General features: G+C 40.4%; 90 protein-coding genes, 1 tRNA gene, 1 riboswitch and 2 other annotated features (1 of these 94 running past the window's edge). Of the genes, 69 read left to right on the forward strand and 22 right to left on the reverse strand.

The window, feature by feature from the left end:
• From polA to QT711_RS06880, 12 genes are all read left to right on the forward strand, one after another.
• Positions 1 to 2005: the 3' portion of a DNA polymerase I gene (gene polA / locus QT711_RS06825; protein ID WP_317942858.1), read on the forward strand. It extends 623 nt beyond the left edge of the window; only the last 2005 of its 2628 coding nucleotides appear in the window; its start codon lies beyond the left edge, outside the window; the stop codon is at positions 2003 to 2005.
• 10 nt (positions 2006 to 2015) lie between these two features.
• Positions 2016 to 2888 (forward strand): bifunctional DNA-formamidopyrimidine glycosylase/DNA-(apurinic or apyrimidinic site) lyase, encoded by an 873-nt coding sequence (gene mutM / locus QT711_RS06830; protein WP_317942860.1) that lies wholly within the window; start codon positions 2016 to 2018, stop codon positions 2886 to 2888.
• A 12-nt stretch (positions 2889 to 2900) separates the two neighbouring features.
• Complete coding sequence (coaE, locus tag QT711_RS06835; protein WP_317942862.1) at positions 2901 to 3497, forward strand: dephospho-CoA kinase; 597 nt, start codon at positions 2901 to 2903, stop codon at positions 3495 to 3497.
• 126 nt (positions 3498 to 3623) lie between these two features.
• Positions 3624 to 4646, forward strand: a complete 1023-nt coding sequence (locus QT711_RS06840; protein WP_317942864.1) for a glyceraldehyde-3-phosphate dehydrogenase — start codon at positions 3624 to 3626, stop codon at positions 4644 to 4646.
• 199 nt (positions 4647 to 4845) lie between these two features.
• Positions 4846 to 5310: a transcriptional regulator NrdR gene (gene nrdR / locus QT711_RS06845; protein ID WP_317942865.1), complete on the forward strand. Its 465-nt coding sequence runs from the start codon at positions 4846 to 4848 to the stop codon at positions 5308 to 5310.
• Positions 5311 to 5344: 34 nt separating this feature from the next.
• A complete protein-coding gene (locus QT711_RS06850) occupies positions 5345 to 6712 on the forward strand; it encodes a replication initiation and membrane attachment family protein (RefSeq protein WP_317942867.1) in 1368 nt (455 codons plus the stop codon).
• A 3-nt stretch (positions 6713 to 6715) separates the two neighbouring features.
• Positions 6716 to 7663 carry a primosomal protein DnaI gene (dnaI, locus tag QT711_RS06855; RefSeq protein WP_317942869.1) on the forward strand — a complete coding sequence of 316 codons (948 nt, stop codon included), beginning with the start codon at positions 6716 to 6718 and terminating at the stop codon, positions 7661 to 7663.
• 64 nt (positions 7664 to 7727) lie between these two features.
• Positions 7728 to 7967 (forward strand) — a binding site (T-box leader).
• A gap of 50 nt (positions 7968 to 8017) precedes the next feature.
• Positions 8018 to 9955, forward strand: a complete 1938-nt coding sequence (thrS, locus tag QT711_RS06860) for a threonine--tRNA ligase (RefSeq protein WP_317942870.1) — start codon at positions 8018 to 8020, stop codon at positions 9953 to 9955.
• 530 nt (positions 9956 to 10485) lie between these two features.
• Positions 10486 to 10992 (forward strand): translation initiation factor IF-3, encoded by a 507-nt coding sequence (infC, locus tag QT711_RS06865; RefSeq protein ID WP_317942871.1) that lies wholly within the window; start codon positions 10486 to 10488, stop codon positions 10990 to 10992.
• A 26-nt stretch (positions 10993 to 11018) separates the two neighbouring features.
• Positions 11019 to 11219 carry a 50S ribosomal protein L35 gene (rpmI, locus tag QT711_RS06870; RefSeq protein ID WP_041075504.1) on the forward strand — a complete coding sequence of 67 codons (201 nt, stop codon included), beginning with the start codon at positions 11019 to 11021 and terminating at the stop codon, positions 11217 to 11219.
• Between the two features lie 115 nt (positions 11220 to 11334).
• Entirely contained in the window at positions 11335 to 11694 is a 360-nt protein-coding gene (gene rplT / locus QT711_RS06875) for a 50S ribosomal protein L20 (RefSeq protein WP_060209871.1), read from the forward strand.
• Positions 11695 to 12157: 463 nt separating this feature from the next.
• The gene (locus QT711_RS06880; protein WP_317942876.1) at positions 12158 to 12448 is read left to right on the forward strand and encodes a DUF1294 domain-containing protein; all 291 of its coding nucleotides are present in this window, start codon (positions 12158 to 12160) and stop codon (positions 12446 to 12448) included.
• A 78-nt stretch (positions 12449 to 12526) separates the two neighbouring features.
• Here QT711_RS06880 and QT711_RS06885 read toward each other — a convergent pair whose 3' ends face one another.
• Complete coding sequence (locus tag QT711_RS06885; protein ID WP_317942878.1) at positions 12527 to 12916, reverse strand: sigma-w pathway protein ysdB; 390 nt, start codon at positions 12914 to 12916, stop codon at positions 12527 to 12529.
• Between the two features lie 398 nt (positions 12917 to 13314).
• Here QT711_RS06885 and QT711_RS06890 point away from each other — a divergent pair, with 398 nt between their 5' ends.
• The 4 genes from QT711_RS06890 (at position 13315) to QT711_RS06905 (ending at position 17282) form a co-directional block, all read left to right on the forward strand.
• Positions 13315 to 13800, forward strand: coding sequence for a dUTP diphosphatase (locus QT711_RS06890; RefSeq protein ID WP_317942880.1), 486 nt, complete (start codon positions 13315 to 13317; stop codon positions 13798 to 13800).
• A gap of 83 nt (positions 13801 to 13883) precedes the next feature.
• Positions 13884 to 14378, forward strand: a complete 495-nt coding sequence (locus tag QT711_RS06895; protein ID WP_317942882.1) for a helix-turn-helix domain-containing protein — start codon at positions 13884 to 13886, stop codon at positions 14376 to 14378.
• 194 nt (positions 14379 to 14572) lie between these two features.
• The gene (locus QT711_RS06900; RefSeq protein ID WP_317942884.1) at positions 14573 to 15553 is read left to right on the forward strand and encodes a zinc-binding dehydrogenase; all 981 of its coding nucleotides are present in this window, start codon (positions 14573 to 14575) and stop codon (positions 15551 to 15553) included.
• Between the two features lie 49 nt (positions 15554 to 15602).
• Positions 15603 to 17282 (forward strand): formate--tetrahydrofolate ligase, encoded by a 1680-nt coding sequence (locus QT711_RS06905; protein ID WP_317942886.1) that lies wholly within the window; start codon positions 15603 to 15605, stop codon positions 17280 to 17282.
• A gap of 81 nt (positions 17283 to 17363) precedes the next feature.
• Here QT711_RS06905 and QT711_RS06910 read toward each other — a convergent pair whose 3' ends face one another.
• The gene (locus QT711_RS06910; protein ID WP_317942888.1) at positions 17364 to 19061 is read right to left on the reverse strand and encodes a M3 family oligoendopeptidase; all 1698 of its coding nucleotides are present in this window, start codon (positions 19059 to 19061) and stop codon (positions 17364 to 17366) included.
• 532 nt (positions 19062 to 19593) lie between these two features.
• On the opposite strand from QT711_RS06910, the gene QT711_RS06915 reads away from it, so the two are divergent.
• A complete protein-coding gene (locus QT711_RS06915) occupies positions 19594 to 19878 on the forward strand; it encodes a DUF6509 family protein (RefSeq protein ID WP_317942890.1) in 285 nt (94 codons plus the stop codon).
• A gap of 76 nt (positions 19879 to 19954) precedes the next feature.
• Here QT711_RS06915 and QT711_RS06920 read toward each other — a convergent pair whose 3' ends face one another.
• Positions 19955 to 21643: a methyl-accepting chemotaxis protein gene (locus tag QT711_RS06920; RefSeq protein ID WP_317942892.1), complete on the reverse strand. Its 1689-nt coding sequence runs from the start codon at positions 21641 to 21643 to the stop codon at positions 19955 to 19957.
• A gap of 278 nt (positions 21644 to 21921) precedes the next feature.
• On the opposite strand from QT711_RS06920, the gene QT711_RS06925 reads away from it, so the two are divergent.
• Complete coding sequence (locus tag QT711_RS06925) at positions 21922 to 22905, forward strand: NAD(P)/FAD-dependent oxidoreductase (protein WP_317942894.1); 984 nt, start codon at positions 21922 to 21924, stop codon at positions 22903 to 22905.
• Between the two features lie 95 nt (positions 22906 to 23000).
• On the opposite strand, the gene QT711_RS06930 is transcribed toward QT711_RS06925, so the two are convergent.
• The 3 genes from QT711_RS06930 to QT711_RS06940 all read right to left on the reverse strand — a co-directional run bounded on the left by QT711_RS06930 (position 23001) and on the right by QT711_RS06940 (position 26098).
• Positions 23001 to 24104 (reverse strand): DUF1648 domain-containing protein, encoded by a 1104-nt coding sequence (locus QT711_RS06930; RefSeq protein WP_317942896.1) that lies wholly within the window; start codon positions 24102 to 24104, stop codon positions 23001 to 23003.
• Between the two features lie 4 nt (positions 24105 to 24108).
• Positions 24109 to 24486 carry a GntR family transcriptional regulator gene (locus QT711_RS06935; RefSeq protein ID WP_317942898.1) on the reverse strand — a complete coding sequence of 126 codons (378 nt, stop codon included), beginning with the start codon at positions 24484 to 24486 and terminating at the stop codon, positions 24109 to 24111.
• A 127-nt stretch (positions 24487 to 24613) separates the two neighbouring features.
• Positions 24614 to 26098: a polysaccharide deacetylase family protein gene (locus QT711_RS06940; protein WP_317942900.1), complete on the reverse strand. Its 1485-nt coding sequence runs from the start codon at positions 26096 to 26098 to the stop codon at positions 24614 to 24616.
• A gap of 1212 nt (positions 26099 to 27310) precedes the next feature.
• On the opposite strand from QT711_RS06940, the gene trhO reads away from it, so the two are divergent.
• The 3 genes from trhO (at position 27311) to QT711_RS06955 (ending at position 30514) form a co-directional block, all read left to right on the forward strand.
• Positions 27311 to 28288, forward strand: coding sequence for an oxygen-dependent tRNA uridine(34) hydroxylase TrhO (trhO, locus tag QT711_RS06945; protein WP_317942902.1), 978 nt, complete (start codon positions 27311 to 27313; stop codon positions 28286 to 28288).
• Positions 28289 to 28532: 244 nt separating this feature from the next.
• Complete coding sequence (locus tag QT711_RS06950; RefSeq protein ID WP_317942904.1) at positions 28533 to 29978, forward strand: vWA domain-containing protein; 1446 nt, start codon at positions 28533 to 28535, stop codon at positions 29976 to 29978.
• 350 nt (positions 29979 to 30328) lie between these two features.
• Entirely contained in the window at positions 30329 to 30514 is a 186-nt protein-coding gene (locus QT711_RS06955; RefSeq protein ID WP_317942906.1) for a hypothetical protein, read from the forward strand.
• Positions 30515 to 30623: 109 nt separating this feature from the next.
• Here the strand turns inward: QT711_RS06955 and QT711_RS06960 are convergent, their stop codons facing one another.
• The 3 genes from QT711_RS06960 to QT711_RS06970 form a co-directional block, all read right to left on the reverse strand.
• Entirely contained in the window at positions 30624 to 31346 is a 723-nt protein-coding gene (locus tag QT711_RS06960) for a toast rack family protein (RefSeq protein ID WP_317942908.1), read from the reverse strand.
• A gap of 155 nt (positions 31347 to 31501) precedes the next feature.
• Entirely contained in the window at positions 31502 to 31951 is a 450-nt protein-coding gene (locus QT711_RS06965) for an ImmA/IrrE family metallo-endopeptidase (protein ID WP_317942910.1), read from the reverse strand.
• 12 nt (positions 31952 to 31963) lie between these two features.
• Positions 31964 to 32296, reverse strand: coding sequence for a helix-turn-helix domain-containing protein (locus QT711_RS06970; protein WP_317942912.1), 333 nt, complete (start codon positions 32294 to 32296; stop codon positions 31964 to 31966).
• A gap of 177 nt (positions 32297 to 32473) precedes the next feature.
• Between QT711_RS06970 and QT711_RS06975 the strand changes: the two genes are divergently transcribed.
• From QT711_RS06975 to QT711_RS06990, 4 genes are all read left to right on the forward strand, one after another.
• Positions 32474 to 32872 (forward strand): DNA-binding response regulator, encoded by a 399-nt coding sequence (locus QT711_RS06975; RefSeq protein WP_317942914.1) that lies wholly within the window; start codon positions 32474 to 32476, stop codon positions 32870 to 32872.
• Positions 32873 to 33354: 482 nt separating this feature from the next.
• Positions 33355 to 33555, forward strand: coding sequence for a BhlA/UviB family holin-like peptide (locus QT711_RS06980; RefSeq protein WP_317942916.1), 201 nt, complete (start codon positions 33355 to 33357; stop codon positions 33553 to 33555).
• A 144-nt stretch (positions 33556 to 33699) separates the two neighbouring features.
• Positions 33700 to 34503 (forward strand): N-acetylmuramoyl-L-alanine amidase, encoded by an 804-nt coding sequence (locus QT711_RS06985; RefSeq protein ID WP_317942918.1) that lies wholly within the window; start codon positions 33700 to 33702, stop codon positions 34501 to 34503.
• A 354-nt stretch (positions 34504 to 34857) separates the two neighbouring features.
• Positions 34858 to 35676, forward strand: coding sequence for a DUF368 domain-containing protein (locus tag QT711_RS06990; RefSeq protein WP_317942919.1), 819 nt, complete (start codon positions 34858 to 34860; stop codon positions 35674 to 35676).
• Between the two features lie 88 nt (positions 35677 to 35764).
• Here the strand turns inward: QT711_RS06990 and QT711_RS06995 are convergent, their stop codons facing one another.
• Both QT711_RS06995 and QT711_RS07000 read right to left on the reverse strand, forming a co-directional pair.
• Positions 35765 to 36103, reverse strand: a complete 339-nt coding sequence (locus QT711_RS06995) for a DUF5658 family protein (RefSeq protein ID WP_317942920.1) — start codon at positions 36101 to 36103, stop codon at positions 35765 to 35767.
• Positions 36104 to 36248: 145 nt separating this feature from the next.
• Positions 36249 to 37733: a catalase gene (locus tag QT711_RS07000; protein ID WP_317942921.1), complete on the reverse strand. Its 1485-nt coding sequence runs from the start codon at positions 37731 to 37733 to the stop codon at positions 36249 to 36251.
• A gap of 405 nt (positions 37734 to 38138) precedes the next feature.
• On the opposite strand from QT711_RS07000, the gene QT711_RS07005 reads away from it, so the two are divergent.
• Together QT711_RS07005 and QT711_RS07010 are read left to right on the forward strand one after the other, a co-directional pair.
• Positions 38139 to 39482, forward strand: coding sequence for a GHKL domain-containing protein (locus QT711_RS07005; RefSeq protein WP_317942922.1), 1344 nt, complete (start codon positions 38139 to 38141; stop codon positions 39480 to 39482).
• A 21-nt stretch (positions 39483 to 39503) separates the two neighbouring features.
• Complete coding sequence (locus tag QT711_RS07010; protein WP_317942924.1) at positions 39504 to 40247, forward strand: LytR/AlgR family response regulator transcription factor; 744 nt, start codon at positions 39504 to 39506, stop codon at positions 40245 to 40247.
• A gap of 213 nt (positions 40248 to 40460) precedes the next feature.
• Here QT711_RS07010 and QT711_RS07015 read toward each other — a convergent pair whose 3' ends face one another.
• Positions 40461 to 40946 (reverse strand): DedA family protein, encoded by a 486-nt coding sequence (locus QT711_RS07015; RefSeq protein ID WP_317942925.1) that lies wholly within the window; start codon positions 40944 to 40946, stop codon positions 40461 to 40463.
• Positions 40947 to 40964: 18 nt separating this feature from the next.
• A complete protein-coding gene (locus tag QT711_RS07020) occupies positions 40965 to 41771 on the reverse strand; it encodes a phosphatidylserine decarboxylase (RefSeq protein WP_317942926.1) in 807 nt (268 codons plus the stop codon).
• A 57-nt stretch (positions 41772 to 41828) separates the two neighbouring features.
• Between QT711_RS07020 and pssA the strand changes: the two genes are divergently transcribed.
• Together pssA and recQ are read left to right on the forward strand one after the other, a co-directional pair.
• Entirely contained in the window at positions 41829 to 42362 is a 534-nt protein-coding gene (gene pssA / locus QT711_RS07025) for a CDP-diacylglycerol--serine O-phosphatidyltransferase (RefSeq protein WP_317942927.1), read from the forward strand.
• A gap of 135 nt (positions 42363 to 42497) precedes the next feature.
• Entirely contained in the window at positions 42498 to 44294 is a 1797-nt protein-coding gene (recQ, locus tag QT711_RS07030; protein ID WP_317942928.1) for a DNA helicase RecQ, read from the forward strand.
• Between the two features lie 72 nt (positions 44295 to 44366).
• Here recQ and QT711_RS07035 read toward each other — a convergent pair whose 3' ends face one another.
• The 3 genes from QT711_RS07035 to QT711_RS07045 all read right to left on the reverse strand — a co-directional run bounded on the left by QT711_RS07035 (position 44367) and on the right by QT711_RS07045 (position 46844).
• Positions 44367 to 45005 (reverse strand): queuosine precursor transporter, encoded by a 639-nt coding sequence (locus tag QT711_RS07035; RefSeq protein ID WP_317942930.1) that lies wholly within the window; start codon positions 45003 to 45005, stop codon positions 44367 to 44369.
• A gap of 13 nt (positions 45006 to 45018) precedes the next feature.
• Positions 45019 to 45516, reverse strand: coding sequence for a preQ(1) synthase (gene queF / locus QT711_RS07040; RefSeq protein WP_317942932.1), 498 nt, complete (start codon positions 45514 to 45516; stop codon positions 45019 to 45021).
• Between the two features lie 91 nt (positions 45517 to 45607).
• Positions 45608 to 45651, reverse strand: a riboswitch (PreQ1 riboswitch).
• A gap of 41 nt (positions 45652 to 45692) precedes the next feature.
• Positions 45693 to 46844, reverse strand: coding sequence for an MFS transporter (locus QT711_RS07045; RefSeq protein WP_317942934.1), 1152 nt, complete (start codon positions 46842 to 46844; stop codon positions 45693 to 45695).
• A gap of 155 nt (positions 46845 to 46999) precedes the next feature.
• Here QT711_RS07045 and QT711_RS07050 point away from each other — a divergent pair, with 155 nt between their 5' ends.
• From QT711_RS07050 to QT711_RS07065, 4 genes are all read left to right on the forward strand, one after another.
• Positions 47000 to 47983 carry a diaminopimelate dehydrogenase gene (locus tag QT711_RS07050; protein WP_317942935.1) on the forward strand — a complete coding sequence of 328 codons (984 nt, stop codon included), beginning with the start codon at positions 47000 to 47002 and terminating at the stop codon, positions 47981 to 47983.
• A gap of 75 nt (positions 47984 to 48058) precedes the next feature.
• A complete protein-coding gene (locus QT711_RS07055) occupies positions 48059 to 49147 on the forward strand; it encodes a M42 family metallopeptidase (RefSeq protein WP_317942936.1) in 1089 nt (362 codons plus the stop codon).
• Between the two features lie 249 nt (positions 49148 to 49396).
• On the forward strand, positions 49397 to 50362 hold the full coding sequence (gene argF / locus QT711_RS07060) for an ornithine carbamoyltransferase (protein WP_317943020.1): 966 nt from the start codon (positions 49397 to 49399) through the stop codon (positions 50360 to 50362).
• Between the two features lie 109 nt (positions 50363 to 50471).
• Entirely contained in the window at positions 50472 to 50921 is a 450-nt protein-coding gene (locus QT711_RS07065; RefSeq protein ID WP_317942938.1) for a small multi-drug export protein, read from the forward strand.
• 754 nt (positions 50922 to 51675) lie between these two features.
• Here QT711_RS07065 and sspI read toward each other — a convergent pair.
• The gene (gene sspI, locus QT711_RS07070) at positions 51676 to 51888 is read right to left on the reverse strand and encodes a small acid-soluble spore protein SspI (protein WP_317942940.1); all 213 of its coding nucleotides are present in this window, start codon (positions 51886 to 51888) and stop codon (positions 51676 to 51678) included.
• 98 nt (positions 51889 to 51986) lie between these two features.
• Here sspI and QT711_RS07075 point away from each other — a divergent pair, with 98 nt between their 5' ends.
• The 3 genes from QT711_RS07075 to pheT all read left to right on the forward strand — a co-directional run bounded on the left by QT711_RS07075 (position 51987) and on the right by pheT (position 56540).
• Positions 51987 to 52751, forward strand: coding sequence for a TrmH family RNA methyltransferase (locus QT711_RS07075; RefSeq protein ID WP_317942942.1), 765 nt, complete (start codon positions 51987 to 51989; stop codon positions 52749 to 52751).
• A 60-nt stretch (positions 52752 to 52811) separates the two neighbouring features.
• Positions 52812 to 53043, forward strand: a binding site (T-box leader).
• Between the two features lie 38 nt (positions 53044 to 53081).
• Complete coding sequence (pheS, locus tag QT711_RS07080) at positions 53082 to 54119, forward strand: phenylalanine--tRNA ligase subunit alpha (protein ID WP_317942944.1); 1038 nt, start codon at positions 53082 to 53084, stop codon at positions 54117 to 54119.
• Positions 54120 to 54131: 12 nt separating this feature from the next.
• The gene (gene pheT, locus QT711_RS07085; RefSeq protein ID WP_317942946.1) at positions 54132 to 56540 is read left to right on the forward strand and encodes a phenylalanine--tRNA ligase subunit beta; all 2409 of its coding nucleotides are present in this window, start codon (positions 54132 to 54134) and stop codon (positions 56538 to 56540) included.
• Positions 56541 to 57005: 465 nt separating this feature from the next.
• On the opposite strand, the gene QT711_RS07090 is transcribed toward pheT, so the two are convergent.
• Complete coding sequence (locus QT711_RS07090) at positions 57006 to 57560, reverse strand: hypothetical protein (RefSeq protein ID WP_317942948.1); 555 nt, start codon at positions 57558 to 57560, stop codon at positions 57006 to 57008.
• A gap of 44 nt (positions 57561 to 57604) precedes the next feature.
• Positions 57605 to 58561: a ribonuclease HIII gene (gene rnhC, locus QT711_RS07095; protein WP_317942951.1), complete on the reverse strand. Its 957-nt coding sequence runs from the start codon at positions 58559 to 58561 to the stop codon at positions 57605 to 57607.
• Positions 58562 to 58724: 163 nt separating this feature from the next.
• On the opposite strand from rnhC, the gene zapA reads away from it, so the two are divergent.
• From zapA to uvrC, 12 genes are all read left to right on the forward strand, one after another.
• On the forward strand, positions 58725 to 58985 hold the full coding sequence (gene zapA, locus QT711_RS07100; protein WP_317942953.1) for a cell division protein ZapA: 261 nt from the start codon (positions 58725 to 58727) through the stop codon (positions 58983 to 58985).
• A 9-nt stretch (positions 58986 to 58994) separates the two neighbouring features.
• Positions 58995 to 59534, forward strand: a complete 540-nt coding sequence (locus QT711_RS07105; RefSeq protein ID WP_317942954.1) for a CvpA family protein — start codon at positions 58995 to 58997, stop codon at positions 59532 to 59534.
• Positions 59535 to 59627: 93 nt separating this feature from the next.
• Entirely contained in the window at positions 59628 to 61334 is a 1707-nt protein-coding gene (gene polX, locus QT711_RS07110) for a DNA polymerase/3'-5' exonuclease PolX (protein ID WP_317942956.1), read from the forward strand.
• Positions 61335 to 61350: 16 nt separating this feature from the next.
• On the forward strand, positions 61351 to 63705 hold the full coding sequence (locus tag QT711_RS07115; RefSeq protein WP_317942957.1) for an endonuclease MutS2: 2355 nt from the start codon (positions 61351 to 61353) through the stop codon (positions 63703 to 63705).
• A 203-nt stretch (positions 63706 to 63908) separates the two neighbouring features.
• Positions 63909 to 64322, forward strand: a complete 414-nt coding sequence (locus tag QT711_RS07120; RefSeq protein WP_317942959.1) for a DUF350 domain-containing protein — start codon at positions 63909 to 63911, stop codon at positions 64320 to 64322.
• Positions 64323 to 64549: 227 nt separating this feature from the next.
• Positions 64550 to 66247, forward strand: a complete 1698-nt coding sequence (locus QT711_RS07125; RefSeq protein ID WP_317942960.1) for a long-chain-fatty-acid--CoA ligase — start codon at positions 64550 to 64552, stop codon at positions 66245 to 66247.
• Between the two features lie 88 nt (positions 66248 to 66335).
• The gene (locus QT711_RS07130; RefSeq protein WP_317942962.1) at positions 66336 to 66917 is read left to right on the forward strand and encodes a TetR/AcrR family transcriptional regulator; all 582 of its coding nucleotides are present in this window, start codon (positions 66336 to 66338) and stop codon (positions 66915 to 66917) included.
• 62 nt (positions 66918 to 66979) lie between these two features.
• Entirely contained in the window at positions 66980 to 67753 is a 774-nt protein-coding gene (locus QT711_RS07135) for an enoyl-CoA hydratase (protein ID WP_317942964.1), read from the forward strand.
• 22 nt (positions 67754 to 67775) lie between these two features.
• The gene (locus tag QT711_RS07140; RefSeq protein ID WP_317942966.1) at positions 67776 to 68549 is read left to right on the forward strand and encodes an electron transfer flavoprotein subunit beta/FixA family protein; all 774 of its coding nucleotides are present in this window, start codon (positions 67776 to 67778) and stop codon (positions 68547 to 68549) included.
• Between the two features lie 32 nt (positions 68550 to 68581).
• Positions 68582 to 69556, forward strand: coding sequence for an electron transfer flavoprotein subunit alpha/FixB family protein (locus tag QT711_RS07145; protein ID WP_317942968.1), 975 nt, complete (start codon positions 68582 to 68584; stop codon positions 69554 to 69556).
• Between the two features lie 204 nt (positions 69557 to 69760).
• Positions 69761 to 70075 (forward strand): thioredoxin, encoded by a 315-nt coding sequence (gene trxA / locus QT711_RS07150; RefSeq protein ID WP_317942969.1) that lies wholly within the window; start codon positions 69761 to 69763, stop codon positions 70073 to 70075.
• A gap of 55 nt (positions 70076 to 70130) precedes the next feature.
• Positions 70131 to 71909 carry an excinuclease ABC subunit UvrC gene (gene uvrC, locus QT711_RS07155; RefSeq protein WP_317942971.1) on the forward strand — a complete coding sequence of 593 codons (1779 nt, stop codon included), beginning with the start codon at positions 70131 to 70133 and terminating at the stop codon, positions 71907 to 71909.
• A gap of 47 nt (positions 71910 to 71956) precedes the next feature.
• Here uvrC and QT711_RS07160 read toward each other — a convergent pair whose 3' ends face one another.
• Positions 71957 to 72433, reverse strand: a complete 477-nt coding sequence (locus QT711_RS07160; RefSeq protein ID WP_398295734.1) for a YslB family protein — start codon at positions 72431 to 72433, stop codon at positions 71957 to 71959.
• Positions 72434 to 72589: 156 nt separating this feature from the next.
• On the opposite strand from QT711_RS07160, the gene QT711_RS07165 reads away from it, so the two are divergent.
• The 14 genes from QT711_RS07165 to QT711_RS07230 all read left to right on the forward strand — a co-directional run bounded on the left by QT711_RS07165 (position 72590) and on the right by QT711_RS07230 (position 81954).
• On the forward strand, positions 72590 to 73198 hold the full coding sequence (locus QT711_RS07165; RefSeq protein ID WP_317942973.1) for a succinate dehydrogenase cytochrome b558 subunit: 609 nt from the start codon (positions 72590 to 72592) through the stop codon (positions 73196 to 73198).
• Positions 73199 to 73249: 51 nt separating this feature from the next.
• Complete coding sequence (sdhA, locus tag QT711_RS07170) at positions 73250 to 75004, forward strand: succinate dehydrogenase flavoprotein subunit (protein ID WP_317942975.1); 1755 nt, start codon at positions 73250 to 73252, stop codon at positions 75002 to 75004.
• On the forward strand, positions 75001 to 75810 hold the full coding sequence (sdhB, locus tag QT711_RS07175; RefSeq protein ID WP_317942977.1) for a succinate dehydrogenase iron-sulfur subunit: 810 nt from the start codon (positions 75001 to 75003) through the stop codon (positions 75808 to 75810). The genes sdhA and sdhB overlap by 4 nt, the downstream gene beginning before the upstream one ends.
• 126 nt (positions 75811 to 75936) lie before the next feature.
• Entirely contained in the window at positions 75937 to 76380 is a 444-nt protein-coding gene (locus QT711_RS07180; RefSeq protein ID WP_317942978.1) for an acyl-CoA thioesterase, read from the forward strand.
• Positions 76381 to 76467: 87 nt separating this feature from the next.
• Complete coding sequence (locus tag QT711_RS07185; protein ID WP_317943022.1) at positions 76468 to 76680, forward strand: helix-turn-helix domain-containing protein; 213 nt, start codon at positions 76468 to 76470, stop codon at positions 76678 to 76680.
• A gap of 217 nt (positions 76681 to 76897) precedes the next feature.
• On the forward strand, positions 76898 to 77305 hold the full coding sequence (locus tag QT711_RS07190) for a MarR family winged helix-turn-helix transcriptional regulator (protein WP_317943023.1): 408 nt from the start codon (positions 76898 to 76900) through the stop codon (positions 77303 to 77305).
• On the forward strand, positions 77302 to 78108 hold the full coding sequence (gene racE / locus QT711_RS07195; RefSeq protein ID WP_317942980.1) for a glutamate racemase: 807 nt from the start codon (positions 77302 to 77304) through the stop codon (positions 78106 to 78108). The genes QT711_RS07190 and racE overlap by 4 nt, the downstream gene beginning before the upstream one ends.
• 92 nt (positions 78109 to 78200) lie before the next feature.
• Positions 78201 to 78959, forward strand: coding sequence for a ribonuclease PH (gene rph / locus QT711_RS07200; RefSeq protein ID WP_317942982.1), 759 nt, complete (start codon positions 78201 to 78203; stop codon positions 78957 to 78959).
• The gene (locus tag QT711_RS07205) at positions 78956 to 79570 is read left to right on the forward strand and encodes an XTP/dITP diphosphatase (RefSeq protein WP_317942984.1); all 615 of its coding nucleotides are present in this window, start codon (positions 78956 to 78958) and stop codon (positions 79568 to 79570) included. Before rph ends, QT711_RS07205 begins: the two co-directional genes overlap by 4 nt.
• The gene (locus QT711_RS07210) at positions 79567 to 80136 is read left to right on the forward strand and encodes a metallophosphoesterase (protein WP_317942986.1); all 570 of its coding nucleotides are present in this window, start codon (positions 79567 to 79569) and stop codon (positions 80134 to 80136) included. Before QT711_RS07205 ends, QT711_RS07210 begins: the two co-directional genes overlap by 4 nt.
• A 65-nt stretch (positions 80137 to 80201) precedes the next feature.
• Positions 80202 to 80275: transfer RNA gene (locus QT711_RS07215), tRNA-Arg, on the forward strand.
• Positions 80276 to 80668: 393 nt separating this feature from the next.
• Positions 80669 to 81484, forward strand: coding sequence for a hypothetical protein (locus QT711_RS07220; protein WP_317942987.1), 816 nt, complete (start codon positions 80669 to 80671; stop codon positions 81482 to 81484).
• Positions 81485 to 81499: 15 nt separating this feature from the next.
• Positions 81500 to 81760 carry a hypothetical protein gene (locus QT711_RS07225; RefSeq protein WP_317942989.1) on the forward strand — a complete coding sequence of 87 codons (261 nt, stop codon included), beginning with the start codon at positions 81500 to 81502 and terminating at the stop codon, positions 81758 to 81760.
• A gap of 50 nt (positions 81761 to 81810) precedes the next feature.
• Positions 81811 to 81954 carry a hypothetical protein gene (locus QT711_RS07230; protein WP_317942991.1) on the forward strand — a complete coding sequence of 48 codons (144 nt, stop codon included), beginning with the start codon at positions 81811 to 81813 and terminating at the stop codon, positions 81952 to 81954.
• 37 nt (positions 81955 to 81991) lie between these two features.
• Here the strand turns inward: QT711_RS07230 and QT711_RS07235 are convergent, their stop codons facing one another.
• Entirely contained in the window at positions 81992 to 82753 is a 762-nt protein-coding gene (locus QT711_RS07235; RefSeq protein WP_317942992.1) for a DUF4393 domain-containing protein, read from the reverse strand.
• Between the two features lie 297 nt (positions 82754 to 83050).
• Here QT711_RS07235 and QT711_RS07240 point away from each other — a divergent pair, with 297 nt between their 5' ends.
• The 4 genes from QT711_RS07240 (at position 83051) to QT711_RS07255 (ending at position 88645) form a co-directional block, all read left to right on the forward strand.
• On the forward strand, positions 83051 to 84316 hold the full coding sequence (locus tag QT711_RS07240; RefSeq protein WP_317942993.1) for a helix-turn-helix domain-containing protein: 1266 nt from the start codon (positions 83051 to 83053) through the stop codon (positions 84314 to 84316).
• Between the two features lie 553 nt (positions 84317 to 84869).
• Positions 84870 to 85322 carry a hypothetical protein gene (locus QT711_RS07245; protein ID WP_317942995.1) on the forward strand — a complete coding sequence of 151 codons (453 nt, stop codon included), beginning with the start codon at positions 84870 to 84872 and terminating at the stop codon, positions 85320 to 85322.
• A 207-nt stretch (positions 85323 to 85529) separates the two neighbouring features.
• The gene (locus QT711_RS07250; RefSeq protein ID WP_317942996.1) at positions 85530 to 86204 is read left to right on the forward strand and encodes an ABC transporter ATP-binding protein; all 675 of its coding nucleotides are present in this window, start codon (positions 85530 to 85532) and stop codon (positions 86202 to 86204) included.
• A 62-nt stretch (positions 86205 to 86266) separates the two neighbouring features.
• On the forward strand, positions 86267 to 88645 hold the full coding sequence (locus QT711_RS07255) for an ABC transporter permease (protein WP_317942997.1): 2379 nt from the start codon (positions 86267 to 86269) through the stop codon (positions 88643 to 88645).
• A 466-nt stretch (positions 88646 to 89111) separates the two neighbouring features.
• Here QT711_RS07255 and QT711_RS07260 read toward each other — a convergent pair whose 3' ends face one another.
• Positions 89112 to 89729: a YesL family protein gene (locus tag QT711_RS07260; protein ID WP_317942999.1), complete on the reverse strand. Its 618-nt coding sequence runs from the start codon at positions 89727 to 89729 to the stop codon at positions 89112 to 89114.
• A 372-nt stretch (positions 89730 to 90101) separates the two neighbouring features.
• Between QT711_RS07260 and QT711_RS07265 the strand changes: the two genes are divergently transcribed.
• From QT711_RS07265 to QT711_RS07275, 3 genes are all read left to right on the forward strand, one after another.
• Positions 90102 to 91397 carry a sugar ABC transporter substrate-binding protein gene (locus QT711_RS07265; RefSeq protein ID WP_317943000.1) on the forward strand — a complete coding sequence of 432 codons (1296 nt, stop codon included), beginning with the start codon at positions 90102 to 90104 and terminating at the stop codon, positions 91395 to 91397.
• 226 nt (positions 91398 to 91623) lie between these two features.
• Positions 91624 to 92544 (forward strand): carbohydrate ABC transporter permease, encoded by a 921-nt coding sequence (locus QT711_RS07270; protein ID WP_398295747.1) that lies wholly within the window; start codon positions 91624 to 91626, stop codon positions 92542 to 92544.
• Positions 92545 to 92577: 33 nt separating this feature from the next.
• The gene (locus tag QT711_RS07275; protein WP_317943003.1) at positions 92578 to 93396 is read left to right on the forward strand and encodes a carbohydrate ABC transporter permease; all 819 of its coding nucleotides are present in this window, start codon (positions 92578 to 92580) and stop codon (positions 93394 to 93396) included.
• The last annotated feature ends 96 nt before the right edge of the window (positions 93397 to 93492 follow it).

Genomic DNA, 93492 nt, shown 5'->3' on the forward strand with positions numbered 1-93492 from the left:
ATTCGAGACTGTGGAAGGGGTTTATGAGTCACTGGATGCTGTCTCAGGTAAAAAGTTAAAAGAAAATTTGACCGCAAATGAAGACCAGGCAATTATGAGTAAAAAGCTTGCGACGATTGAAGTGCAAGCACCGATTACAATTGCGTTAGATGATTTGTCATATAAAGGACCTCATGAAGAGAAAGTTAAAGCGATTTTCGAGGAATTGAAATTTAAAACGCTTTTAGAAAAAATGACGCCGCAGTCAGAAAGCATTGAAATGCATGAAACAATCGAAGTTGACATCATTTCGGATGGAGATACTGTTAAATTAGCTGACGAAATGGCTGTACATGTTGAGATGAAAGATGAGAAATATCTTTCGACAAATGTGTTAGGTGTCAGCATGACGGATGGACACACAATTTCTTATATCCCAATAGAAGTCCTTCAAGCTTCAAAAACGTTAACCGCATGGTTCCAGGATGAGTCAAAGAAAAAGTATGCGACGGATACGAAAGCGACCTATGCATCTTTATTGCGTTATGGGATTGAAACGAACGGATTTGAATTCGATTTGCTTTTAGCTACGTACATTGCAAACCCTTCCTCGTCTTATACGGATGTCGCTTCCGTTGCGAAGGAATTCAATTATCATGAAGTTGAATCAGATGAAGTGATTTATGGGAAAGGTGCTAAGAAAGCTGTACCTGAAGAACACGTTATTGCTGAACATGCAGGTCGGAAAGTGAAGGCCGTTTGGTCATTAAAACCGAAGTTGGAAGAACAATTACGTCAAAATGAGCAATTTGACTTGTACCATGAACTCGAGATGCCGTTGGCCAAAATACTTGGCAAAATGGAATCTACAGGAGTGAAGACTGATTTACGTATCCTTCAACAAATAGGTGTCGAATTATCGACAAGGTTGTCTGAGCTGGAGTCCATTATTTACGAGATGGCTGGCCAACCGTTCAATATTAATTCACCTAAGCAGCTAGGTGAAATCCTCTTTGAGAAAATTGGATTGACGCCAATCAAGAAGACAAAAACCGGCTATTCAACAGCAGCGGATGTATTGGAAAAGCTGGAAAGTGAACATGAAATAATTGGATTCATCCTAACGTATCGACAACTCGGTAAATTGAATTCGACTTATATAGAAGGATTATCCAAAGAAATCCATGAGGATGGAAAAATTCATACGCGCTTCCAACAAGCGTTAACGCAGACGGGACGACTAAGTTCCATTAACCCGAACTTGCAAAATATCCCGATTCGTTTAGAAGAAGGGCGTAAAATACGGGCTGCCTTTGTGCCTTCTGAACCTGGCTGGATGATGTTTGCAGCTGATTATTCGCAAATTGAGTTGCGTGTCCTTGCACATATCTCGCAAGATGAAAAAATGATTGCTGCGTTCCGTGAAGGTGAAGACATTCATACAAAAACGGCAATGGATGTTTTCGGAGTGGATAAAGACGGCGTCTCATCTGATATGAGAAGAACTGCGAAAGCGGTCAATTTCGGTATTGTCTACGGAATTAGCGATTATGGATTGTCTCAAAGTTTAAATATTACCCGAAAAGAAGCTGGAAAGTTCATTGATACGTATTTAGAAACATTTCCAGGTGTGAAGCAATATATGGAAGATATTGTGGCGGATGCAAAATTAAAAGGATATGTCGTCACGATGATGAACCGCAGACGGTATTTGCCAGATATAACAAGTTCTAATTTTAACTTGAGGAGCTTTGCAGAAAGAACTGCGATGAATACGCCAATTCAAGGAACAGCAGCAGATATTATAAAAAAAGCGATGATTGACATGGATGCACGGTTAGAAGCTGAAAAGATGGAAGCGCGCATGCTTCTCCAAGTACATGATGAATTGATCTTTGAGGCTCCTGAACACGAGATAGAGAAATTGAAAGAAATCGTACCAGAAGTAATGGAATCTGCTTTGCAACTGGATGTCCCGTTACTAGTGGAATCTGCATTTGGCTTGTCATGGTACGAAACGAAATGAGGAGTTAGAAATGCCGGAACTACCAGAAGTGGAAGGGGTCGTCCGTGAATTGGCCCCCGCTTCTACAGGTCGGACAATTGTAGAGGTCGAAGTATCTTCTGTTATTAAGCAATCAAAACAGTTAGGAAAAGAAGCGATTGTAAAAGGTAAGACAATAGACGATTTTATAAACGAACTACCTGCTATGACCATTAAGAATGTGACACGGAGAAGTAAATATATTTACTTCCATTTAGAGAAAGAAGGACAACCCCGTTTGCTCGTCAGTCATTTAGGGATGACGGGTGCGTGGTTCGTCGTGAATAGCCCAGAGGAAGTGAAAGAGAAACGGTTCAGAGATCATATTCATGTCGTATTGAAAATGCAAGACGGCGGTCTCCTCATTTACTCGGACATTCGCAGATTTGGTGAATTACGTCTCTTAAATAAGGAAGATGACTATATACCGCTATTGAAAATGGCTCCAGAACCATTCGAGCAGATTGCCATTGATCATTTCATCGAGATGACAAAATTGCCGAAGTATGGCCGTAAACCGATTAAAGAAGTAATTATGGATGGGCAAATCATTTCAGGTTGTGGAAACATCTATGCAACAGAAGCACTTTTTCGGATGAATATCCATCCTGCGAGAACGGCAGAACGCATTAGTGAAAAAAGAAAGCGGGCGTTGTTTCAGGAAATCGTCACGGTCCTGCAAGAAAGTATCGAGGCGGGTGGAAGTTCGATTTCCGATTATCGCAATATTAATGGTGAAGCCGGTACGATGCAGACTCGTCTTCAGATGTACGGTAAAAAACAATGCAACACGTGTGGTCGAGAAACAAAAAGCATGCAAATTGCGGGACGAACTTCGGTTTATTGTCCAAAATGCCAGAGGTAAGGAGGTGTGTGCATGATTATCGGGTTAACCGGTAGTATCGCAACCGGGAAGAGTACAGTGGCAACAATGCTTAAAAACAAAGGATATGCACTTGTTGATGCGGATGAAATTGCAAGACAAGTTGTTGAACCAGGTAGGCCTGTTCTGTCTGAAATTACGGAAGTATTTGGCCAAGAAGTACTGAAGGCGGACGGCTCATTGGATAGGGAACGACTGGGGCATCGAATATTTACGAACGAAGAAGAACGTAAGAAGTTAAATGCAATAATGCATCCTGCTGTACGGAAAGAAATGCTTCGTCAAAAAGATGAGTGGTTGCTGAATGGTGCACGGACAGTCATTATGGATATCCCCCTTTTGTTTGAGAGTAAGTTGCAATCTTTCGTGGAAAAAGTGCTTGTTGTGTCAGTTTCGCCTTCTATCCAACGTGCACGTTTAATGGAACGTAACCACTTAACAGAAGAAGAGGCGGATGCTAGGATTCGCTCACAAATGCCGATAGCAGAAAAAGAAGAGCTTGCAGATGCTGTAATTTTCAATAACGGTACGAGAGAAGAGACTGAAGTGCAATTGACTTCTATATTGCAACAATGGGGTGCACTGGCGTAAAAGTATTCTCTGAAAAGTGGAACATTGTTATTTTGTTCACAAACTCTTTGCTCCTACTTAAATTATGCTATACTAATTAACGGATAAACGATAAAAAGTATAACATTATGCAGGAGGATTTATTTCATGACTACTTCTATAGCGATTAATGGGTTTGGGCGCATCGGACGCATGGTTTTCCGCCAAATTATTATGGAGGACGATGTGAAAGTAGTAGCAGTGAACGCATCGTATCCGGCTGAAACGTTAGCACATTTGATTAAGTATGACACAAATCATGGAGTGTTTGATGGTGAGGTCGTTGTAGAGGAAGATGCTCTTGTAGTAAATGGAAAGCGTGTAGAATTAATAGCTGAGCGTGATCCATTGAAATTACCATGGAAACAACTTGGTGTGGACATTGTAATAGAAGCGACAGGCGTATTCAATGCCCGTGAAAAAGCCGCTCTTCATCTTGAAGCGGGGGCACAAAAAGTGATTTTGACTGCACCTGGTAAAAACGAAGACGTAACAATTGTTTTAGGTGTAAACGATGAAAAATTAGACATTGAAAAGCATGATGTCATTTCAAATGCTAGCTGTACAACAAACTGTCTTGCTCCTGTTGCAAAAGTGTTGAACGATACTTTTGGAATTGAGAACGGCTTGATGACGACTGTTCATGCGTATACGAATGATCAAAAGAACTTGGATAATCCACATAAGGATCTTCGTCGTGCTCGTGCTTGTGCACAATCAATCATACCGACTTCGACTGGAGCGGCTAAGGCATTGTCACTTGTATTACCAGAGCTTGAAGGGAAAATTCATGGTATGGCTTTACGTGTACCAACACCGAATGTCTCTCTCGTCGACCTCGTAGTGGATGTGAAAAAGGATGTTACAGTCGAAGAAGTAAATGAAGCATTTATCAAAGCTGCAAATGGTGCGTTGTCAGGCATTCTTCGTTTCACAACTGAGCCACTTGTTTCGATCGACTTTAATACAACGAAAGAATCTGCAACAATTGATGGTCTTTCAACAATTGTCATGGGTGATCGCAAAGTAAAAGTGCTTGCTTGGTACGATAACGAGTGGGGTTATTCTGCACGTGTTGTAGAATTGACGAAGAAAGTTGCAAATGCATTGAATAACAAATTGAAAGCGTAAGGTCAATAATTCATAGAGGTTGTCGCTTCGTTAAGAATGGGAATCAGGCGTTGAATAATGCCTGGTGGCTGTTCTTGACAGTAAGCAGACAACCTCTTTTTCGTCGTGATTCCCTAAATCTTTCTTACATCCTTTTCGATTTTTCCCTTGAACATCTGTTATAATCAAAGGACTATACGGAAATACGGAGGAAGCTAAAATGATATGTCCAGCTTGTCATTACAATGGCACCCGAGTCATCGATTCCAGACCAGCTGAAGAGAATCGATCTATTCGGCGACGAAGAGAATGTGAGAAATGCGCATTTCGTTTTACGACTTTTGAAAAGGTCGAAGAAATGCCGCTCATTGTCGTCAAAAAAGACGGTACACGGGAAGAATTCAGCAACGAGAAATTATTACGAGGATTGATAAGGGCTTGTGAAAAGAGACCGGTTGATCTGGAAGCTCTTAAAAACATTGTTTATCATATTGAAAAAGAGTTAAGAAGTTCAGGGACAGTGGAGATTCGCTCAGAAAACGTAGGGGAAATGGTGATGGAAAAATTGGCGGATGTCGATGAAGTGGCCTATGTCCGTTTTGCGTCTGTCTATCGTCAATACAAAGACATTACGGTTTTCATTGAAGAACTCCAAAATTTACAAACGAAAAAAGAGAGAAATTAAGCTTTGAAGCCTGAAAGAGAGGAGCTCCGACAATATGCTATATCAAGAATTACAACCGATTGACACTTATAAAATCATGATGGCGCATCCATTTTCGGATTATGATCGACAACTCCTCACTTTGTTTTATCAACCACTTATCGGACCGCAATCGATGAGTCTGTTTTTGTCGTTATGGGCGGATGCAGAGCGGAATCTTGATAGTGAATACAATCACTACCACCTCATGAACTTACTGACTATGCCGCTTGGTCAAGTTTTTGAAGCTAGAATCTCTCTTGAAGCGATTGGCCTATTGCGGACATTTTGTAAGGAAGAGGGTGGAGACCGCTCATTCATCTATGAACTTTTGCCGCCGATGGATGCGAAATCATTCTTTGAAGATCCCTTATTGTCCACATTTTTATTCAGTAAGATTGGTGAAAATGCGTACCGTGGATTAAAAGCTCGGTTTACCCTCTCTGATCAAAAAATGGATGGCTATAATGAAGTTTCGCGTACATTTCTCGACGTCTACAAGCCGATCCGTTCAAGTGGATCGGAAATTGAACAGGAACCAACGAAACTATCAGGGAAATCGGTGTCAGAAGGCTTACCATTTGCCAACTTTGATTTTGATTTCCAACTTCTTCGGGCAGGGTTATCAGAACAAATGGTACCTCAATCTGCACTTGCTTCCGTCTCAAAAGAGTTTATTGGGAAACTGGCATTTCTTTATTCACTAACGCCAATGGATATGCAAAAAGTAATTATGATGGCGTTGGATGAAGATTTGAATCTACCAGAAGAACGCTTACGAAAAGCTGCTACAGATTTCTACAAGCTGAATATTTCTCGTAATGCCCCTAAACTTGAAAAAGTTTTTCATAAGGAAGCACCTCCTCTTAAAAAAGAACCTGTCACTCGTGAAGATGAACTTTTACAGTACATGGAAACGGTCTCGCCGCGAGAAATGTTAAGGGATTATACAGGCAAAGAACCACTTCCTGTCGATGTGCAGCTTGCTGAACGTTTAGTAACGGTACACGGTTTTACAGTTGGCGTTGTCAATGTCCTGTTACATTATGTCATTATCCGAAATGACGGGAAAATAACGAAAAACTATGCAGAACGGATTGCGTCTCACTGGGCTAATAAAAAAATTACAACTGCAAAGCAAGCAATGGACATGTCTAGAAAAGAGCACGACCAGTATATGCAATGGCAAAAAGAAGGAAGTAAGCAGACAAACTCTCGAAAACAAAGGCAAGGAAGAGAAGAGAAGCTGCCGGAGTGGTTCCGTAAAAACGATGAAACAGATGATCGTAAACAAGCTAACAAAAAGGATGTTGACCCATCCATGGATGAAAAACGTCGTCAACTAATCGCCAAGTTAGATGCGATGAGAACGGAGGGGAAATAATAGATGGAGCGAATCGGAAGTACATTAAGAAGGGTTGTCAATCCGTCAGAGTTGGCGGCTAGATATGAAGCGGTGCGAAATGAAGTGATGGAATCTCCCGCTGTTCAACAGTTTATTGAAGAGCATGCGGCTTCCATTGACAAAGCAGTTGTTGAGAAGAGTTTAATGAAGTTATATGAGTTTGTGTCTGCTTCACATCAATGTGAAAAGTGTCCACATCTGGATGGGTGCATAAACGTAATGAAAGGCTTTGAACCAAAACTTGTTTTGTCGCAAGGGTTCATTGACATTGATTATGTTAAATGTCCGAATAAATTGGTTGACGATGAAAGACGAAACATTACCAATATGATTGATAGTATGCACATGCCAAAAGATGTGATGGAAGCGCGTCTTCACCATGTCAATTTAGAGCATGATGACAGTCGCATTATTGCAATTGAAGCAGCCGCACAATTTCTTAGTGAATACAGTGAGACAGGAAAACTGCCGGAGCGCGGATTCTACATTTACGGGCCATTTGGAACGGGCAAATCTTATATTCTTGGAGCACTTGCGAATGAACTTGCTAATCGTCGAGTGAGGACAGTCATTGTTTATATTCCCGAGTTTCTGCGGGAAATTAAACAATCGATTCAAGACCAAACGTTCAATGACAAGATTGACTTTGTGAAGAAAGCGGAAGTCCTTATGTTAGATGATTTTGGTGCTGAATCCATCTCTGCCTGGGCGCGAGATGAAGTGCTAGGTACGATTTTACAATACCGAATGGCAGAGAAATTGCCTACTTTCTTTACGTCGAACTATAACTATAAAGAGTTGGAGCATCACTTAGCGTATACGCAACGAGGTGAAAAAGAAGAGGTTAAAGCAGCGAGAATTATGGAGCGCATTAAAACGGTAAGTAAACCGATTGAATTGAAAGGTTCCAACCTTAGAAATCGGAATTGACATGAAGGACAAATCGTCACTTGCAATTTTCTGAGACATTCCTTATACTAATGAGTATTATATTCGAAATGTATTGAAGAGGACATGAATCGATAGCTCCACTTACAGAGAACAGGGTCTTTAGGCTGCAAGCCCTGTAGTTGCGAACATCGATTTACCACCTCCGAACAGCATCAGTGAACTTCTTTAGTAGCTGATGACGGCCCCGGCCCGTTAGCCGTTTCAGAGCTCCATGTCCGCGAGTATGTATCGAGGATGTGGAAGGAAGAAGGGTGGAACCGCGAGCAATAGCTTCGTCCCTTTATTGGGATGGGGCTTTTTTTGTTCAAAAAAATCGAGTGAGGAGTGTTTACAATGGCAGAACAGATTCAATTAAAATTTCCAGATGGTGCGATAAAGGAATTTCCCGCGGGCACAACAACAGAAGAGGTTGCTGGATCCATCAGCCCTGGTCTAAGAAAAAGTGCGTTGGCAGGTAAGGTTGGAGAGAAACTTGTGGATTTGAAAACACCGATCCATGAAGATGGTGACATTGCCATCATTACTCCCCAATCAGATGAGGCGCTTGAAATTTTACGCCACAGTACTGCGCATTTACTTGCACAAGCGGTAAAACGCAAGTTTCCAGATGCAAAATTAGGGATTGGACCAGTCATTGACAATGGCTTTTATTATGACATCGATTCACCTACACCGATTACAGCGGAAGATTTGCCTGAACTTGAGAAGGAAATGAAACGCATTATCGGTGAAAATTTACCGATTATCCGCCATGATGTTTCGCGTGATGAAGCAGAAAAACGTTTCAAAGAAATTGACGATCCCTATAAGATTGAATTGCTTGAAGCGATTCCAGCCGGCGAGCAAGTATCCATTTACGAGCAAGGAGAATTTTTCGACCTTTGCCGCGGAGTACACGTTCCATCCACAGGCAAGCTGAAGGAATTCAAACTGTTAAGTATTGCGGGTGCATACTGGCGAGGCGATTCCAAGAACAAGATGCTACAACGTATTTATGGAACAGCATTCTTCAAAAAAGAAGATTTACAAGAACATTTACGCTTGTTGGAAGAGGCGAAGGAACGGGATCACCGTAAAATCGGAAAAGAGTTAAATTTATTTACAAACTCCCAAAAAGTCGGTCAAGGCCTTCCTTTATGGCTACCAAAAGGTGCAACAATTCGTCGAATCATTGAAAGATATATTGTCGATAAAGAAGTGAAGCTTGGTTACGATCACGTGTATACGCCTGTACTTGGAAGTAAAGCATTATATGAAACTTCAGGCCACTGGGGACACTACCAGGACGGCATGTTCCCGGTCATGAGTATGGATAATGAAGACCTAGTGCTCCGTCCGATGAACTGCCCACACCATATGATGATTTATAAAAATGGCATCCATTCTTATCGGAATTTGCCTGTCCGTATTGCGGAACTTGGCACAATGCATCGTTATGAAATGTCTGGCGCATTGTCAGGGTTACAACGTGTCCGTGGAATGACTTTGAATGATGCGCATATCTTTGTTCGTCCGGATCAAATCAAAGACGAATTCCGTCGAGTTGTTCAATTAATTATTGATGTGTATAAAGATTTCAATATTAATGATTACTCATTCCGTTTATCGTACCGTGATCCTGCAGATACTGAAAAATATTATGATGATGATCAAATGTGGGAACATGCACAACGTCTATTGAAAGAAACAATGGATGAAATGGGCTTGGACTATGTAGAAGCAATTGGAGAAGCAGCATTCTATGGTCCTAAGCTGGACGTTCAAGTTAAAACAGCGATTGGTATGGAAGAAACACTTTCGACTGCACAGCTTGATTTCTTACAGCCGGAACGCTTTGAATTGACATATATCGGGGAAGACGGAAAGCAACACCGTCCTGTAGTCATCCACCGTGGTGTCGTTTCAACAATGGAACGTTTTGTGGCTTTCTTAATCGAAGAGTACAAAGGCGCGTTCCCGACATGGCTTGCACCTGTCCAAGTCGAAGTGATTCCAGTTTCACCTGATGCACATTTTGAGTATGCAAATAAAGTGAAAGAACAGTTGGTTGCTGCAGGCTACCGCGTAGATCTCGATAGCCGTGATGAGAAAATTGGTTATAAGATTCGTGAAGCGCAAGTACAAAAAATACCTTATATGCTTGTACTAGGCGATAAAGAAGTCGAGTCTGGAGAAGTGAATGTACGTAAATATGGTGAGCAAAAATCAGAAAGCATGCCGTTTTCTGAGTTTTTGAACTTGATTAAAGCAGATGTTTCGCACGAGGAATAAATTCTTACAGTGTTGAGTTGTTTAAGTTCAGCCAGGTAATCGAGTTTTCCTGGCTGAACTTTTTAACAGCATTGCGGTATGTGAAAGTAGCGCTTTAAATTAAATAGTTGACATTCCTTTTATTGAATGATAGACTTATTAAGGTTAATGAATACAGTTTGTGGTATAAGAAGGAGCTGCCCGCTTCTCACCTGATCGACGCTTTACGTTGTTGACAGGTCAGCACATCAGTGAACGTGCCGTACACGTAGGTGTACGTACACATAAGCGGGTAGACAAATGTACTGTTTGTCTACCTTTTTTATTGTCCGGATTACGGGCACCAGTCCCTCGGAATTGCTACGTTCCTAAAGGAAATTGCATGATAGCTGTTTTTTTACGGGTTATTTAGCTCTTTTTCTGAACGTTCCGGTGCCCTGTGCTCTTCTTAATCGAATGGACTATGGGGCCCCTGCCGGAATGGTGGGCGGTATACCCAAACCGTGTATTCGCGAGACAACATTCGGAGGTGGATTACTATTAGCAAAGACATGTACGTAAACGAGGGCATCCGTGCCCGCGAGCTGCGCCTAATTGACCACAATGGCGACCAGCTTGGAATCAAATCACGCAATGAGGCACTTGATATTGCAGCCCGCGCGAATTTGGATCTTGTCCTTGTCGCTCCAACAGCAAAACCCCCTGTAGCCCGCGTTATGGACTACGGAAAATTCAAGTTCGAACAACAAAAGAAAGAACGCGAAGTGAGAAAGAACCAAAAAATCATTAACGTCAAAGAAGTGCGCTTAAGCCCAACAATTGACGAACATGATTTCCAAACAAAGCTTCGTAACGGTATCAAATTCTTGCAAGCAGGGGACAAAGTAAAAGCGTCTATCCGTTTCCGTGGTCGTGCAATTACGCACAAGGAAATCGGTCAACGTGTATTGGACCGCTTTGCAGAAGAATGCAAGGAATTCTCAACGGTTGAAGTGAAACCGAAAATGGAAGGCCGGAGCATGTTCCTAATACTTGCACCGACTGCCGAAAAAAAGTAACACGAACGATTTAGGAGGAACAGATCATGCCAAAAATGAAAACTCACCGCGGATCCGCAAAACGTTTCAAAAAAACAGCAACTGGTAAAGTGAAACGCGGCCGTGCTTACACAAGTCACCTTTTTGCTAACAAGTCTACGAAAGCTAAACGCCACTTGCGCAAAGCTTCACTTGTTTCTTCTGGCGACTACAAACGTATCCGTGAAATGATCACATACATGAAGTAAGACTTTCAAACCCGTTCATAAGGGAAGACATCGAGGTATGTCAAACGACGCCAGCCTAACTTCTCATTGAACAACTATTACAACATTCTTTAGGAATAGCAGGAGGTAATGAACTATGCCACGCGTAAAAGGTGGAACAGTGACGCGCAAGCGCCGTAATCGAGTATTGAAATTAGCCAAAGGTTACTTTGGTTCAAAACATAGACTTTACAAAGTAGCAAACCAACAGGTCATGAAATCATTCAACTATGCATACCGTGACCGCCGTCAAAAGAAACGTGATTTCCGTAAACTATGGATTACACGTATCAACGCAGCTGCACGCATGAACGGTCTTTCTTACAGCACACTTATGCACGGTTTAAAAGTTGCTGGTATCGAAGTAAACCGCAAAATGCTAGCTGACCTTGCAGTAACAGATGCACAAGCATTTGCACAACTTGCAGAAACAGCAAAAAAATCAGTCGCAAAATAATTGATTGACGATAAAAAAGCCCTTTAACCGATTTAATTGGTTGAAGGGCTTTTTGTATGTGTTTTTGAGGAGAGGGGAGTATTGTGATGCGAGGGAAGAGTGTTGCGATACGACAAGTTTATGTTGCGATGCGAAGCGCTTACGTTGTGATACGCCACGAGTATTGTGATGCGAGGGAAGAGTGTTGTGATACGACGAGTTTACGTTGCGATGCGAAGCGTTAACGTTGTGATACGCCACGAGTGTTGTGATGCGAGGGAAGAGTGTTGTGATACGACGAGTTTACGTTGCGATGCGAAGCGTTTACATTGTGATACGCCGCGAGTATTACAATTGTCTACCGTCAATGCCGTCAAAACCATGCCAGGAACGACTTTAGAGGTTTTATACATATGAAAGCAATTCATTATCCTTCCAATTGCAACTCGCTACCGTGTAAAATAATAGGGGGGAGTTGAATCGTATGAATGAAATTTTTATTAGTTGGATACTGTTTGTATCAATATGGGCTTTTGCAGCGATGGGCTATGATAAAAGACAGGCAAAACGCAAAGCGAGACGGGTGCCGGAGAAGAATCTTTGGTTTCTTGCATTTGTGGGTGGTGCAATTGGCTCTTATGCAGGAATGTTGATCTTTAATCATAAAACACGGCGAACAACATTTAGGATTGGCTTTCTACTATTAGCGGTTGTGTACATACTGCTCATCCTTTATTTACTGGGAATCGATATATTGAAAATTACTTCTAGATAAGAGAGTCGTTTAGAATAAATATACCGCATGCAATTAAGTATCCTGTACCTTAATCGCATGCGGTATCTAGCATTATTCTTACTCGCTTGTTTTCTTCATCAACTGCTCAATTGGATTCTTCCAACTAACTTCAGCTTGAGGATAGTTCGATTGAATTTCCGAAGAGAGGAAATGAAAATCATCTTTCGTAAATCCTTGAAGTTTTGTTTCGTCCTTTACCCAAACGAAAATAGAGACTACTTCGAATGCGTTATCTGTCGTACCTAAATACTTCTCTCCTTCGAACAGCGCCCCTTTATACGTAATAAAGAAGTTTTTCCGTACATTTTTTACATCATCATAAAAGTAATACTGTTCTCGTTCATACGCATCATCCAATTTCCGCATAGGATCGATTACATAACGTATACCTCGATAAAATAAGTAGATGATGAAAGCGATAATGAAAATACGGATTACGAAGATCATACTTGCCATCCCCTTAAAGAAAAATAAATTTAGTCATCTACGTATACGGATGACAAACAGTTTGGTTTCAAGATATTCAAAAAAAATCAATTATCTCTCCGAAATTACTTGCTGTCAAAACATTCTCTAATTAACAAAAAGAAGTGCGGAGTTAATAGGTGTTTATTACTATACTTTGCACATTTTTAATTTATACATATAGTAGTTCTTATTATCTAATTTTAACCCTTTTTTTCGAAATAAAAACTCGAACTTACATAAAAGTAAATAGTGTAAATGAATTAATGAAATAAAATAAGTTTATTAAGAAATAAAACGTTCGCTTTCATATGCCTATGCGTTATAATTAACATAGCTAGTTTGGTTTCAAGATATTTTTATTTCGGAGGGATTGTTTAATGAATTTAACAACGCTATTTGATATGCAGAAGGAATTGGATGCATATATACAAACGAATCAGGAAGTACGTCGAGATGTATTTCAAGAAAAAGGACTAGCGCTTATTATTGAACTTGCTGAATTAGCAAATGAAACTAGATGTTTTAAATTTTGGAGTACAAAAGGTCCTTCAGAAAAAGAAATCATACTGGAAGAGTATGTGGACTCCATACATTTTCTACTTTCTCTAGGTATTGAAAAAAACTTGGATACGCTTGATTATTGGCCGGACGGTGAAGTTTCTGGAGACTTAACCTCAATATTTCTTCAAACAATTTCTGCCATTCAACAATTCATCTTACATAGCTCAATGGAACATTACATAAACGTATGGGTTCACTATGCGGCGATTGCAAAAGCATTGGATTTTGGAACAAAAGATATTATACATGCATATATCCATAAAAATGAAGAAAATTATAAGCGACAACAAACCGGGTATTAATCCTTTATATAAAAATAATTAGGATTGACATATTGAACTAGGAAAAATATGATAGAGATAAGTATATTGGAGGGGGCATAACGGTGAACGATTGGAGTAAAGAAGACTTTGGGATAAGACTAAAGACCTTGAGAGAGCAGAGAGGCTTATCAATGATGGCTTTTGGCGCCGCGATAGGAACGTCAGCAAGTAGAATAAAAGATTGGGAAAAAGGTAAGAATGCCCCTTCGGCAGCATGGATTGCAAAAATTTCTGAGCGATTTAATGTATCCACGGATGAATTAATTTTAGGTGATCCAAAAACATCTCGAGCTTTTACACCGAGTGGTTCCTCAAATGTAGATATGTTGTATGAACGTTTACGCGAGAACTTAATCATCGGAAAAGAAAATGATGAGCAAGGCGAAAAAATTACAGACTTATATATTTCGATTGATGCTGAAAATAAAGAACGTTACCGAAGTGGTCGTGGACGAAGACTTGCTGAACGTGAGTTACTGTCCATCTTGACGGAGTTACCGAAAAAAGATGTGTTGGAATTGCTTGAACTTGCGAAAGTGAAGAAACGCTGGTTATAAATGATACATTGCAGAGCCTTTTTACGAAATGTGATATATTGAAAATTGGCTTCTTATACAAATAGGAAAAGGCGCAAAGGATTAATCTTTGCGTTTTTTATTTGCAAAATTATCAATGTGAAAATATTCCGTATGTGTTGTATGATAGAAAGTGGAGAAGAATTAGTATAATTATTATTAACTGGGGGGCGCTTATGAAGGCAATTTTTTATGAAAAAGGAGAATTGAAAGTTGGTAGAGTGGAAGAGCCGAAAGCTAAAAAGGGCGAGGTTGTTGTCTCCATTCATGCTGCTGGATTAAACCGAAGGGATTTGATGATTCCTCGTCGCAGAGGTGATGCAGCGGAGCCGCTCGTACTTGGATCCGATGGTGCTGGTGTCATCGAGTCGCTTGGTGAAGGGGTTATGGATTGGGCTGTTGGAGATGAAGTAATCATTAATCCCTCGTTACGGTGGTATGAGAATCACACATGTCCACCAGAAGAGTTTGAGATTTTAGGCATGCCGGATAACGGTACATTCGCTGAAAAGATTGTTATATCTGTTGAACAAATTGAAAGAAAACCTACTCATTTGTCGATGGAAGAAGCTGCTGTAGTCTCGTTATCAGCGTTAACGGGTTATCGAGCGTTATTTACTCAAGCTGACGTAAAAAAAGGCGACACGGTTTTTATTCCAGGTGCGGGGAGTGGTGTGGCAACGTTTCTTATCCAGTTTGCTAAAGATGTCGGTGCACGTGTTATCGTAACTTCCCGTTCGGAAGAAAAGAGACAGAAAGCAATTGAACTTGGAGCTGATGTAGCCATTGACACGTCTAGCAACTGGGTCGAAGCATTAGCTAACGAAACAATCGATATTGTCATCGATAGTGTAGGGAAGGCAACTTTTAACCGGTCATTGGAAGTGTTAAAACGTGGTGGACGAATCGTCGTATTTGGCGCAACAACAGAAGATCTTGTGGAATTGGATTTACGAAAGTTTTTCTACGGGCAATATCAGTTGTTCGGCTCAACAATGGGAAGTCGAGAAGAGCTACGAGCAATGCTTATGCATATGGAGAAGTTTAAGACAAAACCGGTTATTGACCGTGTGTATAATTTAGATGATGGAATGGACGCGTTTCGAGCTTTAACGAATAGTGAACAGTTCGGAAAACTTGTACTTAAGATTAAGTAAAAAATGACGAGCACTAGGTACGTCTTTTAGGAGAAGGGTGGCGGCTAGATTGACAAAAGAAGCAAAACCATTAACAGACTTAGCAATCGCTAATGCAGCGGTGATGAAGCCAATTGGTGTTATTGCACAACAAGCGGGTATACCAGAGGAAGCAGTTGAGCCCTATGGCCGATACAAAGCGAAAATTGATGTAGCGAAATTACCAGTTGCTAAATCAAACGGTAAAGTTGTATTAGTGACTGCCACAAGTCCGACACCGGCAGGAGAAGGGAAATCCACCGTTACAGTTGGTTTGGCAGATGCATTAGCAAAATTAGGGAAGAAATCTATGATTGCTTTGCGTGAACCTTCTTTAGGACCTGTGATGGGAGTAAAAGGTGGAGCAGCAGGTGGTGGATATGCACAAGTGCTGCCGATGGAAGAGATAAACCTGCATTTTAATGGTGATATCCATGCAATTACGACAGCTAATAATGCGTTAAGTGCCATGATAGATAATCACTTACATCAAGGGAATACGCTTCAAATTGACCCAAGACGGATTACATGGAAGCGTGTACTGGACATGAATGATCGGGCACTACGTCATGTGACGATTGGACTTGGCGGACCAGGTCAGGGAATTCCAAGAGAAGACGGGTTTGACATCACGGTCGCTTCGGAAATTATGGCAGTTTTCTGTTTAGCAACAAGCTTGGATGATTTAAAAGAGCGTTTGTCCCAAATGGTCATCGGCTATACGTATGACAAAGAAGCGGTGACCGTAAGAGACCTAGGTGTCGAAGGTGCTTTAACGTTATTGTTAAAAGAAGCGTTTAAGCCTAATCTTGTGCAAACAATTGAAGGGACGCCAGCACTTATTCATGGAGGGCCTTTTGCCAATATTGCGCATGGTTGCAATTCATTAATGGCGACAAATACAGCTAGGCAACTTGCAGATATTGTTGTCACAGAAGCGGGTTTCGGATCTGATTTAGGTGCTGAGAAATTCATGGATATAAAAGCACGAAAAGGTGGTTTTTCACCGGATGCTGTTGTTATAGTTACGACAATACGCGCTTTAAAAATGCATGGTGGTGTGGCGAAAGCTGAGTTGAGAACTGAAAATGTTCAAGCGGTTGCGGCTGGCATCGTGAATCTTGAAAAGCATGTGGAAACGGTGCGGGCGTTCGGAGTTCAACCAGTTATTGCATTGAATCAGTTTGTAGCAGACACAAAAGCGGAACTCGATTATGTGTTAACTTGGTGTGAGAAGAACAATGTAAGAGCTGCGTTAACAGATGTTTGGGGGAATGGTGGTGAAGGCGGTAGAGCATTAGCTGAACAAGTGCTTGAACTGCTGGACGAACCGAATCATTTTGCACCCCTTTATGATGTGGAACAATCCGTTATTGATAAAATCACAACAATCGTACAGACGGTCTATGGCGGAAATGGTATCGTGCTTACAGATAAAGCTAAAAAAGATCTGCTACAAATCGAGCAAAACGGATGGGACATTTTACCGATTTGCATGGCAAAAACACAATATTCATTCTCGGATGATCCGAAAAAACTAGGGAGACCAAAGGATTTTACGATTACAATCCGCGAAATTTTGCCGAAGCTTGGGGCTGGATTCCTCGTCTGTCTCACGGGCGACATTATGACAATGCCTGGTTTGCCTAAACAACCTGCAGCACTTCAAATGGATGTCGATGAAAAAGGCAATGCTGTCGGATTAATGTAAAGGATTAGACGGTGAATAAAAGCAGAAATAAAAAATGCATGAGGGAATTAGCCTTCATGCATTTTTTTAGTTATGTTGAAATTATAACGCTTTATCGTCTACTTGGTTCAACCAATTTTCTATTGAACCAATAACCGATTCCACAGAACCATCTTCGAATGGCGATAGTAAATTTGCTTCTTTTACAAGTTCAGTAAAAGGCTTCGAACCACCTAATTTACAAAGGTGTAAGTAATCGTTCCAAGCTTCCTCACGATTTTCAAAAGATCGTTTCCAAAATTGGAACGCACAAATTTGAGCTAGCGTATAATCAATATAATAAAATGGAGATTGATAAATGTGAGATTGACGTTGCCAAATGCCTCCGGCTTCTAAGAAAGGAATGCCGTCATAATCTCTCATTGGCAAATAGGTTTTTTCTATTTTTCTCCAAGCTTCTTTTCGTTCTGCCGGTGACATTTCTGGATTTTCGTAAATAACGTGTTGGAATTCATCGACTGCAACACCGTATGGTAAAAATAGTAGGCCGCTGCTTAAATGTGCAAACTTGTACTTTTCCGTTTCCTCTTGAAAGAAAAGTTCCATCCAAGGCCATGTGAAAAATTCCATACTCATCGAATGGATTTCCGCACCTTCGTATGTTGGCCAAACGTATTCAGGGATGCCGATGTTCCTGCTGGAATACACTTGGAAAGCATGCCCGGCTTCATGTGTCAAAACGTCGATATCTCCAGAAGTACCATTAAAGTTGGAGAAGATGAAAGGAGAATCATAGTCGTCAATAAATGTGCAATAGCCACCTGATTCTTTTCCTTTTTTTGCAACAAGGTCAAGTAAATTCTTTTCCGTCATATAACGGAAAAATGTGTCCGTTTCAGGAGACAGTTCTGCATACATTTTCTTTCCATTCTCAATAATCCACTCGGGTGATCCTTTTGGCGTGGCATTCCCACTTAAGAAATTGAGCGTTTGATCGTAATACTTCATCGATTCGATTCCGATGCGTTCTGCTTGTCGTTTATAAAGCTTGTTTGCAATTGGAACGATGAAGTCACGGACTTGGTCACGGAAATTTTTCACCATTGCTGCGTCATAGCCAATTCGATTCATTCGGACATAACCTAATTCTACAAAATTGTTAAATCCTAATGTTGTCGCGATTTCATGCCTAACTTTCACGAGATCATCGTATATTCTGTCGAACGAGTCACCATTTGCTTCATAAAATGAAAATGACGCTTCCATTGCAGCTTTGCGAACGGATCTGTCCGTAGATTCTGCGTATGGACCTAGTTGGGCAAGTGTTAACGTTTTACCGTCAAATTCAATTTGTGCAGATGCGACAAGCTTTGAGTATTCGGATACGAGTTTATTTTCTTTTTGCAATAACGGTAAGATTTCTGGTGAAAATGATTTAATCGCATTATCTGCTAATGCGAACAGTTGTGGTCCCCATTTTTCTTCAAGTTGTTTGCGAAACGGTGTTGCAACAAGTTCTTTGTAAAAAGCCGTTCCGAGTTCTTGGAATTCAGGATCGATTTCATCAAAATATTCACGTTCCTGTTGATAAAACTCATCATTCGTGTCGATTGATGAACGGATAAGCATAATATTGGATTGTGTAGAGTAATTAGAGTTGATGCGATTAATGCTTTCGATAATTTCATTTTGAGATTCAAAAGAGGTTGCACCTTTAAATTGCTCGAGTAAATCAAGAAATTGCTCCTTAATACGTGGCAAATCAGGTCTCTTATATTCATAGTCTTCGAATTTCAACATTCCCATTCCTCCATTTGTATACTGTGAATTGTATTCACTATCTTCATTGTTCATGAATTGTTGGGAAAATGCAAAAGAAATTTACTAGCAGGAGAAAGTATTTTTAAATTTGCAACTGGTTCGGAAAAGCAGGCTGCGATTTGGAAAAGGATGGAGGTGTTTTCGGAAGATTGCACTGTTGGTGAGTAGTATGCGGCGATTTTCGGAAGTGTGCTTTGTTTACGAGAAATATGCTTGCGATTTTCGGAAGAATGCACTGTTCACGAAGAAATATGCTGCGATTAGGGAAGGATGCTGTAGCGATTGAATGACCGTTGCGATTTCTTCGATAAGCAGCTATGGCAAATAATGCTGAGAGGATACATTTTCCATTAAATATGTTTTGCGTTGTATGCTTCATGAATAGAATCGCATTGTATCGGTAAGAATCAAATCTTTGGAACAGAAATCGATTAGAAGTGGACAAATGTTGAACGCTTTAGCTAAAAGTGTTGTAAAATGAAAGAAAGTAACTACCGATAGGGTGATGATGATGGAAATTATGGAATATAGCATGATCGAAATGGTGGATCCGACTGGTATTTTATCTGGTCAGCGATATGAGTTTCGCATTTATGTGAAATTTGAAGAAGAGGATGAACTTTATACAGAGCAGGGGACTGGAGTCCGTGTACTTTATGTTGTAGATGAAGAAACCGAGAAGGTGGCATCTTATCATCTTTTTGATCGTGCGACGGATGAAGTGTTGGATTTTGAATTAGATGAAGAGGAACAACTGGCTATTGCTGAATTTTGCAAAGAGCATCTAGGCGACTGAACAGATGCTGTTTCTGTAGCAAAACTTAAAAAGGCGGCGCACCAATTTTGAGTGCGCTGCCTTTTTGCGTTGTTCATTACAAGGAAAACCTGTTGACTTCCTTTTGAAGATTTTCTGCTAACCGTGCCAACGATTGTGAACTCGAGGAAATCTCTTCGTTCACAGCAAGTTGTTCTTCAGTTGCAGCGCTCGTTTCCTGAGCTGTGAATGCAGTTGACTCTGCTAGTTTTCTTACTTGAGCAGATGAATGTGAAATCGCTTCTGTCATTGAGCGGATTTGTTCAATAGCTTCCGCTACAGTGACAACATTGTCGTTAACGTCATTGATAGAGTGTTCAATTGTATTGAACGTTTCTTTGGATTGATGTGTAGCGTCTAGACCGTCCTTCACACTGTCTCTACCTGTATGGATAGCTGAAACTGCTTGACTCGTAGCCTTTTGGATGGAAGTGATCATCTGTCCAATTTCTTTTGCCGATGTTTTAGATTGTTCAGCTAAATGACGGACTTCCTCCGCGACTACTGCAAAGCCTTTTCCATGTTCTCCAGCTCGTGCTGCTTCAATTGCTGCATTTAACGCTAACAGATTTGTCTGTTCGGATATAGCAGTAATGAGAGACGTGACTTTTTGAATTTCCGCAGATTGTTTTGCCATTGCTTGAATAATGGTTGCAGCTTCTTGAATAACGGAATCCGCCTCGTTCATTTGTCCAGATAGTCGTTTGACGGTCGATGAGCCATCTGTAACATGGGAAATCACTGCACGCATTGCATCGAGCATTTGTGCATTGCTTGCAGCAATCATGTTGACGTCAGCTGTCAGTTTGGAAACGGATGTAACAGTATCACCTACTAATTCAGCTTGTTCTTCACTATCTTTCATATTTTTCTCTGAAGCTGTTGCAACGAGTTCGGATGATGCTAGACTCTCTTCAGAACTTGCAGAAAGCTGTTCAGCCTGTGCAGCTAATTGATGGGAAGAATGTCGGATTTGTTCCAATAAACCTTTCAGGTCAGTTGCCATTTTATTGAACGCTGTAGCCATGACGCCAATTTCATCTTTATTTTGAATGTGTAATGATTCGATCGTCAGATCACCAGACGCAACGCGTTCAATAGCAGCCGTCATTTTTCTAACAGGATTGCCAATGCTCCGACTAATGAAGGTAGCGATAATGAGTGAAAGAATAATGGCAATACCAATGAATACAAACGTTATCATATGTACAGTCTTCGTTAAACTTGCCAATTCTTGTCTTGATTGTTGCATTGCTTGTTGTTGATGTTCTTTTAAAGCAGTTGCTCTCTCCATAATTTGTTCGTTCAATGTGTTTGCATCACGTAGTAATGTTCGATTTTGCGTCTCGGAAGCTCTCATTAAGCTATAACTGAGTTCATCTACAAGTTCCCCAAATTGTAATTGCAGTGTAGTTAGCTCTCCGACAAGTTCAGCGTCTGAGGAATTTCTAAACGACTCGTTTAGTTCAACCATTAACTTTTCTGCATGGGCAGTTGACTCATCTCTTTGGTCGACAAATTCTTTCGTTTTAAATAATACATAACTACTAATGGCGATATACCGTTCTTTTTGTGCACTAATCAATTCATCTGCAAGGTTCACTTTATGCGCACGATCTTCAATGAACAAATCGAACTCCTCGTTCATCTTATACGTTGCAAAAAACGAGGAACCCCCCATTATAAGCATGATGACAAGAAGAATTGAAAACCCCATCCAAATCTTTTTTGATACTGATAATTTCACACTACATTCCCCCTGAATTTCACTCTAGTAGTACAGTCCATATACCTATTATACTTGTTTGATAATATAATACTATATAAAAATTATAAAATTTAAGCGCTTTCAATTTTTGTGCGGAAAAGTACGTAGAATTCTTTAAAAAATTTCGCACTGATCCGTTCGTTTTTTGTGATTTTTATTGAAAAATAGTAGATAATGTGTAGAGTAGAAAGTAGGAAATACTGATGAGGGTGTTTTTTTATTCATCGAAAATTCTAAGAAAACTGGAGTGTTTATAGATGAACAATGAAATCGTCGACATTACAATTATCGGTGGGGGGCCAACAGGTTTGTTTGCTTCCTTTTATGCAGGGATGCGCGAAATGTCTGTCAAGATTATTGATAGCCTTCCACAACTAGGAGGTCAGTTAGTCGAGCTCTATCCTGACAAATATATTTACGATGTAGGTGGATTTCCTAAAATCCTTGCAAAAGACCTTGTAGCAAATCTTGTAACCCAAGCTCATTACGCAAAACCGGAAATCTTGCTTGGAGAGACTGCACTCTCTTACACAAAAGAAGATGATCACTTTGTGCTTACGACTGACAAAGGGACGCATTTGACACGTACAATCCTTTTGACAGCAGGAATCGGTGCTTTCCAACCACGTAAGATTGGTTTGACAGAGGAAACTGATTTTGAAGGAAAGACCTTGCATTATGGAATAAAAGATCTTTCACTCTTCAAAGATCAAGAAGTACTTGTTTGTGGTGGTGGAGATTCAGCTGTGGACTGGGCATTAATGCTCGAGGATATTGCTTCATCCGTTACACTTGTTCATAGAAGAGAACGCTTTACCGCTCATGAAACGAGTGTCAATCAATTGATGGCATCTAAAGTGAATGTGTTAACATCTCGTAATGTCAAGTCCATTATAGGTGAAGAAGGTACTGTGAAAGAAGTGGTTGTTGTCCAAAAAGACGGTGCAGAAGAAACGTTGGCGATCGACCATGTAATCGTCAACTACGGCAATATCTCTTCACTCGGTGCGATTAAAGAATGGGGACTTGAAATGGATCGCAATTCCATTTTGGTCAACTCTCGCATGGAAACGAATATTGAAGGAATCTATGCAGCTGGTGACGTAACAAATTACGATGGAAAAGTGAAGCTTATTGCTGTCGGCCTTGGAGAAGCTCCAATTGCTGTCAACCATGCAAAAGCGCATATTGATCCGAAAGCAAGGTTGCAACCTTTACACAGTACGAGTGTGTTTAATTAATTTTCAACAATAAAGTGACGAATTGTGCATCGAAAAACCGCGCGGAACCTAAGTGTTAAAACTTAGGATCTACGCGGTTTTTTATTGTTCGATGTTCAAAGGAAAAATGCAATAGCGAGAATGACTGCAATCGGACCGAATAAAATGAAATAGCCAATCGGATTGCCGAGATTAATGGTCCATCCTACTCCGAACCGTTTCTCAACGAATATGGAAGGATCGTTTTTGTTGACATAGAATACGCCAGCTTTCCAGTACCGGTCTTCATCTACATCCGTAATGCCTTGAGGGGTTTGTTCTTCTAAGTCAATTTGGATACGTGCCCCACCTTGCCCTATCTTGTAGGCGTAAATAGCAGCTCCGACTAAACTAATAACAAGAAAACCTAAAGGTGCGGTAATAAGTAGCAATGTACCGCCTATTTCTTCGTGAATAATTGTTAGTTGGAAAAAAGCAAGTAGTAAGGTTGTCAATAACGTTGTTAGAAATAGAAACCAACTTGTGTATTTCCTGAATGTTAGTTGTTGTATTTTTGATTTGTTTTTATTCGTAGCGTTCAGTTTAATGCCTGACTTCTTTGTAAAATAATTAATAGCACTCATCATGCCTTGCATCACAAGAAGAATGAGGAGAAGGGCAACTGCGGTAAATGGATTCTTTTCACTGAATGCATCAGGTGCGCCAGTCGGACCCCAGTGTGTAGGGATCAAATGAGGCAAGTGCTCATAATTTATTATTGTATAAATGATCAGTCCAATTGTAATCGTCATTGGAAGTGTAAAATAAATTGTCGGCAACATTTCGTCAGCGGAGCGGCTCGATAAATCTACAACGCGAATTTGTTTTAATGTCGCTCCCCATTCATTGTCCTGTTTTTGTTTTGCTGTTTTAGTATGAAAGACGACATATAGAATCATGCTTATCAAAAGGGTGAAGAATTGTAGCGCCAAACCACTTCCGACAATTGTCGCTTCTGTAGAATCATTTAGACTTAGTACAATGAAAGTGATTGCACTTGTCAATCCTGTAAGGAGTGTCCCGGTCATATAATATTTTTTGTACTGTGCCAATTTGCTATCTTCGGTATGTCCTTCTGGAATTGTAACGCCAAAGACAACGGTCCTTTTGACGAAATAAGGTGTACCTGCTTGCATGCCTGTCAAAAATAAAATGATAACTGTCATGATGATGACGGTCATTTCCTTAACCCTCCTTATAATCTGACATAATTGTTAAAGCAATCGATAGTACTTCATCTTTGTTCATTCCGTAAACTGTTGATTCAGCAAGTACAGTTTTTAAAGCATGTGTTATTGTAGCGAGTTGTTCGTCAGTTGGTGTTGTTATCTCGCTTACGACTGCTCCCGATTTAGGAATGATTCGAATGATACGTTTTCGTTCCAGCTCGTGGTATGCTTTATTCACGGTATGCATATTGACGCCTAAATCAGCGGCCAATGAACGAACGGATGGTAACGTATCGTTAGGTTGGAGCTCTCCTTTGGCAATCAATTCAATAAGCTGATTGACCAATTGCGTATATATGGGGATTTCTGAAGACGGTTCAATTTCGATGAACATGTTAACCCTCCAATCTGTTCTAATTGAATTATAACAGAAATATGTCTAGAATCAATGCTGTGAATAAACAAAAACCGCGTGACGCCATCTCTGAAAAATGATGGTGACGCGCGGTTTTTAGTTTACCTTAGTCGGTTGTTTGATTTAATTCGGCAACTGTAACAAATTCATATCCTTCTGTTTCCAAATACGAAAGAACAGCATCGAGCCCGTCTGCTGTGGCTTGGTGGATGTCGTGCATTAAAATGATACTGCCATCTTTGGTCTGTTCTTTTATGAGTTGGAGAAGTGTGTCAGGATTACGGTGTTTCCAATCTAATGAATCCACGTCCCACAAAACAACAGGGAGTTCAGTTTGAAAACGTACCATTTTGTTAACCGCTCCATAAGGTGGCCTGAAAGCTTCGGGTTTATGGCCAGATATTTTTTCAATCATCTCACTCGTAGATTCAATTTCTTTTTGAACTCGATCAGCTGAAAGTTTTGTAAGATCTGCATGGTTCCATGTATGGTTACCAATTTCGTGACCAGCTTCTATTACTTCATTTACAACATCAGGGTAATATTCGACGCGGCTCCCTAGCATGAAAAATGTTGCTCTTGCTTCATACTTTTTAAGTGTGTCAAGAATTTGCCGCGTTATTTTTGGGTCTGGTCCGTCGTCAAAAGTAAGAGCGACTAATTTTTTTGATGGTTCTACGTTATGTTCATTATCCGTGTGAGTTGTTGACTGGTCATGTGTAGAGTCATCTTCCTCCTTAGTAGGTGTTTCTGTTAAAGGGTAGTCTTCATTCGGATCCGTTGGTTTTGTCGGTTGAAACACATCGATTAGAAAAGGCGCAACAATATCGATTGGAAGCGTAACGATTGGAGGGCCAACTGTTTGGTCTGCAATTGTCTGCTCGTCAAAATAGAACAGAAGCGCTTCATCAGAAATCGCGTAGTTGCGATAGTTGTTCCAAAATGGTTGTGTATGCATTTCCATACTTTTTTCTTGTACATGACCTACTAACGAGGGATCCTCGTGTATTGCTGCACGCACGAATGAAGCAATCTTTTCGAGTTTAGTAGGATCATTGTGCAACAGATCTTCTATTGAATAATGATTCCCGTTTTCTGGATTCAAGTGGAACGAGCGGATTTCCAATGTGCCGGCTTCTACATCACTAAAGTTCGTATTTGTTACAAGGACAAAAGAATAGTTTCCGGAATGATGGGTAATTGTTTCAAAAGAGATGTTCAGTTCACCTGAAGTTTTAGTGTTCTTTTGCCTTTTTGATTTCAACTTTTGTATGTAATGGTTTTGTGCTTCAGTAATATATGTAAGTATTTGGTCGTTAAAGGAAGTGTAGTTTGTTTGTGGATATTGAATCGCAAATGGTGAATAGGGATCATTTGATGTTTTCGTAACAATTTTAACGCCTGGATAGCTCGACTCGATTTCTTCCATCTGTATTGGAGAGGTTGCGTTTGTAGAAGGACTTTCTTTTTTAGATAGAAGACCTTTCGTCGGAAAAACCAATAAAAAGGCGGAAATTGTCAAAAGAATGATTGCGACTGAAAAAATGATATCAATCCAAGTGGAACGGTATTTATGGTGCAGCTTTTTCATGTTGCTAAACTCCCTTATTTTGTATTCATTGGTTCTCGAGCTTTTGAAGCCCGTGTAAGGTGCATGTTGCTGTTTTTTGGTGCTTAGTCAAAAACTTGGAGAAGCGGATTAGTAGTCTTTTTAGCTGATTAATGACGCGAAAGCTTTGGAATATAAGCGTATCGTGTCAATAAAGTCTGTTTAATGACGCGAGCGTCCCGTTTTACAAGTCTATCGCGTCAATAAAGTCCGTTTAATGACGCGCGAACCCCGGTATACAAGTCTAACGCGTCAATAAATTCCGTTTAATGACGCGAGCGAACCGTTTTACAAACTTATCGTGTCAATAAAGTCTGTTTAATGACGCGCGAACCCCGGTATACAAGTCTATCGTGTCAATAAAGTCCGTTTAATGACGCGAGTGCACTGTTTTACAAGCGTATCGTGTCAATAAAGTCTGTTTAATGACGCGAACGTCCCGTTTTACAAGTGTATCGCGTCAATAAAGTCCGTTTAATGACGCGAGCGCTCCGGTATACAAGCATATCGTGTCAATAAAGTCTGTTTAATGACGCGAGCGTCCCGTTTTACAAGCATATCGTGTCAATAAAGTCTGTTTAATGACGCGCGAACCCCGGTATACAAGTCTACCGCGTCAATAAAGTCTGTTTAATGACGCGAGCGTCCCGTTTTACAAGTCTATCGCGTCAATAAAGTCCGTTTAATGACGCGAGCGAACCGTTTTACAAGCTTATCGTGTCAATAAGTCCGTTTAATGACGCGAGCGTCCCGTTTTACAAAGTCTTTCGTGCTATAAAAGTCCATTTGAATTCAAATCATCTCCTTTTTCCATCTTCGTGTCTTACTAACACGATTTATGTCGCGTCAACTAACAAAAATGAATATTGTCTTCTTAGTATGTTAGACGGATAGACTTCTGAAATAGTTTCTGTGAAAGTAAAAAAATGTCGAATGTTTACTAGTTGAAAGTATACAACAATACCTAGTAGTTTGAGTGCTGGAAATGAATGTGAAATGTACGAAACGAATCACGCATTAATTGGATAAAAACAGTGCAATGGGGTTTTTCAAAAGGTGCATTTATGATATACTGTCAAATGCCCGCATCTTGCAAATTCGGGTGAGCTTTTATGTGTTTACAATCGAATATTGTTAAACCGATCAAGCTGTTATTTCTATTGCAAAGAAAACAAACAGAAGGTGGTCGAAGAAATGGAAAAAGGAGCATACCGGGTATTGTTGTACTATAAATACGTACACATTGAAGACCCAGAAACATTTGCTGCCGAACATTTGGCATTTTGTAAGGAACTTGGACTGAAAGGTCGTATTCTTGTAGGTACAGAAGGAATCAACGGAACTTGTTCAGGTACGATTGAGCAAACAGATGCCTACATGGAAAAAATGCATAGCGATGAGCGCTTTAAAGATCTTTGGTTTAAGATCGATGAAGCGGATGGACACGCATTTAAAAAGATGCATGTGCGTCATCGCGAGGAAATTGTTAACTTAAGTCTTGAAGAGGACATCAATCCATTGGAATTGACAGGAGAGTACTTAAAGCCTGAAGAATTCTTCAAGCAAATGCAAGATGAAAATACAGTTGTTTTTGACACAAGAAACGACTATGAATATGATCTAGGTCATTTCAGAGGAGCCATTCGTCCGGATATTGAAAATTTCCGTGATCTACCTGAATGGGTCCGTGAAAATAGAGAGCTGTTTGAAGGCAAAAAAGTCCTTGCGTATTGCACAGGCGGCATTCGATGTGAAAAATTCACTGGGTGGATGAAACGCGAAGGATTCGATAACGTTGCTCACCTTGAAGGTGGAATTGTCACATACGGAAAAGACCCTGTCGCAAAAGGACAATTATGGGACGGACAATGTTACGTATTTGACGAAAGAATTGCTGTTCCGATTAACCAAGTTGAACACGTAGTTGTCGGTCGTGACCATTTTGACGGAACGCCTTGCGAACGTTATGTGAATTGTGCAAACCCAGAATGTAACGATAAAATCTTATGCTCAGAAGAAAATGAGCATTTCTATATGCGAAGCTGTTCGGATGAATGCCGTACACATCCACGAAACCGTTATTTCACAGAACAAAACATGACGGTAGATGAATTTAATGAAAGACTCGCGGCGATTGAGGCAAAACGTAACGAAGTAGCTACTGCGAACTGAATAGATGAAAGAAGTTAATGAAAAAGGCACATGGAACGAAGTTTGATTACTTTGTATCTATGTGTTTTTTTTGTTATGTGTCACAGAGTAAGTAAGGGAAGTAAATCAATTGAATAGTTCTTTCGAATATGGAAATTGTATGTAATTTTCATTTTATAGTTCATTCGGATTGTAAAGTGTAGAAAGTGGAACTTAGCGAGTTGTAAACCGTATAAACGGTAAAGTCGGAAAGGTGGTAGCGATTATGAAAAACTATTTATTAGTAGCTCTATTAATTGTTTGTACCTTCCTCGCAGGCTGTTCTAAAGGAAATGAGAATGTGGACTCCGAGTTGCCAGTAGAACAGTCCCCTGAAAATGAAGTGAAACAAGATGAGGAAGAACAAAATAATCAAATGGAAGAGTCGTTAGATAAATCACTTCTCCAAAACATCTCTTCAGTAGAGAACGTTCAAACTGTAGAAGATTTAGCAGAATTGTCACCGGGCTCGTTGACAAGTGAGTTCACTGTAGAAGAAGAGACGTCAATGTGGGCAAAAACCGAAGTTCCTAGTGAGCTGCGTCCTGTGTTTTTATCCGAAATGAAAGAGGTTGTGAAGCACACAGAGGACCCTGCAATGATTGTAAAAGCTCTAAACTATTACCTTGGTGGTGCTCAATACAAAGAATTGGTCGACCCGCTTATAACCTATCATCCTTCATTTACTGAACCTTTGATGCCTGAACCTTATGAGATGAACGAAGAAGGCGAGCGAACGAAACACCCTGCAAAAGCGCTTATTCTCCTCGATGCCAGTTCCAGTATGTTGCTCTATGCGGATGGACGCTTGAAAATGGATACAGCGAAAAGTGCAGTAAAGAGCTTTGCGACGGCAATTGGACAAAAGAGTGAAGTATCCTTATATGCATATGGACATAAAGGGACGCAAAGTGCATCTGATATAACACTTTCTTGTGGGACGATTGAGGAAGTGTATCCTTTAGGAGAATTCAAAGAAAAAGAATTTAATAGCGTATTGGATAATGTAAAGGCAAGCGGTTGGACGCCGTTAGCAGAAGCGATTAAACAGGCCGGTATCGATCACAAAGACACGACAGAAGACCTAACAGTGTACATTGTTAGTGATGGAGCAGAAACTTGTGGGGGAGATCCGATTGCAGAGGCGAAGGCATTTGCACAAGGAAAGACCGGTCGACATGTCAATGTAATTGGTTTTCAAGTTGATAAAGATGCAGAAAGTCAGTTGAAAGCAGTAGCAGAAGCTGGGAATGGTACGTACATGGCTGCAAATTCCCTTGAAGAAATGACAGCAGGTATTTCGAAAATTTGGTTACCATCTGATTTGGATCTTGTCGGTCTCGTCTATGCAAAGCCGATTGGTTGGCCAAAAACAACGGCTCTCACAACGGTGTCGGGCTATGCTAATAAAGCGAAGAAGGCGATTAAAGTAGAAAACAATCGATTGATTGGGGCCGCAAAACTACTTAAAGATGAAGCGTTAGTAAGTGATAGCCAGCAAGAAGAACTTATCACTTTCATTAACGACCAAAAAGATGCTTACCAAAAACTAATTGACGATTTGGAAGAAGAGAAACGCAAGCTAGTTGAAGATGAAGTCGACAGGATTGTTAAAAAAATTGATGACTATCAAGCGAGAATGAAAGAATTGAAAAAACAAAATGCAAAGTAAGCTATTACGAAATTGGATAAAAATCAAAATTTAATATACTAAGTGTTTGCCCACGTTTTGAAGAAGTCTATTCGAAAAAGCGGTTGATGAAAATATCTGGTGAAGTTGCAACTAAATTTTTATCTATAGCGCCATATTCCTGATAAGCCATTGTAAGTTAACGATTATTTGCAATGGCTTATTTTTATGAGTGCGTAGATGGTTATGACTAATTAACGTAAGTAGATAACTAATTGCCTCCACGCTGTGCGCATACCCTCCGTATGTCCTCTTTTGTTGCGTATTGTATAGAGAGTGGGAAGTAAGGTTGCTTCTCTCTTTCAACTACTGTGCAGGGAGGAGGAGTGGACATGTTATTTTTTGAAGATGAAATTAAGAAAGTGAGTAAAAAAGTCGGTCCTTCTGGATGGAGTACGATGAGATTGCAAGATCCTCGTATTAACGGTCAGTTAAGGAAGGATCAAATTGCAAGAGAAACTGAAGCAAAAAATGTAGCGATGCGACGAAGTCGTTTGTTAAACGGGTATGACTGGTAAAACATAAGGCTGCACTGACCGACTGTTTAAATAGTAAAGGGGCATTCGCTTAAAACGTAGCGAAATGTCCCTTTTCAGTTTATAGCGAAAATCGTATATGGAATTTCACCTAATCAACTATTTTAAATGTAACATTTCCTACGCCCATATCAATGGACAAGTCGATTGTATGCTTAGCGGTTCCATATGCTTCGTTTACGTATACACCTTTCCCTTGTGGAATGAAATCATTCGTATTGAACCGACCGACCCCTTTTGAGACGACAAGTTTTATGCCTGTATCTTTCGGTAGATAAATCGTTGTGTCTCCAACGCCCAATCGTAAGTCAACAGGAAAACTGTGGTCCCAGTTTCCACTTAAGTCGATTGTCGATTCTCCAACCCCACTATCGATTGCAAGACTGCTCAGTTGGATGCCTTTTAAGTCCAAGTTTGCTGTAGAAACACCTAAGCTGACAGCTAATTTTACTGGAATCTCATTTGTGAGCTGCAGCGACCAATCGTTCTGGAACTTTTTATTGGAAAAACCAATATTCATTGAAGATTTTTGTTTTAGGTGTGCAGAACCGATTTTGTTTTTGTTTTTATACGTTAGCGATGGTTTCCACTTCTTATCGGTATAGTCGAAAGTCCCGTTTACCCAGTCTGAAGCGCCGCCGACCATTTTTAATGTACCGACGCCAAAGTGAATTGTCATATCCAATGATTTTGCATCGTCTCTTTGTATGATAGCTTCCTCGTTCACTGGAATGTTTAGCATTTTTTCGTATAAAAAAATACCGATGACGACTAAAAATCCCCCTATTAATCCAGCCCACAACACTTTTTTCATGCCCATTCTCCTTTGCTTTTCGGATGAACGCTAACCCTTTAACACTATCATAGCGTATAGGGGTGATATAGCCACTAGACGGACGTATGATTTGTTCTCGGTCGTAAGACGTAGTTGTCAGAAGAATGATACGTAAAGAGGGAAAACATTTACATTTACCGCTTCTTAACAACAGATAACGGTTCAAAGAAGATTTCATACGCTTTGTATTGAACCGAAACACCGAATCGAGCATGATAATGTTGAATGGATTCTAGTAAATAGTCTTCTGTTACTTCCAAATGACTACACACTTCTTCGATTGAAAGATAATTTAACTCATAGCAATCAATCAGTTTGTCGAGCGAGACAATTTTTTCGTACCCCCACCTTCTTGCAATCAGTTCAAGTTTCCAATTGGTGAGAGAAGATGCATCCGTAATGTCCCCATAAGTCGTTTCATAATGGCCGATCTCTTCCGCAAGAATACAATGTTTTTCATAGGATGAACGATGTTGGTCGATGAGAATCATATTATCCATATAAACTCCACCTAATCCTACCGGTAATGTTTTGACTTCTTTAATTGCTAAATGTGAATATTGCGCGAGAAGCAATTCATACATCATCGTACCGCCTCACTTTCGCTGCGATTTGAGAAATTGGATATACTTTTGAATCTCTTTCACTTCTTCTTCTGTAAGGTCTTCATCCATATGCATAGCTATAGTTTCAACTTTGTTAGCTTTCTCTTGTGTCAATCCAAGAATGCGATCAACAGAAACATTAAATGTTTCTGCAATTGCTTTCACCATACGGGTTTTTGGTTCAATAGATCCTGACTCCCATTTTGAGACCATCCCTTTCGTAATGGCAAGATGATGTTGACGATTGATACGTTCCGCAAATTCTTCTTGTGACAACTTATTTTCAAGACGGACTTTCTTAATTTCAGAACCTAAAGTTTCCATGCATTAACCTCCCTGATCTGTATGAATAAGTATACTGTATAGTTTCTTTTGTGACAACATTTTGCGTATTTGTTATTGAAAGTGAAACCGAACATATGTTATCTTTATTTAAAAGTTTCATATGTGAAACTATGGTTTTCATTGTTTCAAATGTGACTCAATTGAGGAGGCGTGGACATGAGGGCAGAAGAAATGGAGCAATTAGTGAGAGATTATCACTGGATGGTAAATAGTGTGGCGGTGATTAGAGAGTCGATGGAACATGTCGGTGGATTGACTTCTAAGTATGGGAATGACGCAGCAATGCCGAAAAAAAGCGGTGTCCAAAATGATCCTGTTTTCAAAGAGGTGACAAGGAGGGAACGCAGAATGAATAAGATCATTGAATATGAGAAAAAAATAATGATTTTGCAACGAAGACTCACCGCGATAACGGATGATCGAGAGTCTGAAATCCTTCATTGGTTATTGGAGGGGAAAAGTTTGCGTTGGATTGGTCGGCATATGAAAATTTCTGATCGGCATATTGGAAGATTAAAAGATTTAATCATTAGAAAAATGTGTGATGAAGAATAGGGGAAGACATGTATCGAGTGAAATCCCGCCATCATCATGTTTTGATTAGAAATTGATGTCGCAAATGTCGCGTAGGTCGAATAAATGACTTGAACATATTGGGTGCGTTACACTATGTTTAAGCAAAAAAGAACATGCGTTCTATATAAGGGATGATTCGAAATACTTTACGAATGATGTGATGAGAAGAATGTCTAGATCTTGAATTGTTCGGTGTACAAGCAAGATGAATAGAGCGGTTGTCTGCGTTTTGGACATCGCTCTTTTTGAATGAAAAAGTTTTTAGAAGGGACATTTGAAAATTCCATTCGGAAGTGATGAAGAGGTACAAGCATGAATGAAAATAAAGGAATACATTAAAAAGAAGAACGTGAAAAAAGGTGAGAGGAGCAAGAGAAAAGGATTGGATTTTATAGTGAAAAGAGTATGTGGTGAGGATGCACATGTCCAAAATTGGTGGCAATTAAGAAGGGAGAGAGAGAATGGATGCAAGAGAAGTCCTCGGTTACTTTTTGACACAAGGGCCATTTGCTGTACTGTTTGTTTGGTTATTCATGTACCAAGTAAAGAGCAGTGAAGCAAGGGAACAACGGTATCAGCAGTTATTGACGACGATGGCGGATAAATATGACGACATTATAAAAGAAATTCAAGAAGTGAAGGAGCGATTGCCGCCTAGGTAGATATCGCTCTTTTTATTATCCGAAAGGAGGTGATGCCTGAAGAATTAAGTACAGAAAGGAGGTGAAAAACTACTACTGAAAGAATACTTGATGTAAAGAAAGTCAAAACAAAAAACTAAAAAAACTAATAGGGAGGAAATGAAAATGGTTAAAATTTATATCGATCCGGGCCACGGTGGAACGGATCCTGGAGCAATTGGGAATGGATTAAAGGAGAAAGATGTAACGCTTGCTATTGCGACGAGGGTTAGAAATATTCTTGTCAACGAGTATTCTAATGCTACGGTGCGTATGAGTCGGACAGGGGATCAGACGGTCAGTCTATCCCAACGTACGAATGATGCAAATGCTTGGGGAGCAGCATTCTACTTGAGCATTCATATTAATGCGGGTGGAGGTAATGGGTACGAAGATTATATTCATAGCAACCTTTCGGATAGCTCAACGACAGCACAACTAAGAAATACGATTCATTCAGAAATCGTGAAATTGATTGATATGCCGAACCGTGGGAAAAAGAAAGCGGATTTCCATGTGCTACGAGAAACGCGTATGCATGCAATGCTAACGGAAAATGGATTTATTGACTATGCATCGAACGCTTCGTTAATGAAAACGTCTGCATGGTTGGATAAAGCTGCTAGAGGACATGTAAACGGATTAGAAAAAGCGCTTGGTTTACAAAAAACGAGTTCTCCACCACCTTCTGGATCCACTTTATACCGTGTCGTTGCGGGTTCATTCACATCACGAGCCAATGCAGATCAACGTGTAGCAGAATTACAAGCAAAAGGCTTTGATAGTTTCATTGACATTTATACGCAAGGGGGCGTCACTTACTATCGCGTTATTGCAGGTTCATTTGCGGATAAGTCAAATGCGGACAAGCAAGTAGCAGATTTGAAAGCTGCTGGATTTGACGCCTTCATCATTACTGTATCTTCATAAGGATGATTTAGTTAGTATGTACGAAGGTTTTCTAAACGTAATGAGAGGTCGCATGAAAATGCGGCTTCTCGAATTTTTTTGAACCTATGATATTGTTACTATCTTATTTTTTTCCTTCTACAATTATCAATAGACTACATAGATCTTTAGAGAAGAGAATACAAAATACATATGTGATGATTTCACGCTAACAGTCTATGAACCTAAATTGAAGAAAGGACGTCTTATAGTAAGAAGATGAAGTGTGTTTTCATTAATTGAAAAGTGATAATAGTGGAAGTGTACTTTATATGGCTTATGGTAATTGTGAAATGGTATACTACTATCATTGAATGATATTGGAGGAACAGATTTATGGAATGGAAAAATATTTATCGAGGGTTCTTAATGGGAATCAGCGACTTAATTCCAGGAGTGAGTGGCGGTACAATAGCATTCATCCTCGGTATATATGATCGATTACTTATTGCAATTAGCGGCTTTTTTAGTCGAGAGTGGAAAAAGCATATCGGTTTTCTACTTCCGCTTGGAATTGGAGTTGGGTTAACGTTAGTCCTTTTTAGCAAACTGATAAACTTCTTGTTGGAGAATTATGAACAACCGACACAATTTTTCTTTTTAGGACTGATTATCGGTGTGGTTCCGTTTATCTCCAAACAAGCTGGTGTGAAAAAGAATTTTACAATTGGTCATTATGTGTTGTTAATCGTCGTGGGTGTAGCATTGGCTAGTACGGTATTCATTAAACCGGCTGATGCAGTAATTATTACATCCCTATCGATGCAAAATGCATTAGGTCTATTTTTTGCTGGATGGGCAGGTAGTATGGCGATGTTATTACCAGGTGTGAGTGGCTCATTCATCTTATTGTTGCTTGGTGTATATGCTACTGCCATTAATGCTCTCTCTACATTAAACCTTCCAATTATTGTAGTTATTGGAGCAGGGGTCATTGTCGGTTTTATTGCCAGCAGTAAAATTATCCATTACTTATTGAATACGTACACGCATGCAATGTTTGCCATCATTATCGGTTTAATCTTAGGATCTGTATTCGTTATCTATCCAGGTATTCCTGATAGCGGTACACCATTTGTGATGAGTGTTGTTGCCCTGATTACAGGGTTAATAGTAGCAAATATGTTTAATGCAGCTGACCCGAGTGAAAAGTAAGCATTTATAAGTAGAACAAGCCCTCTTTGGTTTACTGTAACCGAAGAGGGCTTGTTGCATTTTTCAGCGATGTTTGGATGAACGACATTTATAAAAAAGCCATCACAATAATTATCCAGTAAATGTGCATGCTAACAATAACGACATAGATGATCAGTGCGAATAAAACGGTGTATTTTAAAATTGTTGATGTTTTTGCAAATTGGATTAATGTTAGAAGGATTGCCGGTAAAAGGATTTTCATTCCATAAAACAGTAGTATACTTTTGTCGTGCACAAAGCGCATAATCGGGTTCAACTCTTCTATATGGCCTTGGCGTATCCCGATATCGGTAAAAACCGCATCGATGATACAAAGACAAGCAAGTAGAAAACTTGTATGTACAATTCTATTTTTAGAAGAATGAATCATATCGACAGTTTCCATTCAATTTCACTCCAGACATAGTAGGGCTTATGTCAAATAGGATATGGAGTTTGCATGTGTTTTATTCAATCTAGATTTGTAAGGTCACAAAAAAGCCAATGGTCCCAAGCAAGGAGACCATTGGCTTTCATATTTGTTTCGTTGTTTACTTCGCTGTTTCAAGAACGTCGCTCATTGGAATGGCGAGTGCGTTCGCTACACCTTCTCCATATGCAGGGTCTGCTTTGTAGCAGTGAAGGATATGTCTGTACTTAATTTCGTTTGGTGCATCTCCTAAATTACGAGCTGTATTACCGAACAAGACGGCTTGTTGCTCAGGTGACATCAGTCTAAATAGTTTTCCAGGTTGTGTGAAGTAATCATCATCATCTTCTCTAAATTCCCAATGTGCAGCATCACCGTAAACTTTTAAAGGTGGTTCTTTGAAATCAGGTTGGTGGTTCCACTGTCCGAAGCTGTTTGGTTCATAAGAAGTTCGGCTTCCGTGATTTCCATCTACGCGCATTGCGCCGTCACGATGGAAGCTGTGGAATGGGCATTTAGGAGCGTTAACAGGAATTTGGTGATGATTCACGCCTAAGCGGTAGCGTTGTGCATCGCCATATGAAAATAATCGTGCTTGTAACATTTTGTCAGGTGAAAAACCGATACCTGGGACAATTGCTGCAGGTGTAAATGCAGCTTGTTCTACTTCTGCAAAATAATTGTCGGGATTTCGATTCAACTCGAATTCACCTACTTCAATGAGTGGGAATTCATCTTTGTACCATACTTTTGTCAAATCGAATGGGTTGTAAGGCATGTTTAGGGCTTGTTCTTCCGTCATCACTTGAATATACATTTTCCATTTCGGGAAGTTGCCATTATCGATGCTGTCCAATAAATCTCTTTGATGCGATTCTCGATCTGTACCAACTAATTCTGTCGCTTGTTCATCTGTCAAATTCTCAATGCCTTGCTCGGAACGGAAGTGGAATTTCACCCAAACGCGTTCATTATTTGCATTGATCATACTGTATGTGTGACTTCCGAAACCGTGCATATGTCGATATGTTTTTGGAATCCCGCGATCACTCATGACAATCGTAATTTGATGTAAGGCTTCAGGGAGGGAAGTCCAAAAATCCCAGTTGTTTGTTGCGCTTCTCATGTTTGTACGAGGATCACGTTTCACTGCGTGATTTAAATCAGGGAAGTGAAGCGGATCTCTAAAGAAGAAAACAGGTGTATTATTTCCAACAAGGTCCCAGTTTCCTTCTTCCGTATAAAATTTTAGTGCGAAACCACGAATATCACGTTCAGCATCGGCAGCCCCTCGTTCACCAGCTACAGTCGAAAACCGAGCAAACATCGGAGTCTGTTTCCCTACTTCAGAAAATAGTTTAGCCCTCGTGTACTGTGTAATATCATTCGTAACAGTAAAAGTCCCATAAGCTGCTGAACCTTTTGCATGCATTCGTCTTTCAGGAATAACTTCGCGATCGAAATGAGCGAGTTTTTCAATTAGCCAAACGTCTTGTAAAAGAATCGGTCCTCTTGGTCCAGCCGTCATGGAATTATGGTTATCACCAACAGGTGCACCCGCAGCAGTTGTTAATTTCGTTTGAGAATGATTATCATTGATAGTCATTGATAATTCCTCCTTGGAATAGTAGTGTGCTAACTTCAATTATCAATATACCATAGGCGTTCATGTAAAACCAGTATTATTTATAATAATTATTGTTAAGAAATTAATATCGATTAATAGCGATTATTAAAGAATCTTGTTATGACCAAATGAACACAAGAAAGGACATCATTGTCGAACGATATTGAAGTAACGTAAGAAAGTGTATAAATTATGTATATCAAATATACTTGATTTCTGAAAAATAGGAATGATTTATATGTTGTGCGTATGTGAAATTTTAGGAGGACAGAACATGACTGCTGTTATTGAAGTGACAGAAAAGAATTTTAAGAACGAAGTACTTGATTGCAATGTACCGGTATTGGTCGATCAGTTAATTAAGTAAAAAGGATAACTGCAAATGTGACAGTAGGAATAGGTGATAGCATGGGTGGGGCAATTGGAACAATCGTTTATTACACAATTTTGTACAGCATTCAAATATGCACAGGCCTCTTAGTAGGTTTAACGCTCGTTGGTGTCGATGTTCAATCGAGATTTAAACGATTGTTAGGGATTACATTGCTGACAGGCATCCTAATTTCGATAGTAAGCTTATCAATAGAAGTAGTCCTACCTTTAGTCTTTATTGGCATACTGCTTATACCAATTATCCAGTATTCATTAAAATTACCCCTATCACAAACAATTGTTGCTGTTTTGCTATCTTCACTATTTAATCTGTTAGTTGTATTTTTGCTTGAATATAACTTGCTGGAACTACTTCATATGATGAGTGGCGTTCAGATGGATTTAGGCTCGCAATTTTCTATGCACCTTTTAATTGCTTTAAACAATATCTTTATATCTATGTTAATGCTATCTAAAAAACCCATCGTTTTTCCTCAACAATTGTTTGAGAAACAACTATCCAAAGATGAGTCAGAAATTTCATTTAGTGGACAAATGTATTTTGTTGTTTTTATGTTGGGTTTACTGGTGGTCGGTTTGTTTTACACTGTGCTGGAATTGGAGTATACGCGTCCAGGTTATCGGCTGTTCATTACAATTTGGTCCATTGCTATAAGCTTAGCGAGTATCTATTTCTTAAGGCGTATTATTCTATATAAGAATGAAAGTATCCAAGTATTCTTGGATCGCCAATACCAAAAAGAGTTGTTGTCCTTTTTTCAAATTGTGAGATCTCAACGACATGATTTCAACATTCATTTAACTGCTCTTTACGGTCTTATACAAAAAGGCGAATATGAAGCATGTAAAGCGTATATTGAAGACATGACAAAGTCTGCAGCGAATATTAATGATTTGTTGCCATTGCGTCATCCAGCAGTCTCTGCAATGTTGAGCACCTTTAAAAGCCTTGCTCAAGAACAGCAAATCACAATTCACTACTTATTAATGGATGATTTACGAAATATGCCCTGTTCTGTCTATGAAATGAACAAAATGCTAGGGAACTTGATTCAAAATGCGCTTGATGAAGTCCGTCAATTAGACAGGGACAATCGACTCGTGACGGTGGAAATCTCATCAAATCGGAATAATATTATTATGCGCGTCACAAATCCTACATATCTTCACGAGGATAAAGTACATGATTTTTTTGCGGTCGGTTATTCAACGAAAGTGAATCATGAAGGGCTTGGTTTGCCGATGGTGAAAAAGATTGCTGAAAAATACGATGGGGTAATTTATCCCGAAATTCTTGATGGGATGATTACGTTTAATGTTCATATACCTGTATGAAATGATTAGGGAGGGATAATTATGAAAATACGCACATTACTAGTAGACGATGAACAGCATTGTATTGATTCATTATTGTCCCATTTACGCTCATACAGCTTTATTGAAATCGTTTCACAAGCGAACAGTGCTGAAGAGGCAATGCAACATTTTTCGCAAAAGCCGATAGATGTTGCTTTTTTAGATATTGAAATGGCAGGTATGGACGGTTTGGAACTAGCTAAGGAAATAGAGAGAAAATATCCGAAAACACTCATCATATTTGTCACTGGCCATGCAGGCTTTGCATTAGAAGGTTACGAGGCGCATCCAGTGGACTTTCTGACAAAACCAATCAATCCATTACGCTTGGAGAAAGCAATTGAGAAAGTTAAAGAAATGAAATTAGAAAGCAAAATTAGACGTGATGCAAAAATTGGATTGAGTGTTGCTGGTGGCATACAAATGATTTTAGTAAGTGACATTCTCTATATTGAGAAAAAGGGAAGGAAAATCTTTGTTTGTTGTGCGAATGGAGAAAAGTACAATACCCGTGAAACGATGAAGCGATTGGAAGAAATCTTGTCACCCCTTGGTTTTTATAGGTCCCATCAATCTTTTCTCGTTCCTCTCCATCGAATTACAGCTATCCATCCGGATGCTTTTTCGAGATCGCATTCCATTAATTTGCACGGCTCTGACTTAGTCGTGCCGTTGAGCAGGAACAATTATAGTGAACTCAAAGAGTTGATGATGAAAGAGGCTGCTGATCTTAGTATTAGTTAGCGTATAATTTTTTTCTAAGCAGTTGGAAGGACGGATAAAGTCCTTCCAACTGCTTTTTTTTATCGTATTTAAACAATACAAATCAGTGATCCCAATTAACTATGTATCTTGATGGAGTTGCTCGTAACAACGATTGTTATGACAGTATTCAACCGACAGATATCCGAAAATCGACAGACTGTAACTTTTCAGATTTGGAGAGACAACAACGTACTAGAATGGAAAGTGTACGAAGTATCCAATTGTTAAAAAAGTGATAGAGGATATAAAAGTTCCGATACTAGCGAAAACAAGGTATCTTCGAATGTCTACACCTGAACTTCCTGACATGTAACAAATAATATGTCGCATACCTGGCACAAAATAGCCGATTGTAATTGCCCATGAACCATACTTATTAAACCAACTGTCCACTTTTTGTATCCGTTTCGGTGAAAGGCTGATCCATTTTCCATATTTCATAAGTAACGGTTTTCCGACTTTGCGGCCAATCGTGTAAGTGAATAGGGTTCCTGTCAACACACCAAGAATTGTAATGACGAACGCGCTGAAATAATTCAGCGTACCGACTGCTGATAAATGTCCGATGAAAGCAACGACCAATTCATCGGGTAACGGTAGCCCAAAAATTCCGAGCGCTAAAAATATATATACGGCAAAATAACCGTAATGCATGACAAAGTCTTCAAACTGTAACATTCCTTATCCCTCATTTAGTTAAATTTCGTTGTTCTGTGATGGTTGAGGTTCTATCCATTCGCCAATAGGCTGCCCTACTTTTACTTCAGTCCCTGATGAAAGTAACGTCTTAAAGTGCGCATCGTCTTCAATGAAGAGAATGACTGTGGAACCGAAAGAAAAGTAGCCGAACTCATCGCCTTTTGTACAGTTTTTTGACGTGCTTGTCAGGTGGATGCTGTTGACATTCAGTGCACCAACTTTGATAATTGCAAGTTTGCTATGGGAAGTTTCCATTTCGGAAATCAACCGATAGTTCGTTGCAAAAGGTTGATTGCCAAGTCGTAATCCTAAATCGTTGACAGGAAAAGATGTTGTTCCTAATGCATATCGATTAACCAATTGTCCATTAAATGGGTAGTGAAAATGATGATAATGACTGGGTGATAAGTAAAAAATATAGAAAAAACCATCTTTGTACGTATTTGCGCCCTTTTCATCTCCCAAAATTTGTTTTATACTATATAGATGATCTTTAATGTAAAAAGACTGTTGTTCATTGATTTTGCCGGATGCTGTCAAATAGCCATCTACCGGTGAAGTCATCACATTTGCTCTTTGATCGATTGGGCGTACGCCGTGCTTTAAATTTCTCGTGAAAAAATCTTGAAGACTTTTATAATGCTCTAGCGGATATTCCGCTTCCTCTTCATTGATACGGTATGCGGAAGCAAAAGGCTTTAGTAGTCTCTTACTCATTGAAGAGCGGGTAACTGTTTTTAAAATCGATGAGGACACTGGGTGTCCTGTCAATTCGACGAATTGTTTAAAGAGTGTTTTTTTCATTACGGTAGTCTCCCATGCAAATAGTATGTAGTAGAAAAAATAGACGGAGGAATTCTCATGTTTTTATCCAGATACTTTGATTATACTAAAATAAAAGGGCAGTTGGCGAATGCAATTACATTGACGAACCTTAGCTTCGGAATCATCGCCATCCTCTTAATCTCACGCGACCTTAGCCATATGAGTCTTGTATTCATCTTTTTAGCAGCCCTATTTGACCGTTTTGACGGTATGGTTGCAAGACATTTCCAATCAGAATCGTTGTTTGGTAAGGAATTGGACTCGTTAAGTGATTTAATATCTTTCGGTGTCGCACCTGCTTTATTAATTTACACGACAAATTTGTCTAATATGTTATGGGTTGGGATTGTTGCTACAATCTTTTACATTCTTGCGGGGGCAGTTCGCCTTGCTCGATATAACGTAAGAGAATTTGATGGGACATTTTACGGTGTGCCCATTACTGCAGCTGGCGTCCTGTTAACATTATCTTACTTCTTAAGTCATTATGTCGGTCCTGCCTTTTTTGTAATCGTTATGATCATACTCGGAATTCTAATGGTAAGCAATATTAGGATTGCAAAAGTATAATAATATGTTGTTTTACTTTCTTTTGCGCTCAACGATCATCAGATTCGTTGAACGCATTTTTTCTATTTTCTTGGAGACGCTATCAAATGTCTGCTATTCTAGAAGAAGCGACTTATTTAGAATGGAGTAATGTGCATGATGAAGAATTTGGAGGTGACATCAATCGAACAATTACAATCCGTGCTCTCCACATACTTTGGATATTCATCGTTTCGAACTGGACAAGAGCAGGCGATTCAAAATGTCTTGCATGGACGAGATACGTTATGTGTGATGCCAACAGGTGGCGGAAAATCAATCTGTTACCAAGTACCAGCTATGGTCATGGAAGGTACGGTTCTAGTTGTGTCACCATTAATTTCTCTGATGAAGGACCAAGTGGATGCACTTCTACAGATAGGTGTACAAGCCGCGTACATAAACAGTTCATTAACGACTGAAGAATATTTTGGCATTATGGAAAACGCCTTAGCTGGCGCATATAAACTATTATACGTTGCTCCAGAACGGTTCGAGTCCCAATCGTTTATTCAACAAATCAACAAGATGGATATTCCGATGATTGCCATTGATGAAGCGCACTGTATTTCACAATGGGGGCATGATTTCAGACCGAGCTACCGAATGATGCATACGGTCATCAATTCGTTTGTGAAGAAACCAGTAGTCCTCGCTTTGACTGCAACTGCAACACCTGCAGTGCGGGATGATATCTGTCACCAATTGAACATCGATCCCGAATTTACTGTGATGACAGGTTTTGAAAGAAGTAATTTGACGTTTTCCGTCGTGAAGGGACAAGACCGGGACAAGTTTGTGAAGGCGTATGTGAAGAAAAATGAAGGCGAAGCAGGCATTATTTATGCGGCTACGCGCAAAGCGGTTGACCAAGTATATACGATGCTCGAGCGGACCGGAATTGCAGTTGCTAGGTATCATGCTGGTTTATCGGATACTGTTCGTCAATCTGAACAAGATCGTTTTCTTATGGATGAAGCGACTGTCATGGTAGCGACAAATGCATTTGGCATGGGCATCGATAAAAGTAATATACGTTATGTAATTCATTACCAGATGCCGAAAAATATGGAGAGCTATTATCAAGAAGCGGGTCGTGCGGGAAGAGATGGACTTGATAGTCACTGTACCTTATTATTCTCGTCGCAAGATGTCATTACGCAACGGTTCCTTATTGATCAATCACAAGATGTCAATCGGATACCTGGTGAGTTGGAAAAATTACAATCGATGATCGACTATTGTCATACCGAATCTTGTCTACAAAAATTCATCATCTCCTATTTTGGTGAAAGTGACTTACAAGATTGCAACCGTTGTGCAAATTGCACGGATACGCGGGAACGGGCTGATGTAACTGTTGACGTTCAAAAAGTGTTATCTTGCGTTATTCGGATGGGGCAACGTTTTGGAAAGACGATGATCGCCCAAGTGTTGACTGGTTCAAGAAATAAGAAAGTTGTCGAATTCGGATTTGATAAACTGACGACATATGGCATTATGAAAGGCCGCAACGCGAAGGAAGTGTCCGATTTTATTGAGTTTATTATCTCGGAAAATTTTTTAGGTGTTGAAAATGGTCAATTCCCGATTATTTATATGACGGAATTAGGCAAAGATGTGCTGACTGGGAAAACTAAAGTCTATCGGAAAGCGACAGTCGAAACAAAACAGATTACGCAAGACGACCCGTTATTTGACCAATTACGCGCACTTCGATTGAAAATTGCACAAGAAGCAAGTGTTCCGCCTTTCGTCGTCTTCTCTGATAAATCATTACGGGATATGGCTGCTAAAATGCCAATGACCGACGAAGCGTTTTTGGAAGTCAATGGTGTAGGTGATGCGAAGCTTGAGCGGTATGGAGAAGCGTTTATGGAAGAAATCAAAGCTTTTTCAAAGCAGATGGTGTAAGAATTTTAGACAAAAGGAAAACCGCGTGCGCGTCTCAAATGAGTCGCCGGTACGCGGTTTTTTACGTTCGAATTATTGTTGAGGTGAAACAATTGGTTGGACGTTTCGCTCTTTCTTTCTGCAGAGTGCAACCAATACATACACAATGGGTGTGTCGATAATTGCGATTGAAAACTTAAAGATGTATTGGCTCGCAATCATGCCAAGTAATATAGAGGTAGGCATTGTTCCTGCAAACGCGATTGTAATGAATAACGTCGTATCGACGAATTGACTCACCATCGTAGAGGCATTGTTACGTACCCATAATTGTTTTGAGCCGTGTTTTTGTTTCAGCTTATCAAAGATTGTTACATCTAAGTTTTGGCTCACGAGATAGGCAACTAAACTGGCAATTGTCACACGGAAACCTGCGTTAAAGATCGTTTCAAAAGCAGCTTGGTTTTCATAAAAAGGAGCAGCAGGCAAGTGGATGGCAATCCAAATGAATCCTATTGCCAAAAGTTGTGCAATAAACCCGGTTTGAACAGTTTTACGGGCAGCCTCTTTCCCATAAGCTTCAGTTAGTACATCCAAAATCGGATACGTACATACATAAATGACGGCTGCTGCAGGAATAACAATCCAACTGCCAACGCTGATCAATTTCACTGCTACAATGTTCGATAAAATTAATAAACCTACAAATATTCCACTTAAATAATAGCGCATCTTTCATTACTCCTCATCGATTATCGATTTTCTCTGGGTACAGATCATGGTTCATCAAGCGATGCTCCGCCATCTGTTCGTATTTCGTTCCCGGTTTACCATAATTGCAGTAAGGGTCGATTGAAAGACCACCCCGAGGCGTAAATTTCCCCCAAACTTCAATATAGCGAGGCGCCAATAAATGAATTAAATCATTCATGATGATGTTGACACAGTCTTCATGGAAATCCCCGTGATTCCGGAAACTGAACAAATACAGTTTCAAAGCTTTACTTTCGACCAATTTCTCATCTGGTATGTAACTGATGTACATCGTTGCAAAGTCGGGCTGTCCCGTCATCGGACAAAGGGAAGTGAATTCAGGGCAATTGAATTTCACGAAGTAATCACGCGTTGTATGCATGTTGTCAACGGCTTCTAAAATGGATGGATTGTATTCATAAGCATAGGTCGTTCGTTGGTTACCTAATAGTGTTAAGTCTTGTAGTGTGTTTTCATCTCTTCCAGTCAATACAAAAACCTCCCTGAAGTTATGTTGTCAGGGAGGGGCCATAGAAATGGAAAAATAAAAGCCATGTCAAATGGACATGGCGTAGTTTCCGGCATCCATAGTTTTTTATAGAGGGTCGCTATGAACCTCTCCCGAACAGGGTTATTCTTTTCGTCTATGACTTTAACTGGTTTTACCTATTCTGTCAATAGCAAACTTCGTTTCAAACCTAAAATTGTATAAAGTGCAATGAACAAAAGGATGATTCCTGTCACCATGAATCCACCAGTGAACGATAAATCCAAATAGCCAATCAAGCTCGATCCCGCTACGACACCGATGGAAAAAAAGGCATAAAAATAGCCGTATGCTTTTCCGCGGTATTCCGGAGCTGATGAGTCAATTAGCAATGAATTGATAGACGGGAATAGAAAAGCGAAGCCGATGCCATATAACCCCATCGCTAAAAACAGGTGAGTGAGCGCTGATACTTGGCTTAACAAAATCATGCAAATGCCCATTAGTGAAATCCCGAAAGCTAACGTAATCATAGGACGTACCCGATCAAATACACGATTAATCGGTAGAAGGAAAATTAGTATTGCGACAACCCCGAATGTACTGAGTAGCATTCCGGTTGTTTTTGTATCAAAGCCAAGCGCTTCCACTTTTAAAGGGAGGATGAATGCCAGCACACCTTGTGAAAACATGAGAAAAAATGCACCTGAAAATGCACGGACCATGCCGGGGTGTTTAAATAAGTATTTGACCCGGAATTGTGATGACATTTTTAAGCGATTTTTTCTGACATACGTATAGGAACGCAGAAGAAAGAAGGCTGCAAATGCTAAGATAAACATGATGAGGCCATTCATTCCCATTATAAAAGGGGTACTTGTTTTGGAAGCGACAATCCCACTATAGGCAGGACCGATGATCGCTGCCATTCCAACGAACGCACCGGAAATCGCGACACTACGGCCACGTTTTGATTCTTCTGTACGATTTGCAAGAAATGTGAAAGCGGCTGGAACAATAAGCCCTTCCATAAATCCGTGGATGAATCGGATACCAAGCAAAGAATACGGTCCCTCAACGACTGTATACAATAAAAGCGACGCTCCTGAGGCGAATAAGCCAATGAGTAAAATCATAAAAGGGCCACGGCGATCTGTCATGAAACCAGAAATGATATTTCCAATTGTATTTGAAAAAGAATACATACCGACAGCTAAACCGGTCAAAAAAGAAGAAGCGCCTAACGATAGAGCGAACGGACTCATAATAGGCAACTGTGAAAATAAATCAAAGAAAGAAAAAAAGACGATTACATAGACAAATGCGCGCATTTTAAATCCTCATTTCAAATAAAGTCCATCATAGTCTACTGTACCATTGATCGTTCAATAGACCAAAGGACAGATTGTGAACAAAAATAATCATAGCATTCTGAACAAGGTAACGATAAAATAATACAATACTTTACGAGAGAGGGATGATGGAAATGAGTTCAAAAATCAACATCGGTATTGTCGGTTATGGAAATTTAGGGAAAGGTGTAGAATCAGCAATCACTCAAAATGAAGATTTAACACTTCATGCTGTTTTTACAAGAAGGGATCCCTCTACACTAAAGGTGAATAGCGGTGTACCTGTCTATGCATTAGGCGATGTCGAAAAGTTCGTAAATGAGATCGACGTCATGATTTTATGTGGTGGGTCTAAAGATGATCTTCCGGAACAAGGTCCTGCACTTGCTAAACATTTTAATACGGTTGACAGCTTTGACACGCATGCAAAAATTCCGGACTACTTCGAAACAGTAGACGCTACGGCAAAACCGAATGGAAAAACTGCAATCATTTCTGTCGGATGGGATCCTGGCCTATTCTCCATTAACCGGCTTTATGGGGAAGCAATCCTTCCTGAAGGAGCGACGTATACATTCTGGGGCAAAGGGTTAAGCCAAGGTCACTCTGATGCAATCCGTAGAATCGCTGGTGTCAAAGGTGCAGTCCAATATACGATACCGGTTGAAGAGGCTGTTGACAAAGTGAGAAGTGGAAGCCAACCGACACTGACGACAAGGGAAAAGCATACACGTGAGTGCTATGTCGTACTGGAAGAAGGTGCAGATGCAACTGTTGTTGAACAAACAATTGTCTCTATGCCTGACTACTTCTCAGATTATGACACAACGGTCCATTTCATTAATGAACAGCAGTTGGCGGAAGAGCATAGCACTATGCCGCATGGTGGATTTGTCATTAGAAGTGGCAAAACAGGAACTTCCAGTAATCAAGTAATGGAATTCTCTTTGACGCTTGATAGCAATCCGGAATTCACATCGAGCGTCCTCGTCGCTTATGCACGCGCTGCTTTTCGTATGAATCAAAACGGAGAAACAGGCGCGAAAACCGTTTTTGATGTTGCGCCAGGTCTACTTTCATCTAAAAGTGCACATGATTTACGCAAAGAGTTATTATAACAATGAAAGCACTTTCAATGTAGCTAACATTCCATTATACTGAATAAGTAGTTTTTATTTGGGAGGTCGAAATAATTGGCGAAATTAGATGACACATTGCAAATGCTAAAAGAATTGACGGACGCGAAAGGAATTCCAGGGAACGAAAGGGAACCTCGCGAAGTCATGAAGAAATACATCGAGCCGTTCGCAGATGAAATCGACTATGATGGCCTTGGTTCATTGATTGCCAAAAAATCTGGTCAAGCAGATGGCCCGAAGATCATGGTTGCAGGTCACTTGGATGAAGTCGGCTTCATGGTAACGAAAATTGACGACAAAGGATTCATTTCCTTCCAACCGGTCGGTGGCTGGTGGAACCAAGTGATGCTTGCGCAACGCGTCGACATTGTTACACGCAAAGGGGATATCGTGACAGGCGTTATCGGTTCCAAGCCTCCACACATCTTGTCGCCGGAAGCACGCAAAAAGCCGGTTGACATTAAAGATATGTTCATCGATATCGGTGCAACTTCCAAAGAGGAAGCGATGCAATGGGGTATTCTTCCTGGTGATATGATTGTCCCGCACTTTGAGTTTACTGTGATGAACAACGAAAAATATTTGCTAGCGAAAGCTTGGGATAATCGTATCGGATGCGCGATTGCAATCGATGTCATGAAAGCGTTGAAAGATGAAAACCACCCGAATATTGTTTTCGGTGTAGGGGCGGTCCAAGAAGAAGTCGGTTTACGTGGAGCCAAAACAGCTGCTGCGAAAGTGCAACCGGATATTGGCTTTGCTGTTGATGTAGGAATTGCTGGCGATACGCCTGGTGTAACGTCCAAAGAAGCTGCAAGCAAAATGGGGGATGGCCCTCAAATCCTTCTTTATGACGCATCAATGGTTTCTCATAAAGGATTGCGCGATCTTGTCGTCGATACAGCGGAAGCGCACAACATTCCATACCAATTCGAAGCAATTCCTGGCGGCGGAACGGACGCGGGATCTATTCATGTAAGCGGAAACGGAGTCCCATCGATCGCAATTTGTATCGCCACTCGCTATATTCACTCGCATGCAGCAATGTTGCATAGAGATGACTATGAAAATGCCGTGAAATTGATTGTGGAAGTTATTAAAAAGCTTGACCGTGAAACGGTGAATAATATTATCTTTAACTGAACGCCATTTTTGAAATGAATGAAATCCGCATGGTGACAACTGTCAAAGTTGTTGCTATGCGGTTTTCTTGTTGTTTGAATTCAATTGAAAGTGTAGCGGTCGCATGGTTTTAGTTATCTTGAATGAGAAACGCCGTGTTGGGTTAGAAGTAATTGTTTTTAATAAAAATACATTTGACTTTATATTTATGCAATTGTATACTGATTTAAACAAACATAACCGTGGATGGAGATGATCAGTTTGGTTCAAATGCATAGCGCAATCACAACGATTGGTAAGACCATAGAAGATCAATTAAAAGGTAGAGATTTATTGACGCTGTTAGACTATACAAGCGAAGAGATTGACTATTTATTACAAAAAGCACTTATCATGAAACAAGAGATGGTGGCGGGGAAAATGCCTGCCGTATTACAAGGGAAGACGCTCGGTATGATTTTTGAAAAACATTCTACGCGAACTCGGATTTCATTTGAAGTAGGTATGAATCATCTAGGGGGGCATGCAATGTTCATGCATGCAAAAGACTTGCAAATCGGACGTGGTGAGCCGATTTCTGATACCGGAAAAGTCTTATCTGAATACGTTGATGGGGTTATGATTCGGGCAAACTCACATGAAATGGTGAAAGAGTTAGCAAAGCATGCAACAATTCCCATCATAAATGGCTTAACCGACATTTTTCATCCGTGCCAAGCACTTGCGGATTTGCTCACGATGATCGAAGTGAAAGGGACGATTCGAGGAAAGAAACTCGCTTATGTGGGAGATGGGAACAATGTAGCCCATTCACTCATCATTGGAGCGGCCAATATGGGGATGCATGTCGCTTTTGCTTCTCCAGAAGGCTATGCGTGTAATCAAAACCTATTCATGAAGGCACAAAAAATTGCCAATGCAAATGGTGGTTCACTCATTCAAACGAACAACGCGATCGAAGCTGTCGAAAATGCAGACGTTGTCTATACAGATGTCTGGACGAGTATGGGCCAGGAAGAAGAAACAGCTACTCGATTACAAGTGTTTAATGATTTTCAAGTGAATGATGAACTCGTCGCTCACGCAAAAAAAGACTATATGTTTTTGCACTGTCTGCCTGCGCATCGTGAAGAAGAAGTTGCTACGTCCGTGATTGATGGACCCAATTCCTATGTATTCCAACAAGCGGGTAATCGTCTACACGCTCAAAAAGCCGTACTCGCAACGCTGTTATAAAGTGCTAGTTTCGAATGAATGAGTAGCGGTAGTCGTGGAAACATGTGGAAAACAATCTGAATTTCCTGTAGTATATGAATTGAATTTACTCATATCGTGGGGGTACAGAATGTTTGAATACTTTTTAGTGTTTTTAGGAGCTGCCATACCTTGGTTCGAAATTGCACTCGTCATCCCATTAGGCATCATAAGGGGATTATCGCCAGTTTGGGTGATGATTCTCGCGTTTATCGGGAATATGCTTACAGTATTGTTGTTAATTATTGCCTTTCAGCGCGTCAAAGAGTGGATGGAGAGACGACGTGAAAAAACCGGCAAACCTGAATCCAAACGAACAGAACGCGGAAAACGGATTTGGAATAAATACGGCATGCCTGGCCTCGCCTTACTCGGTCCGATTCTCATCGGAACCCATATCGCTGCATTTATCGGGTTACTATTTGGTGCGACGAAAGTAAATACAACGGTCTGGATGACGATTAGTATCACACTATGGACGCTCGTTTTCGGGCTCGCCACAGCAGCCGGTTTTGATATTTTTGTGCGGAACTTTAATTGATCGTTCGAGAAAGTCCAGATTATGAAATGAAATGGAGAAGCGAGTAGGGGGGGATTCCTGTACTTGCTTTTTTTGTGGGCTTCTCTCAGAGGTTTATTGCTTTTCGATAAGAGGCGTGAGTGTTGTGATGCGAAGGCTGAGCGTTGTGATGCGAGGGCTGAGTGTTGTGATACGAGCCGTTTACGTTGTGATGCGCGAAGTTAATGTTGCGATACGGTTGGAGCATTGTGATGCGAGGGCTGAGCGTTGTGATACGAACTGTTTACGTTGTGATGCGCGGGGTTAATGTTGCGATACGGCCGGAGCATTGTGATGCGAGGGCTGAGCGTTGTGATACGAACGGTTTACGTTGTGATGCGCGGGGTTTATGTTGCGATGCGGTTGGAGCATTGTGATGCGAAGGCTGAGCGTTGTGATACGAGCCGGTTACGTTGCGATGCGGTTGGAGCATTGTGATGCGAGGGCTGAGTATTGTGATACGAGCCGTTTACGTTGTGATACACGCGGTTAATGTTGCGATGCGGTTGGAGCATTGTGATGCGAAGGCTGAGTGTTGTGATACGAGCCGTTAACGTTGTGATGCGCGAAGTTAATGTTGCGATACGAGCCGGTTAACGTTGCGATGCGCACAGGTTATATTACAATTGCGTAATCACCTCTAGATCCAGGCGGTTCATCTCCACCTAAAAAGCACGATAAGAAGTTGCTTCTCATCGTGCCGGTGATCCTATTGGAGCTTTCAATGATTGTCTACTTAACCAGCTGTAAATGCTTGAGCGAGTTCGCCGGTGATTTTTGCTTTTTCCTGCTCGTCCGCATTGACCCATAACTTTTCAAAGAACACGCCTAATCCTGGCAAAAGATGTTCTTCGCCACGGTTCAATGCATCTTCTACTACATTTCGAATATCGTCCGCGGAATTGTTTGTCATGTTTGCTGTAATCGCGTCACGAATTTGAAAGTTCATATTATCAATCCTCCTGCAATCATTTTGGACACAATGATCGCCAACTATACAGACATTTGTTACACTGAGAAAAAAGATAAAAAGGATGTCAACAATACATGAAAAGAATTGAATCCACTCAAAATGGGCTTGTGAAACATTGGAAAAAACTTGTCTTGTCAAAGAAAGATCGAGACAAAGCGGAAGAATTTATCGTTGAAGGCTTTCATTTAGTGGAAGAAGCGCTAAACACCAATGGTACTGTTGTCCATTTAATGGTGACTGAAGGAATAGAACTCCCTGCTAATTGGAATACGGAAAACGTGCAATTGATTGAAATGACAAAAGCTGTTGCTAAAGAGCTCATTGAAACGGAGCAATCACAAGGCGTCTTTGCTCATTGTAAACAGCCTCATTATTCGCCTGAAGAGGTCAAGCATTGGAAAAAATATTTATTAATTGATGCGGTGCAAGATCCTGGAAATATCGGGACAATGATTAGAACAGCGGATGCTGCAGGAATTGATGCGGTCATTCTCGGAAAAGGCTCCGCTGATCCGTATAATCCAAAAACGGTCCGATCTGCTCAAGGTTCACATTTTCACATACCGGTCATCAAGGGTGATTTGAATGAATGGTTAGCGCAACTGAAACAAGCAGGTATACACATTATCGGAACGGGCTTGCAACAGGCATCCGAACATTATGCAATTGAACCGATGCAAGCATTCGCACTCATTGTTGGGAATGAAGGAAGTGGTGTATCTGAAGACTACTTGCGACAAGCAGACGAAGTCGTGAAAATTCCGTTGTATGGCAAAGCGGAATCTTTAAATGTAGCGATCGCAACGGGCATTCTCGTCTATTCATTCGGAAGAAGATAAACCTTAACCCAATCTTGATGAATGAAACGGAATAGGCTATACTAATACTTATTATACATTGTAAAAGCTGTGACCGGGAAAAGTAGACGGTATTTCTCCTACAGGAAGTTAGCGCCTTGACTGTGAGTGCTAATAGGAAGAGAGCTGTTGAAGTTCACCCCGCGAGCTGCCGCTTGGACCAGCGAGAGCTGTAAAGGTGTGCCGGTAGAGGGCCGTTACTCCAAATGAAGTGATTATGCGTTTCTTTGCATAATAATCAGGGTGGTACCGCGAACTCGTCCTCGTCCCTTTTTGGGGGCGAGGTTTTTTTATTTTGAAAGGAGAATGACGATGGAACAACAGTTGCAGCAATTAAAAGATGAAGCGTTGGGGAAAATTCAAGATGCTCAGTCCGTAAAAGAGTTAAATGACGTTCGTGTCGCTTATCTTGGGAAAAAAGGACCGATTACTGACTTATTGAAAGGAATGGGTAAGCTCCCTGCTGAGGAGCGTCCGAAAATGGGTGCACTCGTCAATGTCGTGCGTGAAACCGTAACGGCATCTTTAGAAGAAAGAATGGCGTTGCTGGAAGCGGAAGCAATTAATACGCAATTAGCGAAGGAAGCAATCGATGTTACGCTTCCGGGTCGTCCAGTACAAGCAGGCAATCACCATCCACTAACGCGTGTCGTAGAAGAAATCGAAGACTTTTTCATTAGTATGGGATACGAAATTGCAGAAGGACCGGAAGTGGAAAAGGATTACTACAATTTCGAAGCACTCAACTTGCCAAAAGGACATCCAGCGCGTGATATGCAGGATTCCTTCTATATTTCTGATGACATTTTGCTTCGTACACATACATCTCCTGTGCAAGCTCGTACGATGGAGGCAAAAGGTGGCGAGGCGATTAAAATCATTTGCCCGGGGAAAGTGTACCGACGTGATAATGATGATGCAACACATTCACACCAATTTACACAAATTGAAGGTCTTGTCGTTGGTGAAGATATCCGCATGAGTGACTTGAAAGGTACACTTGATTTATTCGCGAAAAAGATGTTTGGTGCAGAGCGTGAAATCCGCCTACGTCCTAGCTTCTTCCCGTTCACTGAACCGTCCGTCGAGATGGATATTTCTTGCTTTAAATGTGGTGGTAAGGGATGCAATGTGTGTAAAAAAACAGGCTGGATTGAGATTTTAGGTGCCGGAATGGTGCATCCGAATGTATTGGAAATGGCGGGTTATGATCCGTCTGCTGTTACTGGATTTGCATTTGGTATGGGACCTGAGCGTATTGCAATGTTGAAATATGGCATTGAAGATATCCGTCATTTCTACACGAATGACAGCCGGTTCATATCACAATTCCATCGGACGGAAGCGTAAGGAGGAGAAAACATGTTAGTTTCAACGAAATGGCTAAATGAATATGTAAATACAGGCGGGATTACACCTGCAGAGTTAGCGGAAAAAATCACACGTTCAGGTATCGAAGTCGATTCCATTATCGATCGTTCTCACGGTATGACAAACGTCGTTGTCGGATACGTAAAAGAATGTGTCAAACACCCTGAAGCGGATAAGTTGAATATATGCCAAGTGGACGTCGGCGAAGAAGTAACACAAATCATTTGTGGAGCTCCTAACGTCGCTGAAGGCCAAAAAGTGATTGTTGCACGTCCAGGCGCAGTTCTGCCTGGTGGTATGAAGATAAAGAAAGCGAAACTTCGTGGCGAGGAATCGAACGGCATGATTTGTTCATTACAAGAACTCGGGATTGAAGGGAAACTTGTTGCCAAAGCATACGCTGAAGGGATTTATGTGTTACCTGAGGGAGCGGTACCTGGTGAAAGTGCATTGCCTTTACTCGGTTTGGATGATACTGTCCTCGAGTTTGATTTGACACCAAATCGGTCAGATGCATTAAGCATGTTAGGTGTAGCTTATGAAGTGGCGGCAATTTTATCTGAAGAGATCCATCTTCCGAAAATTGATTACAAAACATCAGAAGTAAAGGCCGAAGACATGTTGAAGCTGCGTGTCGATGCACCTGACGTCAACCCGATGTACGTTGCTAAAGTCGTGAAAAACGTGAAAATTGCTGAATCGCCACTTTGGTTACAAAATTACTTAATGGCTGCAGGCGTGCGACCACACAATAATGTCGTTGATATTACGAACTATGTGCTCATGGAATACGGTCAACCGCTTCATGCATTTGACTATGACCGATTGGAAACGGGTGAAATTGTCGTCCGCCATGCACTTGAAGGGGAGAAAATTACGACGTTAGATGAAGTGGAACGTACGTTACAACCACATCACCTCGTCATTACGAATGGTCAACAACCAGTAGCACTTGCTGGTGTAATGGGCGGAGCCAATTCCGAAGTGCATGATGGTACAACAACAGTTGTCATTGAATCTGCTTATTTTGCAGGGTCTTCTGTCCGACAAACTTCTAAAGACGTCGGTTTGCGAAGTGATGCAAGTACGCGATTTGAAAAAGGAGTCGATCCGAACCGTGTCCTTGAAGCAGCTGAACGCGCTGCGCAATTAATGTCGGACATTGCTGGCGGAGAAGTATTGGCAAACTCGGTCCTGTTTGATGAACTCGACAAAACAGCTGAGCGCATTACCATTTCACCAGACTATATTAATAGCCGTCTAGGCATGAAAATTTCGATGGATGAAATGCTCACAATTTTGGAGCGTTTGCGTATACCGACACAAGCAATCAATGGTCAACTTGTCATTGACGCGCCAACTCGTAGACAAGACTTGCGTATTAAGGAAGACATTATCGAAGAAATCGCCAGAATGCATGGCTATGATGAAATTCCTAAAACACTACCAATAACGGAATCAACACCTGGTGGACTTACTCCTTATCAGGCGAAACGCCGTATTGTGCGCCAATATCTTGAAGGTGCGGGCTTAGATCAAGCCATTACGTATTCATTAACTTCCAAAGAGCAGGCTCAAGCGTATGCGTTAGAAACTGCGCCTGTAACGGAATTGCTCATGCCGATGAGTGAAGAACGAAGCGTATTGCGCCAAAGTTTGGTTCCTCATTTACTAGAAGTGGCAACGTATAACGTCGCACGTCGGATTGATTCTGTTGCATTGTATGAAACGGGTTCTGTATTCCTTGGGATGGAAGAAGACGGCCTCCCACGTGAAGTGGAGCATGTAGCTGCAGTGATGACAGGAAAATGGGTCGATCATGCTTGGCAAGGCGAAACGAAAAAAGTCGACTTCTTCGTGCTGAAGGGCATTGTGGAAGGGATGATGAACCGTCTCGGACTAGCAGATCGCCTTTCATTTGAACAATCGGTTGTAGACGGTATGCATCCTGGCCGTACGGCGACGATTTTGTTGAATGGTGAGCGTATCGGTCTAATTGGACAGATTCATCCGACAGAGCAAAAGAAACGTGACTTGAAAGAGACGTACGTGATGGAAATGAATCTCAAGCAAGTGTTGACAGTAGCGACGGAAGACTTGATCTATGTTCCAGTCCCACGTTTCCCATCGATTTCAAGAGATATCGCGCTAGTTGTTTCAACCGTAACATCTGCAGGTGCTCTCGAATCGGTTATTCGTCAAGCAGGTGGAAAATTACTGAAAGACGTCAAGTTATTCGATTTATATGAAGGTGAGAACGTTGAAGAGGGCAAAAAGTCACTCGCGTTTTCATTGACATACTTCGATCCTGAACGGACATTAACGGACGAGGAAGTCGTTAAAGTGCACGATAAAGTGCTGAACGCTTTAACAGAAGCGAATGCTCAACTTAGAGGATAACTCGCAAGGGTGGGAAATATCCTGCTGAATATGTGATAGAAAAGAGAAATGGAATTGCATTCGTGCAATTCCATTTTTAAATTCTCTACGTGAGTAGCGATTTTATCAATCAAAGTTTCTAGCAGCAACACTTCAAAAAATATAACATTTTGTCTTAAGGTCACTGGAAGAGTTCCCAAAAGAGGGCTTATCCTAGAACTGTTGATTTGCATTCCGTGCGGACGCTTTCCGGGGGCTTGCCCTCAGCCTCCTCGCCGCTTCGCGTCTGCGGGGTCTTCACGCTGCGCTGATTCCCCAGGAGTCGCCGCTCTACACTCCAATCAACGTAAATCGCCTATATTTAAAGTGAAAAAAATACAGTGATCTTTTTAAAAGGAAAGAATCACTGTTTTAATTGAATTATCAAAGTACCAAGTTAAGATTGTATGCTGCGTCACATTGGGTGCTAATTCGTTAAAATTCCACCTAACGAACATCAAAACCAATATTTACTCGCATGTCATAGCTATTAGGATTCTCTCCTTCAATGCTGCTTTCCACATAAAACTGAGCTGAACCACTCACAACGTATTTTCCAGTCGGAAACCCTTTGTCCACAATCGTTTGAATGAACTCGCGTTTTGCAGCTTCATCCTCGTCACTATACCCACCGGCAAATTCATATTTCACCTTGAAAGGGACACCCTTTTTCAACGTTGTGTGAATCAATGGCTCGTTCATCGCATAATCGATCTCGTAATTACGAGTTAGCTCTTTAATTGGGAAATAAAAAGGGGAGGCGGCGTGTGAAATGACGATGGATTCTTGATCACCTACGTACGTCAACTCTGCGTATATTGCAGTCTCTTCGAATTCATCATACGTTTCTTTTTCCGTATATAATTTGTATACGAAATCATCCGCTTGCATTTCCGCCTCTTGAGGGTAGGAAACGTTTTTACTAGGGGTATTCCCGTTACTAGACACACTACATCCGGCTAATAAACCAATGATTGCTAAACTTACTAATCCCTTTTTCAAGTAGAATCACTCCTTGTTTAGTAGACGGTAGCGCATCAAATAAGTTACATTTTCTTCTTTGCTGCAAGTTTTTTCGCTTTTTGTGCATTTGCAAAATGCCATTTGGTCATGGAACGCAATGCTGCTTCTCCGTCCTTGAGAAGAATTTTAGCAGCAACTTCATCCACTCGGGGACCCGCCCCTTTTGGAAGGGTCATGCCGGCGAGTTGACTGAGACGATCCATCTCTTCTAAAAAAGCGACACGCGCGATGATTGATGCGGCTGCTACCGAGACGTGCAATCCTTCTGCTTTGGTGGAAAATAATACATTTTCACGGATAATCTCAGGTTCGTTTTTAATGTGGTTATAATAGATTCCACGTTCTGCGAATTGATCAATTAAAATATATTCCGGTTTTTGTCCATCCAATTTGCGTAAAACGTGTTTCAGTGCTTGGTTATGCAAGAGTGCTTTGATTTTTCCTTGTGACCAGCCTTTTGCTTGCACTTCATTGTATTTCGGGTTGGATAAAGTCAATACACTATGCGTCAAAGTCGCTTGTAAGTCGGGAGCTATTTGTCTCATCAGATCATCTGTCAGTTGTTTTGAGTCTTTTACACCGAGTTCTCGGACAAGATTGATCTGTTCAGTACGCACATAACAAGCTGCTACAGTAACTGGACCGAAAAAATCGCCTGTTCCTGTTTCGTCTGATCCTAGTACTGATAACCCGGCAAAATTATCTGGCAACAATTCACCTTTAGGAGATGCTACCTTTTTAGCTGTCGACGTCGAACTTGCCTGTTGTGTTGCCTTTGACTTTCCCCATTGTGTAGCTTCACGTTCAGCTCCAATACCTTGAAAGAGCACTTTTCCGGATTTGTAAACTGTAATGGCGGTATCTGGAAGTTTTGCTGCAAATAAAACCCCTGGAGCATTTCTCGTCACTTTAAATGACAGATAATGTTGTGTTAGTGCTGTAATGGTTGACTCATCTAATAGAAGTACGCTTTGTCCCATTGTTTTCATCCTCTCGATTCACTTGTCTTATATTGTACAGGAACAGAACGTGTAGGTCTGTCTATAAAGTCGTTACAGATCCCAAAACTATCCCTTCTCTTTTCAAGTAAAAGAGTTTCATGGTATGATTGGGTACAGAGTCGTTATTTGGGAGGTTTCAACATTGGCAGACGAACAGAAGACGCGCGTTGCGGTTGACATATATGGGCAAACTTATACAATTGTCGGCAGTGAAACAAGTAGTCACGTTCGCCATGTCGCTTCGATGGTTGACGCAAAGATGAAGGAAATTAGTGCCCGTAATCCTTACTTGGACAGTTCCAAAATTGCTGTGCTCACCGCTGTCAACAGCGTTCATGACTATTTACTGTTAAAAGAACGTGTCGAAGAGTTGGAAGAAGAATTGAATAAGTTGAGAGGTTGACTGACGTATATGCTAGATTTACTCATTGTGTTCCTATTAGTAGGAGGATTGATTACTGGGTTCCGTCGAGGGCTCATCGTGCAACTCATCCATATGACAGGTTTCATCATTGCACTTATCGTAGCGTACATATATTATAAACCGTTAGCTGATAAATTCGTATTATGGATTCCTTATCCAGGGGTGACAGCTGGATCGAAATTGAGCTGGACAGTAGAGCAACTTGATCTTGACCAAACTTTTTATCGGTTATTAGCATTTGTAATTATTTTTATTGTGGTGAAATTTGTTCTGCAATTGATTGCCTCAATGTTTGATTTCTTGAAATACTTACCAGTACTAGGTTTTGTTGCTCGATTTGGAGGGGCTGCATTAGGATTTGTGGAGTTTTATATACTAATTTTCCTTGTCCTCTATTTAGTTGCAATGCTCCCGCTAGATTTCATACAAAATTGGATTGAACATTCAATCTTAGCAGAAGCGATGTTCGAGCATACACCGATTTTTTCGGAGACTGTGAAAAATTGGTGGTACATTTATACGAAGTGATCTTTGTTGAAAATCGAACTGTTCACGGCTTCCCCCCTTCGCTGGAGGGAAGCCTTTTTCACAGCAACTAACAACCCAATGGAGGTATGGATGATGAATAAAAAGACGATCATTCGCACGTTCGAAAAAATTGCATTGTATATGGAATTACTAGGCGAGAATCCATTTAAAGTAGGTGCTTTTCGTAAAGCGGCGAATGTTCTCGAGCTCGATCCTCGTAGCTTATCCGAAATGGATGATATTTTGAAGTTAAAAGGGATTGGGAAAGGGACAGGCGCTGTAATCATTGATTTGCTTGAAAAGGGTGAATCGGATCTATTGAAAGAGCTGGAGCACGAAGTACCAAAAGGCTTGCTCCCCTTATTAAAAGTTCCTGGCCTAGGTGGCAAGCGCATTGCGAAACTACGTGAAACGCTTGGCATCGATTCAGTGGAATCACTACGCCAAGCTTGTGAGCTAAATAAAGTAAGTGAATTGCCGGGGTTTGGTAAGAAGACAGAAGAAAAGCTTCTGCATGAACTACAACAACTCGGTACACGTAAAGAGAAGTTGCCAGTTTGGCAAATTGAGTCAATTGTACACGCTATTGAAGAAGAGTTAAGAAGAATTCCCGAAATTACTCGCTTTTCGGTTGCTGGAAGTTTCAGGCGTGCTGAAGAAATGAGCAGTGACGTGGATTTCATCATCGTTACAGACAATCCGGCCGTTGTAAGGGAAAAGGTCGTTTCTGCTTTACCTGTTGAAGAGACGGTAGCGGCGGGAGATGCAAAGCTATCGATTGTGCTGGACATGACAGATGCGGTCGACGTCGATTTTCGCTTCGTGACGGATGAACAGTTTGCTACCGCACTTCATCACTTTACAGGCTCCAAAGACCACAATGTAAAAATGCGGCAGTTGGCGAAATCTAAAGGGATGAAAATTAGTGAATACGGTGTAGAGCAGGAAGACGGGACAACGAAAACATTTAGCTCTGAGAAAGCGTTTTTCAAGTTCTTTGATCTGCCTTATATACCTCCTTCCGTTCGGACAAATGGTACTGAAATTGACCGAGCGGATGAAATTGCAGAACTTGTAACGGTACAAGATATTCGAGGCGATTTCCATATGCATACAACGTGGTCGGACGGTGGCTACTCCATACGTGAAATGGCGGAAGCGTGTCGAGCGAAGGGGTACACCCACATGGTTATTACAGATCACACGCACTATTTAAAAGTAGCAAATGGTCTAACGCCTGAGCGCGTCCGTGAACAAATTGCGGAAATTCGAAAAGTGAATGCAGAATTTGATGATATTGAGATTTTTTGTGGCACTGAGATGGATATACTGCCGGATGGAACGCTTGATTTTGAAGATGATTTATTACAAGAATTGGATTTTGTCATTGCATCAATCCATTCGAATTTCAATCAATCACAAGAGCAGATTATGGAAAGACTATATGCTGCGATGAAAAATCCATATGTTCATATGATTGCGCACCCAACAGGTAGAATAATTGGCCAACGTGAAGGTTATAACCCGGACGTTATGCAACTCATCGAGTGGGCAAAAGAGCATCATAAAATCCTTGAATTGAATGGAAATCCCCATCGTTTCGATTTGTGTACGGAATATTTGGTTGCAGCCCAAGAAGCTGGCGTGAAAATTGCAATCAATACGGATGCACATGCAATTGACCAATTGAATTATATGGACATTGCAGTAAATTATGCACAAAAAGCTTGGTTGAAAAAAGAGACGGTCGTCAACACATGGCCGCTCGAACAATTTATCCGTGAAATTATTCGGAAGTGAAGGGGAGTGTAAGACATTGGAGACACGTGTCTTAAAAACACTTGAATTTGACAAAATTAGAGAGATTGTAGCGACCTATTGTACGTCAACGATTGGTCGTGACCTTTTGCAAAAGTTAGAACCTGTCAGTGACTTCAATACAGTTGTTGAGTTGCTCGATGAGACAGATGAAGGGCTTGCGATATTACGTCTGAGGGGCAATGTACCGATGGGCGGCATTGCTGACGTCAGACCTCATGCAAAAAGAGCACAAATTGGTGGTGTACTGAGTGCTTACGAGCTCATGGAAATTGCCAATACGATTCGAGCGAGTCGTATTCTTCGGCAATTCATCGAAGCAGTGAATGAAGAGGAAGATATCGAGTTACCGAAGTTTTTAGCCAAAAAAGAAGCGTTGCCTATACTGACAGGGCTTGAGCATGAAATTAACGCTGCAATCGACGATAACGGTCACGTTGTTGATAGCGCGTCAGGAACTCTCCGTTCCATTCGACAAAACCTTCGTATGCAGGAAGGTCGTGTGCGTGAAAAGTTGGAAGGATACACTAGAGGCCGTAATGCAGCGAAAATGTTGTCCGATTCAATTGTAACAATCCGAAACGATCGCTTTGTCATCCCTGTAAAAGCTGAATACCGGTCACACTTCGGCGGTGTCATTCATGATATGTCCTCTTCAGGACAGACGCTGTTCATTGAACCAGATGCGGTCGTTCAAGCGAACAACGAAATTAGGAATTTGAAAATGAAAGAACGGGAAGAAATCGAAAAAATCCTTCAAGAACTGTCGATGAAAGTGCAAGAAATCGCACATGAATTGTTTGTGCTTGTAGGTGTTTTAGCGGAAATTGACGTAATTTTAGCGAAGGCGAAATATGGAACTGCGCACAAATGTACGAAACCGACTGTCAATGAAGAGGGGTATATTCGATTAGCGAAAGCGCGTCATCCACTGTTGCCGATTGAAGAAGCCGTAGCAAATACAATTGAATTTGGTAAAGAGATTACGTCCATTGTCATTACAGGTCCGAACACGGGCGGAAAAACCGTTACACTCAAAACAGTCGGCTTATGTACGTTAATGGCGCAAGCTGGTCTACCCATTCCTGCATTGGATGGTTCTGAAGTTGCTGTGTTTGAATCGGTTTATGCGGATATTGGGGACGAGCAATCCATTGAGCAAAGCTTAAGTACGTTCTCCTCCCATATGGTGAATATTGTAGACATCTTGAAAAAGTTCGATTCCCGCTCATTACTCATCTTTGACGAATTAGGGTCAGGCACCGATCCGCAGGAAGGCGCTGCGTTGGCAATTGCCATATTGGATGAAGTGCATGGTACGGGGGCTAGGGTGATGGCGACGACGCATTATCCAGAACTGAAAGCGTACGGCTACAATCGGCCCGGTGTTGCAAATGCGAGTGTTGAATTTGATATTGATACGTTAAGCCCGACGTATCGGTTACTCATCGGCGTCCCGGGACGTAGTAATGCATTTGAAATTTCCAAACGTCTTGGTTTGCACGAGCACATTATCGGCCGCGCTAAAAAATTCACGGGAACTGACCGGGGAGAAGTCGATTCAATGATCGCTTCATTGGAAACAAGTCGGGTGCAATCAGAAAAAGATGCAGAACAAACACATGCGTTACTCATTGAAACAGAAAAATTAAAGTGTGAACTGGAAACGAAACTCGCTGAATTTGACGACATGAAAGAGAAGCTTGTTGAAAAAGCGAAAGAAAAAGCAAAGACGATTGTGGATACAGCAAGAACAGAATCTGAAGCTGTTATCGCAGAACTGCGCGCCCTTCGAATGAATGCGGGTGCACAAGTGAAAGAGCATGAATTGATTGAAGCACGCAAAAAATTGGATGAAGCTGCACCGCAAGAAAAGAAGAGGAAGATTGTAGCAAAAGCTGCTGCAAGACCACTACAAGTCGGTGATGAAGTGAAAGTCGTCACATACGGACAAAAAGGAACGTTAATAGAAAAAGCTTCAGCAAAAGAATGGGTCGTACAAATTGGTATATTGAAGATGAAGCTCGATGAATCCGTATTGGAATATACGAAGCCAGAGAAGTTGAAAGAACCTGTCGTGTCCGCTTCGGTGCGCGGTAGAGATTCCTATGTGAAGTTGGAACTCGATTTGCGTGGTGAACGGTATGAGGATGCCTTGCATCGAACAGAAAAATATTTGGATGATGCACTGTTATCGAATTACCACCAAGTGTCCATCATTCATGGGAAAGGGACTGGCGCGTTACGACAAGGTGTCCAATCCTACTTGAAAAATCATCCACGGGTAAAAAGTTATCGCTATGGCGAAGCGGGTGAGGGTGGCCACGGTGTGACAGTTGTTGAGTTAAAGTGAAGTAACCGCTTATAGGTAAATCATTCGTAACGATCCAACCCGTTGAGAGTCAGTCGGTTAAAAAAGAGGCGTCTCGTGTCTTTCTTTAACCCTAACTGACCCGTCAAAAGTCAACATGAATTAAAAAAGATCTTGAGAAATGAATCTTTTTCGACCGCTATACGTAGAGGAAGGAATGAACGATTCATAAAGGAGCCAAACAAATGACAAAAACAGGGTTTTGGAGCCATCCACTAGTAGAAACAGCAGGCTACTTCAGTGTTGTAGTCCTTTGCCTCATCGTATCGATGGTCTTATTTGAACTTGTTACGAAATATAAAAACTGGGAAGAAATCCGAAAAGGGAACATGGCTGTAGCAATGGCGACCGGTGGAAAAATTTTTGGTGTCGCGAATATTTTCCGTTATTCGATCGAACAACATAATACGTTGCCCCAAATGATTGGGTGGGGGTTATACGGGTTTATTTTGCTTGTGTTTGCGTATTTGCTTTTCGAATTTTTAACACCAAAGTTCCAAATTGACAAGGAGATTGAAGAAGATAACCGCTCTGTCGGCTTTATCTCGCTGACCATTTCAGTCGGCCTGTCCTTTGTTATCGGAGCGAGTATTTCATAGGAGACTTCTAATGGAGAAATTATCTAAAATATTGATTGTTGTTTGTATCCTCTTTGTTATCATCGGCATCTACTGGATGATGACGAACACGCCTTGACTAAAATTTGCCGGTCAAGGCATTTTTTTGTGGAGTTTTTAATATTCTATTTGAAAGCGGATTCATTTATCGATATACTATATTAAGAATGAATTTTCTATAAACTATTAAAAAGAAGGAGGTTTTGCAAATGACGGAAAAACCATGGCTCAGCATGTATCCACCAGAGATTCCGAAGACGATTGCATATGACCGGATTCCCATCCAACAATTCTTAACAGACTCGAGTAACAAGTTTCCCGATAAGACGGCCATTCATTTTCTAGGGAAGGACATTTCATTTAAAGAGTTTCATGATTCGGCCTTGAAGTTTGCCAATTATTTACGCGCTCTCGGTGTGGAAAAAGGAGACCGGGTGGCGATTATGCTTCCGAACTGCCCGCAAAGTGCAATTGCTTACTATGGAATCCTTTACGTTGGTGCTGTTGTTGTTCAAACTAATCCTTTGTACACGGAAAGAGAACTTGCTTATCAAATGAAAGATTCCGGTGCGAAGGCGATTATCTCCCTTGATATTTTGTACGGAAGAATTTCAAAGATTGTTAAAGAAACAGACTTGGAACATATCATTATTACCGGCATCAAAGATTATTTACCATTCCCGAAAAACCTTGTCTATCCGTTCATTCAAAAGAGGGAATATGGAATTGTCGTCAAAGTGGAACATCGAGGCATGAATCATCTTTTTACAGAAATTATGAAAATCGCAAAAGCAGAGCCAGTTTCATATGAATTTAATTTTGATGATGACCTCGCGTTGCTCCAATACACAGGTGGAACAACAGGACCTCCAAAAGGCGTCATGTTAACCCATGCGAACTTGATCAGTAATGTCCAGATGTGCAATGCGTGGTTATATCAATGTAAAGAAGGCGAAGAAACCGTTATGGGGATCCTTCCGTTCTTCCATGTCTATGGTATGACAACAGTCCTTATTTTATCGGTAATGCAAGGGAATAAAATGGTGTTAGTGCCTAAATTCGATTTTGAAACAGCTTTAAAAACGATTGATAAACAAAAACCGACGTTGTTTCCGGGTGCACCAACAATTTACATCGGCTTGCTCAACCATCCACAATTGGCGAAATACGATTTGTCATCCATCAAAGCTTGTATTAGTGGATCTGCCGCTTTACCAGTTGAATTACAAGAAGAGTTTGAAAAAGTGACGGGCGGTAAACTTGTGGAAGGGTATGGCCTTACAGAAACTTCGCCAGTTGCTATCGCGAACTTTGTATGGGAAAAACGTAGGGTGAGTGGTTCTATTGGTGTTCCATGGCCAGATACGGATGCACGCATCGTTGGTCCGGAAACGACTGAGCCTTTACCGAATGGTGAGGTAGGAGAAATTGCCATTAAAGGTCCTCAAGTAATGAAAGGGTATTGGAATAGACCTGAAGATACCGCGCAAACCTTTAGAGATGGATGGTTTTTAACAGGAGATCTCGGGTATATGGATGATGAAGGTCACTTCTATATCGTCGATCGTAAAAAAGATATGATCATCGCAAGTGGTTTTAACATTTATCCACGAGAAATAGAAGAAATCCTTTATGAACATCCTGCCATTTTGGAATGTGTTGTTGCAGGTGTACCGGATCCATACCGCGGTGAAACGGTGAAAGCTTATATCGTTCTTAAAGAAGGAAAATCGATTACAGAAGAAGAATTAGATACGTATTGCCGAAAACAGTTGGCATCTTATAAAGTGCCAAGACTCTATGAGTTCCGTAAAGAGCTACCGAAAACGGCAGTCGGAAAGATTCTCCGTAGGTCGCTAATCGATGAAGAAAAGAAAAAGGTTGAACAATTGAAAACGATATCATGAAATGCTTGACGACAGTTCAATAAAAGATTACTATGAAAATATGAATGAACAATCATTCATATTTTCTTCTTTTTGGTGGTGAAATAAAATGAAGCGTGATAAACCGAAATACAAACAGATTATTGATGCTGCTGTCATCGTCATAGCAGAAAACGGTTACCATCAAGCGCAAGTATCCAAGATTGCGAAGGAAGCTGGCGTGGCGGATGGCACCATATATCTCTATTTCAAAAATAAAGAGGACATCCTTATTTCGGTTTTTAGAGAGAAAATGGGCATCTTCGTAGAAAATGTGAAGGAGATTGTGAAAAAAGAGATTTCCGCAACAGAAAAATTGTATAAATTGATTGATAATCATTTCTCATTACTTTATCACGACCGCCACCTTGCTATTGTGACACAATTAGAGCTTCGACAATCCAACAAGGACCTACGATTTCGAATTAACGAAGTACTAAAAGAATATCTCGTATTGCTCGATTCGATCTTGCGAGAAGGGATTGATAGCGGTGAATTTGACGAAAAAATCGATATTCGGTTAGCTCGGCAAATGGTTTTTGGCACAATTGATGAAACAATCACTTCTTGGGTGATGAACGATCAAAAATATGATCTTATCAAATTGGCTCCGGCAGTGCATAAATTGCTATTAAAAGGTATGAAGTCGTAGACGTAGTAAACGCTTGGGGAAATCGTAACAGTATCACTATTCATACGAAAGGATGGGGTAAAATGGAATTCTTATCAATGACCATTGAGGAACATGTTGCTATTGTATCCATAAATCGTCCGCCAGCAAATGCATTATCGAGCGGCCTTATTCGTGGGATTGACCAAATGCTCGATGCAGTTGAACAAGATGATGCTGTAAGAGTCATCGTCTTGCACGGGGAAGGGAAATTTTTCTCGGCAGGTGCAGACATTAAAGAATTTACAACCGTTTCTACGGGTGAGGAATTTTCAAAACTATCATCAGCGGGTCAACATGTATTTGAGCGGTTGGAGAATTTTTCAAAACCGATCATTGCCGCTATTCACGGAGCCGCGTTAGGTGGGGGCCTTGAACTGGCAATGGGCTGTCATATCCGTCTGGTGACTGAGAAAGCAAAACTTGGTTTACCTGAATTGCAACTCGGCTTAATACCTGGGTTTGCTGGATCACAACGTTTGCCCCGATATGTCGGTACGGCGAAAGCTGCTGAGATGCTCCTCACGAGTGAACCGATCACTGGGACGGAAGCAGTGCGTCTCGGTCTTGCAAATCATGCATATCCAGAAGAGGAATTGCTTTCTAAAACTATGGAGCTCGCGCGAAAAATTGCTAAAAAGAGCCCTGTTGCGATGAAAGCAGCATTACGCATGCTTCAATATATGAAAACAGACAGTTATTATGAGGGTGTAAAAGCTGAAGCCGATTCATTCGGGGAAGTGTTTGTGACAGCTGATGCAAAAGAAGGCATCCAAGCTTTTATTGAAAAAAGGGAACCACATTTCAAAGGGAATTAAAAACGTTGAGGAGGATTGTACGATGAACATTTATGCATTAGTAAAACGTACATTTGACACGGAGGAGAAAATCGCGGTTTCAAACGGAAAGATTTTGGAAGATGGTGCAGAATTTATCATTAACCCGTACGATGAGTATGCAATTGAAGAAGCAATTCAATTGCGTGATGCAAACGGTGGGGAAGTAACTGTCGTAACAATCGGCAACGAAGAAGCCGAGAAACAATTGCGTACAGCACTTGCTATGGGTGCTGACAAAGCAGTTCTTATTAATACGGAAGTTGATCTTGACGAAATGGACGAGTTTTCGGCTGCTACCATACTTGCTGAATACTTGAAAGATAAAGACGCTGACCTAATCCTTGCAGGGAACGTTGCAATTGATGGTGGTTCTGGTCAAGTAGGTCCTCGTGTAGCAGAACTGTTAGGAATTAATTATGTGACAACAATTACAAATATTGAAGTCGACGGAACATCCGTCAAGATTGTTCGTGATGTTGAAGGGGACTCAGAAACGATTGAAACATCGTTACCGTTACTCGTCACTGCACAACAAGGCTTGAACGAACCGCGCTATCCATCTTTACCAGGAATTATGAAAGCGAAGAAAAAGCCGCTTGAAGAACTGGAATTAGATGACTTGGACTTGGACGAAGAGGACGTTGAAGCAAAAACGGAGACGGTTGAAATCTTCTTGCCACCTCAAAAAGCTGCGGGTCGTGTACTTGAAGGCGATCTGTCCGACCAAGTGAAGGAACTTGTTGAGCTTCTACATAAAGAAGCAAAAGTGCTTTGATGGAATTCAAATTGTAATGGGAGGAACATAATATGTCTAAAAAAGTATTTGTACTCGGTGAAGCTCGTGAAGGAGCATTGCGTAACGTTTCGTTTGAAGCAATCGCAGCAGCTAAGACAGTTGCTGGTGGAGGCGAAATCGTCGGCTTGCTTTTTGGTGATTCGGTTCAATCATTAGGGGAAGAAATGATTAAGTTTGGTGCAGACCGCGTCATTACGGTTGAACACCCACATTTAAAACATTATACGTCTGACGGCTTCGGCCAAGCGTTCATGGCAGCGTATGAACAGGAGCAGCCTGATGCAATTGTCTTTGGTCATACTGCCTTAGGGAAAGACTTGTCTCCGAAAATTGCTAGTAAACTAGCAGTAGGATTAGTGTCAGATGTTACCGCGATTGAAGGCGATGGGGATGACGCAGTATTCGTCCGTCCGATTTATTCAGGAAAAGCATTTGAAAAGGTGAAAAACAAAGAAGGATTGTTATTCATTTCCGTGCGACCGAACAATATTGCGCCGCTTGAAAAGGATGACAGCCGCACCGGTGAAGTGGCATCATTATCTGTCGACATTACAAACCTACGCTCCATTATTAGTGAAGTTGTCCGTAAATCGACAGAAGGTGTTGATTTATCTGAAGCGAAAGTGGTCGTGGCAGGTGGACGTGGCGTGAAAAGTGCAGACGGATTTGCGCCTTTAGAAGAGTTAGCGAAACTATTAGGTGGAGCGGTAGGTGCTTCTCGTGGCGCTTGTGACGCTGACTATTGTGACTATTCTTTGCAAATTGGCCAAACAGGTAAAGTTGTCACGCCGGATCTCTATATTGCTGCAGGTATTTCAGGCGCAATCCAACATATGGCAGGTATGTCAAACTCCAAAGTGATTGTTGCGATTAATAAAGATTCTGAAGCAAACATTTTTAAAGTCGCGGATTACGGAATCGTTGGAGATCTTTTTGAAGTCATTCCGATGATGATAGAAGAAATCAAGAAAATCAAGACGAACTGATTGTGTGACTTGTAAAATTGGAAAAAACTGTAGACACCAAAAGTGTGGTGTCTGCAGTTTTTATATGAACCAATAGACATAAGTAGTGGTTTTAAAAACCGTAAAACGGGCAAACCAAGAATGTAAGCATAAACTTCGCCCGCCTTAAACCGGCATGCTATAATTCAACCATAGTTGGATTTACTAAAAGGAGGAAGAAATTACATGGCAGTACTTCATGCGACAGATCAAGATTTTAAAGAGCAAACTAAAGAGGGCCTTGTGCTCGTTGACTTTTGGGCAACTTGGTGTGGACCTTGTAAAATGATCGCTCCGGTTCTTGAAGAACTTGACGCGGATCTAGCAGGCAAAGCGAAAATTGTAAAAGTGGACGTGGATGAAAACCAAGCAACTGCTGGTGAGTATGGCATTATGTCAATCCCTACACTTGTGCTTTTCAAGGATGGCGAGATTGTTGACAAAGTTGTCGGTTTCCAACCGAAAGAGCAACTTGCTGAATTGATTGAAAAACACTCGTAAGCATTACGTAAAACCGGGCCTTCAGGAGGACCCGGTTTTTTGGTAGGTGAAGAAGATGAATGAAATAATTGAGCACAAACTAAGCTTATTGCCAGACCTTCCAGGATGTTACTTAATGAAAGACCGACAAGGAACAATTATCTATGTCGGTAAGGCAAAAATCCTGAAAAATCGGGTGAGAAGCTATTTCACAGGTTCCCACGATGCGAAAACGCAACGTCTTGTTGGTGAAATTGAGAATTTCGAATATATCGTTACAGGTTCTGATATTGAAGCACTCATATTGGAATTGAATTTAATTAAACAATACGACCCGAAATATAACATCATGCTGAAAGATGATAAAACGTATCCGTACTTGAAAATTACAGCGGAACGTCATCCCAAATTGATTGTCACGCGGCAATTAAAAAAAGACAAAGGGAAGTATTTTGGTCCATATCCGAACGCTACTGCTGCACATGAAACGAAGAAATTATTAGATCGGCTTTATCCTTATCGTAAATGCCATAAACTTCCTGATCGCGTATGCCTATACTTTCACCTCGGACAATGTCTTGCGCCGTGTGTAAAAGATATACCACACGAAACCTATAAAGAAATGGTTGATGATATTAGCAGGTTTTTAAACGGTGGGTACAAGACCGTTAAAAAGGAACTGACGGAGAAAATGTCTGCGGCAGCTGAAAACCTGGAATTTGAACGCGCAAAGGAATACCGTGATCAAATAGCGAATATCGAGGCGGTTATGGAGAAGCAGACGATGATGATGAACGACTTCACGGATCGGGACGTTTTTGGTTATGCAGTTGACAAAGGTTGGATGTGTGTCCAAGTATTTTTTGTGCGTCAAGGGAAACTAATTGAACGGGATGTATCCCTTTTTCCTTTGTACCAAGATCCAGAGGAAGAGATGTTAACATTTATCGGACAATTTTACGGGAAGTCCGGGCACCTTTTGCCAAAAGAAATTTTACTTCCTGAAGGGGTTAATCACGAATTGGTCCAACAGTTGTTAAAAGTGAATGTATTAATCCCGCAACGAGGAAAGAAAAAAGATTTAATGAAGCTGTCGATGAAAAATGCTGAAATTTCCTTGCGAGAAAAGTTTCAACTTATCGAGAAGCAGGAACAGCGAACGATTGGAGCTTGCGAAGATTTAGGAATTGCAATGAATATCGCAACACCCTTGCGCATTGAGGCGTTCGATAATTCGCATACAGGTGGAGTTGATCCGGTTTCTGCTATGGTTTCGTTCGTTGACGGAAAACCAAATCGGAAAGACTATCGAAAATATAAAACAAAGACAGCTGCTGCGCACGACGATTATGGAGCAATGCGAGAAGTAATTCGAAGACGCTATACACGTGTCTTGAAAGAAGACTTGCCACTGCCTGATCTCATCATTATTGACGGGGGGAAAGGACAGATGGAGATTGCACGTGAAGTCATTGAAGATGAGTTAGGATTATCCATCCCGATAGCAGGTTTGGCAAAAGACGATAAACACCAAACGGCTCAATTACTGTATGGAAGTCCGGTTGAGGTAGTGCCGTTAAAACGGACGAGTGAAGCGTTTTATTTGCTTCAACGAATTCAGGACGAAGTGCACCGATTTGTCATAACGTTCCACCGTCAAAGAAGGGATAGTCAGTCAATGATGTCGGCGTTGGATGGATTGCCGGGAGTTGGACCGAAACGGAAAAAACAATTGTTGCAACATTTTGGGTCAATGAAAAAGATAAAAGAGGCATCCACGGAACAGCTGAAGGAAGCAGGTTTGCCAATAAAAGTAGCGGAATCCGTTCATTTGTACTTTACAAAAGAGAAATGATGGGTTCAGGTTCAATAAGTAGCTAGAACCCATTCATTGTCTATTTTTTACACGGTTGTTTTCGTGTCCCACTTTACAATAAAATGGATTTGTTTTTTTTTCACTTGTTTTTCAGCGTAGCACTCTGCTAAATAGCCGTTAAGCTTTTGGAATTGCTCGGCGAGGAATCCTGCCTCTAGCTGATACGACCTTTTTTCCAGTACCGTGAGATCGGGTTGTTGTAAAATTAGCCAGGCTTCATCTTTAGGCTGTTTATTCGAAGAAAAGGTTAGATGCCCCCAACCTGCTTCCGAAAAAAATGCAGGGAGTTCATCGGTTGAGAACATGGGAAATTTCCGTGCAATATCTTTTCCTGCCCAATAAAGGATTTCATTCTCGTGTTTTCCTAATATTGTTGGAAGTACATGATCTCTAATTATTTCATAACCGAGACGAGTCGGTTGTTCAGTCGTGTCATTGTTCAAGGGATATGCAGTCCTTTCAAGCGGATTCTGAATCGTAAAGGAACTTTTCGTTGTCGACAAGAAAAGTTCACATGTCCTTGACCTCCTTAAATGTGAGGAGTACAATGAACATGTTATAATATTGTACCATGAAGGGGCATGCCGTCAACGTTCTCAAAAGTATATAATTAGGTGACGTTCGATTGGCGTATCCCATTAATAAGGGAGGGTAAAGACTTGTCGAGAGAATCAGATTTTTACTTGCGCCGACTGCATTCATTGCTCGGAATTATTCCGGTTGGGTTGTTCCTGACTCAACACTTGGTCATTAACCATTTTGCAACTCGCGGTGAAGAGGCATTCAATAACGCATCCAACTTTATGGGCAACTTGCCATTCGTGCTTTTCTTGGAATGGTTTGTCATCTATATTCCACTCATGTTTCATGCGTTTTATGGTGTGTACATAGCTTTCACTGCGAAAAACAATGTTCAGCGCTACGGAACTTTCCGCAACTGGATGTTCCTGCTACAACGTATCACAGGTGTTTTTCTTGTGATCTTCATCGCTTGGCATATTTGGGAAACAAGAATCCAAAAAGCTTTGGGTGCTGAAGTGAACTTTGACATGATGGCTGAAATTTTATCTAGTCCATTCATGCTCGTGTTTTACATTGCGGGTGTTATTGCAGCAACTTTCCACTTGGCAAACGGCCTTTGGTCATTTGCAGTTACTTGGGGGATTGCACAATCACCAAACTCACAAAAAATTGTTTCATACATTACAATACTAGCTTTCTTAGTACTATCAGTAATAGGCATTCAAGCGCTATTTGCATTTGTCTAATTGATCGTAGATAAATTACAGAACATGTAAAAATTGAGGAGTGAAACAATAATGGCAAAAGGCAGATTGATTGTCGTAGGTGGCGGACTCGCCGGCTTAATGGCAACTATCAAAGCTGCGGAAGAAGGGGTCGCAGTTGACCTGTTCTCGCTCGTTCCGGTTAAACGCTCCCACTCCGTTTGTGCACAAGGTGGCATTAACGGTGCAGTGAATACGAAAGGTGAAGGCGATTCACCAGCCATCCACTTTGATGACACTGTATATGGAGGAGACTTCCTTGCGAACCAGCCTCCTGTAAAAGCAATGGCAGAAGCGGCACCTGGAATTATCCGACTCATGGACCGTATGGGTGTAACGTTCAACCGTACACCAGAAGGTCTTCTCGATTTCCGCCGATTTGGTGGAACATTGCATCACCGTACAGCGTTTGCGGGTGCAACGACAGGTCAACAACTTCTTTATGCATTGGACGAGCAAGTTCGTCGTCATGAAGTTGCCGGGCTCGTTCAGAAATACGAAAACTGGGAATTCCTAGGTATCATTATGGATGATGAAGGAATTTGCCGTGGTATTAAAGCGCAAGATATGAAAACGATGGAAATCAAAGCTTTCCCAGCGGATGCAGTCATTATGGCAACTGGTGGCCCGGGAATAATCTTTGGTAAGTCAACAAACTCAGTTATCAACACGGGTTCTGCTGCCTCAATCGTGTATCAGCAAGGTGCAAAATATGCAAACGGTGAGTTCATCCAAATCCATCCGACTGCTATTCCAGGAGATGACAAACTTCGTCTCATGAGTGAATCAGCACGTGGTGAAGGTGGACGAATCTGGACATACAAAGACGGTAAACCATGGTATTTCCTAGAGGAAAAATATCCGGATTACGGTAACCTCGTTCCACGTGACATCGCAACACGTGAGATTTTTGATGTGTGTGTCAATCAAAAACTCGGTGTAAACGGTGAAAACATGGTGTATTTGGACCTTTCTCATAAAGATCCAAAAGAACTTGATATTAAACTTGGTGGAATCATTGAGATTTACGAGAAGTTTACTGGAGACGATCCACGTAAATTGCCAATGAAAATCTTCCCAGCTGTTCACTATTCAATGGGCGGACTATGGGTGGACTATGAACAACAAACGAATATTCCTGGTCTATTTGCTGCTGGAGAGTGTGATTACTCACAACATGGTGCAAACCGTCTTGGAGCGAACTCACTTCTATCCGCTATCTATGGTGGTATGATTGCAGGTCCGGAAGCAGTTAAGTATATGCGCGGCGTGAAACGCACTGCGGATGAATTACCTTCTTCGATTTTCGATGCAGCCATCAAAGATGAGCAACAGAAGTGGGATGCAACATTGAAGATGGATGGAACAGAAAATGCGTACATGCTTCATAGAGAACTCGGTGAAATCATGACAGACAATGTAACGGTTGTTCGTTACAACGATAAATTACAAGCGACTGATGATAAAATTCAAGAGCTCTTGGAACGTTATGAAAACATCAACATTACTGATACGCAACAATGGTCGAACCAAGGTGCTACATTCACACGCCAATTAAAGAACATGCTTTACTTGGCACGCGTAATCACGTTAGGTGCGCTTAACCGTAATGAAAGCCGTGGAGCACATTACAAGCCAGACTTCCCGAACCGTGATGACGAAAACTTCTTGAAAACGACAATTGCAGAGTTCGATGGTAAATCTGCACCGATCCTTTCTTATGAAGAAGTGGATGTATCCTTAATTCCGCCACGTAAACGTGACTATTCTGCGAAGAAAGGAGATTGACAGAAGTGAGTGAGCAAACAACAGCTGTGCAAGAACAACCGACTGCAACGAAGACTGTGAAGTTTGAAATACAACGTCAAGATACGCCGGAATCTACACCTTATATGGAAAGCTTTGAGATCCCGTATCGTCCGAATATGAACGTGATTTCAGCGCTTATGGAAATTCGTCGTAATCCGGTCAATGCAAAAGGTGAAAAAACGACGCCTGTTAACTGGGACATGAACTGTCTAGAAGAAGTTTGTGGTGCGTGCTCGATGGTCATCAATGGACGCCCTCGTCAATCATGTACAGCATTGGTCGATCATTTGACACAACCAATCCGTCTTGAACCGATGAGAACGTTCCCGGTTGTACGAGACTTAGTCGTAGACCGTGACTTCATGTTCGATTCCTTGAAGCGTGTAAAAGCATGGATTCCGATTGACGGTACGTATGATCTTGGTGAAGGTCCACGTATGCCTGAGCGGAAACGCCAATGGACATATGAATTATCGAAATGTATGACGTGCGGCGTTTGCTTGGAAGCATGTCCGAACGTGAACGACAAAACGAATTTCATTGGTCCAGCATTGCTTTCACAAGTTCGTCTCTTCAACGCACACCCAACAGGTGCGATGAACAAAGACGAACGTCTAGCGACAATAATGGCAGACGGTGGAATCGGAGAGTGTGGTAACTCTCAAAACTGTGTAGTGGCATGTCCGAAAGGAATTCCATTGACAACATCCATTGCGGCATTAAACCGTGATACAACTGTACAAATGTTCAAGAACTTCTTTGGAAGCGATCATATGGTTGATTAATTCAACTTCCAACAACCCTTTACGTATCACTGATACGCGAAGGGTTGTTTTTTGTTTGCTGTTCTTCTTTGTTCGAGTATAATAAAAGAATGAATGTTCATTCATTTTGAAAAGGGGGAGCAGTACATGAGGATTGCATATATTGAGGATATGGAGAAATGGATTCAATCATTTACGTTTTCAGTACCTGTTTCAGTACGTTTTTCTGAAACGGATATGTATGGTCATCTGAACAACACAGTCACTTTCACTTATTTCGAGTACGCTAGGATCGAATTTTTAAAAACGATTGGTCATATGGAAGAGTGGCTTGATCCAAAAGGTGCAGCAATTCCTGTTGTGGCAGATCTACAATGTGACTATATGAAACAAGTATTTTTTGATGAACAATTGTCGATTTTTGTGAAAGCTGCTGCTATCGGAAACAGCTCTGTCGATCTCCATTATATGGCGAAGAACGCAAAAAATGAGGTTGTTTTTACAGGGAGAGGCTCAATCGTCCAAATCGATAAATTCACGGGAAAAGCATTGCCTTGGAAAGAATATCAAAAATCTGCGTTTTCTCTCTAAAATGATGAACGAGCCGGCACAGCCTAGACCGTCCTCACATATTGTAAAGTGAACGTGGATAGGAGGGGGCGCGTCTTGACAGGAGAAATGAAAAATCGTTCTTTGCTTACAGCTAGAGAACGAGAAATCTTCAATCTATTAGTAAACGATCATACGACGAAAGAAATCGCAGGGCGGCTCGGCATTAGCGAAAAAACCGTCAGGAACCATATTTCGAATACAATTCAGAAATTAGGGGTTTCTGGAAGGGCTCAAGCAATTGTCGAATTACTGCGATTAGGGGAGTTGAAATTAAACTAGATTACATGGATAGTAGCATTCGCAAACGCACGAAGAAGTGATAAGTAAACACGCTTATCATCCCTGGAAAAAATATATACGTGACAATCATGTAAAAAAAGTTGCGTTATGTGTCGAAAAAGGTGACAATAAGTAGACAGTATTCGTTTTCAGGGAGCTGGTATTCGTGACAACTAACAATGAGCATAATCGAGATAGTTTGGATAACATTGCACAGATGGAAAAAGAACTGCGGTATATATCCGGAATTATTAAGCAACAAGGTCGTAAAATATTAAGCAATTATTCAATTACTCCTCCACAATTCGTCGCATTGCAATGGTTATTCGAGCATGGTGATATGACGATTGGTGATTTATCCAATAAAATGTATTTAGCTTTCAGTACAACTACTGATCTTGTAGACCGTATGGAAAACAACAAGCTCGTAAAACGTGTGCGTGATGAACAAGACCGTCGGGTTGTGCGTATACATCTATTGGATGAAGGCGAAAGAATCATTGAAGAAGTAATTGATAAGCGTCGTAAATACTTAGGCTCTGTCCTCGATGATTTTTCGGAAGAGGAAATTACACAGTTCCTGCAGTTGATGACGAGATTGCATGAAGAGATGAGCAAGGATTGAAGGCCACAAAACAAGCACCGATCGGCGTCATCGATTCAGGTGTGGGCGGGTTGACCGTCGTAAAAGAAATGCTTAACCAATTACCGGCAGAACGAATCATCTACATCGGCGATGATGCAAGATGTCCTTATGGGCCACGTTCAGTCGAAGAAGTGAAACAATTCACGTTAGAAATGGCGTATGCATTGTCAGAAATGGGTATAAAAATGTTGGTAGTTGCTTGCAATACAGCGACCGCAGTAGCACTGGATGATTTGCGCAACCAATTTGCGTTTCCTGTAGTAGGAGTCATTGAACCCGGTGCAAGAGCTGCGGTACGCGTCTCGACTACAGGGAGAATCGTAGTGTTGGGAACGGTAGGAACGGTGAAAAGTGGAGCGTATGAACATGCCATTACGGCAATTTCAAATGCTACCCAAACATACCAGCTTGCCTGTCCGGATTTCGTACCTCTCGTAGAAAGTGGACAGTATAAAAGCTTGGATATTCGTCCGATTATGGAGAAATCGTTAAATCCACTCGTTCATATCGATTTTGATACGGCGATTTTAGGCTGCACGCACTATCCCCTTTTGCATGACCACATCCAAGCACAATTGCCCGAAGGAGTCGCCATTGTCTCATCTGCGAACGAAACGGTTCAGGATGTACGTAACACATTGGATCATTTCGGGTTGTTGAATGAACAAAATACAGGGATTGCACCCTTATTTTATACAACAGGCTCATTGGAAGGCTTTTCATCCATTGCGATGGATTGGCTAGAATTGCAAAATCCAGATGTTCGACATATTATTCTCTAGACCGGATACCAATTCAGGTGTCCGGTTTTTTGCTTTGATGAAAATGGTTATGATAAGATGAATGCTGAACTTGAAATGTGGAGGTAGCCGACATGAGACATGATGGAAGAACTGCTGATAGAGGAAGAGATGTAACAATTGAAACGGATTATTTGCTTCATCCCGAAGGCTCAGTGCTCATTTCTGTTGGAAATACGAAGGTGATTTGTACGGCGTCCATTGAAGAGCGAGTGCCTCCTTTTCTTAGAGGAAGTGGACAAGGATGGGTGACGGCCGAATACTCAATGCTTCCACGGGCGACAGGGCAGCGTACGCATCGTGAATCTTCCCGAGGGAAAGTAGGTGGAAGGACAATGGAGATCCAACGTCTAATTGGCCGTGCGATGCGTGCAGTCGTTGACTTGGAAGCACTCGGGGAGCGAACAGTTTGGATTGACTGTGATGTCATACAAGCAGATGGCGGAACGAGAACGGCTTCGATTACAGGTGCCTTTGTGGCAATGAGCATGGCAGTCGCTAAGTTAGTGAGTGAAAAGGAACTGAAAAAGTTCCCAATCCGTGATTACTTAGCTGCCGTCAGTGTTGGGAAGACAGAGGAAGGCATGCTTATCCTAGACCTTGATTATGTGGAGGATTCTGCAGCTGCAGTTGATATGAATATCGTTATGACAGGCGCGGGTGAATTTGTTGAATTGCAAGGGACTGGTGAGGAAGCGACGTTTACTAGGCAAGAAATGAACGCGCTCGTTGAATTGGCTGAAGTAGGCATTCAACGTCTAATCGAAATTCAACAAGACGCTTTAGGTTCCATTCATGAGCAGATTAAACAAAAGGAAAGTGATGAAGCATGAAAAAAGTATTGATTGCCACGAACAATAAAGGCAAAGCAAAAGACTTTGAGGTGTTATTTGAACCGTATGGCATCCAAGTAATGACTTTGAATGACTTAGAACAAGATATAGACGTGGAAGAAACGGGCACGACATTTGAGGAAAATGCGGTGTTGAAAGCGGAAGAAGTAGCGAAACAATTAGGCATCATGGTCATTTCCGATGATAGTGGCTTGGAAATCGATGCACTAAATGGTGCCCCTGGCGTCTATTCTGCTCGTTATGCCGGTCCGGCAAAGAACGATGATGCGAATATCGACAAAGTGCTAGAAGAGCTTCAAGAGGTGCCTGAAGACGAACGGACAGCACGGTTCCGTTGTGTACTCGCCATAGCGGGTCCGAATCAAGAGACAAAGACATTTTCCGGCAGTTGTGAAGGTTTCATTTTGAATGAAAGACGGGGAACAAACGGATTCGGATATGACCCGATCTTTTATACACCTTCGAAGCAACGTGCGATGGCTGAATTGACACCTGCTGAAAAAGGGGAAATTTCTCATCGTGGTGCAGCGCTCGCTCAACTGAAAGAACAGCTCCCTACACTCATGGCATCATTCGGTGAAGTACAATGAAGATTATTGTAATGAGTGATTCTCACGGTGATGTGGAGACGGTGAAAACCGTTTCCACTCTGCCGGCGGATGCAATTTTTCATTGTGGCGACAGTGAACTGTCACTTGACGATCCGCTTTTGCATAACATACATGTGGTAAGAGGGAATTGTGACCGAGACGGCCGGTTTCCTGATTCACTCCTCGTCCAAGTAGGCGACAAACGAATTTTCGTCGTACACGGTCATGAACATGATTGTAAACGGTCGATGCTCCCCTTGTATTACGAGGCGCTGGAACAACAGGCAGACATTGTTTTATTCGGGCATTCTCACTTGTACGGTGCAGAAATGAAAGAGGGGATTTTGTTTGTCAATCCAGGGAGCACTTTGTTGCCGAGAGGTGGCAATGAACCATCGTTTGTGGAAATCGAGTGGGACCACGAAGTCGAGGATCTTGCTTACGAGGGAATTTCAAATGACGTTAACACGTTAGAAAACGAGAAAAAGTTGCGCGTAACCATTAAAAATCTTCAGCTTGAAACAATTCATTCCGTTGAAATGAAAAATTATACAAGAAAGCGTTGACTTTTTTCGAAATCCTGCCTATAATAATATTTGTCCTTTGCGAAAAGTAATCGCAAATTGAACATGTCTCAGTAGCTCAGCAGGATAGAGCAACAGCCTTCTAAGCTGTGGGTCGGGGGTTCGAATCCCTCCTGGGACGTATTTTATCGAAACATGCTTATAAAAGAGTATGACTGGAAACGTTTGAAACCTTGTCGCATCAAGGTTTCAGGCGTTTTTTCTTTTTGTAAAGTGTACGATTGAATAAGATAAGAAATGAAACTTTGGTATACAAAATGTATATTCGGTATACATTAGCTCGCATAGATCTTCACCGAGATTTCCTCATCTCTTTGCTCCATCTCTTTTAGTACATGTGCATAGTTATCCACGTCGTCTGGATATCACCATGACCAAGAAATTTTTATACGGAATGGATGTTGGCTCCTTTGTAAAGCAGCACATTGGTATGTGTATGTCTTAAACCATGCATAGTAATCGATTCAATTTCATTCCATGCTTCTTTAATAGAGATCTCAGAGTCTTTGCTCCCATGACTGCTGTTGACATTGGTGCAAAGACTCCTGCAGGCGCACAAAGAAAAGCGGATGCTGTGAAGTTGGCACTAGAAACACAACTGGCGGAACTTGAGCTGCTGCTTGGCAGCTTACCCGAATTAGAAACAACTGCAAAAGATAATTTAGTAGCGGCCATTAATGAAATTAAACAATTGCTTGCGACGCATTTGGCGGATTTAGCGTCCCAAGAAGTTGGTAAAGGTGCGGATTTAATCGGCTTGCCTGACCCAAATAATATATTTACTTCAACAAATGTTGGAGGTGCGATGCAGGAGCTTTTTACAAATGTCAGTGATGGGAAACAAACGGTAGGTACTGCGATCACTGACGTTGATCCAAATGTGCTAGTACCTACTGAACCTACATTTAATGATTTGGCTATCGCGATTGGTCAGATTAGTACAGGAGTATTGGATGGACTTATAGCTGGTGAGTCGGGGTCTATCTACATTGATAACACTTTAAGCAATACAGAAAAAAGGTATATGACTAAAGTAAAAGAGGTAGTTATGAATGTAGGAGGGAGTGTGAGGGTATCGGTATCTTTTCGTAACCTTAATGCCAATTACTCAGCACGAGCACAGCTATATATAAATGATTTAGCTGTTGGCGAAATATATAGTAGATTAGGTGGAAGTGAACTTACTTTTACAAACGATGTAACTTTTACAGCCGGAGATAAAATACAAGTTTACGCGTTAACTGTTGATGGTAACGGATCTGCTCATGTAACAAAGTTATCCGTTAATATTGATATGTCATCTATTGCTGAAAAAAATTCTATACCTTAAAAAGGAGTGGTAAAAATGAAAATTACGCTTGAATATAAGAACGCCGACGAGAAACAAACTCTCTTAGCTGAGCACTCCGACAAATACCTCGTGGAAGAAAAAAACCTTTTTGAAGGGAAATTTTTAGTGTTTACGGATATTAAACCAGTTGAAATTGAAATTATAGAACTAAAACAAGAAATCAGGATATCTAATGCCAAAAACAATGCACTATCTGAAAGAGCGGATTTCATCGAGGACGTAGTTGCCGAAATGGCGATACAGGTCTATCAATGATTACCCGCTTTTTGTTTCGGCTTTTATTGAAATTGGAAGGAGGTGATACTATGATAGCGATGTTTTTTGCACAACGTGTGATTCTTGGAAAAACGAATTGGGCCGATGTTCCCTCTACGCTTCAGCCAGGAGTGCGTGATGTTTTGGTTGAGAGTGGATTGAAGTTTTTGATTGAGGATGAAGATGGTGCATAAAAAATCAAGGCAGTACATTTAATATACTGCCTTGATTTCAATCTTCGTGTATACACGATTGATAAAACTGTTTCCCGAAAGGGGTAACTGAAAATGAAGATTTCTCAATTCTTGATTTTCCTAAAAAATCAGCCCCTTTAGTTCCCTGAAGTACCACAGGATGTTCAAAAAGTTCATCATATAAATAATCGGGAGTCAATTGATTTGAATCATGCAAGTTAATTAAGCCGAGTCTATTTAAGTTGTCTAAATAACTAAAAATCTTTGTTGGATAGCTACAATTTGCTTTATCACATAAATCAGTAAAGTTTAGAAGCATAGGAAGGTAACTTCCGTCTCCCATAATGATTTTCAAATGAATTGTTGGTTGGTTGTTTTCGCGTATTATTTGTAATAATTTAGCTTCGTCTGGCGTTAATTGTTTAATGATTTCAACATAGGCTGGATGTGTATCATAAGCCTTATCGGAATTGAGAGAAGAAGCAATTAATTTTGCAAACATTTCTCTTAGTTCTTCTTCATCAATATAATACCGGGATGCTTCTAAAGCAGGACCAACAATGCTTATTGTAGGTTCAATTAGTTTATCTTCTTCAATTGTGTTTAATTTATTTGCCAATGAATTCTTGTATGCCAATAAATTAATCTCATTTTCTATACGTTTTTTATCTGCTGCAAAATTAATTTTATTGAAAGCCATGTACCATAAATCATCTAGAGTTTGCATAGGCACCTTACTACTATTGGTTGCTAATGTAGTGGCAAAAGATGTTAAAACAGAGGTGATTATTGGATCCATATTTATCACTCCTTACGAAAGTATTATTGATAGTATAACCTAAATGCACATTCGGAGCATAATGCGTCATAGTGTGTACTAGTACGTATTGATAAATAACAGTATTTAATGAACAATATTGCCTCCTCCATATGGATGGCAATATTGTTCATTAAATACTTTTAGAAGACGTATCTCAAAAGGTTGGAAATTGACAATAATTTACCTATATCTCTATATCGAGGTAGTTTTTAACTTCATTTACTATTATAGTTTGATATAATTATCATATAATGTAGAATTGGAGGGTATCGAAGAATGAAGTTTAGCTATTTACTTAGACTTGAGAGACTACGGCAAAATATTAAACAAGAGGAGTTAGCGAAGGGCATTTGTTCTACTTCTTACCTAAGTAAAATTGAAAATGGAAAGGCCGAACCTAGTGATGAAATTCTTCAATTACTATTCGACCGGCTTAACTTCCCGTTCCCAAATCTTCAAGCAGAAGATCATTTAGAAGAATTAAATAATCAGTTCAAAAAAATTATTGACCAAAGAGATCGTGAATCTGCTCAATTGATGCTCAAAGAAATGGATACAATTTCTTCTGTTAATAATACAAGCATAGATTTTCTACTGATACAAACTCGTTTGCTAATGTTCGAAGAGCAGACTTCCTCTATTGTTGAGAACAACTTATCTCTTTTAAAATCCGTTGAAAAAGATCTATCGAGTAGACAAAAGTTCTATTATTCTCTTGTCCAAGGGTTATATGAATACAATGATAATCACTTTTCTAACTCTCTGAAATTCTTTAATGAAGCGGAAAATCTCTGTTTGCAATTTCCTGTAGATGATTGGGAGAAATCAGAGCTTCATTATGTCTTGTCACTTGCGTCACTATCCGATTACCGTAATATAACTGCAATAGAGTATGCACAATATGCACTAGATTATTTTAATTCTAAAATGCTGCTGTCACGATCAATTAGCTGTTTAATTATAATTGGTCTCGCTAAAAAAAGGATTGGTCAAATAGAGGAAGCGGTCATAACCTTTAGAGAGGCCATGGAATTGCTATCAGATAATGATGCTTCTATTCATCTAGCGCTGATCGAACATAACTTAGGCTTATGCTATTCGCTAATTGGCGATAAAAAGAAAGCTCTGCAATCCTTTGAATCAGCTTTGAAGATGAAAAAACATGCTAACAGTAAAATAGTAACAGCAATAGCCATTTTAAAAGAGTATTTTAAAATGGACAACTCAAAAATGGCAGGAGCTTGGTTGGCAAAGTGCATGTCGCTCATCACGCAAGTTACGCAAAACAGAACTTATTATGAGCAGCATTTAAGCGTTTATAAACTACTATTATCGGACTCTGCCGATTCTCATAAATTTTTCAAAGATATATTGAAATACTTTGATGATCTACGTAACTATTATCATTGCTTCATTTATTGTAACTTATTTTCGAAAAAACTGACCAATCAAAATGAATATAAAAGTGCTACAATCTATTACGAGAAAGCCTTTGATTATTATCTAAAACATAAAAAAGTGAATTATTGGGGTGATTTATAATGAAACGCTTCATTTTATTTCTACTAATTGTTACTGTCTACTATGTTAACAATACTGTTTCTTTGGTATCAATAGAGGACAAGCCACCGATAACATCTCCTGATTTGTCCAAATGAGAACGTCAAGTATTTTTAGCGAACTTTAGGTCCCCTTCTACTTTTCCTGGTCACTTTCCTACTAGAGGAAAGTGACCAGGAAATCTTTTAAATATTAATCTATTAAACTCATACTTTCCCATCTAGTTACTGTTGACTAATTTGATTATTTTGTAAATAATATAGATAGGAACTTGGCCAAGCTTCCTGACGCCTCATGTGAGTAGCAGTGAGTGGTGATTGTGAGTCACTACACTAAGAATCTGGTTATTTGTGGGAGATTCTCTTCGCCTTTTTCATGATGCTTTCATGATGCGTTATAAAATTATTGAAATGAATTTTAGGAGTTAGATCTTATTGACGCTTTGTCTAAAGCTAACAGAGAGTCTTCCAACGAAACAACTTTATACAGCGGTGCATTCACGTAACAATAAAATAATATAAAAAGGAGCATTTTTATGAAGAAATTAAAAGTACTATTATCAACAATATTAGTAGGAGGGCTTTTGCTTACTGTAGGATTCAGTAACGTATACGCAGAAGATGGTGAATTAAAAGAGGTTGTAGAAAATAATGGAGTCTTGAAAAATACATCTCCTTCATCCATTCCCTTGGAGATTAACTTAGATCCATCAAATGTATATGTAAGTGGAGTCACAAGTCATGCTGTAACTCCACGAATAAATTGGTATGATGGTGTGTCTAATAGTTATCATGTTAGTTATACGAATGCATATGGACAAAAACAATTAAGTCGAACATTTACGTCCTATAGTGTAACCGTAAATACAACTTACTATACAATTCCTTCAGGTGAGACAGAATTCACAGGGACTCATTATGCATCTGTGTCATCAAATGCAGGTATGGCTTCAGCTTCAGGAAATATTCGCTTATTGAGAAGAAGATAAATTATTTTAATAGCTGGGACTAAAATATAATTTGGGCATACAATAATAATATTCTTTTGCGCTCTGGAAAAATTATCTTTTAATGTTAATTTATTGTTTAATACTTTAAATACCTTTTCTCTAATTTTTCATTCCAGGATAATAATTTTCCAGAGCGATTACATCTCGTCGCTTCGCCATACGACTGCTTTGTAGGGGGGATTGGAATTGTTAGTAGTAGATCACATAACAAAAAGCTCATTTAATGATACTGATAGCTTTTTATTTGAAAATGTTTCACTATCCGTTCAAGCAACGGAATGGATTAGTATCATAGGTCCATCAGGGACGGGGAAAACAACATTATTAAACTGCATTGCAGGCATCAATCAAATCGATGGGGGAACAATTGAGTTAGATGGCTTTCCCGTACATAATTTAACGGAAAGTCAGAAATCGGATATTAGAAGACTGCAAATCGGGTTTATTTTTCAGGATTTTAAGCTACTACCTTACTACAGTGTTTTAGAAAACGTTGTTTTACCACTTTCTAAGGACAAAAAAAGTGACCAGATAAGAAAAAAAGCTGTGCATTTATTAAATCAGGTCGGGATAAATAAAAGCTATTATAATAGACTGCCATCTGGTTTATCTGGTGGGGAAAAGCAAAGAGTCGCTATTGCAAGGGCATTGATAAATGACCCAAAGTTAATCATATGTGATGAGCCAACAGGTAATTTAGATAATGATAATAAAAAGCAAGTACTTCAAATATTGACGGAGTTGAAACAAAAAGGACATGCTATCATTGTTGTTACACACGATGATGAAGTGGCTTATGAGGGCGATAGACTTTACGAATTAAAGAACAATTCGTTAAGCGAAGTGGTGAAAGTTTTATGATCTCTATGAGCTGGAAAAGAATTCGTAATCAAAAGTCCAAGTCTGTCGTGACTGTTATTGCTATGGTAGCGATCATTCTCCTTACAGCATTTGGTATACAAACCTCTCAGGAAACTAAGCGAATTGTGTCAGAAAACCTAGAGAATTATAGCCGAGGCAGCTATGATTTGTTAGTTCGTCCTGAAGGTGCACGAACTAATATAGAAATAACCTTGCAAACTGTTGAAGAAAATTATATAGGGGATGGGGCAGGGGGAATTTCTATTTCAGAATGGGAAAGTTTAAAAGAACATCCAGAAATAGAAATTGCAGCACCAGTTGCTTCTTTAGGATATTTCACAAGTAACACTGCTTCCATAAGTCTTCCCGCTTTTGACTATCCTGCAAGGTTTGAGTATAGATTTTGGACTAGTGATGGAATCAATGAATACCCTGTATCTCCAAGTCACGGAATGTATTATTTCCAACTTATTGATAATCAATATCAATATGCGATCGATACATACCCGGATTTCAGTAAAGAATATAATATTTTCGATACTGGTTTAGATATTTCCTTTCCGCAGAGTTATTACTTATTAACAGCAATTGATACAGAAAGTGAGACATTACTTACTGGAATTGATTTTTCAGAACTGCATAGAGAACTTACGGATCAAGAAAAAGATAATATAAACATGTTTTCTCAATTTAGAGGAAATGCACCTGTAGTTCCTATTTTGCAACGAGAAAACTTTCAAATCCCTCTGTCCCTCGAGGTGACTGTGGAAAGAGTAGACTTATCCCTTAATGAGCTTTATAAAAAGTATGGGTTATCTAACAACGAATCGATTGTGTACCAACTTCAATTTCTGGAAGAAAAGAAGAGAAAAGAATTTGATAATGATTTACTAGCATTAAAAAGCCTGGATTTAGAAACTTATCACATTGATTTATCGAAGTATCAAAGCCCTTTCGATGGACAACAATTATCTTTAGACCAACACTTCAACATAGATTTATTAGCTCAAGGTGAAGGTGGTACTTTATACAACGATTCTGGAAAATACTATACCGCCTCAAAAATTGATTATGCTTTAAAAGATAAGAAAATGTATGTTGATATCGTTAAGGAAGGTTCACCGCCCAATTACAAAGTAGTAAAGGAAGCGGGGAGTAGCTATTTAAATGAGGGGAAAGCTCCATTTATGATTTGGCAAATGGGGACATTTACTGCAGAAGAAGATAGCAACTCACTTACTTCAAGTCCATTGGGAATATACAGTACAAATGACGTGAAAACGTTAGATGGCACGGTTGTGACACCAACTGTTACCCCTGGAAGTTTTATTGCGGCCCCAACAGCAGGAGTCACCTCATTAGAAGCTGCAAGTTTGATAAAAGGTGATCAGCCAATTGATGCCATCAGAATAAAATTAAAAAATATTGCAGCCTATGATGATGAAGCTCAAAAACGAATCGAAGGGCTGGCAACTGAATTATCCAAAAAAGGTTATGTAGTCGATATTGTTGCTGGATCATCCTTTACAAGTAATAATATCATCGTTGAAGGTATTGGTGAAGTCACGTCTCCTTGGACTACATTAGGGGTAGCACAGTTATTATCCGGTGCCTGGAACTTGGATACAACTCTTAGCATTAGTTTATTTATTCTGTTTGGGGTATTTTGGTTTTTATGTCATCTTGGATTTGAACGGAACCGTTTAGATAAAGAAAATGATATTTTGTTTTATCTCGGATGGCAAAAGAGAAGTATACGTGTTAAAAATATGACTGAGCAACTCATTTTAATCTTTATTTCCATTATATTGAGTACATGCGTAGCCCTCGTTTTGGGATACGGAACTCTAGCATATATCGTAATCGGAAGTTTCCTACTTGTAAGTGTCATTCTACTTACTGTTGTATTTTATATGAATACTAGTCAGAGTAATCGTTCAAAGAGCTATAGATTTTTTGCTAGCATTCAATATTATAAATCATTATTAGTGCCTACGATGCTTGTTTTACTGTTAGCGGCTTGTATAACTCAACTGCAACTGTCATCTATTTATGCGTTATGGGATACGTCCACAGTTACAACATTAGGAACGTTCATATTAAATGAAGGCTTATATATTCGATTACTCATTGTCATTTCCACAGTCCTTTTGAGTATTTCCGTTTTAATAAAAGCAATTCAAGGAATTACCTTGGCGCGTCAAGATGAATTCGAGATGTACCATGTGATTGGTTGGACTGAAAAAATGATAAAAATTCACTTTCTAAAGGAAGTGTTAATCTGGTCAACATTGTCATTAGCCTTCGGCATACTACTAAGCACGATTGTTTCAATTTTAGTAGACATGTCACTAGTGGGCGTTATGATTGGTGCCATTTCCTCCAGTATCATTTATTTAACAATCGTATTCGTAGCCGTTAATTTTAGAAAATATCGATAAGGTAGTATTTAATTACCCGTTTAACTTTTTTGAAGTGAAGAGGGGGAAGCAAGAGGATAGCGCTCGTCCAAAAACAACTCGAAACCTTCTGGACGTATAGTAGTGCGGTGTAACCGCGGTATATCAACCTTCTTACGTAGTTAAAGCAACAGTCTATTAGCGGTTAAGCTTCGCATAATGGACGTCTGCCTTCTAACTCTACGTCAGGAGGTTTTTTTGCGTTGACAAAAAAGAACAAAACGCGCGGAAGGCGACAAGCTTCTACCAAGCATGTCTAATAGACTAACGTCAGTTAGGCGCATCTACAGAGTTTCGTGAGTTGAGCTTGGTTAGATAATTTCGTCCTTAGGTTCATGCCTAGGAAGTATGTAAAGGTCATGATAAATTTTAAGCGTTCTTAAACTTTCGGCTATTTTAATAATCCAATCTGAAAAAAGACTGACGAATCAGTATGACTGTCAGTTTTTCATATTTGTACGTTTTTTCGTGTTTCTATTCGTGCAAATGCCCGGAAACTTATTAATGTAGCTACATAGGCAAAGACACTTCCTGGAAATAAGGGGATAATACCTGGAATGAATGTTGTAATAAAGTAGATCCCTACCGCAGTAGCACCAATCAAAATGACTTCAATAGGGGATGTAATGGCAATTAAGAAAGACTGTTTAATGTATTGAAAGAACTTTAAATTGAAATGTGCGTAGACGGGAAAGAAGAATAGGAACGTTACAGTTCCGGAAATAAGTAAAAAAATTAATATTGGATATAAAAATTGCAACTTACCACTATTTTGTTGTAAGAAATAAAAATCAAAAAAGAAGAAGTAACTAACAGTTAAGAAAAGAAGGCCATAACCATTTACTTTCAAAAAGTCTGCCCGAAATGCATTCCAAAATGCAGGGAATATCTTGAAACTTTCCTCTTCTTTAATCAATTTGCGAACGACTACAAACATAGAAGATGTAGCGGGAAAAATACCGAAAGCAACTAATCCGATAAGTGTAAAGACAATCCAGAGTATATTAATATAAGCTAATTCAATCATTCTATAAGCGATTCTATTGAAGTTATCCCAACCAATCAAATTTCTCACCTCTTGAAGTAACTATATGTTGAAAACTATCTAAATTGCAACCTTTATTAATAGGTAAGTAATGAAAAACCTTAGAGTGAAAGTTTTTGCAATTGCAATTAAAGACGCTTTAGGGACTTGTCTCTTACTAATTATTCATGTAATCTAAAGTCAGATTAACAGTCAATTTAGTCATTTCAGGTTATTTGTTTTACTAGTACTAATAGTGAAGGTCTTACGAATAGACTCTGCTGGATTACTTAGATAATAAAACAGTTTATTGTCAGCGCTTTCATATATTGTGCTATTAGAGGAGGTGTAGAATATATAGTCGTAATTTTATTAGGTTATAGGATGAACTAAAATTCGAAAGGGGTCATTTGGATGAAGAAGTTTCTGTTTTTACTAGTATTAATTTTAATGGGTGCTTTAATTGTTGGTTGTAGCGCAAACGAGGCAGACATAAAGGATAAAGAACCAGAAGAGACCAATGAAGAAGATGAAGAAAAAATTGAGACATCAGGTAAGGATGAACTATCTGGAGAAATAACGGTTTGGGCACATCCATTTACAGGAGACCAAGAAACTGAAGGAGCAATGTGGAAAGAAATCATTGCATCTTATGAACAGGAAACAGGTGTGAAAGTAAACTTCGAACAAATTCCTTGGGCGAATCGTGACCAAAAAGTATTGACAGCTTTAGCGGCGAACAATGGTCCGGATGTATTCTATGTAATCCCTGACCAAATGCCACAGTATGCTGATGTAGGTATGCTTTTAGAGTTAGATCCCTATTTAGAAGGCTTCGATATTGAAGATTTTGTAGATACGGCATTAGTGTCTACTACTTGGAAGGATAAATTATATGGACTTCCCATTCTACAAGAAGCCTATACTTATATTTATAATGTTGACGTAGTAAAAGCAATTGGTGAGGATCCAGAAAATTTGCCTGCAACTTGGGAAGAGTTTGAAAAATGGGCTGCAAAGGCAAAAGACAAAGGATTTTATGCAACAAGCTTTCAAGGTGGAGGATCAATGAATGGAACGTTATATCCATTCCTATGGCAAGCCGGCGGTAATGTTGTAACAGAGGATAACGAAGTTTTGATCAACAATGAAGCGGGTGTAGAAGCATTTACGTTTATTAATAATATGTATGAAAAAGGATGGATACCAGCAGATTCAATTACTGCAATGGAGCATGATGGGCTATGGGAAAGCGGAAAAATGTTAGCTGTGCAAGGTTCAGGCATTTCAGTTAGCCGCTTATTAAGCCAAGATAATTTCGAATTTGTAATTGCACCACCGATGAAACATAAAGAACAATTGACGTATGGAACAACGGGTATGTTTGTGGCACCGGTCAATACAGATAATCCAGCTGCGGCTGCAGAATTCATAAAAGTGATGACAAACACAGACAATCAAAAGAAATTTAACACGGTTACTCAATATATTCCTACGCGTGAATCTGCAAAAGATATCTTTGGTGAACAAAAGTATCTTGAGCAGCTTGCAGGCTATACGCAATATGCATTACCTGGCGTGATCCACCCACAAGGACGCACCATTATGCCCTTGATTCAAGCGGAAATTCAAGCAATGTTAGAAGGGAAGAAAACACCACAAGAAGCCGCGGATGCAGCTGCCGAAGCCGTTAAGGGAAAAATGAATTAAAAAAGCGTTTTTTGGTTACACATCAATGAAACCAACGTACCATTCATAAAATAGTTCGTATAACAAAGAGCTTGATCAGGTAACGATCAAGCTTTTTGTTACTACCTGGCCGAATCAAACTGTCTTAACACAACTACCCCCCTCAAATTTCAACATTCAACTAGCTAAATTATAGAAGAGGGGAACTTCCGCTGAAACAAGTGAAAGGGTGAGTACACTGAGTAATATACTAAGCTCTAAAAAGAATAAGATCTCTCTAGGAAAAAAACTTAAGCGTGAGTGGAAGCGCAATGCGATTGTTTATATCGTTTTAATTCCAGTCATTGCCCATTTTATTGTTTTTCAGATCTATCCATTTTTATTGAGTTTTTACCTAACTTTTATGGACTGGAGAATAATTGGTGATCCAGAGTTTGTCGGGCTAAAGCATTGGAAGTATTTACTGACAGATAAATTGGCTTGGAAGGCTATTTGGAATACAGTCATGTTTTCAGTCTATTATATTCTACCAACCATGGCTTTAGGATTACTCCTTGCAGTCATTATTAACTCGCGTGTAAAGTTCGCGGGCTTCTTCAAGGGAATATTTTTCTTGCCGGTAGTGACGTCATTTGTCATCATCGCAGGGATTTGGGGCTGGTTATTTGGAGGTACAGAAGTAGGGATGGTTAACTACATCCTAAGCTTCGTTGGCATTGAACCACAGTTGTTTTTATCGAACTCTAGCCAAGCACTCGCAGTATTGGCAGGACTTAGTATTTTTAAAGTGGCTGGAACAACGATGATTTACTATTTTGCAGGACTGCAGTCAATTGATCGTGGATTGTATGAAGCGGCACGGATAGATGGTGCTTCATCCTTTAGAATATTTTGGAATATAACGTTTCCGTTATTAAAACCTATTCACTTTTATGTATTGATTACAACAACAATAGGATCCTTTCAAATTTTTGATTCGGCCTATTTACTAACAGGCGGAGGCCCAAGTTACGCAACGACAACAATTGTTTATTATTTGTATGAACAAGGATTTACTAGCTTGAATTTAAGTTATGCTGCGGTATTATCCTATGTATTATTCTCGATTATTTTAATCATCTCATTGATTCAACGAAAATACTTGGGGCAAGATTCCAAACATTACTAAAAGAGTTAATGTGCGTAGAAAGGAGACCGCAAAATGGTTAAAAAGATTATTACGTATATAGCGTTATTTGTTTTAGGATTCTGTTTTCTATTGCCCTTTACCATTATGATTTTAGGATCCTTAAAAGATGTTCAATTTGCACAGATAGATCCTCTGTTTTGGATACCGGACCCTCCAACAATGAAAAATTATATTTATATAATGAGAGACGGTATGTTTTTACGATGGATTCTCAACTCTGTAATTATTACCGTTATTCCGGTAGCTAGTCAAATGCTATTTTGTGCGGTTCTTGGTTATATTTTTGCAAAGAAACAATTTTTAGGTCGAGAAATTCTATTTTGGATTTTCATGGCGGTTATTATGATTCCTCAACAACTATTAATTATTCCTAAGTATATTATGTTCTCTGACTTCGGATGGATCAATACATATTGGGCGTTAATTGTTCCGGAATTGTGGGGGATTATGGGAGTATTTTTAGTTAGACAATTCCTTCAAAGTATACCAAATGATTTGGAAGAGGCGGCTTATATTGATGGCGCTAATGATATCCAAATATTTTTCAAAGTTATTTTGCCACTCGCTGTACCAGTTGTTGCGACAGTCGGTACGTTTTCATTTATTTCCAACTGGAATGATTTATTCCAACCACTAATTTATTTGACGCAAGAGAAAATGTTTCCGATTACCCTTGGTTTAGCCTCTATGCTTGGAAAAGAAGGGAACTTTGGGATTGAAATGGCTGGTTCTGCCGTGTCATTTATACCTACATTCCTCATATTCTTGTTCTTCCAGCGCTATTTCACGGAAGGTATTCAAATGTGTATTTGGCAAGTAGGAAATGCATAGTTTGGCAGTTAAAAATGTAGCTACTTGCCAACATCCATTTTATCGATTTAGTAAAGATTCTTTATGACGAAAACTCTCTCGATTAAATACTATTAA

Origin of the sequence: Sporosarcina saromensis (genome assembly GCF_033253735.1) — a bacterium.
GTDB classification, from domain to species: domain Bacteria; phylum Bacillota; class Bacilli; order Bacillales_A; family Planococcaceae; genus Sporosarcina; species Sporosarcina saromensis.

Excerpts from the sequence above, each read along its gene's own strand:
- QT711_RS07230 (WP_317942991.1), top strand. The coding sequence starts at position 81,811 with ATGATAGCGATGTTTTTTGCACAACGTGTGATTCTTGGAAAAACGAAT.
- pheT (WP_317942946.1), top strand. The coding sequence starts at position 54,132 with ATGTTAGTTTCAACGAAATGGCTAAATGAATATGTAAATACAGGCGGG.
- rnhC (WP_317942951.1), bottom strand. The coding sequence starts at position 58,561 with ATGGGACAAAGCGTACTTCTATTAGATGAGTCAACCATTACAGCACTA.
- QT711_RS06965 (WP_317942910.1), bottom strand. The coding sequence starts at position 31,951 with ATGTATGAATTGCTTCTCGCGCAATATTCACATTTAGCAATTAAAGAA.
- QT711_RS07245 (WP_317942995.1), top strand. The coding sequence starts at position 84,870 with ATGAAGAAATTAAAAGTACTATTATCAACAATATTAGTAGGAGGGCTT.
- mutM (WP_317942860.1), top strand. The coding sequence starts at position 2,016 with ATGCCGGAACTACCAGAAGTGGAAGGGGTCGTCCGTGAATTGGCCCCC.
- QT711_RS06955 (WP_317942906.1), top strand. The coding sequence starts at position 30,329 with ATGTTATTTTTTGAAGATGAAATTAAGAAAGTGAGTAAAAAAGTCGGT.
- QT711_RS07220 (WP_317942987.1), top strand. The coding sequence starts at position 80,669 with ATGACTGCTGTTGACATTGGTGCAAAGACTCCTGCAGGCGCACAAAGA.
- QT711_RS06900 (WP_317942884.1), top strand. The coding sequence starts at position 14,573 with ATGAAGGCAATTTTTTATGAAAAAGGAGAATTGAAAGTTGGTAGAGTG.
- QT711_RS07210 (WP_317942986.1), top strand. The coding sequence starts at position 79,567 with ATGAAGATTATTGTAATGAGTGATTCTCACGGTGATGTGGAGACGGTG.
- QT711_RS07075 (WP_317942942.1), top strand. The coding sequence starts at position 51,987 with ATGAAAAGAATTGAATCCACTCAAAATGGGCTTGTGAAACATTGGAAA.
- QT711_RS07015 (WP_317942925.1), bottom strand. The coding sequence starts at position 40,946 with ATGTTACAGTTTGAAGACTTTGTCATGCATTACGGTTATTTTGCCGTA.
- QT711_RS06990 (WP_317942919.1), top strand. The coding sequence starts at position 34,858 with ATGGAATGGAAAAATATTTATCGAGGGTTCTTAATGGGAATCAGCGAC.
- sdhA (WP_317942975.1), top strand. The coding sequence starts at position 73,250 with ATGGCAAAAGGCAGATTGATTGTCGTAGGTGGCGGACTCGCCGGCTTA.
- QT711_RS07000 (WP_317942921.1), bottom strand. The coding sequence starts at position 37,733 with ATGACTATCAATGATAATCATTCTCAAACGAAATTAACAACTGCTGCG.
- QT711_RS07010 (WP_317942924.1), top strand. The coding sequence starts at position 39,504 with ATGAAAATACGCACATTACTAGTAGACGATGAACAGCATTGTATTGAT.
- QT711_RS06935 (WP_317942898.1), bottom strand. The coding sequence starts at position 24,486 with ATGTTCATCGAAATTGAACCGTCTTCAGAAATCCCCATATATACGCAA.
- QT711_RS06985 (WP_317942918.1), top strand. The coding sequence starts at position 33,700 with ATGGTTAAAATTTATATCGATCCGGGCCACGGTGGAACGGATCCTGGA.
- QT711_RS07180 (WP_317942978.1), top strand. The coding sequence starts at position 75,937 with ATGAGGATTGCATATATTGAGGATATGGAGAAATGGATTCAATCATTT.
- trxA (WP_317942969.1), top strand. The coding sequence starts at position 69,761 with ATGGCAGTACTTCATGCGACAGATCAAGATTTTAAAGAGCAAACTAAA.
- QT711_RS06950 (WP_317942904.1), top strand. The coding sequence starts at position 28,533 with ATGAAAAACTATTTATTAGTAGCTCTATTAATTGTTTGTACCTTCCTC.
- QT711_RS07235 (WP_317942992.1), bottom strand. The coding sequence starts at position 82,753 with ATGGATCCAATAATCACCTCTGTTTTAACATCTTTTGCCACTACATTA.
- QT711_RS07135 (WP_317942964.1), top strand. The coding sequence starts at position 66,980 with ATGGAATTCTTATCAATGACCATTGAGGAACATGTTGCTATTGTATCC.
- QT711_RS07045 (WP_317942934.1), bottom strand. The coding sequence starts at position 46,844 with ATGCGCGCATTTGTCTATGTAATCGTCTTTTTTTCTTTCTTTGATTTA.
- coaE (WP_317942862.1), top strand. The coding sequence starts at position 2,901 with ATGATTATCGGGTTAACCGGTAGTATCGCAACCGGGAAGAGTACAGTG.
- QT711_RS06975 (WP_317942914.1), top strand. The coding sequence starts at position 32,474 with ATGAGGGCAGAAGAAATGGAGCAATTAGTGAGAGATTATCACTGGATG.
- QT711_RS07225 (WP_317942989.1), top strand. The coding sequence starts at position 81,500 with ATGAAAATTACGCTTGAATATAAGAACGCCGACGAGAAACAAACTCTC.
- QT711_RS06995 (WP_317942920.1), bottom strand. The coding sequence starts at position 36,103 with ATGGAAACTGTCGATATGATTCATTCTTCTAAAAATAGAATTGTACAT.
- QT711_RS06940 (WP_317942900.1), bottom strand. The coding sequence starts at position 26,098 with ATGAAAAAGCTGCACCATAAATACCGTTCCACTTGGATTGATATCATT.
- QT711_RS06840 (WP_317942864.1), top strand. The coding sequence starts at position 3,624 with ATGACTACTTCTATAGCGATTAATGGGTTTGGGCGCATCGGACGCATG.
- QT711_RS07185 (WP_317943022.1), top strand. The coding sequence starts at position 76,468 with ATGAAAAATCGTTCTTTGCTTACAGCTAGAGAACGAGAAATCTTCAAT.
- argF (WP_317943020.1), top strand. The coding sequence starts at position 49,397 with ATGCATAGCGCAATCACAACGATTGGTAAGACCATAGAAGATCAATTA.
- pssA (WP_317942927.1), top strand. The coding sequence starts at position 41,829 with ATGTTTTTATCCAGATACTTTGATTATACTAAAATAAAAGGGCAGTTG.
- rplT (WP_060209871.1), top strand. The coding sequence starts at position 11,335 with ATGCCACGCGTAAAAGGTGGAACAGTGACGCGCAAGCGCCGTAATCGA.
- QT711_RS06915 (WP_317942890.1), top strand. The coding sequence starts at position 19,594 with ATGGAAATTATGGAATATAGCATGATCGAAATGGTGGATCCGACTGGT.
- QT711_RS07140 (WP_317942966.1), top strand. The coding sequence starts at position 67,776 with ATGAACATTTATGCATTAGTAAAACGTACATTTGACACGGAGGAGAAA.
- QT711_RS06910 (WP_317942888.1), bottom strand. The coding sequence starts at position 19,061 with ATGTTGAAATTCGAAGACTATGAATATAAGAGACCTGATTTGCCACGT.
- sspI (WP_317942940.1), bottom strand. The coding sequence starts at position 51,888 with ATGAACTTTCAAATTCGTGACGCGATTACAGCAAACATGACAAACAAT.
- QT711_RS07020 (WP_317942926.1), bottom strand. The coding sequence starts at position 41,771 with ATGAAAAAAACACTCTTTAAACAATTCGTCGAATTGACAGGACACCCA.
- QT711_RS07265 (WP_317943000.1), top strand. The coding sequence starts at position 90,102 with ATGAAGAAGTTTCTGTTTTTACTAGTATTAATTTTAATGGGTGCTTTA.
- infC (WP_317942871.1), top strand. The coding sequence starts at position 10,486 with ATGTACGTAAACGAGGGCATCCGTGCCCGCGAGCTGCGCCTAATTGAC.
- rph (WP_317942982.1), top strand. The coding sequence starts at position 78,201 with ATGAGACATGATGGAAGAACTGCTGATAGAGGAAGAGATGTAACAATT.
- QT711_RS07130 (WP_317942962.1), top strand. The coding sequence starts at position 66,336 with ATGAAGCGTGATAAACCGAAATACAAACAGATTATTGATGCTGCTGTC.
- QT711_RS07065 (WP_317942938.1), top strand. The coding sequence starts at position 50,472 with ATGTTTGAATACTTTTTAGTGTTTTTAGGAGCTGCCATACCTTGGTTC.
- QT711_RS07240 (WP_317942993.1), top strand. The coding sequence starts at position 83,051 with ATGAAGTTTAGCTATTTACTTAGACTTGAGAGACTACGGCAAAATATT.
- thrS (WP_317942870.1), top strand. The coding sequence starts at position 8,018 with ATGGCAGAACAGATTCAATTAAAATTTCCAGATGGTGCGATAAAGGAA.
- QT711_RS07145 (WP_317942968.1), top strand. The coding sequence starts at position 68,582 with ATGTCTAAAAAAGTATTTGTACTCGGTGAAGCTCGTGAAGGAGCATTG.
- QT711_RS06885 (WP_317942878.1), bottom strand. The coding sequence starts at position 12,916 with ATGATCTTCGTAATCCGTATTTTCATTATCGCTTTCATCATCTACTTA.
- QT711_RS06970 (WP_317942912.1), bottom strand. The coding sequence starts at position 32,296 with ATGGAAACTTTAGGTTCTGAAATTAAGAAAGTCCGTCTTGAAAATAAG.
- QT711_RS07105 (WP_317942954.1), top strand. The coding sequence starts at position 58,995 with ATGCTAGATTTACTCATTGTGTTCCTATTAGTAGGAGGATTGATTACT.
- pheS (WP_317942944.1), top strand. The coding sequence starts at position 53,082 with ATGGAACAACAGTTGCAGCAATTAAAAGATGAAGCGTTGGGGAAAATT.
- QT711_RS07125 (WP_317942960.1), top strand. The coding sequence starts at position 64,550 with ATGACGGAAAAACCATGGCTCAGCATGTATCCACCAGAGATTCCGAAG.
- QT711_RS07190 (WP_317943023.1), top strand. The coding sequence starts at position 76,898 with ATGGAAAAAGAACTGCGGTATATATCCGGAATTATTAAGCAACAAGGT.
- QT711_RS06925 (WP_317942894.1), top strand. The coding sequence starts at position 21,922 with ATGAACAATGAAATCGTCGACATTACAATTATCGGTGGGGGGCCAACA.
- QT711_RS06890 (WP_317942880.1), top strand. The coding sequence starts at position 13,315 with ATGAATTTAACAACGCTATTTGATATGCAGAAGGAATTGGATGCATAT.
- uvrC (WP_317942971.1), top strand. The coding sequence starts at position 70,131 with ATGAATGAAATAATTGAGCACAAACTAAGCTTATTGCCAGACCTTCCA.
- QT711_RS06960 (WP_317942908.1), bottom strand. The coding sequence starts at position 31,346 with ATGAAAAAAGTGTTGTGGGCTGGATTAATAGGGGGATTTTTAGTCGTC.
- QT711_RS06880 (WP_317942876.1), top strand. The coding sequence starts at position 12,158 with ATGAATGAAATTTTTATTAGTTGGATACTGTTTGTATCAATATGGGCT.
- QT711_RS07255 (WP_317942997.1), top strand. The coding sequence starts at position 86,267 with ATGGTAGCGATCATTCTCCTTACAGCATTTGGTATACAAACCTCTCAG.
- QT711_RS06980 (WP_317942916.1), top strand. The coding sequence starts at position 33,355 with ATGGATGCAAGAGAAGTCCTCGGTTACTTTTTGACACAAGGGCCATTT.
- QT711_RS06850 (WP_317942867.1), top strand. The coding sequence starts at position 5,345 with ATGCTATATCAAGAATTACAACCGATTGACACTTATAAAATCATGATG.
- QT711_RS07205 (WP_317942984.1), top strand. The coding sequence starts at position 78,956 with ATGAAAAAAGTATTGATTGCCACGAACAATAAAGGCAAAGCAAAAGAC.
- rpmI (WP_041075504.1), top strand. The coding sequence starts at position 11,019 with ATGCCAAAAATGAAAACTCACCGCGGATCCGCAAAACGTTTCAAAAAA.
- QT711_RS07120 (WP_317942959.1), top strand. The coding sequence starts at position 63,909 with ATGACAAAAACAGGGTTTTGGAGCCATCCACTAGTAGAAACAGCAGGC.
- recQ (WP_317942928.1), top strand. The coding sequence starts at position 42,498 with ATGATGAAGAATTTGGAGGTGACATCAATCGAACAATTACAATCCGTG.
- nrdR (WP_317942865.1), top strand. The coding sequence starts at position 4,846 with ATGATATGTCCAGCTTGTCATTACAATGGCACCCGAGTCATCGATTCC.
- QT711_RS06930 (WP_317942896.1), bottom strand. The coding sequence starts at position 24,104 with ATGACCGTCATCATCATGACAGTTATCATTTTATTTTTGACAGGCATG.
- QT711_RS07275 (WP_317943003.1), top strand. The coding sequence starts at position 92,578 with ATGGTTAAAAAGATTATTACGTATATAGCGTTATTTGTTTTAGGATTC.
- QT711_RS07050 (WP_317942935.1), top strand. The coding sequence starts at position 47,000 with ATGAGTTCAAAAATCAACATCGGTATTGTCGGTTATGGAAATTTAGGG.
- polX (WP_317942956.1), top strand. The coding sequence starts at position 59,628 with ATGAATAAAAAGACGATCATTCGCACGTTCGAAAAAATTGCATTGTAT.
- QT711_RS07035 (WP_317942930.1), bottom strand. The coding sequence starts at position 45,005 with ATGCGCTATTATTTAAGTGGAATATTTGTAGGTTTATTAATTTTATCG.
- dnaI (WP_317942869.1), top strand. The coding sequence starts at position 6,716 with ATGGAGCGAATCGGAAGTACATTAAGAAGGGTTGTCAATCCGTCAGAG.
- trhO (WP_317942902.1), top strand. The coding sequence starts at position 27,311 with ATGGAAAAAGGAGCATACCGGGTATTGTTGTACTATAAATACGTACAC.